General features: G+C 42.7%; 104 protein-coding genes and 2 pseudogenes (1 of these 106 running past the window's edge). 77 read left to right on the top strand and 29 right to left on the bottom strand.

The annotated features are described in order from the left end of the window. Positions 1 to 985: pseudogene (locus tag DFO73_RS11375) on the bottom strand (transposase) (it extends 253 nt beyond the left edge of the window). Positions 986 to 1,515: 530 nt separating this feature from the next. Next, positions 1,516 to 3,312, bottom strand: a complete 1,797-nt coding sequence (locus DFO73_RS11370; protein ID WP_110064912.1) for a dihydroorotate dehydrogenase — start codon at positions 3,310 to 3,312, stop codon at positions 1,516 to 1,518. Positions 3,313 to 3,635: 323 nt separating this feature from the next. Between DFO73_RS11370 and DFO73_RS11365 the strand changes: the two genes are divergently transcribed. The 10 genes from DFO73_RS11365 (at position 3,636) to DFO73_RS11320 (ending at position 14,586) form a co-directional block, all read left to right on the top strand. Then, on the top strand, positions 3,636 to 4,847 hold the full coding sequence (locus DFO73_RS11365) for a benzoate/H(+) symporter BenE family transporter (RefSeq protein WP_110064911.1): 1,212 nt from the start codon (positions 3,636 to 3,638) through the stop codon (positions 4,845 to 4,847). A gap of 115 nt (positions 4,848 to 4,962) precedes the next feature. Then, on the top strand, positions 4,963 to 5,346 hold the full coding sequence (locus tag DFO73_RS11360; RefSeq protein WP_110064910.1) for a MazG nucleotide pyrophosphohydrolase domain-containing protein: 384 nt from the start codon (positions 4,963 to 4,965) through the stop codon (positions 5,344 to 5,346). Positions 5,347 to 5,361: 15 nt separating this feature from the next. After that, entirely contained in the window at positions 5,362 to 5,856 is a 495-nt protein-coding gene (locus DFO73_RS11355; RefSeq protein ID WP_110064909.1) for a GNAT family N-acetyltransferase, read from the top strand. Between the two features lie 264 nt (positions 5,857 to 6,120). After that, entirely contained in the window at positions 6,121 to 7,137 is a 1,017-nt protein-coding gene (locus DFO73_RS11350) for a TAXI family TRAP transporter solute-binding subunit (protein ID WP_110064908.1), read from the top strand. A gap of 13 nt (positions 7,138 to 7,150) precedes the next feature. Then, on the top strand, positions 7,151 to 9,115 hold the full coding sequence (locus DFO73_RS11345) for a TRAP transporter permease (protein WP_110064907.1): 1,965 nt from the start codon (positions 7,151 to 7,153) through the stop codon (positions 9,113 to 9,115). 14 nt (positions 9,116 to 9,129) lie between these two features. Then, positions 9,130 to 9,849, top strand: coding sequence for a FadR/GntR family transcriptional regulator (locus DFO73_RS11340; RefSeq protein ID WP_110064906.1), 720 nt, complete (start codon positions 9,130 to 9,132; stop codon positions 9,847 to 9,849). Then, the gene (locus DFO73_RS11335; protein WP_110064905.1) at positions 9,846 to 11,261 is read left to right on the top strand and encodes an FAD-binding oxidoreductase; all 1,416 of its coding nucleotides are present in this window, start codon (positions 9,846 to 9,848) and stop codon (positions 11,259 to 11,261) included. Before DFO73_RS11340 ends, DFO73_RS11335 begins: the two co-directional genes overlap by 4 nt. Continuing rightward, a complete protein-coding gene (locus DFO73_RS11330) occupies positions 11,254 to 12,519 on the top strand; it encodes a (Fe-S)-binding protein (protein ID WP_110064904.1) in 1,266 nt (421 codons plus the stop codon). The genes DFO73_RS11335 and DFO73_RS11330 overlap by 8 nt, the downstream gene beginning before the upstream one ends. 321 nt (positions 12,520 to 12,840) lie before the next feature. Then, the gene (gene lhgO / locus DFO73_RS11325; protein WP_110064903.1) at positions 12,841 to 14,049 is read left to right on the top strand and encodes an L-2-hydroxyglutarate oxidase; all 1,209 of its coding nucleotides are present in this window, start codon (positions 12,841 to 12,843) and stop codon (positions 14,047 to 14,049) included. An 81-nt stretch (positions 14,050 to 14,130) separates the two neighbouring features. Beyond that, positions 14,131 to 14,586, top strand: coding sequence for a hypothetical protein (locus DFO73_RS11320; RefSeq protein ID WP_110064902.1), 456 nt, complete (start codon positions 14,131 to 14,133; stop codon positions 14,584 to 14,586). A 298-nt stretch (positions 14,587 to 14,884) separates the two neighbouring features. Here DFO73_RS11320 and cbpA read toward each other — a convergent pair whose 3' ends face one another. Next, positions 14,885 to 15,529 carry a cyclic di-AMP binding protein CbpA gene (gene cbpA / locus DFO73_RS11315; RefSeq protein WP_110064901.1) on the bottom strand — a complete coding sequence of 215 codons (645 nt, stop codon included), beginning with the start codon at positions 15,527 to 15,529 and terminating at the stop codon, positions 14,885 to 14,887. Between the two features lie 657 nt (positions 15,530 to 16,186). Here cbpA and DFO73_RS11310 point away from each other — a divergent pair. The 4 genes and pseudogenes from DFO73_RS11310 to DFO73_RS11295 form a co-directional block, all read left to right on the top strand. Continuing rightward, positions 16,187 to 16,428 (top strand): annotated as a pseudogene (locus tag DFO73_RS11310) (glutamate/aspartate:proton symporter GltP); the annotation flags it as partial. A 301-nt stretch (positions 16,429 to 16,729) separates the two neighbouring features. Continuing rightward, a complete protein-coding gene (locus DFO73_RS11305; protein WP_110064900.1) occupies positions 16,730 to 17,923 on the top strand; it encodes a class I SAM-dependent rRNA methyltransferase in 1,194 nt (397 codons plus the stop codon). Positions 17,924 to 18,186: 263 nt separating this feature from the next. Continuing rightward, entirely contained in the window at positions 18,187 to 19,461 is a 1,275-nt protein-coding gene (locus tag DFO73_RS11300) for an MFS transporter (RefSeq protein ID WP_375137322.1), read from the top strand. Between the two features lie 80 nt (positions 19,462 to 19,541). Continuing rightward, positions 19,542 to 20,387, top strand: coding sequence for an STAS domain-containing protein (locus DFO73_RS11295; RefSeq protein WP_110064898.1), 846 nt, complete (start codon positions 19,542 to 19,544; stop codon positions 20,385 to 20,387). Between the two features lie 83 nt (positions 20,388 to 20,470). On the opposite strand, the gene DFO73_RS11290 is transcribed toward DFO73_RS11295, so the two are convergent. Next, positions 20,471 to 22,150, bottom strand: coding sequence for a hypothetical protein (locus DFO73_RS11290; protein ID WP_110064897.1), 1,680 nt, complete (start codon positions 22,148 to 22,150; stop codon positions 20,471 to 20,473). Positions 22,151 to 22,505: 355 nt separating this feature from the next. Here DFO73_RS11290 and DFO73_RS11285 point away from each other — a divergent pair, with 355 nt between their 5' ends. From DFO73_RS11285 to DFO73_RS28620, 5 genes are all read left to right on the top strand, one after another. Further along, positions 22,506 to 22,898: a GNAT family N-acetyltransferase gene (locus DFO73_RS11285; RefSeq protein ID WP_110064896.1), complete on the top strand. Its 393-nt coding sequence runs from the start codon at positions 22,506 to 22,508 to the stop codon at positions 22,896 to 22,898. A gap of 109 nt (positions 22,899 to 23,007) precedes the next feature. Continuing rightward, positions 23,008 to 23,832, top strand: coding sequence for a hypothetical protein (locus tag DFO73_RS11280; RefSeq protein WP_110064895.1), 825 nt, complete (start codon positions 23,008 to 23,010; stop codon positions 23,830 to 23,832). Positions 23,833 to 24,109: 277 nt separating this feature from the next. Next, a complete protein-coding gene (locus DFO73_RS11270) occupies positions 24,110 to 24,655 on the top strand; it encodes a DinB family protein (RefSeq protein WP_110064893.1) in 546 nt (181 codons plus the stop codon). Positions 24,656 to 24,843: 188 nt separating this feature from the next. Further along, the gene (locus DFO73_RS11265) at positions 24,844 to 25,434 is read left to right on the top strand and encodes a histidine phosphatase family protein (protein WP_110064892.1); all 591 of its coding nucleotides are present in this window, start codon (positions 24,844 to 24,846) and stop codon (positions 25,432 to 25,434) included. Next, the gene (locus tag DFO73_RS28620) at positions 25,434 to 25,583 is read left to right on the top strand and encodes a hypothetical protein (protein ID WP_181395982.1); all 150 of its coding nucleotides are present in this window, start codon (positions 25,434 to 25,436) and stop codon (positions 25,581 to 25,583) included. The genes DFO73_RS11265 and DFO73_RS28620 overlap by 1 nt, the downstream gene beginning before the upstream one ends. 248 nt (positions 25,584 to 25,831) lie before the next feature. Here the strand turns inward: DFO73_RS28620 and DFO73_RS11260 are convergent, their stop codons facing one another. Then, on the bottom strand, positions 25,832 to 27,091 hold the full coding sequence (locus tag DFO73_RS11260; protein ID WP_110064891.1) for a sensor histidine kinase: 1,260 nt from the start codon (positions 27,089 to 27,091) through the stop codon (positions 25,832 to 25,834). A gap of 646 nt (positions 27,092 to 27,737) precedes the next feature. Between DFO73_RS11260 and DFO73_RS11255 the strand changes: the two genes are divergently transcribed. The 3 genes from DFO73_RS11255 (at position 27,738) to DFO73_RS11245 (ending at position 31,680) form a co-directional block, all read left to right on the top strand. After that, positions 27,738 to 29,843, top strand: a complete 2,106-nt coding sequence (locus DFO73_RS11255) for a catalase (RefSeq protein WP_110064890.1) — start codon at positions 27,738 to 27,740, stop codon at positions 29,841 to 29,843. A 447-nt stretch (positions 29,844 to 30,290) separates the two neighbouring features. Beyond that, positions 30,291 to 31,154 (top strand): AraC family transcriptional regulator, encoded by an 864-nt coding sequence (locus DFO73_RS11250; RefSeq protein ID WP_110064889.1) that lies wholly within the window; start codon positions 30,291 to 30,293, stop codon positions 31,152 to 31,154. Between the two features lie 115 nt (positions 31,155 to 31,269). Then, the gene (locus DFO73_RS11245) at positions 31,270 to 31,680 is read left to right on the top strand and encodes a VOC family protein (protein ID WP_110064888.1); all 411 of its coding nucleotides are present in this window, start codon (positions 31,270 to 31,272) and stop codon (positions 31,678 to 31,680) included. 46 nt (positions 31,681 to 31,726) lie between these two features. On the opposite strand, the gene DFO73_RS11240 is transcribed toward DFO73_RS11245, so the two are convergent. Then, a complete protein-coding gene (locus DFO73_RS11240) occupies positions 31,727 to 33,241 on the bottom strand; it encodes a glycine betaine uptake BCCT transporter (protein WP_110064887.1) in 1,515 nt (504 codons plus the stop codon). A gap of 154 nt (positions 33,242 to 33,395) precedes the next feature. Between DFO73_RS11240 and DFO73_RS11235 the strand changes: the two genes are divergently transcribed. The 3 genes from DFO73_RS11235 to DFO73_RS11225 all read left to right on the top strand — a co-directional run bounded on the left by DFO73_RS11235 (position 33,396) and on the right by DFO73_RS11225 (position 37,432). Beyond that, the gene (locus DFO73_RS11235) at positions 33,396 to 33,857 is read left to right on the top strand and encodes a DinB family protein (protein WP_110064886.1); all 462 of its coding nucleotides are present in this window, start codon (positions 33,396 to 33,398) and stop codon (positions 33,855 to 33,857) included. A gap of 17 nt (positions 33,858 to 33,874) precedes the next feature. Next, positions 33,875 to 34,693 (top strand): GNAT family N-acetyltransferase, encoded by an 819-nt coding sequence (locus DFO73_RS11230; RefSeq protein WP_110064885.1) that lies wholly within the window; start codon positions 33,875 to 33,877, stop codon positions 34,691 to 34,693. Between the two features lie 300 nt (positions 34,694 to 34,993). Then, on the top strand, positions 34,994 to 37,432 hold the full coding sequence (locus tag DFO73_RS11225; RefSeq protein ID WP_110064884.1) for a S8 family peptidase: 2,439 nt from the start codon (positions 34,994 to 34,996) through the stop codon (positions 37,430 to 37,432). Positions 37,433 to 37,488: 56 nt separating this feature from the next. Here DFO73_RS11225 and DFO73_RS11220 read toward each other — a convergent pair whose 3' ends face one another. Continuing rightward, positions 37,489 to 38,445 (bottom strand): calcium/sodium antiporter, encoded by a 957-nt coding sequence (locus DFO73_RS11220; RefSeq protein ID WP_110064883.1) that lies wholly within the window; start codon positions 38,443 to 38,445, stop codon positions 37,489 to 37,491. Positions 38,446 to 39,049: 604 nt separating this feature from the next. On the opposite strand from DFO73_RS11220, the gene DFO73_RS11215 reads away from it, so the two are divergent. Continuing rightward, the gene (locus DFO73_RS11215) at positions 39,050 to 39,274 is read left to right on the top strand and encodes a hypothetical protein (protein ID WP_110064882.1); all 225 of its coding nucleotides are present in this window, start codon (positions 39,050 to 39,052) and stop codon (positions 39,272 to 39,274) included. A gap of 71 nt (positions 39,275 to 39,345) precedes the next feature. Further along, entirely contained in the window at positions 39,346 to 39,954 is a 609-nt protein-coding gene (locus DFO73_RS11210; protein WP_110064881.1) for an exonuclease domain-containing protein, read from the top strand. 92 nt (positions 39,955 to 40,046) lie between these two features. On the opposite strand, the gene DFO73_RS11205 is transcribed toward DFO73_RS11210, so the two are convergent. The 3 genes from DFO73_RS11205 to DFO73_RS11195 form a co-directional block, all read right to left on the bottom strand. Continuing rightward, complete coding sequence (locus tag DFO73_RS11205; RefSeq protein WP_309043048.1) at positions 40,047 to 41,231, bottom strand: ATP-binding protein; 1,185 nt, start codon at positions 41,229 to 41,231, stop codon at positions 40,047 to 40,049. A 133-nt stretch (positions 41,232 to 41,364) separates the two neighbouring features. Then, positions 41,365 to 41,562, bottom strand: coding sequence for a YwbE family protein (locus DFO73_RS11200; RefSeq protein ID WP_110064879.1), 198 nt, complete (start codon positions 41,560 to 41,562; stop codon positions 41,365 to 41,367). Beyond that, positions 41,562 to 41,750: a hypothetical protein gene (locus DFO73_RS11195; RefSeq protein ID WP_110064878.1), complete on the bottom strand. Its 189-nt coding sequence runs from the start codon at positions 41,748 to 41,750 to the stop codon at positions 41,562 to 41,564. The genes DFO73_RS11200 and DFO73_RS11195 overlap by 1 nt, the downstream gene beginning before the upstream one ends. A 224-nt stretch (positions 41,751 to 41,974) precedes the next feature. Here DFO73_RS11195 and DFO73_RS11190 point away from each other — a divergent pair, with 224 nt between their 5' ends. After that, complete coding sequence (locus tag DFO73_RS11190; protein WP_110064877.1) at positions 41,975 to 43,801, top strand: M6 family metalloprotease domain-containing protein; 1,827 nt, start codon at positions 41,975 to 41,977, stop codon at positions 43,799 to 43,801. A 319-nt stretch (positions 43,802 to 44,120) separates the two neighbouring features. Here the strand turns inward: DFO73_RS11190 and DFO73_RS11185 are convergent, their stop codons facing one another. The 5 genes from DFO73_RS11185 to DFO73_RS11170 form a co-directional block, all read right to left on the bottom strand. Continuing rightward, complete coding sequence (locus DFO73_RS11185; protein WP_110064876.1) at positions 44,121 to 45,041, bottom strand: ketopantoate reductase family protein; 921 nt, start codon at positions 45,039 to 45,041, stop codon at positions 44,121 to 44,123. Between the two features lie 76 nt (positions 45,042 to 45,117). Next, positions 45,118 to 45,267 carry a hypothetical protein gene (locus tag DFO73_RS28615; RefSeq protein ID WP_181395981.1) on the bottom strand — a complete coding sequence of 50 codons (150 nt, stop codon included), beginning with the start codon at positions 45,265 to 45,267 and terminating at the stop codon, positions 45,118 to 45,120. Further along, positions 45,267 to 46,718 carry a carbon starvation CstA family protein gene (locus tag DFO73_RS11180; protein WP_110064875.1) on the bottom strand — a complete coding sequence of 484 codons (1,452 nt, stop codon included), beginning with the start codon at positions 46,716 to 46,718 and terminating at the stop codon, positions 45,267 to 45,269. Before DFO73_RS11180 ends, DFO73_RS28615 begins: the two co-directional genes overlap by 1 nt. Before the next feature lie 410 nt (positions 46,719 to 47,128). After that, positions 47,129 to 47,860, bottom strand: coding sequence for a LytR/AlgR family response regulator transcription factor (locus tag DFO73_RS11175; protein ID WP_110065049.1), 732 nt, complete (start codon positions 47,858 to 47,860; stop codon positions 47,129 to 47,131). Further along, positions 47,829 to 49,598 carry a sensor histidine kinase gene (locus tag DFO73_RS11170; protein WP_110064874.1) on the bottom strand — a complete coding sequence of 590 codons (1,770 nt, stop codon included), beginning with the start codon at positions 49,596 to 49,598 and terminating at the stop codon, positions 47,829 to 47,831. The genes DFO73_RS11175 and DFO73_RS11170 overlap by 32 nt, the downstream gene beginning before the upstream one ends. Before the next feature lie 158 nt (positions 49,599 to 49,756). Between DFO73_RS11170 and DFO73_RS28610 the strand changes: the two genes are divergently transcribed. The 8 genes from DFO73_RS28610 to DFO73_RS11135 all read left to right on the top strand — a co-directional run bounded on the left by DFO73_RS28610 (position 49,757) and on the right by DFO73_RS11135 (position 54,841). Beyond that, positions 49,757 to 49,927 carry a hypothetical protein gene (locus tag DFO73_RS28610; protein ID WP_181395998.1) on the top strand — a complete coding sequence of 57 codons (171 nt, stop codon included), beginning with the start codon at positions 49,757 to 49,759 and terminating at the stop codon, positions 49,925 to 49,927. A 71-nt stretch (positions 49,928 to 49,998) separates the two neighbouring features. Continuing rightward, entirely contained in the window at positions 49,999 to 50,355 is a 357-nt protein-coding gene (locus DFO73_RS29290; RefSeq protein WP_258309404.1) for a hypothetical protein, read from the top strand. A 35-nt stretch (positions 50,356 to 50,390) separates the two neighbouring features. Then, positions 50,391 to 50,699 (top strand): DUF2268 domain-containing protein, encoded by a 309-nt coding sequence (locus DFO73_RS29285; RefSeq protein WP_258309402.1) that lies wholly within the window; start codon positions 50,391 to 50,393, stop codon positions 50,697 to 50,699. Between the two features lie 18 nt (positions 50,700 to 50,717). Next, positions 50,718 to 51,347 (top strand): NUDIX hydrolase, encoded by a 630-nt coding sequence (locus DFO73_RS11160; RefSeq protein WP_110064873.1) that lies wholly within the window; start codon positions 50,718 to 50,720, stop codon positions 51,345 to 51,347. Then, the gene (locus DFO73_RS11155; RefSeq protein WP_110064872.1) at positions 51,341 to 51,916 is read left to right on the top strand and encodes a nucleotidyltransferase family protein; all 576 of its coding nucleotides are present in this window, start codon (positions 51,341 to 51,343) and stop codon (positions 51,914 to 51,916) included. Before DFO73_RS11160 ends, DFO73_RS11155 begins: the two co-directional genes overlap by 7 nt. A gap of 100 nt (positions 51,917 to 52,016) precedes the next feature. Further along, a complete protein-coding gene (locus DFO73_RS11150; RefSeq protein ID WP_142669522.1) occupies positions 52,017 to 52,277 on the top strand; it encodes a hypothetical protein in 261 nt (86 codons plus the stop codon). A 59-nt stretch (positions 52,278 to 52,336) separates the two neighbouring features. Beyond that, positions 52,337 to 53,077 carry a type I methionyl aminopeptidase gene (gene map, locus DFO73_RS11145; protein WP_110064870.1) on the top strand — a complete coding sequence of 247 codons (741 nt, stop codon included), beginning with the start codon at positions 52,337 to 52,339 and terminating at the stop codon, positions 53,075 to 53,077. A 768-nt stretch (positions 53,078 to 53,845) separates the two neighbouring features. Next, on the top strand, positions 53,846 to 54,841 hold the full coding sequence (locus tag DFO73_RS11135) for a zinc-binding dehydrogenase (RefSeq protein WP_110064868.1): 996 nt from the start codon (positions 53,846 to 53,848) through the stop codon (positions 54,839 to 54,841). A 43-nt stretch (positions 54,842 to 54,884) separates the two neighbouring features. On the opposite strand, the gene DFO73_RS11130 is transcribed toward DFO73_RS11135, so the two are convergent. Continuing rightward, complete coding sequence (locus DFO73_RS11130; RefSeq protein ID WP_110064867.1) at positions 54,885 to 55,928, bottom strand: lactonase family protein; 1,044 nt, start codon at positions 55,926 to 55,928, stop codon at positions 54,885 to 54,887. A 229-nt stretch (positions 55,929 to 56,157) separates the two neighbouring features. Here DFO73_RS11130 and DFO73_RS11125 point away from each other — a divergent pair, with 229 nt between their 5' ends. Beyond that, on the top strand, positions 56,158 to 56,481 hold the full coding sequence (locus tag DFO73_RS11125) for a hypothetical protein (RefSeq protein ID WP_110064866.1): 324 nt from the start codon (positions 56,158 to 56,160) through the stop codon (positions 56,479 to 56,481). Positions 56,482 to 56,672: 191 nt separating this feature from the next. Further along, positions 56,673 to 56,828, top strand: a complete 156-nt coding sequence (locus DFO73_RS29815) for a GNAT family N-acetyltransferase (protein WP_110064865.1) — start codon at positions 56,673 to 56,675, stop codon at positions 56,826 to 56,828. Between the two features lie 61 nt (positions 56,829 to 56,889). Here the strand turns inward: DFO73_RS29815 and DFO73_RS11115 are convergent, their stop codons facing one another. Then, the gene (locus DFO73_RS11115; protein ID WP_110064864.1) at positions 56,890 to 57,426 is read right to left on the bottom strand and encodes a GNAT family N-acetyltransferase; all 537 of its coding nucleotides are present in this window, start codon (positions 57,424 to 57,426) and stop codon (positions 56,890 to 56,892) included. A gap of 152 nt (positions 57,427 to 57,578) precedes the next feature. On the opposite strand from DFO73_RS11115, the gene DFO73_RS11110 reads away from it, so the two are divergent. From DFO73_RS11110 to DFO73_RS11080, 7 genes are all read left to right on the top strand, one after another. Beyond that, complete coding sequence (locus tag DFO73_RS11110) at positions 57,579 to 58,394, top strand: STAS domain-containing protein (protein WP_110064863.1); 816 nt, start codon at positions 57,579 to 57,581, stop codon at positions 58,392 to 58,394. Between the two features lie 406 nt (positions 58,395 to 58,800). Beyond that, positions 58,801 to 60,024: an S-methyl-5-thioribose kinase gene (mtnK, locus tag DFO73_RS11105; protein WP_110064862.1), complete on the top strand. Its 1,224-nt coding sequence runs from the start codon at positions 58,801 to 58,803 to the stop codon at positions 60,022 to 60,024. A 12-nt stretch (positions 60,025 to 60,036) separates the two neighbouring features. After that, positions 60,037 to 61,101: an S-methyl-5-thioribose-1-phosphate isomerase gene (gene mtnA, locus DFO73_RS11100; RefSeq protein ID WP_219993429.1), complete on the top strand. Its 1,065-nt coding sequence runs from the start codon at positions 60,037 to 60,039 to the stop codon at positions 61,099 to 61,101. Between the two features lie 381 nt (positions 61,102 to 61,482). Then, positions 61,483 to 62,760, top strand: coding sequence for a S8 family peptidase (locus DFO73_RS11095; protein WP_110064860.1), 1,278 nt, complete (start codon positions 61,483 to 61,485; stop codon positions 62,758 to 62,760). A 410-nt stretch (positions 62,761 to 63,170) separates the two neighbouring features. After that, positions 63,171 to 63,959 (top strand): class II aldolase/adducin family protein, encoded by a 789-nt coding sequence (locus tag DFO73_RS11090; protein ID WP_110064859.1) that lies wholly within the window; start codon positions 63,171 to 63,173, stop codon positions 63,957 to 63,959. Between the two features lie 132 nt (positions 63,960 to 64,091). After that, positions 64,092 to 65,423, top strand: coding sequence for a CoA-disulfide reductase (locus DFO73_RS11085; protein ID WP_110064858.1), 1,332 nt, complete (start codon positions 64,092 to 64,094; stop codon positions 65,421 to 65,423). A gap of 349 nt (positions 65,424 to 65,772) precedes the next feature. Continuing rightward, entirely contained in the window at positions 65,773 to 66,138 is a 366-nt protein-coding gene (locus tag DFO73_RS11080; RefSeq protein ID WP_110064857.1) for a VOC family protein, read from the top strand. Positions 66,139 to 66,326: 188 nt separating this feature from the next. On the opposite strand, the gene DFO73_RS11075 is transcribed toward DFO73_RS11080, so the two are convergent. After that, on the bottom strand, positions 66,327 to 67,535 hold the full coding sequence (locus tag DFO73_RS11075) for an MFS transporter (protein WP_110064856.1): 1,209 nt from the start codon (positions 67,533 to 67,535) through the stop codon (positions 66,327 to 66,329). Positions 67,536 to 67,810: 275 nt separating this feature from the next. Between DFO73_RS11075 and DFO73_RS11070 the strand changes: the two genes are divergently transcribed. The 4 genes from DFO73_RS11070 to tatC all read left to right on the top strand — a co-directional run bounded on the left by DFO73_RS11070 (position 67,811) and on the right by tatC (position 72,132). Then, complete coding sequence (locus DFO73_RS11070) at positions 67,811 to 69,268, top strand: alanine/glycine:cation symporter family protein (RefSeq protein ID WP_110064855.1); 1,458 nt, start codon at positions 67,811 to 67,813, stop codon at positions 69,266 to 69,268. Between the two features lie 240 nt (positions 69,269 to 69,508). Beyond that, on the top strand, positions 69,509 to 71,149 hold the full coding sequence (locus DFO73_RS11065) for a PhoX family protein (RefSeq protein ID WP_110064854.1): 1,641 nt from the start codon (positions 69,509 to 69,511) through the stop codon (positions 71,147 to 71,149). 9 nt (positions 71,150 to 71,158) lie between these two features. Next, complete coding sequence (locus DFO73_RS11060) at positions 71,159 to 71,350, top strand: twin-arginine translocase TatA/TatE family subunit (RefSeq protein WP_110064853.1); 192 nt, start codon at positions 71,159 to 71,161, stop codon at positions 71,348 to 71,350. A gap of 56 nt (positions 71,351 to 71,406) precedes the next feature. Beyond that, positions 71,407 to 72,132 (top strand): twin-arginine translocase subunit TatC, encoded by a 726-nt coding sequence (gene tatC / locus DFO73_RS11055; protein WP_110064852.1) that lies wholly within the window; start codon positions 71,407 to 71,409, stop codon positions 72,130 to 72,132. A 265-nt stretch (positions 72,133 to 72,397) separates the two neighbouring features. Here the strand turns inward: tatC and DFO73_RS11050 are convergent, their stop codons facing one another. Next, a complete protein-coding gene (locus DFO73_RS11050) occupies positions 72,398 to 73,663 on the bottom strand; it encodes a S8 family peptidase (protein WP_110064851.1) in 1,266 nt (421 codons plus the stop codon). Between the two features lie 271 nt (positions 73,664 to 73,934). Here DFO73_RS11050 and DFO73_RS11045 point away from each other — a divergent pair, with 271 nt between their 5' ends. From DFO73_RS11045 to DFO73_RS29810, 3 genes are all read left to right on the top strand, one after another. Further along, complete coding sequence (locus tag DFO73_RS11045) at positions 73,935 to 75,068, top strand: zinc-dependent alcohol dehydrogenase (protein ID WP_110064850.1); 1,134 nt, start codon at positions 73,935 to 73,937, stop codon at positions 75,066 to 75,068. A gap of 228 nt (positions 75,069 to 75,296) precedes the next feature. Next, on the top strand, positions 75,297 to 76,532 hold the full coding sequence (locus DFO73_RS11040) for an ATP-binding protein (protein WP_110064849.1): 1,236 nt from the start codon (positions 75,297 to 75,299) through the stop codon (positions 76,530 to 76,532). Positions 76,533 to 76,818: 286 nt separating this feature from the next. Continuing rightward, complete coding sequence (locus DFO73_RS29810; protein ID WP_110064848.1) at positions 76,819 to 76,902, top strand: helix-turn-helix domain-containing protein; 84 nt, start codon at positions 76,819 to 76,821, stop codon at positions 76,900 to 76,902. Between the two features lie 81 nt (positions 76,903 to 76,983). Here the strand turns inward: DFO73_RS29810 and DFO73_RS11030 are convergent, their stop codons facing one another. The 4 genes from DFO73_RS11030 to DFO73_RS11015 form a co-directional block, all read right to left on the bottom strand. Further along, positions 76,984 to 78,234, bottom strand: coding sequence for an NAD(P)/FAD-dependent oxidoreductase (locus DFO73_RS11030; protein WP_110064847.1), 1,251 nt, complete (start codon positions 78,232 to 78,234; stop codon positions 76,984 to 76,986). Next, positions 78,231 to 78,563 (bottom strand): (2Fe-2S)-binding protein, encoded by a 333-nt coding sequence (locus DFO73_RS11025; RefSeq protein ID WP_110064846.1) that lies wholly within the window; start codon positions 78,561 to 78,563, stop codon positions 78,231 to 78,233. The genes DFO73_RS11030 and DFO73_RS11025 overlap by 4 nt, the downstream gene beginning before the upstream one ends. Continuing rightward, the gene (locus tag DFO73_RS11020; RefSeq protein WP_110064845.1) at positions 78,560 to 78,826 is read right to left on the bottom strand and encodes a (2Fe-2S)-binding protein; all 267 of its coding nucleotides are present in this window, start codon (positions 78,824 to 78,826) and stop codon (positions 78,560 to 78,562) included. Before DFO73_RS11020 ends, DFO73_RS11025 begins: the two co-directional genes overlap by 4 nt. 95 nt (positions 78,827 to 78,921) lie before the next feature. Then, positions 78,922 to 80,592 carry a sigma-54 interaction domain-containing protein gene (locus DFO73_RS11015; protein ID WP_110064844.1) on the bottom strand — a complete coding sequence of 557 codons (1,671 nt, stop codon included), beginning with the start codon at positions 80,590 to 80,592 and terminating at the stop codon, positions 78,922 to 78,924. Positions 80,593 to 80,752: 160 nt separating this feature from the next. Here DFO73_RS11015 and DFO73_RS11010 point away from each other — a divergent pair, with 160 nt between their 5' ends. The 10 genes from DFO73_RS11010 to DFO73_RS29280 all read left to right on the top strand — a co-directional run bounded on the left by DFO73_RS11010 (position 80,753) and on the right by DFO73_RS29280 (position 95,323). Beyond that, on the top strand, positions 80,753 to 81,931 hold the full coding sequence (locus DFO73_RS11010) for an NAD(P)/FAD-dependent oxidoreductase (RefSeq protein WP_110064843.1): 1,179 nt from the start codon (positions 80,753 to 80,755) through the stop codon (positions 81,929 to 81,931). Next, complete coding sequence (locus tag DFO73_RS11005) at positions 81,928 to 82,965, top strand: proline racemase family protein (RefSeq protein ID WP_110064842.1); 1,038 nt, start codon at positions 81,928 to 81,930, stop codon at positions 82,963 to 82,965. Before DFO73_RS11010 ends, DFO73_RS11005 begins: the two co-directional genes overlap by 4 nt. Next, complete coding sequence (locus DFO73_RS11000; RefSeq protein WP_110064841.1) at positions 82,962 to 83,915, top strand: proline racemase family protein; 954 nt, start codon at positions 82,962 to 82,964, stop codon at positions 83,913 to 83,915. The genes DFO73_RS11005 and DFO73_RS11000 overlap by 4 nt, the downstream gene beginning before the upstream one ends. A 48-nt stretch (positions 83,916 to 83,963) precedes the next feature. After that, positions 83,964 to 85,391, top strand: coding sequence for a Na+/H+ antiporter NhaC (gene nhaC / locus DFO73_RS10995; RefSeq protein WP_110064840.1), 1,428 nt, complete (start codon positions 83,964 to 83,966; stop codon positions 85,389 to 85,391). A gap of 31 nt (positions 85,392 to 85,422) precedes the next feature. Continuing rightward, entirely contained in the window at positions 85,423 to 86,313 is an 891-nt protein-coding gene (gene dapA, locus DFO73_RS10990) for a 4-hydroxy-tetrahydrodipicolinate synthase (protein ID WP_110064839.1), read from the top strand. 60 nt (positions 86,314 to 86,373) lie between these two features. Next, positions 86,374 to 87,858 carry an aldehyde dehydrogenase family protein gene (locus DFO73_RS10985; protein WP_110064838.1) on the top strand — a complete coding sequence of 495 codons (1,485 nt, stop codon included), beginning with the start codon at positions 86,374 to 86,376 and terminating at the stop codon, positions 87,856 to 87,858. 785 nt (positions 87,859 to 88,643) lie between these two features. After that, positions 88,644 to 92,174, top strand: coding sequence for a bifunctional 2',3'-cyclic-nucleotide 2'-phosphodiesterase/3'-nucleotidase (locus DFO73_RS10975; protein WP_258309397.1), 3,531 nt, complete (start codon positions 88,644 to 88,646; stop codon positions 92,172 to 92,174). A gap of 118 nt (positions 92,175 to 92,292) precedes the next feature. Then, positions 92,293 to 93,417 (top strand): DEAD/DEAH box helicase, encoded by a 1,125-nt coding sequence (locus tag DFO73_RS10970; protein ID WP_110064837.1) that lies wholly within the window; start codon positions 92,293 to 92,295, stop codon positions 93,415 to 93,417. A 206-nt stretch (positions 93,418 to 93,623) separates the two neighbouring features. Continuing rightward, complete coding sequence (locus DFO73_RS10965; RefSeq protein ID WP_110064836.1) at positions 93,624 to 95,129, top strand: amidase; 1,506 nt, start codon at positions 93,624 to 93,626, stop codon at positions 95,127 to 95,129. A 59-nt stretch (positions 95,130 to 95,188) separates the two neighbouring features. After that, positions 95,189 to 95,323 (top strand): hypothetical protein, encoded by a 135-nt coding sequence (locus DFO73_RS29280; RefSeq protein ID WP_258309396.1) that lies wholly within the window; start codon positions 95,189 to 95,191, stop codon positions 95,321 to 95,323. 101 nt (positions 95,324 to 95,424) lie between these two features. On the opposite strand, the gene DFO73_RS10960 is transcribed toward DFO73_RS29280, so the two are convergent. Beyond that, a complete protein-coding gene (locus DFO73_RS10960) occupies positions 95,425 to 96,954 on the bottom strand; it encodes an FAD-dependent oxidoreductase (RefSeq protein ID WP_110064835.1) in 1,530 nt (509 codons plus the stop codon). A gap of 431 nt (positions 96,955 to 97,385) precedes the next feature. Here DFO73_RS10960 and DFO73_RS10955 point away from each other — a divergent pair, with 431 nt between their 5' ends. The 6 genes from DFO73_RS10955 to DFO73_RS10930 all read left to right on the top strand — a co-directional run bounded on the left by DFO73_RS10955 (position 97,386) and on the right by DFO73_RS10930 (position 104,235). Next, complete coding sequence (locus DFO73_RS10955; protein WP_110064834.1) at positions 97,386 to 98,450, top strand: fatty acid desaturase family protein; 1,065 nt, start codon at positions 97,386 to 97,388, stop codon at positions 98,448 to 98,450. A gap of 120 nt (positions 98,451 to 98,570) precedes the next feature. Then, positions 98,571 to 98,804 carry a hypothetical protein gene (locus tag DFO73_RS10950; RefSeq protein WP_258309394.1) on the top strand — a complete coding sequence of 78 codons (234 nt, stop codon included), beginning with the start codon at positions 98,571 to 98,573 and terminating at the stop codon, positions 98,802 to 98,804. A gap of 232 nt (positions 98,805 to 99,036) precedes the next feature. Then, positions 99,037 to 100,158, top strand: a complete 1,122-nt coding sequence (locus tag DFO73_RS10945; protein WP_110064832.1) for a GerAB/ArcD/ProY family transporter — start codon at positions 99,037 to 99,039, stop codon at positions 100,156 to 100,158. Further along, entirely contained in the window at positions 100,155 to 101,744 is a 1,590-nt protein-coding gene (locus DFO73_RS10940; RefSeq protein WP_110064831.1) for a spore germination protein, read from the top strand. The genes DFO73_RS10945 and DFO73_RS10940 overlap by 4 nt, the downstream gene beginning before the upstream one ends. Beyond that, positions 101,741 to 102,940, top strand: coding sequence for a Ger(x)C family spore germination protein (locus DFO73_RS10935; protein WP_110064830.1), 1,200 nt, complete (start codon positions 101,741 to 101,743; stop codon positions 102,938 to 102,940). Before DFO73_RS10940 ends, DFO73_RS10935 begins: the two co-directional genes overlap by 4 nt. Positions 102,941 to 103,098: 158 nt before the next feature. Continuing rightward, entirely contained in the window at positions 103,099 to 104,235 is a 1,137-nt protein-coding gene (locus DFO73_RS10930) for a trans-sulfuration enzyme family protein (RefSeq protein WP_110064829.1), read from the top strand. Positions 104,236 to 104,728: 493 nt separating this feature from the next. Here the strand turns inward: DFO73_RS10930 and DFO73_RS29275 are convergent, their stop codons facing one another. After that, positions 104,729 to 104,917 (bottom strand): hypothetical protein, encoded by a 189-nt coding sequence (locus DFO73_RS29275; RefSeq protein ID WP_258309392.1) that lies wholly within the window; start codon positions 104,915 to 104,917, stop codon positions 104,729 to 104,731. A gap of 165 nt (positions 104,918 to 105,082) precedes the next feature. On the opposite strand from DFO73_RS29275, the gene mutM reads away from it, so the two are divergent. Then, positions 105,083 to 105,892: a bifunctional DNA-formamidopyrimidine glycosylase/DNA-(apurinic or apyrimidinic site) lyase gene (mutM, locus tag DFO73_RS10920; RefSeq protein ID WP_110064828.1), complete on the top strand. Its 810-nt coding sequence runs from the start codon at positions 105,083 to 105,085 to the stop codon at positions 105,890 to 105,892. A 78-nt stretch (positions 105,893 to 105,970) separates the two neighbouring features. Here mutM and DFO73_RS28605 read toward each other — a convergent pair whose 3' ends face one another. After that, complete coding sequence (locus DFO73_RS28605) at positions 105,971 to 106,114, bottom strand: hypothetical protein (protein WP_181395980.1); 144 nt, start codon at positions 106,112 to 106,114, stop codon at positions 105,971 to 105,973. Between the two features lie 238 nt (positions 106,115 to 106,352). Here DFO73_RS28605 and rraA point away from each other — a divergent pair, with 238 nt between their 5' ends. Then, positions 106,353 to 106,832, top strand: coding sequence for a ribonuclease E activity regulator RraA (rraA, locus tag DFO73_RS10915; RefSeq protein ID WP_110064827.1), 480 nt, complete (start codon positions 106,353 to 106,355; stop codon positions 106,830 to 106,832). A 94-nt stretch (positions 106,833 to 106,926) separates the two neighbouring features. Then, the gene (locus DFO73_RS10910; RefSeq protein WP_110064826.1) at positions 106,927 to 107,184 is read left to right on the top strand and encodes a hypothetical protein; all 258 of its coding nucleotides are present in this window, start codon (positions 106,927 to 106,929) and stop codon (positions 107,182 to 107,184) included. A 1-nt stretch (position 107,185) separates the two neighbouring features. On the opposite strand, the gene DFO73_RS10905 is transcribed toward DFO73_RS10910, so the two are convergent. From DFO73_RS10905 to DFO73_RS10890, 3 genes are all read right to left on the bottom strand, one after another. After that, the gene (locus DFO73_RS10905) at positions 107,186 to 108,121 is read right to left on the bottom strand and encodes a VanW family protein (protein WP_110064825.1); all 936 of its coding nucleotides are present in this window, start codon (positions 108,119 to 108,121) and stop codon (positions 107,186 to 107,188) included. 76 nt (positions 108,122 to 108,197) lie between these two features. Then, positions 108,198 to 109,121 carry a glycerophosphodiester phosphodiesterase gene (locus tag DFO73_RS10900; RefSeq protein WP_110064824.1) on the bottom strand — a complete coding sequence of 308 codons (924 nt, stop codon included), beginning with the start codon at positions 109,119 to 109,121 and terminating at the stop codon, positions 108,198 to 108,200. Positions 109,122 to 109,547: 426 nt separating this feature from the next. Continuing rightward, a complete protein-coding gene (locus DFO73_RS10890; RefSeq protein ID WP_110064823.1) occupies positions 109,548 to 110,060 on the bottom strand; it encodes a hypothetical protein in 513 nt (170 codons plus the stop codon). Positions 110,061 to 110,306: 246 nt separating this feature from the next. Between DFO73_RS10890 and DFO73_RS10885 the strand changes: the two genes are divergently transcribed. The 6 genes from DFO73_RS10885 (at position 110,307) to DFO73_RS10855 (ending at position 115,229) form a co-directional block, all read left to right on the top strand. Beyond that, entirely contained in the window at positions 110,307 to 110,654 is a 348-nt protein-coding gene (locus DFO73_RS10885) for a lmo0954 family membrane protein (RefSeq protein ID WP_110064822.1), read from the top strand. 32 nt (positions 110,655 to 110,686) lie between these two features. Then, positions 110,687 to 111,325, top strand: coding sequence for a PspA/IM30 family protein (locus DFO73_RS10880; RefSeq protein ID WP_110064821.1), 639 nt, complete (start codon positions 110,687 to 110,689; stop codon positions 111,323 to 111,325). 392 nt (positions 111,326 to 111,717) lie between these two features. After that, entirely contained in the window at positions 111,718 to 112,452 is a 735-nt protein-coding gene (gene liaF / locus DFO73_RS10870; protein ID WP_110064819.1) for a cell wall-active antibiotics response protein LiaF, read from the top strand. Then, positions 112,449 to 113,471, top strand: coding sequence for a sensor histidine kinase (locus DFO73_RS10865; protein WP_110064818.1), 1,023 nt, complete (start codon positions 112,449 to 112,451; stop codon positions 113,469 to 113,471). Before liaF ends, DFO73_RS10865 begins: the two co-directional genes overlap by 4 nt. 45 nt (positions 113,472 to 113,516) lie before the next feature. After that, a complete protein-coding gene (locus tag DFO73_RS10860; RefSeq protein WP_110064817.1) occupies positions 113,517 to 114,149 on the top strand; it encodes a response regulator transcription factor in 633 nt (210 codons plus the stop codon). A 126-nt stretch (positions 114,150 to 114,275) separates the two neighbouring features. Then, entirely contained in the window at positions 114,276 to 115,229 is a 954-nt protein-coding gene (locus DFO73_RS10855) for a cation diffusion facilitator family transporter (protein WP_110064816.1), read from the top strand. Positions 115,230 to 115,343 lie beyond the last annotated feature (114 nt).

Raw genomic sequence — 115,343 nt, 5'->3', positions numbered from 1 at the left:
ATCACCTTCTGGTGATTCTTGCTTTCTGTACATTGCGCAAGGAACAGAAAGGTGGCGCACTTATGCTTCGGAGATTTATATTCACGGTAGCCCTCTTTGTTCGTGGTCGAATACTTCAGGATCTCTCCGGCAGGGCATAGGTAACAATCATAGTATTCGTCATAAACATAGTCCTTTTCCGGAAGAAGCCTTCCTTCGTCCGTGGCCGGGTATAGGGCAAAGCCGGTATCATTTCATTTTCTATCAGAAACTTCACAATGGCACCTAGGACAAATCCGTTTCGGTCGGAGGCCGCATGAAAGGAATAGGCAAACTGCTTGGTCCGTTCGTCCTTAACATAGTATCCGCTCTCCGGATCGGTCGTGCTCTCCTTGATTTCCTTGGATTCTTCCTTGTCGAACTTATCAGGCGGGAAAGGCTTTTTTCCGTGCTCTTCCCGGTCCTGGTTGATTTCCTCGTTGAGCTTCTCCTGATATGCACGTGTTTCCTTTCGCACCACTTTTTTTGCGAATTTATGCTTATTTGCACTGGCCTTCACATGTGTTGAATCGATAAAGACGTGCTCGGCACTGATCAGTTTCTTGTCCGCTGCAGCCTTAAGAATTCGGTAGAAGATCTGTTCAAATAAATCCGTATCTTTAAAACGGCGTTCATAATTTTTACCGAAGGTAGAGAAATGGGGCACTTTATTATGGAATCCATATCCCAGAAACCAGCGATAGGCCAAGTTGGTTTCCACTTCCGCAATGGTCTGGCGCATTGAGCGGATGCCAAAAGTATATTGAATGAATGTAAGTTTGATTAAAATAACCGGATCAATGCTTGGGCGCCCAACTTCCGAATACACATCCCTCACCAAATCATAAATGAAAGAGAAATCAAGTGCTGCTTCCATCTTGCGGACTAAGTGGTCTTGTGGAACCAGCTGGTCTAAAGCAACCATCTCCAGTTGGTCTCGTTGAATCGGATTGTTTTTCGAAAGCATGTTCATCACCTCAAGCGTTATATAGATCTATTGTAAAATAGGCTTGATTCTACTGCCACATTCAATTTTAAAATCCTGTTGATTGAAGTGGAAGGTGCGAAGACTCCTGCGGGAGCAAGGGTCAGGGGAGACCCCGCAGGAGCGAAGCGACGAGGAGGCTCCCCGGGCCGCCCGCGGAAAGCGAAGCACCTGGAACGGAAATCAACAGACCCAATTCACAGACGGACTAAAAAAGACTGTTGTGATGCGTTGTACTTAAACTATAGGGTGCGTTCAAGAAGTACACAAAAATGACCCTGAAAGGTTTTCAGGATTTTTTTGATATTATTCATGTAAAGAGCAGAAATGTAAAACGGCACATGATTCTAAAATTCATCTGCCATTGTACTGCCTCCAAATGTTAGATACAGAAACAATTGGAGGTATATTTTAAAATTAATATTTCATAACACTGAACGGGCAGTTTGAAGAAGAAAGTTTGAAATAGGGAACAATAAAATTAAGCCTGAAGAAAATGGCCTATCTATATATTAATTACGTTTTAATAAAAATGGTGCTGTGCTAATTACTCCAATAATGTATAGAAGCAATGCAAAATAAGCAGGTAACAAGTGAAAAAAGTCTGTATAGGCAATAATAAAATGAGTTGCGATCCCAGATGAAAATGCTGGAATGGCACCAATTGTGAATGTCCACCAAACCCAGCGTTCTCCTTCACGAATTCCCCATAAGGCCAGCATCAACACGAGCAGTCCTACACTTAACAGGGCACTTCCAAACCCGGCACGATCATGCGCGATAACAGGGATTAATCTCTCATTAAATTCATTAAGTGCTTCTGGAGTAAGACATAAATAAGAAAGATCAGTTGGTACAAAGACACTTGATGCTCCAATGACTGAGATTACGATGCCGCCAAGAGCTAATGAAAGTCCTAATATCACAAAGGATAGTTGTCCAACTAAGCTCAGCTTCCACGACTGACTATTGAAAAGGTTTATACTTATTGGTGATGCCTTTGCTTGTTTCGATTTCACATAACCAAAAATAAATAAGGGCAATAATATAAGCCAAAACAATCCATGAAGCCAATCAAAATATCCATAACCAATAAATAAGAAAATGCCTAAAAAACCAATAGTACCTGCTATATGTACTGCTTTTCTTGCCCAATGAAGACCATGCCTGATCCCATGCCTCGCAAGCTGCATGTAGATAATTCCGCCTGATATCATGGTTCCTGATAGCGTCATTCGGTCATGGGCCATAAAGTATAAAATGGCAGGATTAAAGTTAATAATATCCCTTCTAAATAGACCTAGAAAGATTTCATCGTATGGAAGGATAACCGCTGTCATGCTAAAAAACAGTGCTATAAATCCAGCAACTGTAATGGCGAAACCAAACAACCAATACCAAAGCCAGCCTTCAACAATGACTGACTCCTTAGGGAAGCTGCTGCTGTATGCCTCATTAATCCTCTTTGGCAAACCAGGTCCAGCGAATACATAATCATAGCCTAACATGATTAGAGAAGCTCCATTTTTCAGTAATCTAATTGCATCGGAAGGCTCCCTGATTCCACCTGAAGTGATGATGGGGAAGTCCTCACTAAAAAATTTCCTTAAAGCTATTAGATTTTGGTAAAGCTTTTCAGGCGAATCACTCCCTTTAAGGAGAATTCCATTTGGGCTAAAGTCTCTGACCTTTTCAATGCTGGTAATATTTTCCGATGAACAAGCTAAAATAACCGGTTTACTTAATTTGTCACGAAGCTGGTTAAATTGATTGGCTGAATCAAAAGTATTGGTATTCATAATAAATCCGTCACTAAAAGGAAGGAGCTCTTCACAAATTTGTTTTGTTTCATGAAAAGTTCCCTCAACCATAATAAAAAACGGCATCTTCTTTTTTTTTAGAGAATGCAGTCTTTCCTTAACTTTAGATAAATTCATTGAAAAGTCCTCAAGACAAGATACCTGTTCTTGTTTTTGGTCAACATAAAGTTCTTCTTTCCTTGATGACCCGCAAATTGAAACTGGGCCAATCTCAATGAAGCCAAAACCAAGGTTCTGAAAAGCTTTAAGTCCCGATAAATGAGGATCAATTATGCCGCTTAATCCAACAGGAGTATCAAATTGAATACCAAATAAGTTTTTCTCCAGCTTATTAGAAGGTGCCATATGGCCAAGAAATTCAATAGCAGCTTCACCTATGGACGCAGATGAAATCATACTCATCCCACGATGTATAAACTCCCGGCTAAAGGAAGGCGGCAGCTTCTTAAGTATCGGCTTGAATATGGTATGATACGACCAATCCGGCATACTGATCACCTTTCCATTTTTTTATCTATTTTAGCACATACTTTTGTTGTAAATGTTGCCTGTCAGACGATATTTACCTAATACATGTGAGCTATTGGGTTTAGCAGCAGCTTTATCGGCGATATTTTTCAAATTTTTATAATCTAACAGGGCATGTCGAATAAGAGGAAAGGTGTAAAAGTTTTAAAAAACAGCTTTAATTATCCTTATTGATTACAGAGCTTTTTATTTAAAAATCGTTTCCTTATGCGAAATAGTTTGACAATTTTTGTGTTTAAAACCATGATAGTAATTAAAATAATTGAAAGTCGGGGGCAGGGCTCATGGGTTTGCCAGAGGATAGGCACATCGAGTACAACTCAAACGGAAAATTACATAAACATTCTGTAATTCGGGATTTGACGGGTGAAAATATATCATCGGGAATTATTGCAAGCACGCTGGTGATGACAGGGCCGGCGCTTATTATTTTACAGGCCGCGGCTGCCGGGGGATTTACCGACCAGCAAACCATCAACTGGATGTTTGCAGTTTATTTTTTCGGGGGCGTTTATAGTATCCTTATGCCGCTGCTTTACAGGATTCCGATTACGGGCGGACATTCGATAACAGGAGCTGCTTTTTTGGCAACAGTCACAGCTCAGTATTCGTATCCCGAGCTGATTGGCGGTTATGTGATGTCGGGATTACTTATTTTTCTGGTCGGCATCACAGGGCTTTTTACAAAAATCATTGGTTGGGTGCCTAAAGAAGTCATCGCATCGATGCTGGGAGGACTTGTGGCCGGCTATGTGGTGCGGCTCGTTCCTGCGATTCAGGAAATGCCTCTGGCGGGAGGGGCCGCCTTAATCAGTTTTCTTCTTTTTACAAGGTATGTTAAGAAATTTCCGCCGGTACTGGCAGCTGTTGTTGTAGCCTTTGTGGTTTTATTTTTTACAGCGGATGTGAATCCTGCCAAAGAAATTTCCTATTTTCTTCCATCCCTGCAGGTGCCGGAATTCACCTGGATGGGTCTCGTGACGATTGCGCTTCCGCTGGCAATGCTGATTCTAAGCAATGATGCGGCACCGGGAATAGGCGCACTTGAAAGCTCTAACTTTAAGCCGCCCATACGAAAAATTGTATCTTCGAGTGGCGTCTTCTCTGTGATCACGAGTTTCTTTGGCGGACAGTGTGCGAACATCGCTGGAATGATGAGCGCTATTTGTGCCGGGCCGGATTCGGGGCCAAGGGAGAAAAGGTATATGGGTGCAGTCGTATCGGGTGCCATCACCATCGTATTTGGAATCTTTGCGTGGAAAATCGTGCCCTTTATCCAATCGCTTCCACAGGCATTTGTCTCTCTTTTAGCAGGATTCGCGCTGATTGGCGTTCTGCACTCAAGCCTGCAAATGGGCTTCTCCGGCAACCGCTACCGCCTAAGCGCACTCGCCGCTTTCATCGTTACCCTATCAGGCATCTCCTTCCTCCACATCAGCGCACCAGTCTGGGGACTCGTTGCTGGTGCGGTATTGGCTCGGACGGTAGAGAGATAAAGGTACCTTTTACTGCGATGAATTACTTCTCCACAAATGCGAAAAACATGACTTGTGTCTTTCAGGTACCACCCGAATTTTGTCGAATAACAATAGAATCAGAGGTGTGGAATTTATGAAGGAATTGCAAAACTTTATGAGAGATTACCAGAAGAAGATGGGCTGGGAGATCAGTGAGGAAAATTATGCTGAGAGCCGGGATTCTCTTTTGAATAACTATATGCTGCTGACGACCGAAGTAGCAGAGGTGGCCGAAGAGCTCCGCAAGGCTTTTAACCTTGTCCGTGAATATACCAAAGAAGGTATGGATGAAGAACAAGCCTTTGCACTTGCCAAGGATCAGGTAAAAGAAGACATTGGCAAGGAACTGGCGGACTGCCTGGCCTATTTAATTAAATTCTATAATTTCTTTGGCATCGAGATCGACGAAAGTTTTTACCGGAAGATGGAAGAGGTAAAGATAAGGAAGAATAAGGATACCAGTTTAATAGAAAAATGAAGGGAGAACTATCCAATGATCCGGCACATAAAACGATCCGATGCCGAAGGCCTGGCCAACCTGATTAACAGGGTAGAAAACGAGGCTGAATATATGCTGTTTGAGCCCGGCGAAAGACAGACCACACCGGAAGCACAAAGAAAGAGAATCGAAGCCATTGAGAAAGAAGCCAATTCAACCATTATTGTGGCGGAGGATGACAGCCAATTGGTCGGATTTTTAATGGCCATTGGCGGGACTGCCAGGAGAAACAAACACTCTGCCTATTTGGTTGTTGGGATAGCCAGCGGACATAGAGGCCAGGGAATTGGCACCAAGCTTTTCAAGGGATTGGAAGCATGGGCCCTGGAGCACAGCATCCACCGGCTTGAGCTCACAACGGTTATAAAAAACGAAGCGGGAGTGGCACTATACAAAAAAGCCGGATTTGTAATCGAAGGAACTAAAAAACACTCATTGCTAATAAACGGCGAGTTTGTGGATGAGTATTATATGGGGAAGCTGCTATAAGTGAAAGGCCATTTTCTTAATTTAGGAAACTGGCCTTTTTTTTGTCCAATACCCTGGTTCTTTTTAGAAGACTCTACTTAACGGAATAGGCAATATATACTATTTAATATTGAAAAAGAACGATATACCAAGGAGTTTAGCATCTGGTTTTACACAATAAAACAAAAAATTAGAATTTTCGTTGAATTATAAACAAATAATCTTGTATACTTGTAATACAAGTTTAGAAAAACGCTTACATTTTACAATAGAGGAGGAAGGTATATGATGCAACAAAAGTGGAAGATTATTATATCCATTTTTACACTTGTATTTATTGCGATTATTGGCGTGCAGACTGCTGCTGAAAACAAAGACAAAAAATTTGTTTCAGTCGCAACAGCATCAACTGGAGGTACATATTATCCAATCGGAGTCGGAATGGCTAATGTATGGAGCAGTCATTTAAAAGACGAAAAAATCCAAGCGAGCGGTCAGTCATCTGCGGGTTCCATTGAAAACATTGAGCTCCTTCGTGAAGGGGAAGCACAATTAGCGATTTTGCAAGGATTGATTTCTTCTCAAGCGTATGCTGGAAACGGTTCATTTGAAGGAAAACGTTATGAGGATCTTCGCACGATTTCAATGCTATGGCCGAATGTAGAGCATTTTGTCCTTATGAATGACAAAGTGAAAACAGGAACAATTGATGATATTAAAGGAACAGGTTTTTCTGTAGGACCGCAGGCAAGCGGTACGGAACAATCTACTGTCGTTATGATGGAAGGCCTTGGACTAACGAAAAAAGATATTTCGCCGGAATACCTCGGCTATAGTGATACGGTTTCAGCTATGAGAGATGGGAGATTGGATGGAGGATCGCTTCCTGCCGGTATTCCGATTTCGGCAATAACAGATATGTATGCAAGTAATGTAAAAGCATCGATTTTAGAAGTGACGGATGAACAATTGGATGCCATCAATAATGTTTCGGACACTTGGTACCGCTATGTGATTCCAGCAGGTACATACCCGCGCGTTGAGACAGATATCAATACAATTGCCCAGCCGAACCTGTTATCGACTACGAAGGAAATGGATGAAGAAACCATCTATATTCTTACAAAAACACTTTATGAAAACCTGGATGAAATGTATGAAGTGCACAGCTCCGCCAAAGAAATGACCTTGGAAACGGCCTTGGATGGAGTATCGGTTCCATTGCATGCTGGAGCGTATAAGTATTTTAAAGAAGCCGGTTTGGATATACCGGAAAACCTAATACCGCCGGAAGCGAAATAAAGGAGGGCATAATATGACAAAACCAATTAGTGAACAAGGAATGAAACCAACAGACTTGGATAGGGAAGCGGGCGGCGGCATGCGCTTGCTGGACGGCCCATATAAAAAAGCAGCCGCCGTTATCACTGTCATGTTTTCTATTTTTGCGATCTATTCAAACGGATTATCCAATATTCAAGAGATTTATAGAAATCTAATCTTTCTAGGCTTCCTGCTGGTAATGACTTTTTTCCTGTATCCGGCAGGAAAGTCTTCAAATCAAAAAAGGTTTACAGTACCTGACTATATATTTGCAGCTCTTTCCATTGCAGGCCTCGGCTATCTGCTTTTGAATTATACAGCCATTCATGTGGACAGAGGGTCGCAGCCAATTATGATCGACTACGTATTTGGAGCTATTACGATCATTGTGTTATTGGAAGCATCACGAAGGGCAGTGGGGATTTTCATTCCGATTCTTTGCGGCGGAGCGATCGTATATGCCTTATTCGGAACCTATTTTCCATGGATTTTCGGTCATGCCGGTTTTTCATTGGAGCGCCTTTTATATCGTCTTTATATGACAACAGAAGGGGTTTTGGGGCTCACACTCTCAACGGCCTCCACCTTCATCGTTATGTTCGTTCTATTTGGAGCCTTCCTGTCGGTCAGCGGTGCAACAAAGTTATTTAATGATTTGGCATTGGCCATAGCAGGGAGAAAACGCGGAGGCCCTGCGCAGGTTGCAGTTTTATCAAGTGCACTGACTGGTTCTTTAAGCGGAAGTGCGGTAGCCAATGTAGCAACAACAGGTGCCTTCACCATTCCATTGATGAAATCAATTGGTTTGAAGCCTAGGTTTGCAGGTGCAGTAGAAGCGGCTGCATCCACTGGCGGAATGATTATGCCGCCGATCATGGGTGCTGCTGCCTTTATCATGGCCGGTTTCCTGGGAATCTCGTATACTACCGTTATCCTCGCAGCGATTATTCCAAGTTTTCTCTATTATATAGCGCTCATTTTTGCGATTGATATTGAAGCAAAAAAACAAGGCTTAAAAGGAATTAGCAAGGAAAACATTCCGAATGTCGTACAAATCCTGAAAGAACGCGGTGTTCTGCTTATCCCGATTATAGTTGTCATTACAACCTTATTGATGGGAAAAACAGCTCTATTTGCCGGGTTTGCGGGAATCGGATCTGTTATTATCGCCAGCTGGATTGCAAAAGATAAATCTTCAAGAATTACTTTTTCGAAAACTATTGAAGCCTTTGTAGAAGGTGGAAAAGGGACCATCCAAGTAGGGATTGCCTGTGCAGCCATTGGAATCATCATTTGTGTTGTGACAATGACCGGTATTGGTTCCACACTAGCTTATAATATTGTTGAACTTACAGGCGGAAATCTCTGGCTTATTTTGATCGTTGTCATGATCACTTGTATTGTCCTGAGTATGGGCCTTCCATCAACAGCGCTTTATATCGTGGTCGCTGTTACAGCTGCGCCGGCCCTTGTTGAGGCGGGTGTTAATCCGATCGCTGCACACTTCTTTGTGTTCTGGTTTGGGGCATTATCAAATATAACACCTCCGGTAGCTCTGGCATCCTATACTGCAGCCGGATTGGCCGGTGCTAATGCAATGAAAACATCATGGGAAGCTCTTAGAATCTCACTTCCGGGCTTTATAATCCCGTTCATGATTGCGTATAACCCAAATATTCTCCTTCAGCCTGCTGAAGGGGAAACCTTATCTGTTGTTTCTGTCGCTCTTGTTTTAATCACGAGCACACTCGGAATCTATGCTCTAGCAAGTGCACTAGGGAACTATTTGAATGCAAAACTCACAATTGCTGAAAGAGTCCTTATGTTCGCGGGAGCTTTAATGCTAATTAAACCGGGCTTGATGACAGATATTGCAGGGCTTGGGCTTTGTGTGTTTGCAATTCTTTTCCATATAATAAGAGTGAAAAAAAGCAGTTCAGTAGAAATCACTGTATAAGGAGCTTACCGCCAATGAAAATCGAACGAAAAAAAATCTCGGCCCAAGTGTTAGATCAGTTAAAAGATATGATTAAGGATGGCAAATTCCCGCAAAACCAGCCTATGCCATCTGAAAATGAACTCGCAAAACTGTTTGGCGTCAGCCGTGCGCCTGTTCGAGAAGCATTGAGTGTTCTATCTGCCAGCGGAATTATTGAATCCAGGCAAGGCGGCCGAAGCTTTGTCAAAGAGGTCAATATGGCAGAAATGCTTGGTTCTTTAGCGATTGAATTAATTCCGGTGGAGCAGGTTTTTGAGCTTCTGGAAATGCGGATCATTATGGAGACACAGGCAGCAGCTATTGCTGCCTTACGTCGTGATGAGGCCGATTTGGAAAAAATGAAACAGGCGCTCGATCAATTCGAGATTACGCTGACGAACCCGGAAGCAGTAGGCGACCAGGCTGACGTTACCTTTCACAAACATCTGATTGGTGCCACAAAAAACAGATTTATGATACAAGTAATGGAAAATATAGATGATTTATACCGAAAAGCAATTGCTTTTTCACTTCAGAAAAACGTAGGACTGCCGGAGAAGCGTGAACAGGTTTTTCAGGAACATATAAGTATTTTCTCAGCCATCAAAGAACGGGATGAAACAACGGCTGCAGATGCTATGAAGATTCATCTCGAAAATGTCAGAAAGAAATTGAAAGCAAACGAGGAGGAAGGAAAGAAGGTGCCGATGTGATCACGGAACAGGTTGTTGACCGGCTTAAAAGCATAATGGGATCAGAGAAGCGAATTCTCATGGAAAGAGCAGATTTGGTTTCTTATTCATACGATGGATCTTTTGGTGCTTATGTTCCTGAGATCATTTTGCAGCCCATTTCAACAGAGGAAGTTGCGGGCATTGTGAAGCTCGCAAATGAATTGAAAATTCCCTTATATCCAAGGGGCAGGGGAACGAGCCTAAGCGGTGGCCCGCTCCCTGTCCATGGGGGAATGGTTTTGGATTTTTCCAGATGGACTCAGACATTGGTAATTGATCCGGACGATACGGTTGCCATTGTTTCTCCAGGGGTCATAACAGCGGATATTGACCGTGAAGCTAAATTATATGGACTTATGTATCCGCCTGACCCAAGCAGCTCCCATGTCTCAACAATCGGAGGGAATCTGGCGGAAAATGCCGGAGGCCCGCGCGGTTTAAAGTATGGGGTGACAAAGGATTATGTGCTGGGGCTGGAGATTGTAACGCCAGAAGGGGAAATCATCCGGACAGGCGGACGGACGGTCAAAAACGTCACAGGCTACGACTTAACAAAATTAATTGTTGGATCGGAAGGGACTTTAGGCATTATAACCGAGGCTATTCTTCAGCTTATCCCAAGGCCGCAGGCAACCCAGACGATGATGGTCATATTTGATGATATTATTGATGCCGGAAAAGCCATATCAGCTGTACTGACGTCTGGCATCCTGCCTTCCAAAATGGAAATCATGGATCAGGCTTCGATTCGGGCAGTTGAAGAATTTCAGCCGATCGGACTGCCGGTGGATGTGGATGCCATTATCCTTATTGAGCTTGATGGCCATCCAATTGCCATCAGAGACGAAAGTGAGCAGGTCAAACAGGTTTGCCTGGATATAGGGGCAAGAGAGGCGGTCATTGCCAGGGACGAGGAATCTGCTGAGAACTTATGGAAAGCAAGAAAGCTTGTTTCTCCTGCGATTGTCAGGAAGAAGCCGACGAAGATTTCGGAGGATGCCACCATTCCAAGAAGCAAGATACCAGAAATGTTCAGGCGTTTACAGGAAATTAAAGCAAAATACCAGATAGATTTGGTTGTGTTCGGACATGCAGGTGATGGAAATCTTCATCCGAATATTATTACAGATAAACAGGATAAAGAAGAGATGAAGCGAGTGGAAAAAGCAGTTGAGGAGATTTTTACAGTAGCCATTGAATTGGGAGGAACGCTCTCAGGTGAGCATGGGATCGGGACAATGAAGGCGCCATTTATGGAAATGGAGCTTGGGGAAGCAGGTTTGGACATGATGAAAAGAATGAAAAAAGCGTGGGATCCGAATAACATCATGAATCCGGGAAAGATTTTTCCCGAGAAAAAAGGGCAAAAGCTTGTGTTAGTCAATGACTAGTCAACTGGCATACAAAGAAACGTTTGATTGTGTCCAATGCGGTTATTGTCTCCCAGCCTGTCCAACCTACGCAACAATGGGAAAAGAAAGGCATTCCCCCCGCGGGCGGATTAACCTTGTACAAATGGCTGCTGAAGGAAAAATATCAATTGAGGATATTACAGAATCGATGGAGCTTTGCCTCGGCTGCCGTGCTTGTGAAACTGCCTGTCCAACCAATGTGCAATACGGAAAAATCCTCGAATCATTTAAGGAAGTAAAAGCCGCTGCTACAGGGGCGCCATTAATGGAAAATATGGCATTGCAAAGAGCATTGCCCAATAAAAAGCTGATGGGGACAATGAGAGCATCTCTTCGGGCTTATCAAAAAACAGGACTTGATACGTTTGCACGCAAAAGCAGGATGCTTGGCCTTCTTCCCGAACAGCTTCGTGCTTTTGAGGAAATAACCCCGGCAATCGAAATGCCCAATAGACACTTGAGGAATAGTACACAGTCCCCTGAACATGAGCCTCAAGCACGTGTTGCCTTTTTCACAGGATGCATTATGGATGTGTTTTTTGCAAAAATAAATGACCTTAGCATTAAATTACTGAAGCATGCAGGCTGCGAAGTCACCGTCATCAAAGAACAAACCTGCTGCGGGGCCTTGCAGAACCATAGCGGTGATACAGATACATCCAAAAAGCTGGCGAAAGAAAATATCGCTGCTTTTGAAAAAGGAAATTTTGATTACGTAATAAATAGCATTGGCGGTTGTGGCGCCATGCTTGTTGAATATGATCACCTGCTCGCAGAAGATCCGGAATGGGCAGAGCGTGCCAAGGCATTTGTACAAAGGAATAAAGATATAAGTGTTATATTGAACAAACTCGGACTGGACTTTCAAAAAGAACTTGCAGGCGTCCTGACATACCAGCCATCCTGCCATCTGTTAAACGTACAGAAGGTAGCGAGCGACCCAGTCCAGCTGTTGGAATCCATACCGGGAATCACGTATGTTTCCCTTCCGAAAGGGGATATGTGCTGTGGTTCGGCCGGAATATATAATATTGTCCACTATGAAGAATCCATGGAAATACTTGATGCAAAAATGGAGCACGTCCAAAAGGTCTCACCAGATACGATAGTCACTTCCAACCCCGGCTGCCATTTGCAAATGTGCCTTGGAGTCAAACGAGAGGGCATTGAAGGTAAAGTGCGTGTTGTCCATATCGTCGAATTATTGGCAGAAGCTTGCGGGATAGACCATAAATAAAAAAAGGCTGTTTTAAAGGTTGTTGTTTTTAAACTGCAAATTAAGTTTAAACAACTGAGTTGATTGCAGCGGAGGGCACTTGACTCCCCGAAAATGCATTCGCATTTTCTTACGACGAGGTGTTTATTCGGGGATGTTTATTCAATGTCCAGCGGGAAGTGAGGGAAGTGGGAGACGACCCCACAGGCGAAGCCGGGGAGGCTCTTATTCCTCCCCGCGGGTTCGCTGAGTGCCCGAAGCGGAAATCAGCGGGCTGAATTTAAAAGTAAAAACACCTATTTATGAGAAAAGAGCCTAAAGGAATAGAAAGGGTGGGGGATCATGTATGATTACATCATTATTGGCGGGGGAATTGTCGGCCTTTCAACAGGGATGGGGCTGTTAAACCGGTTTCCGGCAGCTAAAGTAGCGATCCTGGAAAAGGAAAGCCACGTAGCAGCCCATCAAACGGGCCATAACAGCGGGGTCATCCATTCGGGCATTTACTATAAGCCTGGAAGCTATAAAGCAAGGCTGGCCAAAAAAGGCAGTGAATCGATGACAAAATTTTGCCGGGAACATGGGCTTGAAGTCGATATTTGCGGGAAAGTGATTGTGGCAAGCGAGGATTTCGAGCTGCCGCTCTTAGAAAACTTATATCAGCGCGGGCTTGAAAACGGACTGGGAGTTCGGATGATTGATAAAAGCGAACTGCTTGAAATCGAACCGCATGTAAATGGAAAAAAAGCTATTCATGTTCCCATGGCAGGCATTGTGAATTATAAACATGTATCAGAGAAGATGGCGGAGATTATTAGGGAAAAAGGCGGCGACATTCTGCTCAACCATAAGGTATTATCGATTGATGAAACGGTGCAGGAAGTCATTGTTGAAACGAGCAAGGGCGAAATAAGAGGATCTTACTATATTAACTGCGGCGGCCTGCATTCCGATCGCATTGCAAAGCTTGCCCAATTAAAAACCGATGTGAAAATTGTTCCTTTTAGAGGCGAGTATTATATGCTGAAACCAGAGAAAAGCAGCCTGGTTAAAAACTTAATTTACCCTGTGCCAAATCCCAATTTTCCATTTCTGGGCGTTCATTTTACACGAATGATTAATGGATCGATCGATGTTGGCCCAAATGCGGTCCTAAGCTTTAAACGGGAAGGCTACAAAAAGACGGACATCAATTTGGCAGACCTTATGGAAGTTATTTCATATAAAGGCTTTTGGAAACTCGCAGGCAAGTATATGAAAGAGGGTGTGGATGAGATGATCCGCTCTGCTTCAAAAGAGCTATTTATGAAAAACGTTCAAAAACTAATGCCGGACATCCAAAAAGAGGATATTGTTCCCGGGCCTGCAGGTGTGAGAGCCCAAGCTTTGAAGGACGATGGGTCCCTTGTAGATGACTTTTTCATCATCCCGGGCAAACGTTCCATTCATGTATTAAATGCACCGTCTCCAGCAGCAACGGCGTCAATAGAAATCGGGAAAGAAATTGTGAAGAAAATGGAAGGGACATTTAGATTGGATTCGGCAGTGTAACTAATCCATCAGGCTTTTTGAAAAATTGGCGAATATTTCTAAATCCCCTGTAGAATAATATGGCAGAAAGGGGAATTCGTTATGAAAGTGACAACAGTCATTAGGATTTTGCATCTGGTAATACCCTGGCTGACCATATTCTTTTTGCCTAAAAAGTCTTTTAATAAATTTTCTACGGTTTCTGCTTTTGCAGGGATATTGGTATTCGCCATGAGCATTCTGGCCATACCCTTTAAGTGGTGGACGGTAGATGGAGGAAACAGACACAAACTCGTTAATGACCTCACTTTTATCCTCGGCCCTTTCTTTATAGGGACATTGTGGATCTTTCATTTTACTTTTGGAAACTTTAAACGCTATCTCGCGGTTAACGCAGTGGTGGATTTATTGTTTGCCTATCCGCTCAATTATTTATATCAAAGGTTTAACTTATATAGTCTGGTTAAATTTAAGCCCATACATATTTTCTTGTTTTTCACTTCTTATGCCTGGATTATATATGGGTACCAGGAGTTTGTGCACCGCAATAATCGTTAAGTGAAAAAGCCGATCCATTTTGGGATCGGCTTTTGTTGTGGGCTCTGTTAAACTGTCCTGCTGATTTCCGCTCACAAAACTCTGTGAACGAGGCAATCCGGCTCTTCTCAAGCATTAAGCCTGTGGGGACTCTCTTAGTTCCGCACTCCCTCAGGACTTTGAATAGCCTTCCTGGAATTAACACCCACGAAGGAAGTGCTAATGCATTTCGAGGATCTCACGCCCTCCGATCCAATCAACAGGGTGCCATAATTAATAGTAAACTTTAAGGCACCTGTACTTGTGTTTTATAAATTATCTAGCACTTCCCATCATGGCACTCGACTCCGATAACCCGGAAGCCGTTTTCGTCCATTTCTTTTTTTATTTTATCCAAGGTTTGCTTCGGTGTATCCTTTGGAAGGGTGAACAGCACCCGACGGATGAGGCTGACATGGAAGTTGGAGGAATCCAGCGAGATGACCCCTTGAATATCACTGTGTTTGCTGATGATGCTGGTCATCTTTTTCAGCGTTCCCTGGGTTCCATAGCTCCCCACTGTTAGGGTGTAGCTGCCGCGGTTCAATCCCCATGCTTCCTCCAGCAGCTCGAGTACTGCCGCATGCGTCAGCAGGCCGACAAAATGTTCATTTCTCTTAACAACAGGCAAATAAGGGTATCTTTTCAGCGTGAAAAAGGCCTTCATAAAAGAATCATTTTCGCCAATTATTGTCTCCTGGTCAGTTGCGAGGACAGTAATGGGTTCATTCAGCGAATGATTCTCTTTATATTCTAAAATATCAACCTTGTAAATATTGCCGATAAATTTTTCATGTGTTTTATCCAGAATCGGGACACAGCGATAACCTGTTTCATTTAAAAACTGCAGCGCCTTTTCCAAATTAAAGGTTTCATCACAGTAACGGACATCTCTTTTCTCCACCATTTGATGGCGAATTAGCATACCAGCATCCTCCTTTACCCCTAACCCTTTTTAAAAGATAAGAGCTATAATTTCGATAACTATCAAGCTTCGGAACCCTATCGACTCAACGTGCTTCCCCCAACTCGTCTACAGCGACGCACAGGACGTGCGCGTTTCCAAGTGTTATAAGTCAACATCGAATCGCTATCGTACTTCGTGTTTCCATAATCTCAAAATAAGGAACTCAGACTAAAAGCGCCGCGTCCTCCCAAAAGCGCCCGCTTTTGGTCGTGCAATGTATTGCTGCCGTAGCTTTCCTTGTCCTGTGGCAACGTCTGAGTGACCCACGTCGTGTGGACCCCAGTCCACCACGCTCCGTCGATGGACTAGGGCGCCTCCGATGCTCTGATAACGGGTTATAACCCTTTATTCTATGCCGGAGCATTCTAAGGAATGATAAGATTTTCACCGTACTTTAAATAGGAACTCATTCATAGAATCCCATAGCAAAAACTTGTAAAATAAGAGTAGGCAATCATCATGAATGGTGCTGAAGGACTGTGGGAAGCATTACAGCTGTATCGCTGCTGGACGTTATTGGGAACTGTTTTCCTGCGAGATTTCCATTCCGATCTCCAACCGAACGAATACATCTACTATAGGACGAGCAAACGGATTAACTTAAAAATCAGGCCGGGGGACATTGTGAAAGAGGGGACCATTGCCCTTCAGGTTATCCCGCTGGAAGGATTGGCGTTGCTGCTTGGTGTTGGCCGCTTCATGAGTGAAGGCAGAGCTATTGTTAACCTGATCGGTAATGGTATTGCTACAAATATTGTAGCAAAGAGCGAAAATGAATTTGATGAAATAAGAGTAAAAGAGCGATCAATGAAATGAAGCTGTTGAAACAGGATAACCAGACAAAACAAGCTGTATAATCAAAAGGCCATTCTCTACATGGGAATGGCCATTTATAATGAGATGAAATTTGTCGATCTGGATCACTGTACCTTCGACAATCTTCTCATTCATTTCCCGGGAAAAATTCAGGTGTGAAAAAGGTCAGCGGTTATTTCAATCAAACGTTTGATTGAGATGGAAAATGCTGAATAGCGGCGAAAAATGGCGTCCCTTGGTGCCAGGTACCAATACCAGTTCAGCTAGCTGGTATAGGTACCTGGTACTTTTAATGTTAAAATACTACAATGGCAGTACATTAAAAAATGATTGGGTGAACGCATGAGTAAAGGAATTAGATTAAATGTGGCTTCTAAATATAAGAGGAATTTTCAATCTGGGTATCCGCTGGTGACAGAGGAGTCTGTTCAGAGGCTTCCGAAGGGGATTGAAGAGGGGGCAATCATTGAGCTTGTTGATGAGAATAACCGTTTCATTGGCAAAGGGTATTATGGAAAACAAAATAAAGGCAGAGGCTGGGTGCTGACGAATAATCAGCAGGAAGTGATTGACGAAATGTTTTTTGCTAAAAAGTTTAAAGCAGCTTTGGAAAAGCGTACAGATCTTTTCAATGACCCCAATACAACCGCTTTTCGGGTTTTCAATGGAGAGGGCGACGGAATTGGAGGGCTCACCATTGATTACTATGATGGCTTTTACGTAATGAGCTGGTATAGTGAAGGGATTTACACATTTAAGGAAGTTGTTGTACAGGCCTTAATGAAGACAGCAGATGTGAAAGGCCTCTATGAGAAAAAACGCTTTGCCGTGAAAGGAACCTATATTGAGGATGATGATTTTGTAGCGGGGGAACGGGCATCCTTTCCGCTGATGGTGAAGGAAAACGGAATCAACTTTCCGATCTATTTGAATGAAGGTGCCATGGTAGGCGTCTTCCTTGACCAAAGGCATGTAAGGAAGACGATCAGGGATAAGTATGCGGGAGGTAAAACCGTCTTAAACACCTTCTCCTATACAGGTGCTTTTTCAGTTGCTGCCGCTTTGGGCGGAGCATCGAAAACAACAAGTGTTGATTTGGCAAACCGCAGCAAAAGCAAAACAATCGAGATGTTCAGCGTCAATGGCATCGATTATGAGGCGCAGGATATTATTGTTGAAGATGTGTTCAACTATTTCAAATATGCGGTCCGCAAGCAGCTAAAGTTTGAAATGGTCATTTTGGATCCGCCAAGCTTTGCCCGGTCCAAAAAGCATACGTTCAGTGCCAGAAAAGATTATCCGGAATTGCTCGCACAGGCTATCCAAATCACAGAAAAGAACGGCATCATTGTTGCCTCATCCAACTGCAGCACCTTCAATATGAAAAAATTCAAAGACTTCATCAAAAAATCCTTCCAGCAAACAGGAGGCAGCTATAAAATCCTTGAAGAATTCACCCTCCCGGAAGATTTTAGAACCATAAAGGAATTCAAAGAGGGAGACTACCTCAAGGTTGCGTTTATACAAAAGCTATAAAAATGAGTGCCAGGCACCTATACCACCTAATGGAAGTGATATGGATACCTGGCACATTCTATTTGTATAGGCAAACGCATGTAAGCGAAAATCCACCGGAAGAAATTCCGAAAAGTATAAATATTTTATGGTATGATTAGGGTTAAAAAAGTGACAGGCACCTATACCAATTCGTCCAACTGGTATAGGTGCCTGCCACCATCATTTTGAGAAAGAAGGTTTACATTGTGCAGCGTTTTAGGGTTCATTATGCGTGGGTGATTTTGGTTTTGACATTTGTTGCTTTGCTGGCCGCACAAGGGGTGAGGCTGTCGTTTGGGGCGTTTATGACGCCGTGGGAGAGTGAATTTTCCACGAATCGCAGCGTCATTTCACTGGTGGCGTTTATCAGCTATATTGTTTTCGCCATTTCACAGCCTTATGTTGGCAGGCTGATAGACAAGTACGGGATCCGCTACATCCTTTCCTTCAGCATTTTGCTGATCGGCTTTTCCACGATACTCACCTTTTTCACAACTGATCCAGTCCAGCTGATGATCATTTATGGTGTGATTGCTTCAGTCGGCTTTGGGGGTGCCTCCAATGTGGCGGGAACGATCGCTGTCGCAACCTGGTTTGCTCATAAAAAGGGCATGGCGATGGGGCTAATGTCGGCTGGAACAGCAGCCGGGCAGCTCGTCCTTGTCCCGCTTTCACTGTTTCTCATTGACCAGCTCGGCTGGAAAATGACAGTCATCGTATTAGGCTGCTTTCTGATCTTGATCGTGTTTCCGCTGCTTCTTCTGTTTATCCGTTCCAGCCCATCCGACATTCATATAAAAGCCTATGGCGCAAAAGAAGAGGCTGAAACTAGCCAGAGCGGGACAAAGGAAGCACCAAAAGGAACTTTATCCATCTACCAGCTTTTGCGGCGCAGGGAATTCCTGTTTCTTATGCTCCCGTTTTTCGTCTGCGGTGTCACGACAACAGGCCTGATGGATACACATCTTATTCCTTTTGCCCAGTATTGCGGGTTTACGCCTGGCATTACAGGAGCCGCCGTCAGTTTGCTGGCTGGCTTTAACATTTTAGGAACCGTCGTTTCCGGTTTCCTGGCAGATCGGTGGAATTGCAGAATAATATTGGCTTTTCTATACGGGGTAAGAGCCTTGACCATTATTCTTTTATTAATCATTGTCAATGATGCTTCCTTGTTTGGTTTTTTCATCTCTCAATCGCATCTTCTGATCCTATTTGCGATCAGCTTTGGTGTCGTGAATTTTGCAACCGTCGCTCCAACCATGAAGCTGGCAACTGAATACTTCAAACAACTGTCAGTCGGTGCAGTGATCGGCTGGATTTATCTCAGCCACCAGCTCGGATCTGCGCTGGGTTCCTTCGTACCGGGTGTTTTATTTGATCTGACAGGAAGCTATGATATGTCCTTTATTGCATCCATCATTCTGCTTGTTGGCGCTTCCGCCTTAAGCATGATGCTGCCTAAAACAGGTGTGAACTATCAACATACGGGTAGCCAAGTCGTTGTAAGGAATAGTTAATGAATGGTTTATAATCGACACTTTTTTCCTCATAAGTTAAAATATTAATAGACTAAATTGAACGGTAAGGGGAGTCGGGGATGCATCGTAATAAGGATTTATATCAATTTTTGCTCGAAAAAACGCGGCAATTGACAGAAGAATGGTATGAAAATCTCGATAAAAGCAAGAGTGCCGGAATCTATTCCTCGGATGATCCGGCCATTATTGAAAGTGTCAAAAAGCAAAACTATGAATTTCATCAGCAGTTTTGTGAAGTCTTTAGTAAAGATGAAGAATCATTCTTCAGTGAGTTCGAAAAATGGATTGTAAAAGTGGCGCAGGATGAAGGACATCTTCGTACGCCATTGCAAATGATCCTCCGTGAATTTTTTAATACTCAGGAGCAGTATTTGAACTTATTAGATGAATTTGCTGAAGCCAATAAAGGCCAGTATGATATCCGCCAAATAGATTCCTGGCGCCGAATCATGCTGAAGTGCTTTAGTGAAGTGGTTACCTGGTTCACGGAAGAGTATAATAACCACTCCCAAAAAAGGCTGGAGGCCCAGCAGGATTTAATTCGTGAGCTAAGCTCCCCCGTCATCTCTTTAACTAAAGACATTGCGCTATTGCCGCTTGTTGGTGATATCGATACGGCCCGGGCTAAAAGCATGCTTGAAAATACGCTTCAGCAGTGCAATAAGTTGGGGGTAAATCAGCTGTTCCTCGATTTATCCGGAGTGGTCATGATCGATACGATGGTTGCCCATCAGCTGTTCCAATTGATTGAAGCGCTAAGCCTGATTGGAGTGAAAACAACCATCTCCGGACTAAGGCCGGAAATCGCCCAGACCGCTGTCCAGCTAGGACTATCATTTGACCACATTAGCATCAGATCCACGCTTTCCAGTGCAATCAAATCGGCCAACCTTATACCAAACTAATAAAAAACACGATGAAGGCCGCCTTCATCGTGTTTTTTTCAGTGATGGCACCTTATCGGTAAACGAGGGAACCCGCACTTTTCTTATTCCAACCCTTTAATAGCCATTTCCTTCACAGGAAGGAATGCCTCACCTGTATCCAGATAGTTCACATTCACCTGATCGTCCTCCTGCAAATAAATGGCCATTGGTACGGTTTCAGATGAAACAACGTAGCTTTGGCGGTTGTTGAGTAAAAACGAGACAACTGTAAAATCACCGGACTTTTCCTTGTACACACGCAACACCGTTCCGCTTGTCTGTTTTTCCTCTGCTTTTGAGCTTCCATCCACTGTGCCTCCACCTCTTTGAAGCGCAGTCTTATAAAGCCTCAAGGCATCATTCGGCGTCGAGCCATATGCGGAGATTTCCGGATTGGCTGCAGATACAATAAAGTAATTTTGAAGAAACCCGTTTGCATCGAGTACAGGTGTCAGCCAGCTTGCTTCTCCGTAGAAGTTATAAAGAACAGGCATTTCGCCGCTCCATTTCTTTTCAATAAACTTCTTCTCGATGATTTGCAGGGCTCCCTGTGAATCCATATAGGACTCTTCAAGATTGCCGGTAAAGAAGGTAGCCTCACCCGTCCTTGAATTAGTCAGTGAGTACCCTAGCATGGAATCAACGCCTTCTTTCGGGCTTGTAAAATCCGTAAAATAGTACATGTCGCCATTTTCATCAAAAATCGGGCTAACATTTGCTTCCGTCCCTTCATCTGAAGGTAGCCTCACATCAGTCTTGCCAAACTTGCTGTTCCAGAATCCGTGTATATAATTGCCATAATAGCTGTTTTGCAGGCTGACAGCCTCCGGGGAAACGGCGCCATCAATAAAGGCTGGCACATCAGCTAGCTTGTAGGCTTTCGTCTTCCCATTCATCGGATCCACCATAACCATTCCTTGAACATCAAAACCATTCCGGGCAGAAATAAACTCGCCGAAAGAACGGATATAATAAGGCTTTCCTTTATCATCGACCTCTAATTGGACATCCCCATAAAAGACCTGCTGCGGAAATTGCATGCGAATATGGCGCTCAATATTCTTATTAAAATAAGATGATGGCGTGTAAATCATATCGGATTTAATAAATTTTGGATTGGCAGAGGAATCAGTCGCACTAATTGTAAAATAACCAGGCGTTTTGTTTCCATTCCACCACTTGAAGAAACCTGAAAACTCAACCGGCGCAATGTAGACATACTCTCCATTGACTTTCTGGATCTGCAGGCTGCCAAGTTCATAATAGCTTGTATTTGGAACCTGCCCAAAAGCCTTTTTCATCTTATTGCGGGCAAATTGAGGCGGAACACTCGCAAGCGTTTCCGTTTCGTCAAAAGTCTCAATTTCCGTTTTTTCCTTCATTTCGGCACTCTCATATTTTTCATCAGCATTAAAAAGAAAAGAAGTTAAAAAGAATATGCCGACAATAAGGCTCCCTAGAAACAGGACTGCTTTAATCATTCTTTCCTTCCCGGCTGCAAGAACGGCTCCGCCAAGAGAAGCGATAATCGCTATCGGCCATAAGCTGGTCAAGTTCCGATCAAGATTGCTTAAATAATAAAAGGCAAAAACAAGCAGCACGGTTATGGTTATTGTCCCGGCCATTAGGCCCGCCCCCATCTTTTTGCCTTCCTTTTCAGACTTTACTGTATGGCTAAAAGGAATTAGCAGGACTGAAATAGCAAGGCCGGCTAAAAGCGAATAAATAAACATATTTCCCATCGTTATCTCTCCTAATAAGTTCAATATGCTTATCTACGAATGAATGCAAAAAAAGTTTCGTAAGAAGAATCGATCTGTAAATCCACTAAATAAAAGCTGGATTCACAAATTTTATGGCCAAGTTAAATAAGGTTGAATTTATTTGCTGTGAAAACATTGCTTTAAAAAATTGAACATATGCCCATTTTACTCCATTTATCCTGCCAGATTAGTCATATCACGGCTTTTTAAATATATATCATCATTAACCAGCCTTTTTTAAACTTTCCGGAATCTATCATCAACTCTCTCAGAAAAGGGATTTCATTGACTTAAATCGAATAGGTTTACCAATCTATTTTAAAGGAGAATGCATGTGATCAGGTATGAAGAAGCAGTCCCGGATATGGAGCAATTATATCGCTTGTATGGAAATGACGGCTGGAATGACTTTTTAAAACTGCCGAAAGAAACGCTGTATAAAGCGATGGAGCAGAGCTGGCTAGTGATTAGCGCATATGATGGAGAGCGCCTGATTGGCACTGGGCGCATTATTTCTGATGGCATCATCAATGCTTATCTTTGCGGAGTAATCGTAGAACCTGCGTATCGCAGCAAAGGAATCGGAAAGGAAATGGTGGGCAGACTGGCGAAGCGCTGTACTCAGGCACATCTGCATCTTCAGCTGCTGGCTGAGGAAGAGAAAGCACCTTATTATGAACAGCTGGGATTTGGAGTATTTACATTGGGATTAAAGTTTAAATCTTAAAACTAAGACTAAAGGTGTAGCCAGTTTCAGCCAATCCGGCGATTTAGCCAAAAGCATTCATCTATAGAATGGTTATTGTAACCAGCTAATGAAATGGGGGAAAACCTTTATGGAAAAATATATATGCAAAACCTGCGGAACACAATTTCCGCCATCCGATCATCACCCTGACAGCTGCCCGATTTGCCAGGAAGAACGGCAATATGTAGGACAGAACGGCCAGGAGTGGACGACCTTGAATGACATGAAGGAAAGCCATTTTTATAAAAATGAAATATCCCAGGAAGAAACAAACCTATACAGTATAAAAACGGTTCCGGAGTTTGCGATCGGCCAGACGGCTTACCTGGTTCAAAATATAGGCTTTAATATAATGTGGGATTGCATTTCCTACCTTGATGCGGAAACAATTCAACAGATAAAGGAACTTGGGGGAATCGATGCTATTGCCCTTTCCCATCCCCATTATTACTCATCCCAGGTTGAATGGGCAGAAACGTTTAATGTTCCCATTTACATTCATGAAGATGATAGGCAATGGGTGATGAGAGACAGCGAGCATATTGTTTTTTGGAGCGGAGAAACAATGAAGCTTCATGATGGACTGGAAATCCATCGCCTCGGCGGCCATTTTAAAGGCGGCGCTGTCCTGCATTGGCAAAAGGGGAATAGTGGAAAAGGTGTTTTGCTGACAGGCGATATCATCCAGATCGTTGCTGACCGTCAATGGGCCAGCTTTATGTACAGTTATCCGAACCTCATTCCGCTTCCGGCAGAAACGGTTGAAAGAATGGCCGGCAAAGTAAAGATGCTATCCTTTGACCGGATGTACAACGCATTTCATAGAATAATAGAAAAAGAGGCAGACCTGGCCGTCCAGCGTTCTGCAGAAAGATATGTAAAGGCAATTAGGGGGAAACTTTTTCAGACATAACAAGTATGGGGATTATGTTAAAACAAAGGCATATCCAAAAGGACAGAGCGATTATGAAAAAATTCCATGAAATCTTATATAAAAATAAAGCCAAACGATATTCCATCCTGACCATAATTGTTGGAATCTTTTTATATAACCAATCAGACTGCATGCCTCGGGCTGCCAATCATCAAAAAGAAATAACGCACCGGTAATTCATGAGAATTTTTAATTGAAAGATGGCTAAATAGGCTCTTCTTTAGTAAAATTAGGTAAAAGAAAAGGGGTGGAAGCTGTGCTGGCAAAACCAGACCTAAACGAATATGCACCATATTATAAGGGATATGTAAATTCAGTACCTGATGGGGAGTTGCTGCAGATACTTGAACAGCAAGTAAAGGAAACTGCTAATCTATTAAAAGATCTGAGCAATGAACAGACCCACTTCCGGTATGCTCCGGAAAAGTGGACCATCAAAGAGGTGATCGGCCATATCACCGATACCGAACGCATAATGGGTTACCGCCTGCTTTGCATCAGCAGAGGGGAAAAAGTGATGCTGCCAGGGTACGATGACAATGTATATGTGAAAAAAGGCAACTTCAATCGGTTCTCGATCCAAGAGCTTTTGGAACAGCTGGCCATTGTCCGTCAAAACACAGTCACTCTTTTGAAAAGCCTTGATAATGAAACCCTCCTGCAGCGTGGAAATGCGAACGGAACCGAAGTTACGGCCCGGGCAATCGCTTATATCATTGCGGGGCATGAGCTCCATCACCGCAATTTGATTAAAGACAGGTATATGAGTTCAGATTCATTCCCGGAAAAAATGATAAAGTAACGAAAAGAGCGGTACGGTTTTTGAGTACTGCTCTTTTTGCATATTTTAAAAAAGGAAGGAGTCCAATGGGAGTTGCTCTTTTTTGGGCGGGGACGTTTGCATAATTCAAATTCGCAGCCCTTTTTTTAGAAGGAAAACTCTTATTTTAATAGAATATCAATGAGGTAAATTTGAAAGGACGTGTACATATGACAAAAATCGGTTTGGTCAGGCATGGGATTACAGCCTGGAATAAAGAGGGCAGGGCACAGGGAAGTTCAGATATCCCCTTGCATGAAGAAGGATTGGCTGAAGCAGGCCTTTTGGCTGAACGGCTTAGCGCAGAAAACTGGGATGTGATTTACTCCAGCAACCTATTAAGGGCACAGCAAACAGCTGAAGCCATTAAGGAGAAAGTCAGCCATATTCCCCTCCGGCTTGATCCAAGAATCAGAGAAGTTGGCGGTGGGCTAATTGAAGGCACTACGGAAGCTGAGCGTATAGAAAAATGGGGCAGCCGCTGGCGTGAATTGGATCTTGGGTTCGAGCCGGGTGAAAGTGTCATCACTAGAGGGATGGCATTCATTCAGGAAATTGCAGCTAAGCATCCTGGTGAAAATGTACTTGTTGTAAGCCACGGATCCTTTATCCGACATCTTCTAAAGGAATTGGTTCCGCACATAGACATGCCGGACCAACTGAAGAACACCTCTATTACGAAGCTTTTTATGAAAGAAAGCCAGTGGGACTGTGAGCTGTATAACTGCACGAATCACCTTTTGAAGAAGCAATTGAAATAATGATGAAAAAGCCGGAGTCCATTGAGGCTGCACTGCAATTTATCAAGGAACATTTCCCTGCCTGCCAGGCTGCTGTGCTGGCAGGCAGCTGCAGTTGGGAAGAGGAAATCTTCATTGCGAATACAATGGCAGAACTGCTAAGTGAATAAGTACTTGTACGAACGGTCATTGGGTTGGCTCATCCAAATGGACAGCGGCACTAAGGCAATATAACCCGGCATTTGCTGAAAATTTTTTTGATGCTTTTTAATTTTTTATAGAGAGGGCAGCAAAAAAAGGTGATCAAACTTGCTGAAAAGGCAAGGTCTAAACGGAGGCTTGCTTTTCGAAGGAATTTCATTGAGGAACAGGGAGTAAACAACAACAGCAGGGTTTTCCCTGCTGTTGTTGTTTAACATCATTCTTTTTTTAAATCCGGTTTATAAGCGGGAAAAGAAAACCGGAAAACAGTTCCTATCCCCATTTCACTTTTTACCCGGACGCTGCCTTCCATTGCTCTGACAATGCTGAAGACTACCATCATACCAAGCCCTGTTCCTTTTGATCCCTTTGTTGAATAATAGGGTTCACCAAGGCGCTGGAGCTGATCGGGCGTCATTCCAACACCTGTGTCCTTTATTTCGATTGTAATGTGGGTGCTGCTATATTGCGTTTCTATGTATAATTGTCCGCCGCGCGGCATCGCTTCGATAGCATTTTTTATTACGTTTAAGAAACATTGGTGAAATTTCTGGCGATCCCCTTTAATGGAACCCAGAAGAGCGAAATTAGAATTAATCTCTACTGAATTCTGATTGGCGGTGGGCCTTAATATATTAATAACTTGGATAAGTTCTTTCTTGACATTTATTTCTTCTATCTTATCTAAAGCGGGCTTGGAAAAGGTCAAATAGTTTTGGATGACCTGCTCGGCCGATTCAAGCTCTGCCTTCACAATCGTAAGGTATTCCATACGTTTGCGGGGCGGAAGTTTTTGTTCCTGCAGTAATTGTACAAATCCGATAGCCGCTGTTAAAGGATTCCTGATTTCATGTGAGATTGCTGCGCCCATTTGCTCCACAGCCTCAAGCTTTTCCGTCCGGACCAGATTTTCACGGATATCCAAATTTCTCTTGGCGAATTCAATAACATATGAAATCATGCCAACTCCCATTGGAGGGATCACCAGATAGGCAAACCAGGCGTCAAAACGGTTTTCGGGCGGTATGGATATTTCCATTGTAATGACGGTAAGGACGCTTATAATCATGGCCATGGTAACCGAAACCCGAATGCGTTTTTTTGGAACCTGCTTCCAAAACCATGGATAGAGCTTCCAAAGGATGATTCCCAGAGGCAAATATAAAAGGAGATTAGAATAAAAACCAGGCTCTATTCCGTAGAAACCTCTCATGATAATGACGGATAAGGCCAGTGCCGGGCCGACCCCCACATATAAGCCGCCAATAATCACGATAATCAATCTTAAATCAAAGAAATAATGGGGACTTGGCTGAAAAGAAAACTGAAAACAAATCCACATCATAAATAATAACCAAAAAAGGGAGCAGCCTTTTGAAAAACGGAATTTAGAGTTTTTTTCCGCCCATACTAGTGCAAAAAATAAGATGATAATTAAGAGCGATAAATTAAAGAAAAAATGCTTCGTAATTTCCACCGTTTCACCTGCCATAAGACGTTATATGAAAATTCTATATTGTTTTACTATTATTGACAATAACTGATTTGCAAATTTAGCACATTTTCATGAAAATTGTCAGAAAATATCAAAAGAATGGGAATGTTATGCTTGCAGAATAATCTTTCTGGGAAAAAAATAAAAATTATTCATACAAATGTTATCCCAATCAATATACGGAAAGAATTCTTCACTATCCATTGGGGAGGTACGGAAAAGGTTATTTCCAGCGGAGTGTATGACTGCAGCAAATACTGGGGAAAGTGCTTTGACTCCATTAGGCTTTATTATAGTGGGTTTTTTGCTTGAAAAAATGCCTGTTTGGATTTTTACTGGGCTTTGCGGAATCAGTATTCCCGCATTAAACTCTTTCCTATCCGAAAAGAACCCTCATCCAGCTGTTGCGCGAAGCTGACCAGCCTGCAGGCAAGGTTACTGCGCGAGCTCCGTATCCCGAGAAAGCAGTCTTCCGCAGACTGTTTTTTACTTCCTAACTGGTCAAAAAGTAATATTTTTCATAATATCAGTTTAACTGGCAAGTCCTGGGGTACTTCAATAAGTGGGTACATAGTAAACATGGGAAACGGGAGCAGCTGCTCCGTTTAATTAAGGGAGGAATGAACACTTGAAACAAGATCATCAAAACAAAGGTGTCAATGAGCACAGTAAGGACAGGCAGCTTGATGAGTTTCGTATGGACAATTCCGGCAAAAAGCTTACAACGAATCAGGGAGTGAAGGTTTCGGAGGATGAGCATTCTTTAAAAGCAGGTTCCCGCGGCCCAACCTTAATGGAGGATTTTCATTTCCGGGAAAAGATGACGCACTTCGACCATGAGCGCATTCCGGAGCGAGTTGTTCATGCTCGAGGATTTGGTGCCCATGGTTATTTCCAGGTCTATGAATCAATGGCAGAGTATACACGAGCGAAGTTTCTGCAGGATCCTTCAGTTAAAACCCCGGTTTTTGTAAGGTTTTCAACTGTTGCCGGCTCCCGCGGTTCTGCCGATTCTGTCCGTGATGCCCGCGGCTTTGCAACGAAGTTTTACACGGAAGAAGGCAACTATGACCTTGTCGGCAATAATATCCCGGTCTTTTTCATACAGGATGCCATAAAGTTTCCTGATCTTGTTCACTCGTTTAAGCCAGAGCCGCATAATGAAATGCCTCAGGCTTCAACCGCCCATGATACGTTCTGGGATTTTGCTGCCAACAATACGGAAACAGCCCATATGATTATGTGGACGATGTCTGACCGTGCCATTCCACGCAGCTTTCGAATGATGGAAGGGTTTGGTGTCCATACTTTCCGTTTTGTGAATGAGCAGGGCAAAGCCCGTTTTGTAAAATTCCATTGGAAGCCGGTTCTTGGTACCCATTCTCTTGTCTTTGATGAAGCGCAGAAGCTTGCCGGAAAGGATCCGGACTTTCACCGCCGCGATCTATGGGAAGCTATTGAAATGGGCGATTATCCGGAGTTTGAGCTTGGCGTTCAGATGATTGATGAGGATGATGAATTCTCTTTTGACTTTGATATTCTTGACCCGACAAAGCTTTGGCCGGAGGAAATGGTTCCGGTCAAGATTATTGGAAAAATGACACTGAACCGAAACCAGGATAATGTGTTTGCCGAGACGGAGCAAGCAGCTTTCCATCCAGGCCATGTCGTGCCGGGCATTGATTTTTCGAATGACCCGCTGCTTCAAGGACGCTTATTTTCATATACGGATACCCAGCTGATCCGCCTTGGGGGGCCAAACTTCCATGAGCTGCCGATCAATCGCCCGGTATGTCCGTTCCATAATAATCAGTATGATGGCTATAATCGTATGACGATCAATACTGGCCCTGTTGCCTATCATAAAAACTCTCTTCAGAATAATGATCCAAGCCCTGCTGCTGAAGAAGAAGGCGGCTATGTCCATTACCAGGAAAAGGTTGAGGGACGCAAGGTGCGCCAGCGCAGCGACAGCTTCAAGGACCATTACAGCCAGGCAAAAATGTTCTGGAACAGTATGTCCGAAGTGGAAAAGCAGCATATGATAGAGGCATTCCGCTTTGAAGTTGGCAAGGTGCAAAACAAAGATGTCCAGCAGCAGGTTGTCGATATGTTCAGCAATGTAGATGCTTTCCTTGCTGAGCAAATTGCCCTTGGGGTTGGCGCAAAAGTGCCGGATGCTGCTAACGAATCCCAAGTGACACTATCGTCACCTGCATTAAGCCAAATGAATACAAACAAATCACCTAAGACGAGAAAAGTTGCAATCCTCGCTGATAACGGCTTTAACTATTCTGAAGTCAACAAAGTGATGGAAGATTTGAAGGCAGCAGGCATTACACCTGAAATTGTCAGTAAAAACCTGGGTATGATCAAAGGAAACGGCGGAGAACTGGAAGCAATGAAAACGTTCCTTACCAGCCATTCAGTTATGTATGACGCAGTCTATGTACCAGGCGGGAAAGAGAGTGTAGAGGCACTAAAAATGGTGCCGCAAGGTAAGGAATTTGTCAGCGAAGCGTTCAAGCATTTTAAAACCATCGCGGTTGGCGGAGAAGGAGTGGAACTGCTGTCTGCAGATGCGATGAAAACATTGGGAGAAAAAGGCGCTCAATCGAAAACTTTCTCTGAAATGGGAATCGTGGCAAGCAGAAGTGAAAATGACTACAGCTCCTTTAGCCAGAACCTGATCAACGCCATCGCCAAGCATCGCCACTGGGAACGAGTAATATAAAAATTTGAACTAAAGCCAGCTGAACTCTTGTACAAGAGCTGCTGGCTTTTTTGCGCTTTATTTAATGGGAATAAGGCATTGCCAAACTAGGGCCCTTGAAAGAATAGGAAGTGACCGATAAAGAATAATTTACAGACCGCTGCAATGGATCTGAAACTTGCTTAATAGCAGTTGGCCGGTAAATCATGCAGTTCGGCCGGTATTTAGCTATAAGCGGCCGGTAAATATACAATTTTGGCCGCTATTTTACCAAAAGTGGCCGGTAAATAGCTATAGAGCTGCTGTACAAGCTCAACATTTTAATTTTTTTCGATAATCTGTTAACTTCAGCAGGTATTTTCCATCAAAAATAAGAATTTCAAAGGATTAACCTGCCACAACAAAGCACAAAATGACAGGAAGCCAAATCATGAAATCGTTAGGATGTAATCAAGGGAGTGATCTGGAATGTCTTGGATTGAATCGCTGCAAAAGGCCATTGATTATATTGAGGAGCATTTGCTGGATGAGGACCTCTCCATCCAGAGGGCTGCCGAAGAAGCGAATTCTTCTGCTTTTCATTTTCAGCGCACCTTTGCCATTCTTACGGATATGCCAGTTGGAGAATATATCAGAGGCAGAAGATTGACAATCGCTGCGCAGGAGCTGACTCGTACCGGGTGCAAAATCATTGATCTTGCCTATAAATTTGGATATGACACTCCCGAAGCTTTTACGAAAGCTTTCCGCAGGCAGCATGGCATAACGCCGACAGAAGCAAGGAATTTTTCCGGAAAGCTCAAATCATATAACCGCCTGGTGATTCAGGTAAGTCTGAAAGGAGCAGAACCAATGCAATATTCAATCGTGGAAAAAGAAGCCTTTAAAGTAGCGGGAGTCAAAAGGGAGTTTTCTTTATGCAATGAAGAGAATCTGGCCGGCATTCCTAAAATGTGGGATGAAGTGAACAGTGACGGAACTGGTGACAGGCTGTTCCAGCTGAACAATGGCGAAGTTAAAGGAGTTCTCGGCGTGTGTGTGGATAAACGAAGTACAAAGCCTGACAGCATGGACTATTGGATTGCAGCCAGTTATAAAGGCGATAAGCCTGATGGACTTGAAACTCTGGAAATCCCTGCAGCGAAGTGGGCTGTATTTGAAGTGCATGGAGCCATGCCGCATTCCATTCAGAATGCCTGGAAAAAAATCTTCTCGGAATGGTTTCCATCCAGCGGCTATGAACATGCTGCGGCACCTGAACTGGAAGTTTATTCTGCTGGAAATCCAGCTAGTCCGGACTACTATTCAGAGATTTGGATTCCGGTAAAATAGAACCTGTCTTTAAAAGATTGCTGGAAAAGCAATCTTTTTCTATACATACTGAAAAATGATATGTTAAAGTATGAACATATGTTCGATTTTAATTCAGGAAAAGGAGCTGCTCAGGATGAAAAATCAAGCAACACCTTATTTAATGTTTGAAGGAAATGCAAAGGACGCTTTGGAATTTTACCGGGAAGTTTTTCAATGGGAGGTAACGGAACTCCAAACATATGGGGAAGCGGATTTTCCTACTCCGCCTAGTGCTGACGATTTCATTATTCATGCAAAGCTGGAGAAAGATAACCTTCTCATTATGGTCTCAGATGCATTCCCTGGCCAGGGGGTGACAGTTGGGAATCATATCTCTTTAGTGCTTGAGTTTGAAAGTGAAGAAGAAATCCAATCCATTTATAATAAGATTACCAATAAAGGCCAAGTATTAATGGAGCTGCAGGATACCTTTTGGGGTGCGAAATACGCGAAAGTAAAAGATCCGTTTGGTGTCATCTGGGATCTTAACTACACAAAAAAATAATACATACAAAAAACCTGCAGATTTAAATCCTGCAGGTTTTTCCTTACTAAGCCTTTCTTTTTGGAATCTTGCCAATCCCCAATTCCCTTGCTTCTTTTTGTAATGCTTTAATCAGGCTGAAGGTCATTAAAGCCATGATGATGGAAAAAGGAAGAGCTGCAGCAATCATGGTATTTTGCAGAGCCTGAAGACCGCCTGAGTACAGAAGCACGAGTGAAATGGCGGAAAGCATGATTCCCCAGATAAACTTTATTTTATTCCCTGGATGATGTGAGCCATTGGTTGTCATCATTCCCAGTACATAGGTGCCGGAATCGGCAGATGTAATGAAAAAGGTACAAATTAAGATAATCGCTATAATCGAAGGGACCGTCCCAAATGGGAAATTGGCGAATACGCCAAACAGCGCTTCTTCTGTAGCCAATTCTGAAATCTTCGCCACCCCGTTGTGCTCCTGCATGATCGCTGAGCCGCCAAAAGTGGCAAACCATAAAAATCCGATCAGGGAAGGTACAAGCAATACCCCAAATACGAACTCCCGGATGCTTCTTCCTTTTGAAACACGGGCAATAAAGATGCCGACAAATGGTGCCCAGGCAATCCACCAAGCCCAGTAAAAAATCGTCCAGCCGTTAATCCATGCTCTTACATCATCATTTAACGGGGCAATCCGAAAACTCATGCTTGGAAGATTTTGCAGATATGTTCCGAGTGTATTTGTAAATAAGTTCAAAATGAATAATGTCGGTCCAAGAAAAAATGTCAGCAGGAATAAGAGAACCGCCAAAAGCATATTTAAATTACTGAGAATTTTTATGCCTTTGCCCAACCCTGTCCAAGCTGAAATCATAAATAAGACGGTTACAATCAGGACAATGATGACCTGAACCGGAAAACTAACCGGAATGCCGAAAAGGTAGGAGAGCCCTCCATTTATTTGCATGGCGCCAAATCCAAGAGTAGTGGCAACCCCTACAACAGTGGCAACAACAGCAATGACATCAACAATTTTTCCCGCGGTGCCCTGTGTGCGATCTCCCAAAATCGGTTTAAGTGTTGCGCTAATTAAGCCTGGCTCGTCATGGCGGAAGTTAAAATAGGCTAGTACAAGCGCCACAATGCCGTAAATGGCCCAGGCGTGAACTCCCCAGTGGAAATACGTGTACCGCATTGCTTCCCGGATTGCCTGGTCGGTTCCTACTTCACTGCCGGAAGGAGAGCCCACAGCATAATGGTAAATGGGTTCAGCCGCACCCCAGAAAACGAGTCCGATTCCCATCCCCGCACTGAATAGCATGGCGAACCAGGTAGGGCGGGAAAATTCAGGCTTATCATCCTGTTTGCCAAGCTTAATTTTTCCTAATGGGCTGATTAAAAAATATAAGCAAACGATCACGATAAAAGACACAAGCAGCAGATAATACCATCCGAAGCTGTTGGTAATTAAGGTTTGCACATTGGATGTTACACGCTCGAGTGCATCCGGAACAAAAACGCCAAATAAAACAAGCAATAATAAAATTCCTACTGATATGTAAAAAACAACTAAGTTTTGCTTCACATTTACTCCCCTTTCTGCATAGACCGCTTCTTTTAGCATTGAATACATTGGATGGATTTATGCGAATGAAAAAAGAAAATTAATCTTTTAGAAGGAAATTTCCCAGAACTGAAGAATTTCCCTAGAAGACGACCAGCAAGGAGGTTAAAAAAGATTGTTAACATTATTCCGCTATAACTGGCAAGTGCGTGACGAGTGGTTTGAATGGTGCCGCAAGCTTTCCCTTGAAGAACTAACTTCAGAACGAACAGGGGGTATGGGCAGCATTTTAAGAACACTTTTTCACATTGTAGATGTAGAATACAGCTGGATTTGTGCAGTACAAGGAAAAGAAGTAAAAGACCCGGTATTTTCAGATTATCAGACTTTGGAAAAAATAAAGGCGCTGTCTGATGAATACCGCAATGAATTGGAAAAGTTTTTTCAGGAGGAATGGCCAGTACTTGATTATAAAAAGGTCACTCCCTGGTGGATGGAAGGTGAATTTTATAAAGAAGAAGTATTGCATCATGTTCTTGTCCATGAAATCCATCATATCGGCCAGCTGTCTGTCTGGGCAAGGGAGCTGAATCTTGAACCAGTATCAGCCAATCTGTTAGGCCGGGAACTATACTGATTAAGGGGAATGGAAGAATGATTAGAAGACTTACTGAACATGACCATGAAACTTGCTTCAGCTTTTTGAAGCAGCAGCCGGCCGAGAACCTGTTTATTATTGGTGATATTGAGGCATACGGCTATGAAAAGGATTTTCAAAGGGTTTGGGGAGAATTTAATAAAAACGGAGATCTCAAGGCTGTTTTATTAAAATATGAGGAAAATTACATACCATTTGCCACAGGAGACTTTGATGCAAAGGGCTTTGCGAAGATTATGCTGGGTGATGATAATTTTGGAATGATGTCCGGGCTGAAGGGTGTTACCGGCAAAATTGAGCCTTTTGTGAGCGACCTTTTGAAAAGAAAACGGGAAACATTCTATGCAAAGTGCACAAAATTAAATGCTATTGCAGAGGATGTTGATACGTCTGCTGTTATCCAGGCCGGTCCCGAAGATGCCGAAAACCTGGTAGAGCTGCTGAACAGCATTCCGGAATTCAGCGATTCAACGATTACGGTCGAGAGAAAGAAGCGCGGCCTAAAGGATGGTTCATCCCGTTCCTATTTTATTAATGAAGGTGGAAAGATGGTCAGCACTTCTTCGACAACCGCTGAAAATTCACTTTCCGCAATGGTTGTCGGTGTAGCTACACTAGAAAGCTACAAGAAAAAAGGCTATGCCACACAATGCATGGTAAAACTTTGCAGACAGCTTCTCGAGGATAACAAGGAGTTATGCCTCTTTTACGATAATCCTGAAGCCGGTGCCATTTATAAGCGGATCGGCTTTGAAGATATCGGCTGCTGGATGATGTATACGTTTGAAAAGATTGAAGCTAAGAAGATGTCCTGAAGCATCGATACGTTTAGCATCGCTCTATACTTTTCCTTTTTTACAGGTCTAGTCGGTAAACTATTAATATATAGAAATAATTTCTTAAAAGTTCCGTTAGTTGGCGGGACTTTTTTATTTCGGAAATGAGTCTAAAAGACTAGAAACATCCGTCGATTATGAATCTTTGTACTCAAGGTAAAAAGGGATTATTAGCAGAATTTTATTAATTGTTTTACAAATTTTATCATTTTTTGCGCATTTTGGAGGTGGAAGATAAAGCGCGCGTTAAAAATAAAAAATAGGGGTTGAACTATAAAAATGTCGAAAAGGTCTTTTAAATCCTTTATCCTCTCGCTCGTGTTTCTGCTAACTTTTTCTTCTATGGGAGTTGGCGCAGGAGCTGCAAGCAGTAATGCCAGGAATGCAGCAGAACCTGAATTAGCTGAATTATTTGGTGATTATGATTTAAGTTCTGCCAATACTGCATCTGTCATTGTTGAGCTAACAGAACCATCCATTGTTGAAGCAAAACATAAAGGGAAGAGCCAATCAAAAGCGAACCTATCTAAAGCTCGCAATCAAGTAAAATCGAATTTGAATAAAGCAGTAAAAAATGCAAAAGTGAATCGGGAATATGACTATGTATTTTCAGGTTTTTCACTAGAATTGCCTGAAAATAAGATTCCTGCCTTGCTTTCCGTGCCGGGAGTAAAGGCTGTATATCCTGATGTTGCCTATACAGTAACAACAGTTGGCGAAGCGGAAGAAACCGCTGAGGATGCCATTAGCCCGAATATGTTTGATAGTGCTCCATTTATTGGCGCGGATCAAGCATGGGATGCCGGTTTTACAGGTGAAGGAATTACTGTTGCTGTAATTGATACGGGAGTTGATTACACTCATCCTGATCTTGTCCATGCTTTTGGGGAGTATAAAGGTTATGATTTTGTAGACAATGACGAGGATCCTCAGGAAACTCCAAAAGGTGATCCTAGAGGAGCGCAAACCCAACATGGGACACACGTTGCTGGAACCGTTGCAGCTAATGGAACCATTAAAGGAGTAGCACCTGATGCAGAGCTTCTTGGCTATCGTGTATTGGGGCCTGGTGGAAGCGGAACGACTGAAAACGTTGTAGCAGGCATTGAAAAAGCTGTTCAGGATGGCGCAGATGTTATGAATCTTTCATTGGGTGCTTCCATAAATAATCCAGATTGGGCAACCAGCATCGCTTTGGATTGGGCAATGGCTGAAGGTGTCGTAGCAGTCACTTCAAACGGTAACAGCGGTCCAAGTAACTGGACTGTCGGTTCTCCAGGAACTTCACGTGAAGCAATTTCTGTAGGAGCAACACAGCTTCCTTACAATGTTTATAATTCTGTTATTTCTACTTCTGAGGGAGTAGAGTACCCAACTGCGAAAGTAATGGGCTTCCCGAGTGATGAAGAACTATTAGCCTTAAATAGTAGAGAATATGAATTTGTTTACGTTGGCTTGGGTGCTGCTTCAGATTTTGAAGGTAAGGACCTTACCGGGAAAATTGCTTTAATCAGCCGGGGAGATTTTGCATTTGTTGATAAAGCAGCAAATGCAAAGAATGCTGGCGCAGCCGGAGCGATTATTTTCAACAATGTTGCTGGTGAGCATGCAGATGTTCCCGGTATGGCAGTTCCTACAATTAAAACGGAACTTTCAGACGGTCAAAAGCTTCTAGCCGAATTGGAAAAAGGAAATAACACTATATCTTTTAATATTGAATTCTCTAATAAAGTAGGCGAAACTGTTGCTGGATTCTCTTCAAGAGGACCTGTCATTGATACATGGATGATTAAGCCCGATGTTTCTGCTCCTGGTGTAAATATTACTAGTACCGTTCCTACACATAATGCAGATCAGCCGCATGGCTATGCAGCAATGCAGGGAACAAGTATGGCATCTCCGCATGTTGCAGGAGCAGCCGCTTTACTTTTAGAAGCACATCCGGAATGGAATGTGGATGACGTAAAAGCAGCATTAATGAACACAGCTGAAGATTTAATTGATCCAGCCACTGGAAAAGCATATCCGCACAATACACAAGGTACAGGAAGCATCCGCCCGCTGAAGGCAATCAATACTAAAACACTTGCCACTCCTGGAAGCCATTCATTCGGTGTTTTCTACAAAGATCAGGGCAAGCAAGTAGAAAAACAGCATTTCACAATTAAGAATCTCTCAGAGGAGCGCCAAACATACAGCTTTGATGTAGAATTTGGCGAATACTCAGATGCCATTAAGGTTTCTGCAAGCAATAACCTAAAGGTAAATGCAGGTCAATCACAGAAAGTAAATCTAAATGTCCAAGTCGATGCAGGGAAATTAGTGCCTGGCTACTATGAAGGTTCTATTATAGTATCCAATGGTACAGAAGTTTTGGATATTCCAACCATTCTTTTCGTAAAAGAGCCTGATTACCCTCGGGTTACGAGCATCTCTGTGTCACAAGACAGCAATGGGCCAACTGGCATTACAGCGTACTTTCCACGTGGAGCAGAGGATGTAAAGTTTTTCGTCTATACTGCTAATGCCCAGGGAACTCCAGTTCAGTTTTTAGGTATAGTCTCAGAGCATGAAAGTGCTCTTGAAGGTTATAATACATTTGCTTGGGATGGAACAGTAAATGGTGTGAAACTTGGAACAGGCTACTATAATCTTTATGTAAATGCTACGAAAACTGGGGTTACAACTCAGCGGGGGGTTAACTTCCAAATCAAATAATCTTAAAAAGATAATCCCTCAGCCAGCTTGGCTAAGGGATTATTTATTACTATTAATTAATTCCGTACAATAATATAAATCAAGTAAATAATATAAGCTGCTGCAAGGAAGCTGCCTTCATATTTTCCTACTGCATAGTGGGTTCTGGAACACGCCAGAAGCACAATTGTCAGCAGAATCATGATCGTTATATCCACTACAATTTTTGGATCAACGCCCAGCGGAGTAATTGCTGCGGCCGCACCAAGAACAAAGAGAATATTAAAGATATTGCTTCCAACAATGTTCCCAAGCGCAATCTCACTTTGCTTTTTAATTGCTGCTGTAATGGAGGTGACCAATTCCGGAAGGGAGGTACCCACTGCTACAATCGTCAATCCAACCAGTGTTTCGCTCATTCCCAACGAAACTGCAATCTCAGTGCTGCTTCTGACCACCAAATCTCCCCCAAAAATGATCGCTGCAAGGCCGGCCAAGGTAACCAGAATTTGCTTCGTCCATATGGAGCTACTTGTTTTTACATCCTCGCTCTGCGTATTGCTGCGGCTTTTTCTCGCCACTTCAAACAAATAATACATGAATATGGCAAAAATCAAGAGCAGAATCAGTCCATCACCGCGGGTCACAATGTCTTCGCTGACGGATTCCAATACTCTATCACTGATAAAAATCATCAAGGCTGTGCTCGCCAGCAAGGTAAAAGGAATCTCTTTTCGGATCGTCTCGCTTTCCACCTTCAGGGGATTAATCATGGCTGTAATCCCGACTACGAGCGTAATATTAAAAATATTACTTCCGATTACATTGCCAAGCGCCACGTCCGCATTACCCTTTAGCGCCGCCAGAATACTGACCGTCGCTTCCGGCGAACTGGTACCAAACGCCACAATCGTTAAACCAATCAAAAGCGGAGAAATGTTCAGGAAGCCGGCAATTTTCGAGGCTCCCTCCACAAAAAAGTTCGCCCCTGCAATCAGGAGGGCAAACCCTATGAGTAAAAGTATGTATGTCAAGTTTTTAAGGCACCTCCATTTTTTCTATGATTATCCTATTATGGATGGGTTTTCACTCTCTTTCAAGTTTTAGCTTTTTTGATAAGTTTTCATTCTGAATAATGGCCGCTATGGTTTTGACGGTGACAGTAATCTTTTATTTGATTGTTTCCTTGCTCTACTCCTCAAATTATCAAATCACTCCCAAGTCTCCCCGCCATCATTGCGATTCACAAACACCTGGCGAAAGGAAAACCCTCATATCAGCCAATAAGCGTTTTTGAAGTGTACTGCCTCATACGAATATTAGGAACAGCACGATCACAACGACTGTGTAATAACAAGGCCAATCATGGAAAAAGTATCCTAATATACTATTACTATTCTTACGAATGAAACAGCGGTTTCGATTCATTTTTTGATATAATAATAAGGAATTGTATTTTTGCCTTAGCCGAATGAGGCATAAAAATAAGAGCTGCACGAAAAATTCGAAAAGTGGTTCATAAAAGAGAAAAGTTGCACGCAATATCCAGAAAGTTGCACACAAACTTCCGACAGTAATTCATATATCCAGAAAAATACCCAAAAAGGTTTTATATCCAATAAAAAAGGAGCTGCCACATTGAAAAATAAAAATATACTATTTTACATCTTACTAGCTTTACTGCTTACTACCGTCATCAGCATTGTGCTGGGCTATCATTCATTCGGTTTTACGGTTGGCTTTATATTCGCTTTTCTTTCTCTAGCGACAGGCTATTTTTATTCCATGAAAAACCGGGAATATATGCACCAAAACTATCATGCCGATTATGTTGACCGCTTAAAAAATAATAAAAAAATATAACAGAAATATCCTGCTGGCATTCAGCACTTCTCTATTATATGCTTAATAAAAACAAATAGAGGAGGCTGGCCATGAGAAACCAGGAAAAAATGGGATTGCTGCTAGATGTGGAGACGACGGGACTAGGGCCGAATTCCGATGAGATCATAGAATTGGCTTTGAAGCTTTTTTCTTATCGTGCCGATACAGGAGAGATCCTTGATATCAAGAACAAGGACTCTTTTTTAAGAGAACCAATCAGCAAATCTGCGAAAAACAATTACAGCCGCGCTTTCAGAGTCCATGGGATTCCCTATGAAGCCGTCAGCGGGAAAAGCTTTGATGATATGAAAATAAAAAAATACTTCTATCATGCCGATGCCGCATTTGCGCATAATGCTTCCTTTGACAGAAGCTTTTTGTATCGGATGTATCCCGAAGATGTAAATGAATTAAAGTGGTTTTGCACCATGAGAAGCGTTCCATGGAAGGACTACGGTTTTACCGACAGCAAGCTTCTGACACTTCTGCAATCCCACCAAATTGCAGACAGCCAGACACACCGTGCCATGGATGATATTACATACTTGATGGAGCTGCTGAAAAAAACAAATCCTAAAGGGCATCTGTATATGCTGGATGTCCTTACTAAAGGCCCAATGAGAAAATATCAGCCTGCAGCACAGGGCAGGCTTGGATAAATATTCAATCAAACGTTTGATTGAATTGCCTTCAATGCTTGATATATTTACAATAAAAAGAGTGCCGCTCATTCGAGCTGGCACTCTTTTCACTATTCGCTCTTCAACAAGGGCAGCACGATTTTAACGGTTGTTCCTTTGGCGATCGTGCTTTCATATTCAATGGATCCTTCCATTTCGCGGATAATTTTATTCGTAACCATGCTGCCTAGCCCAGTGCCTTTTGTTTTCGTTGTATAAAAAGGCAGTCCGATTTGCTGCAATTGTTCGGATGTCATCCCCCGTCCGTTGTCCTCAATACTGACTTCAACCGTGTTTTGATAAAAGTCTGCGAGGGTGCGGATTTTTACAATTCCCTGTTCCGGGATCGATTCAATTGCATTTTTAACGACATTCATGATTGCTTGTTTCAAATAGTGCTCATCCCCGTGCACATAAAAAGGATCGGTGTCCTCATAATCAATCACTACATTGGAGTAAGAAGCAAGCGGCCTCATAAGAAGAACACAATCCTGAATAACCTTATGCAACGGTACATTAGAAAGCTGAAACTGTTCAGGTTTAGAGACTTTGAGATAATTCGTAATAATGCTGTTTGTCCGATCCAGCTCCTCTAAAATAAGCGGCGAATACTTTTTTAAGTTTTCATCAGAAGTATCCTGACTCAGAAATTGGATGAAACCCCTGACAGTTGATAAGGGATTTCGGATTTCATGGGCAAAGGAAGCAGCAAGCTGGCCGACCATAGTAAGCTTATCAACATACATCATCTCATTGATTTGCTTATTAATCCTGAACAGACTTTCGATGACAAAAATCAGGGCGATAAATGTAATATAAAACGCCATGAAATAAACCAAGTAAAAGAAGGTATCCAAAAAAATGACCGCAGAAGCGAGGATGGAAATATAAATAGAGAAATATAAGAGTGCAATCAAAGTCCCTGACAGGACCTTGTGCTTAGAGTTCAGGAAGATCCTTCTAAAGGCAAAGGTAACAACAAAGGCTAGCACAGAAACCAAAATCCCGATTTGGATAAACTGTCCGCCAATCAAATAGCGGATCATGACAACACTCGCAAGCACCATGGATCCAGGCAGCCATCCTGCATACAGAGTGACAATCATGATGGCGACCATTCTTAAATCAAAGTGTGTTTCACCCAAAGTTTCAATCGGGTAAAACATGCACAGAAGGGCTCCAAATGAGCCGAGCAGTCCATATATTAATTTTTGTTTTAATGTAAGAGGGATTTTTGTTTGAAAAGGAAAAAACAAATTCCCGTTAAATGTAAAAGAAAATAGTATCGTTATATTAACCAGTAAAGGTTTGATCAGTGTAACCAAGGCTTCCCTCCAAGTAAAAAAATCTAGATGCCAAGGGATTCATCTTTCCAAAAGAAGATTGTCCTTAATCGCGTAAAATTTCCTTCACCCGGCCGACCTGTCCGTCCTCTAGCCTCACCTTGATTCCATGAGGGTGGGTAGGCGATTTCGTTAAAATATCTTTTACTGTTCCTTCAGTCAGAGTTCCCGTTCGCTGATCCTTTTTTAATACAATCTTTACTTTGTTTCCAGGGGCAATGTTTGCCCGATTTTGTCCATTCATTACACACCCGTCCGTTTCCGCTGATTATTCGTTTTTTTCGTTTGCTGGCTTTTCAATGCCTTAGCCGACTTCACAGGGCTATTATTAAATTTGCCCCCAGATTGGTTTTGCTTTTTACTCTCAAGCTGCTGCTTCATTGCTTCTTTAAGGCTAATCTTTTTTCTTTCGTTTTCGTCTATATGAGTCATGTTAAAATCTCCTTTATTTACATATCCCTCTATTATAAATCATTAACCCGATAAAAGAAATTTTACTTTGGAAATGATCTTTTCACCTGTAATTTTTCTGAAAAAATAAGTCTTTAGGACCACGGAACATTCTACTAAACCATCCTATATTCCTATTTTGAAAATACTGAATCTTTTGTACTATTTAGATTATAGAAATAAATAGTAATAGGGGAGTGAGTCACTTGTTAAAAGTTCTATCGACATCAGCATTATCCCTGGCTTTAGCTGGAAGTGCCGTTTTTGCAGGATTGGGACCGGCAGATACACAAGCTAAGCAGGAAAGTAAATATCAGATCAGCCTAGCAGACCATGTCGGAGTTACACCAGAACTTGGTGAAAAAGCTAAGGAATTGGGTATCGATTTATCGAAGGTGGATCCAGCCGAGAAAGCAGCCCAGAATGGTGCTAAGTTCCAGGAGCCTGGCGATAATCATGTGGCATATAGAGAATCCACAGGCGATGTTCCCGTGCTTGTTCTTTTGGCAAAATACCCGGAAGGCGATGAGCCAAAAGGCGATATGCCTGGACAAGTACCAGCAAAATATTACGAGGATTTAATTTTTGGAGATGAATATAACCCGTATGAGCTCGAGCAGTTTAAGCAATATGATGGTCCAAATGTTCCAAAAGACCGCACGATGCAAAATGCTTATAAAGAATCCAGTTATGGAAAAGTAAACTTAGTCCGTAAGGAAAATACAGAATTTGTCTGGGTAGAGATGCCTAAAGGTGCTTCATACTACTTAGATCAAGAAGGCAAGTATGCTGAAAACGGCAAATATGTACTTGGAAATGTTAATGGTGACGCGCATACAGGTGAATTCATCCGCGACTTGCTGAAAGCAGCAGACGATCAAGTTGACTTCTCCCAGTATGCTGAAAATGGAGAAGTTCCAAACATATTCGTTATTCATGAAGGAACAGGGGCAGAATTCAGCCGTGACCCTGCTCAATTCTGGTCTCACAAGTGGAGCCTACTCAGTGCTTTATATTATGGTAAATACTATGAAACTGGCAAACCAGCAGATGTACATGCAGGTATGTCACAAGGCGCTTGGATTAATAAAACAGTAGCAGAAGAAATGACTTATGATGGAGTTGTCGTTAACAACTACAACATTCAGCCAGGCATCGGCGGTAACGTTGCAGGTTTTGATGCGGCTACTAATTCTTACGATGAATCTAAAAAGACAGGTCCTTTCCCAGCCCAAACAGGGGTATATGCCCATGAATTTGGACATGCTTTAGGATTGCCTGATTTCTATGATACAGTTTATACTTCTGAAGGTGTCGGCAACTATTCCTTGATGGCGGGCGGCTCCTGGATGCGCTATCCGGATGCTGCCGTTTACGGCGGAAACTCTCCGACACATTTTGACCCATTCTCTAAGATTTTCTTGGGCTGGGTAAATCCAATTGAAGTGAAGCCTGCAGATAAGCCGCAAACCATTACTTTGCCTCCAATCAACGAAGCAACTGCTGAAAACGGCATCGTAAAAATGGAAGTACCAGGCTCAAACGGAACTGAATACTTCTTATTCGAAAACGTTCAGCAGAAAGGCTTTAACCAGGGCTTAATCCGCCAAGGTGCAGAATCTCATGGCTTAGTAGCATGGCATGTGGATGAAAACATCATCAATCTTTACCAAACTGCCGGTTTCCGGCCAAACAATGTGGAAAACTGGATGAACAAGCGCTTCCAGTACAACCAGTCTCAAACAGCAAGTGATGGCACTGAAGTAACACATTACGGATTATCAGTTCTTCAGGCAGACGGTCTATATGAACTTGAGAAAAACTTGAACCGCGGTAACGCAGGAGACTTCTTCAAAACAGGAAGCAAGATTACTCCGGTATCCGGAAACGTTCACTCTGGTTCTTACTATTTCTGGAAAGGCTTCAGCGATGTACCAGCTAACTCCGGAATTCATGTAACAGACATTAAGGAAAACAAAGACGGCTCAATCACAGCTAAATTCTTCTACAACTTCGACAGCAGTGTGAAGTAAGCATTACCCCGAGCGGGAATATCCTGCTCGGGTTTTTTTATTTAAATGCTCTGTTAAAGCTTATTGTTGTTTTTTAGCACCCTGTTGATTGGAGCGGAAGGCACGAGCTCCCCGAAAATACATTCACATTCTCTTCGTGTGTTTATTCGGCTGCTTATTCAGCGTCCTGCCGGAGTGCTGATCAAAGGGAGACCCCGCAGGAGCAAAGCGACGAAGAGCGTTGGACCGCCCGCGTTCGCTGAGTGCCTGCAGCGGACATCAACAGACCAATTTAACAGAGCCTATATAAAAAGCACCTGCAAACACAGATGCCTCAAACTCACAAACTATTTTTCTCATAAACCTTTAAGTTTGCATAAATAGCCGCAAGGACAGGAGCTTCCAACCCTTGAACCTTGGCCCGCTCGAGCAAGTAGCCAAAGAAATGGTCAGCTTCGATCGGCTGCTGTTTTTCCATGTCCCGCTGCAGGGAGGATTTCATGCTATAGCCGATTTCATTTATTTTTTGTATTTGTGCTGCTTCAATGCCATCTGAAAGCGGCGCCCCAATATTTCTCATAATCGCTGACGCTTCTTTCAGAGTCTCTTTTGCAGTTGCTAATCCGTATTCCTGCTCGCGGATAGGGCCAATCGGAGAGCGGAAGAGAGAGGTAACGCCCGAAAGTGTAGAAATAAACAGATACTTATGCCACATCTCCTGCTCAATATGATCTGAAAGGCGGAAGTTCGCTTTTGCACCAGAAAAAGCTTGCTGCAGTTTTAGGATCCGCTCTGTTTTTTCACCTGACCGTTCGCCAAATACGAAGTCATGAATCGGGCTTGTTTGTATCACTTTTCCGTTTTCATCAAGGGTTGTTTCAATAAAACAGAGTCCGCCAAGTACTTTCTCTTCTCCAAAAGCTGCTGTCAGTGCATCCATGTGGGCAATTCCGTTTAAAAGAGGGAGAATCACTGTCTTTTCACTTACATATGTACGAATATCTTCAATCGCTCCCTGTAGATGGTAAGCTTTTGTGGAAAGCAGGATCACATCAAATTCCTCTGCTTTTTCTCCGGTTAAAATCGTTTTAGGCTCTGTGATCTTCACATCTCCGTGGATACTTTCTGCCACTAGTCCATCTTGTTCAAGCTGCCGCTTTCTTTTTTCCCTGACTAGAAAGGTAACATCCTCGCTTTTTTCCAATAGCCTCCCGCCAAAATAGCCGCCAATCGCGCCTGCTCCAACAGTTAATATTCTCATTCTCTTTACCTCCTTAAAATCTATTAATTCCATTATATAGGAAAAAGTGCACGCTTTGGGACGTGCACTTTTTTAACTATAAAAGATAGGCTGCCAGCCATCCTCCTGCGGTAATGACAACAATTGCCATCTTAGCCGCCAGGGGAATGTGATCGCTGCCTTTTTTATTTACCTTTACTTCTTGTTCATGTACGGCTTCCCGAAAGTTAGGACTGCAGCAGCCCATTATGCTGCACCTTTCCAGCTGGAGATATCATCTTCAAGAGGAAGCTTGTTGGCACGTGCATTTTTAGCTGCTTTAAAGAACAGAGCTACAAGTATTACAGTACCAATTGCCGCACCAATCCAGGAAATATTCATCGGCAAACCAAAACCGATCTTTGCGTTTAGGATATAAGCGATAACCATATATAACATGAAAATACCCGGTATTAGTGAAATCCAGAAGTTTTTCTTGGCAACATACAAGTACATGGCTCCAACAAAGAGAGCGATAACGGCAGTTGCCTGGTTTGCCCAGCTAAAATATCTCCAAAGAAGGTTGAAATCAATTTGTGTAAGAACAACGGATACAGCAAATAATGGAACAGCAATCCATAAACGGCTGGACATTTTCTTTTGTGCAATGTTAAGGTATTCAGCAATAATCATACGGGCACTTCGGAAAGCTGTATCTCCGGAAGTGATTGGAAGTACGACTACACCAAGAATGGCAAGAGTACCGCCAATGGCGCCAAGCATCATAGTAGAGACTTCGCTGACAACTGCTCCAGGTCCGCCGTTCGCAAGCATATCGCTTAATCCGGAATAGCCATCCATTAAGCTCATGGCTGCAGCAGCCCAGATCATCGCAATAACACCTTCTGCAATCATCATACCGTAGAAAATTTTGCGTCCTTGTTTCTCTCTTTGAGTCGTACGAGAAATAATCGGCGTTTGTGTTGCATGGAAACCTGAGAGCGCTCCGCATGTAATCGTAAAGAAGATTAATGGGAAGATAGGAGCATTGTCAGGGTGGAAATTAGATAAAGATAACTCAGGAATTGGTGCACCTTTTACAAGTAAGCCGATACCTACACCAAGAGCACTAATCACAAGCAAAGCCCCAAAGTAAGGATAAAGGCGGCCGATGATTTTATCAACTGGCAATAATGTAGCCAAAATATAATAAACAAAAATTGCAGCGATAATGATTCCGAATGCGATTTTTCCATCCATTAAGACATGAAGCAGGCTCGCTGGTGTAGAAACGAACACAGTACCTACTAATAGTAAGAGCAGAACCGCGAAAGCGTTAACAACGTGTTTCATAACTTTTCCAAGGAACTTGCTTGCAAGCTCCGGCAAATGTGCACCGCGATTGCGGATAGAAATCATTCCTGTTAAATAATCATGGACAGCTCCGGCAAAGATACAGCCGATAACAATCCAGATAAAGGCAACCGGTCCGTAAAGCGCTCCCATAATTGGGCCGAAAATAGGACCAGTACCAGCAATATTCAAAAGCTGAATCAATGAGTTCTTTGGTGTGCTCATCGGAAGGTAGTCAACACCGTCCTGATGTGTATAAGCAGGTGTCGATCTTTCTTCCTTCACTCCGAATACTCTTTCTACAAACTTTCCGTACGTAAAATATCCGATAATTAAAAGAGCAATACCGGCTAGAAATGTAAACATGGTAAATCCCCCTTTATTAAAAAAGCAATATGAATGCGTTTACATATATTATAAAAGAGAAAAAGAGAATTTGAACATTTTGTGTCCAAGATGTAAAAAAAGAAGATTGACATGCAGAAAAGGAGGATTAAGATGCAGGATAGGATATTGGAATTTCGACAAAATTCAGCATTTTCTAGTAATTGGAGCAGTTGTCCACATGGGTATCCACATATTCTGTGGTTAGCAATGGGGAAATTTGTTTTCCGCCAAAGCCGGACGAAGCAATAAAAACTCACAACAACGCAAACAAGCACTTACAAAGCTAACTCCTCGAACTAGACGCAATCTCATTCCACAAACCTCCCCCTCTCTACAATCCACATCCCATCCCAACCCGCAAAACAAAAAAGCACCTGTCCCGATGCTTTTTACAATTCCAGTCTTACTCTCAACGCTTTCACGTAATTCCTGCTCACAGACAGCATTTCTTTCCGGCCTTCCATTTCCAGCTGGTAAGCGCCGTTGAACCAGGGGGTCAGCCGCGTTACATAATCCAGGTTTACCAGATAGCTTTTATGAATCCTGAAAAAGGCGAAAGGGAGGAGCCGGCTTTCCAAATCTTTAAGCGGGGTTTTCGTTTCGTATTCTCCGCTTTTGGCGATGATCCGGGATACCTTTTCGTCTCTGTAGATGTACAGGATATCTTTTGGTTCGAGGTAAAGAATTTCCCCGTCTTCTTCGACAGCCAGTTTGCCGGGCGGTTTGTTTTTTTCTGTTTCTTTTCCTGTGCCAATCAGCTTTTCAATTCGTCTGACTGTTTGTTCGAGCTGTTCTTCGTCATAAGGCTTCAGCAAATAATCAATTGCTTCATAACGGAAGGCTTCGGCAGCAAACTGCGGATAGGCGGTGGCAAAGATGATGAGCGGAACTTTTTTAAGCTCTTTTAGCGATTTAGCCGCTTCCATTCCATTCATCTTTGGCATTTCCACGTCTAGGAATACCACGTCTGGCTGAAGCTGGATGGCCTTCATGACCGCGGCCTCGCCGGATTCGGCCTCGCCAACCAGCTGAATTGAAGGAAAGTCCTCCAGTAAGTGCTTTAGTTCATCCCTGCTGTATCGTTCATCATCAGCTATTAATGTTCTGATTGTTCTGTCCATCATCAACTTCCTCCGTTTGTGGAATGGAAAAATGAATATCTGTGCCAACGCCCGGTGTACTGGTTATTTTCAATGAAGCTTCTTCGCCAAACATCATCGACAGCCGGCGGTTTACATTATAAAGTGCAAGTCCAGACCCTGTTTCCGACTGCAATGTTTCTTTGCCGATCTGCTCGGCTCTTTCCTTACTCATCCCCTGGCCATTATCTTCTACCTTTACCATCGTCATTGCATCCCGTTTCTGAATGGTAATGGTAATCAGACAATCCTGCTCCTTGTCCTTAATCCCATGCTTAACGGCATTTTCAACGATTGGCTGCAGTGTAAGCGGAGGAATTTTTTCCAAAAGGGCGTCTTCATCAATGTCATAGATAACCTCCAGCCGATCGATAAAACGCGTTTCTTCAATTGACAGGTAGGCCTTGACATGCCTTAATTCCTGTTCAAGTGTCGTAACGCTGACCGTGGTGGCAGTCAGATTTTGCCTCAAAAAATGAGAGAGGGATACGAGCAGCTTTCGTGCTTTGGCAGGTTCAATCCGGACAAGGGATACAATGGTGTTCAATGAATTAAATAAAAAATGCGGCGATATTTGTGCCTGCAATGCTTTGATCTCGGCTTCCTTTGCCAGCTGATACGCTTTGTCAGCCTCCGCGATTTCCAGCTGATTGCTGAGCAGGACACTTAGCCCGGATATTAGTTCCATTACAAGATTATTAATTTCTTTTTCGGAGCTAAAATAGAATTTCAGTGTTCCAATTGTCTCACAGCGGAGTTTTAACGGAGCTATGACAGCCGCCCCAAGCGGACAGCTTTCTTCCCGGCAGTGAATGGTCCGGTCATTGGCCACAACCAGTTCCCCGTGCTGAATCACATCCCGGGTAATTTGCGTCTGGATAGGGCTTTTAGAACGGTGGTGATCATCGCCAAGTCCAACATGGGCAAGGATTTCCGTATGGTTAGTAATGGCAACGGCTTTCGCCTGCAGTTCTTTATGTAAAATTTTGCAGACTGCCAAAGCGGATTCATGATTGATGCCCTTACGCAGGTATGCAAGCGTCTGGTCCGCAATCCGCAGTGTTTTTTGTGCATGAAAAGCGCCTGCTTTTTCTTCTTCGTTTATGACATTTTTTATAATAAGGAGAAAAAGTGCGCTGCCAAGGCCATTCGCAATAATCATTGGGATGCCAATCATCTCCACAAGCGCTACCGCTTTCTCAAGAGGCCGCGAAATCCCAATTATAATCAGCATTTGCACTGCTTCTGCAGTGGCTCCAATGAAAAAAGCGGAAGAAAGCTTCACATGCTCATTTTTCTTATGGAAAAAGCCCGCAAGTATTCCCGCAACGATAGAGGCCAAACCGCAGGCAAGTGCCGTAAAGCCTCCAAGCGTAAAACGGTGAAAGCCTGCAATGATGCCGGCGCCAATTCCGACCTTATAACCCCCAAGCAGTCCGGCAAGAACAACACCAATTACCCTCGAATTAGCAATTGCTTCGTCAGAGGCAAGCTCGGATGCCCAGCGGTTAAACTGCAGGGTATCGGTATTGAAGGCAAGCCCAGTATAAGTTCCGATAATGCCAAAAAATCCGAAAAAGAGGATAGCCTTATACTGCTGCTGTCGCTTTAATCTTTCACCATAAATCATATCCCTGAAAAAACGGAACCTTGTCAGGATCAGCGCAATCGTGACAATAATTCCAAGCCGTTCCAGCATTGTAATCAGCAACTCCAACATAGGCAGGGCCCCTTTAACCAAGTTCGTTACAGTTTATTTTAATGGATTAAAGAAAAAATTAAAAATTGGCGGTTTGGAATTTTTCAAAAACCATTACTGTAAACAGGCTTTTCAAGTGTTTGTGTCGAAAGGATAACCCATAAAACGGATAGGAGGCAATGGAGCAGCACGGAATCGGGCATAAACTGGTCACGCGAATGCTGGAGGAGCTTGACGGTGTATATATGATCGGTATGATGTGTGACGAAGGCCGCCAGCCCTACTATGATAAATTCGGAATGATAAAATCATGGCCTATACTCTCAATCAAATTACGCCTGCCAAATTAATAGAAAACCGGCATAACCTGAAAAGCTACCTCCAATCCCAGCTCAGCCCTTTACTCAGGAAAAGGTCATGGATGCAGGACTGGGACCAGCTTGCCAGGAGATTTCAATTACTAAAATTTGAACCATTATCGGAGCCGGAGATTCATTCTTATAGCTGGAATCAAGAACAAATTGCCTCAATCATCCATGAGACAATAGAAAATGTTGAAAAATATCTTCACTTCCAGCACCTGAACATCACCATTGTACCGGCACTTCCTTTTCCATGGTTTCAAAAATACGATCAATCCCTCTGGACAAACGGCTATGCCGTAGGAGCGACTACCATCGTTCTGGCCATCCCGCCTGATCCCGATCCTTTTTTTCTAAGGTATATGCTCGCCCATGAGATGCATCATGATTCCCGGAAAATCCAATCTACAACTTGACATTAGATACCTTTACACTCGCAGATTGGTATAAAATGGAGGGAGGCGCAGAATACTTCAGCCTTTCGCTTTATGATGATAAGCGCTGGTGGAAGGATGATTTTACAGAGGAAGCCGAGCTGGCCTATCAGGAAATAGCGCAAAAAAATATAGGAACGACAAACGATCGTCTAAAAAGCAAAATTTGTTTTGGAGATCAGGAGATGGGGATCCCTGTATTTGCGGGCTATGCTTTTGCTTATAGAATAGTCCGGCAGTATGCTGAACAGCAGCAAGTCAGTAATTATCAGGACTTATATAGAGCAAATCCGCTCGACATCTTTAATACTTATATCACGAAATAGAAGAGGGGGACATCTTCAATGGAAACAGAACTTCTTAACATTTTTGATGATGACAGAAAACAAATCGGCGTGGCATCACGTGCAGAAGTACATACAAAAGGGCACTGGCATGAAACCTTCCACTGCTGGTTTATCAGCAAGGAAGATGATAGAGATTTTATTTATTTTCAGAATCGCAGCAAGGATAAAAAGGATTATCCGGATCTTTTGGACATTACAGCAGCGGGCCATATTTTAAGCAATGAATCTGTTATGGATGGCATCAGGGAAGTAGAAGAAGAGCTGGGGATTAACGTCGCCTTTGAGGAGCTTGTTCCCCTTGGTGTCATTGATTATTGTGCGGAGAAAGAACATTTTATAGACAAAGAATTGGCACATGTTTTCCTATATCACAGCCATCACCCATTAGAAAAATTCAGTCCGCAGCCTGAAGAGGTTTCGGGAATCGTCCGGATTGCTTTGGATGACTTTTATGGCCTGTGGTTTACCGGAAAAGAGTCCATTGCTGCCGATGGATTTGAAATCAATAACGGTAAAAGAATTCCAGTTAGTAAAAATGTGCGCAAAGAGGACTTTGTCCCGCATGAGGACTACTATTACCGGCGTGTGCTGGATTCGATGCGTCAATTGGAGACAGAGAAGTGCTAATGAAAACCGAAGAAGATATTGTTAACGTTGTACAAAAAGACGTGTGGATGATGGAGATTCTCTATGCGGCAAAGTCATTGAACCTGCCTGATTGGTGGGTGTGTGCAGGTTTTGTCAGGGCAAAGGTTTGGGATACTTTACATAGCTTCAGCAAAAGAACTCACTTGCCTGATGTGGATGTCATATACTTTGATAAAAGGAATCTAAGCGAAGAAACTGAGAAGGGATATGAAGCACAGCTAAGGTCCCTAATGCCTGCCATTCCGTGGTCTGTTAAAAATGAAGCGAGAATGCATCTAGTCAATGATATTCCGCCATTTAAGTCATCCGTTGACGCCATCTCTAAATTCCCGGAAACCGCCACCGCCCTTGGGCTAAAGATTGATGAAAACAATGAGATCATTTTAACCGCACCATGTGGAATTAAAGACGTCCTCGCTTTAAAAATCAAGCCGACACCCTATTTTGCAGAAAATGAAAAGCTCTGTGAAATCTATAAACAGCGAGTCACAAAAAAGAGCTGGAAGTCCATCTGGCCTCGGGTTGAAGTAATTCAATCAAACGTTTGATTGAAAAGGCGAGAGTGTATGAAAATAGCCGTTTTTATACTATTGGTTCTATATATGACGATAGGCGATCGGGAACCTTGGCGACAAAATGGTGGAGCTTGTGCCTGAAGAAGTAAAGTCGCGCGCGGAAATCATTGTAATGGGAACATATGATTTTAAAAGTAAACCAAAGCCGAGCGAGTTTAATTTTAGCGGCTATAAGTTCAATGTATCCGAGGTAGAAGCAAAAGCTCCGATCCCAAAGGTGCCAATTAAAGAGGATGGAAATCTGCTGAAAGTCATAATGTTTTCACTGGCAGGCATCGTAACTGTGCTGCTAATCCTGAGATTTTTAGGAAGAGAAAATGCGAAATCTTATTAAGCACACTCCATTTAGATTATAATAGAGAAATAACAACTAAAGAAAAGGCAGGACTTAATATGATCGTAAAAAATGATGAAGATTTAGCAAATTTGAAGGAAATCGGCAAAATCGTCGCCGAAATCCGCGACGCGATGATTGAAAAAACAAAGGCGGGCGTTACGACGAAGGAGCTTGATGATTTTGCGGGAGAGCTTTTTGAAAAGCATGGCGCTATTTCCGGCCCCAAGGGAGAATATGATTTTCCGGGCTTCACATGCATAAGCGTCAATGAAGAAGTGGCGCACGGCATCCCGGGCAGCCGCGTCATCAAAGAAGGAGATCTGGTGAATATCGATGTCTCCGGCTCCAAGAATGGCTATTTTGCAGACACAGGCCTATCTTTTGTAGTGGGCGAGGACGAAAAACTTCAAAAACTTTGCGAAACAGCCATTGAAGCTTTTGAAGAAGGCCTGAAAAAATTAAAGCCCGGCGGCAAGCTAAGCCTAGTAGGCAAAACGGTGCAAAAAATAGCTAAAAACAACGGCTATTCCGTTATCATGAACCTGACTGGCCACGGAATTGGCCGCTCCCTGCATGAAAAGCCGGACCACATCCTGAACTACTTTGACCCATGGGATAAACAGCTATTAAGGGAAGGCATGGTAGTCGCCTTCGAACCATTTATCTCAAGCGGGGATGAAGAAGTAAGGGAAATGAGCGACGGCTGGACATTCGTCACCCCAAACAAAAGCCATGTTGCCCAATGCGAACACACGGTTGTTGTTACTAAAGAAGGTCCAATCATTTTAACAAGATAAGATTATGAAACAGGGGCTGCATATGCAGTTTGTCCCGTTTCTTGTAAAGGTTTTTTTGAAAAAAATGATGAAAATAATCAAATCTAAGGAATGACAGAAATGGAGTAACTGCTTATCTCCCTGTTTCCAGAGATCTGATGCCCGGTGAAAATTTGCACATAGTTAAGAGTGAATACCTCTTTGTGAACCGCCGCAGCAAGGAACGGCACAAACCGTTATTCGTTAAGAGGAAGAGAAATCTTCAAAAAGGATAGTACCGCGTTAACCACGTCCCTTTCATTAGGGGCGTGTTTTTTTGCACTTGGGTATGTTAAAGATCGATATTGTTTTTGGTGTTGATTGGAGCGGGAGGCGCATTCCTCGTAAATGCTTCGTATTGCCTTCGTGCGGTGTTTAATCGCGGATGCATATTCGAAAGAGTGAACGACGTTAAATTAACAGTGGAGATCACAGACGGTTATGTCCTTCAAGCAGGGAAAAGAAACTTTGTAAAACTAAAACCCGCAAAGATGATCAGACCGGGAAATTGCACGAAAAAGCCCCAAAGTGGTTCATAAATACAGAAAGTTGCACGTAAATCATCAAAAATGGTTCATAAAAATAAAAAGTTGAACACAAAGGTTTGAAAAGTGAGTCAAATAACCCGAAAGAAACAAAAATCTGAAGCTGAAAACTGAAAAAATCCAAGGCATATTGCTTTTTCCACTAGCCTTTTTCAAGATATTATAGAAATAGACTAAATTTTTAAAGAAAAGCAGGTGCATTTTAATGAAAGCCATCATTCATGAAGGGAAATCCGGCCGTGCCGGTTTATCCTACGGAGAAATTGCCAAGCCGGAGCCGGCTGCTGGCGAAGTAAGAGTAAAATTAAAAACGGCCGGGTTAAACCACCGTGATTTGTTTGTACTGAACCGCCATCAGCCGGAAGATCCAGCACTCGTAATCGGTTCAGATGGGGCTGGTATCATCGATGCAGTCGGTAAGGGTGTTACAAACGTAAAGTCAGGTGATGAAGTCGTCATCAATCCTGGCCTAGGCTGGAAAGAAAAAAGCGATGCCCCGCCAGCAGGCTTCGAAATCGTCGGCTTGCCGTTCCACGGAACATTTGCCGAATATATCGTGATCCCGGCTGAAAATGCTGCACCAAAGCCAGCACACCTAACCTGGGAAGAAGCTGGCGTCCTTTCACTCGCCGCGCTCACCGCATACAGAGCTTTATTCACTAGAGGAAAATTGCAGGCTGGCATGAAAGTGTTGGTCCCTGGAGTTGGCGGGGGTGTTGCCACATTCTTGATGCAATTCGCAAAGGCAGCAGGGGCAACCGTCTATGTAGCTTCCCGTTCGGAGGAAAAATGCCGTAAGGCTCTTGAACTGGGTGCTGATAAAGCTATAAACAGTAATGACGACTGGAATAAAGCGCTTGGCGGAGAAAAGGTTGACCTTGTCATCGAATCAGTTGGCCCTGCAACCTTTAATAAATCTCTCGAAATCCTCCGCAGCGGCGGTACCATCGTTACATTTGGATCTTCTTCAGGCGACCAGCTTGAACTTAATCTCCGCAGCCTGTTTTATGCACAGCAGAACCTGCTAGGCTCAACAATGGGAAGCGCTGAGGAATATCATGAAATGCTTCAGTTTATTAAAAAGCATCAGATCACGCCGGTTCTTGATCAAGCCATCCGGCTCGAGCAATTTGAACAGGCATTTGATAAAATTGAAAACGCAGCACAATGGGGCAAAATTGCGTTCAAGATCAGTGAATAACAAAAGGGCGAGGCACTGCGCTAAGCAGTTCTCACCCTTTTTCTTACACATTAAGGAATTTCACACAAACCGGATCCGGTACACCAACATCGGACTGAAGCAGCGTCAGCTTACCTGTATTTTCATCCCTAGAATACAAAACAAGATTGCTGGAATTTTGGTTAGATGCGACCACAAATTTTTCTGTAGGATCCAGTACAAAATCGCGCGGCCAGTTTCCTTCTGTTAACGTGTGCTCCACAAACGAAAGCTCGCCATTATCCTGATTTACCGAGAAAACTGCAATGCTGTTATGTCCGCGATTGCCGGCGTAAACAAAACGGCCGTCAGAAGAAATATGGATGGCGCTTCCCTGATTATTTTCCTTAAAATCCTCTGGGAGTGCAGAAATCGCCTGCAGCTGTGTAAAGCTGCCATCCTCCTGATATTGTAGCAAAAGAACTTCAGAACTAAACTCAGTCATGACATATGCGTACTTTACATTCGGATGGAAAACAAGATGCCTTGGACCGCTGCCTGGCTTTACAGACAGTGTGCTTTTTTCTTTTAAAACCCCTTCATTCACTTCATATGTAATCACCTGGTCGATTCCCAGATCAACTGCAATCACATATTTTTCAGCAGGCGTTAGTCCCGCATAGTGCGTGTGAGGCTTTTCCTGCCTGCTGTCCGGACCAGATCCGCTATGCTTCATTACAGAAACCGCAGGGCCAAGAGAACCGTCTGAATTTGTTAAATAGGACTCAACTGTTCCTTTATGATAGTTGGCACTGAACACATTTCTGGCTGATGAATCAACGCTGACATGGCATGGGGGAGGGCCGGCGGATACCTGGCTGTTGATTGCTTCCAGTGAGCCGCTTCCGCTGTCCAAGCGATATGCAGCCACACCGCCAGAGTCGCCTTCTTTAACAACTGAGTATAAATATTGATTATCCTTGCTGATTGTTAAATAAGTCGGATTATCCAATTTCGCCGCCACTTTTACGTCAGAAATTTTGCCTGCTGCTGTATCCAGAACAAAGGAATAAATCCCTTCACTTTCACCCTTTGTGTATGTACCTATGTATCCAATGTACTTGGCCATAAGAAGCCTCCTCTATGTTATTTCTTCTGAAAAATACTCTATCATAATTTGCGCATCAATCAAAAGGAAGAGGAGTTTTTCTATCGAAAAAGAATATATAGGGAGGCTTTTTTAATTCAGAGAGGATGATTCATATGATCACACCTGAATCTATACTGGCCATTTTCGCTCAAATTCTGAAGATACCCCTAAAATTCGCAGGGGAAAACGGCATATCAAAGGAGCTGCCATGTTTGTAAAAGTCTATCAATACCATATCCGGCCGGAAAGTGAACAAGAATTGCTGCATATCCAGCAGAAAGCCGGTGGAATTTATCGTAACTATATAGAGGTCCAGACTACATTTTTACAAAACAAAGAAGATAAAACCCTGTGGACTGAAATCAGTTCGTTCCAGTCTGAAGAGGATTATCACAAATTGCTGCCTCTCATCAATAAAGATCCCCGAATCCAGGATTTGTACAGAAGGTTCGAATTTCTGCTCATCAGCGGTATTAAAGAAGAAAGCTATTATAAAAAAGATGAAAATCAGGGCGGCGCTAAAAGTGATTGAAGCAGCCTGTGGCCCCTTTTATATGAAATGGGGAAGGCGGATCAGCTAGAACAGGCTGAGCTCCGTTTTCACCGAGTCCTGGAAAACTCCGATCACTTCCTCTCAGTGGCGGAAACAAACGGGAAGCTTCTAGGGTATGGCTGGGCGCAGGATTATGGCTTTCACCTTAGAACGGGGAAAAGATTTGCCGGATGCATGACCTATTCGTATTGCCAACCCACCGTAAACAAGGAGTCGCATCCGACCTATTCCAATCGATTCAAGACTGGGCAGAATTCAGGAAGGCTTCCTGGCTGCAATGGAACTCAAGCCCATCCCGATCGGGTTTTATAGAAAGCTTGGGGTAATTCCACTTGAGGACGAAGAAGATTACCCGGTATTCGAAATCGAGTTTCGGCAAAATGACATCTAGCCGGCATACTCCATTACCCAGCAGTCCCGGTATTCACCTTCATGGAGCTCGTTCTTGGGGAGGAGTCTAACCTTTTTATATCCGCATTTTTCATAGCAGCGAATGGCCCGCTCATTGCGGGTTTGCGGGTCCATTGCCAATTTGCCGGCTTGCTTCTCATGGAGCAAGTAATCAGCCATTGCCTTTACAAGCAAAGTGCCTATGCCTTTGTTCCAATATTCGGTTTCACCGATGAACTGGTCCGTGCCGTATACGCTCCCAGTAAAATCACTGTATCCGTAAAGTTCACGGGTTTCTTCATCCAGCCCGTAAAATTGGATATAACCTATGCGGGCTCCTTCATACTCAACCAGGCACCGTTTTATACCATCATCACGGTCAAAAAACTTTTGATTAACCGATTTCAAATCAAAAGGCCGATCACGTCCTTCGTAAAATTCCAAAACAGCTGGGTCGGATAGCCATTTTTGCAATAAGAGATTATCTGAACGTTTTAAAAGCCTGACAGACAATGGGCCAGTTTGGTAAATCATGGCTCCGCCTCCTTTTCTAAAATAAATATTCGTGCTAAAAGCGCTCAATCCTTTTTAAGGAAAATTTTCCTAATTTATTACCCGAATTGCCACTTTTAATTTATAGTAAGTTATAATCGAAGCAAGACATAAGAGAGGAGATATTCTTACATATGGAGCCTATTCAAAAAGTTTCAGCGTATCTTACTCAAAATGCAGAAACATTATCTGAAGAGATCGTGGCAGAAATCGTAAGCAGATTCGGTTTTGAGATTCCTAAACAGGAGTCTGAAGCAGCTGTTTCGATGTATATCGAATTTATGAATTTCCTGGGAACGATGATTGCCAGCAGCGAAGATCAAGTTCCTGATGGTTTGGTCGAATGGAGCAAAGGCAACGGAGAACGGGCAGCTGCGATGGGCGGGAAAATCTCGGATATTGTCACCCGATATCCGGACACCCGCATTGTTTTTACAGATAGATTAAGAAATATCGGGAATGAGCATGGGTTAACGGCAGATGAAGTTATTACGATTGTAAAAAAAGTTAACTATATGCTGGATATAAGCGTTAATGAAACGGTATTTGCTTTTGAGCGGCACACCCAAAAATTAATTAAAGAAAGCCAGATACAAGTGAACGAACTATCTGCTACCATCGTGCCGATTCAGGACAGCATTGCGATTTTGCCATTAATCGGCAGCATTGATTATGACCGGGCCCAAATCATTATTGAAAAAGCTGTTCCCAAAGTAAATCAATTAGGAATTGAGAACCTGATCATTGATTTCTCAGGGACGGTCAATATTGATATCGAAATTGCCAAGCATATTTTTGATATTCGGAATATTCTCCTTCTGACGGGCGTTAACACGATTGCCACAGGCGTGCGCCCCGACTTGGCCAAAAAAGCAGTCACTCTCGGAATAGATTTGACTTCCCTTGAGGTTTATTCGACAGTCCAGCAGGCGATCAAAAGCATAAAATAGGCAAACCGATTGGGGCTGCTCGTGGCAGCTCCCTTTTTTATTAGACTAATGTAAAAGCTCATTATTTTGCACTCTGTTGATTGGAGAGGAAGGGGCGAGCGCCTCGAAAGTGCTTCACCATTTCCTTTGTATGGTGTTTATTCAAGGAGACTTACGCAATATCCTGCGGGAGTGCGGATAGCCGGGAAACACCGCAGGGTTAAGGGGCTGAAAAGGCTCCCGGACCGCCCGCTGTTCGCTAGTGCCTGGAGCGGAAATCAGCAGACAAGAGTGACAGCTTTCTATTAAAAAAATGTTGTCGAAGCCACCATCCCGTGATAGTATTTAGATATTTTAAAATATATAAAATACATAAAATCATAGATTCTTTTTAAAAGTTTCGTATATGAATTAGGAGGCCTTTAACATGACGGTTTTCACATCTGCTTATTTTACAATGAATGAGCAGGAAGCTATTGAGTATGCAAAAACAAGGCTGGATTACTTTGCTCCTGATGCTGAATTGGAATGCAAGGAAATCGGGGATGGCAATTTAAACTATGTATTCAAGCTGACTGACCAAAGAAATAATAAGTCCCTTATCATTAAACAGGCCGGGCCTGTTGCAAGAATTTCAGATGAGTTTAAACTTTCTCCAGACCGCAACCGTATTGAATTCGAGATTTTGGAGCTGCAAAACAAGCTGGCGGAAGGGTTTGTACCAAAGGTGTATAACTATGATCCAATCATGAACTGTACCGCAATGGAGGATTTGTCTGATCATACTATCATGAGAACTGCATTAATGCAGCATGAAAAGTTTCCGCTGTTTGCCGACCATATTACAACGTTTATGGTGAATACTTTACTCCTTACTTCAGATGTGGTGATGGAGCATAAGGAAAAGAAAGGGCTAGTCCAAAAATACACGAATCCTGAATTGTGCGAAATTTCTGAGGACCTTGTGTTCACAGAGCCATTTTACGATTGTCCAAGGAATGAAGTTTTTGAGGGGACAAGAGAGTTTGCTCAAGAAGAGATTTGGGGGGATTTGAAACTTCAGCTTGAGACTGCCAAGCTCAAGTTTGAGTTTATGACCAATACTCAATCCTTGCTGCATGGCGATCTGCATACAGGCTCTATTTTTATAAAAAAAGATTCTACTAAAATCATTGATCCGGAGTTTGCCTTTTACGGGCCTGCTGGCTATGATGTTGGAAACGTTATTGCCAACCTGATTTTCGCTTATGTAAACGCGAAATATACAATGGCTGAAGGTGGAGCTAGAACCGACCAGATGGAATACCTTGAGAACACCATTGAAGACATTGTGGACCTTTTCAAGGATAAATTTTTAAGGGCATGGGATCAAAAGGCAACCGAACAAGCGGCCCGCTATGAAGGCTTTAAAGAATACTATCTTAATACTGTCCTTCGTGACACTGCGGCTGTAACTGGTCTCGAACTGTCCAGAAGAATTATTGGGTTGGCATCTGTTAAGGATGTCACATCCATTGAAGACCCAAACAGCAGAGCTGCAGCAGAAAAGATTTGTCTGTCAGCCGGAAAAATGTTTATTATGGATAGGGAATCTTTCAAAACAGGAGCCGACTTTGTCAGCGCTCTGAAGAAATGTGAAAAAAGATTCTGAGGAGGCAGCATGATGGGAAAACCTGTGGATGTAATTCAGTCAGTCAGATTGGACGATGAAAATGACACGCTTATTCTTTTAGATCAAACCGTTCTTCCATATGAAAAGAACTTTTTGCATTTAAAAGAATTAAAGGATATATGGGATGCAATCTATCATTTAAAGGTTCGCGGTGCGCCGGCTATCGGAATTGCCGCTGCATATGGAGTCTATTTGGGTACGATGCAATCAAATGCAGAAACCTATGATGACCTATATACCGATTTTAAAAAAGCAAAAGAATATCTGGCTTCTTCAAGGCCGACTGCCGTTAATCTATTTTGGGCGCTCGACCGCATGGAAGCCCGCTTTCAAAAGGAAGAAGATAAAAGTGTTAAAGAAGTAATATCTGCCCTAAAAGAAGAAGCTGAAAAAATACGGACGGAGGATGAAGAGGTGTGCGAGTCAATAGGCCAGCATGCTCTTTCTGTTCTCAAGCCCGGCTGGGGCATCCTGACGCACTGCAATGCAGGAACGATTGCGACCGCAAAATACGGTACCGCTCTGGCACCGATTTATCTTGGTCAGGAAAAGGGCTATGATTTTAAAGTATATGCAGACGAGACGCGCCCGCTTCTGCAGGGTGCCCGCCTGACTGCCTGGGAGCTGAAAGAAGCCGGCGTCGATGTCACACTTATTTGTGACAATATGGCGAGCATTGTGATGAAAGAAGGTAAAATCCAGGCTGTGCTTGTCGGCTGTGACCGGGTAGCGGCAAATGGAGATGCAGCCAATAAAATTGGCACATCCGGTGTAGCGATTCTAGCAAAGCATTATAATATTCCATTCTATGTTTGTGCGCCGTTATCAACGGTTGACTTGGTTTGTAAAACCGGGGATGACATCCATATAGAACTAAGACCGTCAGATGAAATTACCTCAAAATGGTATGAAAAGCCGATGGCACCAGAGGATGTACAAACATATAACCCTGCTTTTGATGTAACAGACAATGAATTGATCACTGGCATTATTACGGAAAACGGGATTGCGTATGCGCCATACAGTGAAAGCTTGCCTAAGATGTTTAAAAATTAATGAAAAAACCTCCGTCCTTTTTGGCGGAGGTTTTTCGTGTCTTTTCGCCTTTAAAGCGTTCAACTAGGAAAATATCCCCTGGAAAACTTGTAAAAGTCAGAGTGTAATTTGACTCTTTTCCCCCAACTTTCGAACTATTATTTTCTGTAAAAACTTAATATAAATGTAAAAAATATATATTTAACAATATAGAAGTAGTGGAAAATATATGTAAATAAGTCGAAAGGCCTGATACCTTTTTAGAAGCTATGAATCTGAGCCTGATTCCAAAGATTGTAAATTCCCTATTTTAGCATATTGTGAGAGTCATAATGTTTTAAATATACTTAAAAAGCAACATGAAACGACAGGAATAAATATAGAATTGAAAGGAGAAAAAGGATGAAGAAAAAAAGGGCATTAGGTGCAGCACTTCTAAGTATGACTATGGGTTTATCCGTTTTCACGGCAGGAGCATTTGCAAAAGGGCCGGAGACAAATGAAGCTTACAGGGTTCTGATTCAGGGACCTGCAGCTGAGCGGGCAAATGTAAAAGCACAGATCGAGGAACGCTGGGATTTTGGAAAGAATGGCCTGACTGCAGAGGTTAATGCGAAACAGTACGAGGCACTTTTAAAGAACAAGAACATCACGATCGAAAAGGTAAGCGAGGTTACACTTGATACAGTCAGAACGGAAGCATCTTTATCCAAGAAAGAGGCAATGTCTTTGGAAGCGGCAGGATATCCAAGCGACCAGACTCCATGGGGAATTGAATCCATTTATAATAACAGCAGCATCAGCAGCACTTCTGGCGGAAGCGGAATTAAAGTAGCTGTTCTTGATACAGGTGTTTATACCAATCATATTGACTTAGAAGGCTCTGCTGAGCAGTGTAAAGATTTTACCCAATACTATTCCTCTATGGTTAATGGTTCCTGTACAGACCGCCAAGGTCACGGAACTCATGTAGCGGGTACAGTTTTGGCGAATGGCGGCTATGATGGGCTTGGCATTTATGGTGTAGCCCCACAGGCTAAGCTTTGGGCGTACAAGGTTTTAGGCGATAACGGTTCAGGATATTCTGATGATATCGCTGGAGCAATCCGACATGTTGCAGACGAAGCAGTCCGCACTGGTTCAAAAGTAGTTATTAACATGTCACTGGGTTCCAGCGGGAAAGACTCATTAATTGCCAGCGCTGTTGATTATGCTTACAGCAAAGGCGTTCTCATTGTTGCTGCAGCAGGAAACTCCGGCTATAGCGCTAATACAATCGGCTACCCTGGTGCTTTAGTGAATGCAGTTGCGGTCGCTGCCCTTGAAAATGTTCAGCAAAACGGTACATACCGTGTAGCCAACTTCTCATCCCGCGGCAACCCGAACACGGATGGCGACTATTATATCCAAGAACGTGATGTAGAAGTATCTGCTCCAGGAAGCAGCATCGAATCCACTTGGTACAACGGCGGCTACAATACAATAAGCGGAACATCTATGGCTACTCCTCACGTAGCCGGGCTTGCGGCTAAAATCTGGTCCTCCAATCCTTACATGAGCCATACCCAGCTTCGCACAGAGCTTAGAAACCGTGCAAAACAGTATGACATTAAAGGAGGATACGGAGCAGCAACTGGTGACGACTACGCATCAGGCTTCGGATACCCTAGAGTAAGATAACTAATATATACCCCCGAACCGTCTGGTCTAATGATCAGGCGGTTTTTTGGAATCGCGAAATTGAAAATATTTCCGCGGAAATGATCAAATTTTAGCGAAACATGGATTGTTGATTATAGTTCTCTGTTGATTGGAGCGGATGGCACGAGACTCCTCGAAAATACATTCGCATTTCCTTCGTGCGGTAACTATTCAAGGATGCTTATTCAATGTCAACCGGGAGAAGCGAGTCATAAGGAGACCCCGCAGACACATATCGACGAGGAGAATTTATGGCCGCCAGCCGTTCGCTGAGCGCTTGAGCGGAAATCAACGGACAAACTAAAGGAATAAAAGTTTTAAAAATTGCTGATGCAAACCGATTTAGAATATACAATAGGAGAGGATATAAAAGAAAGGAGATGGCAGCCATGGCTGATTCATATACATATATAAGCGATAAAGAAGCAAAAGAACTTATCTGTGAAATGGGCAGGAGAGTATATAATAAAAATTTTGTAGCGGCTAATGACGGGAACATTTCTATTAAAACAGGCGATAATGAAATCTGGACGACACCTACAGGAGTAAGCAAAGGCTTTATGGCTCCTGGCATGATGGTCAAAATGGATCTCTCCGGCAATGTTTTGGAAGGAGCAAATAAACCTTCTTCAGAAGTGAAAATGCATCTAAGAGTATATCAGGAGAATCCGGAAGCAACAGCAGTCGTTCATGCCCATCCGCCTGTGGCAACATCGTTTGCGATTGCCGGGATAGGCCTTGATAAGCCCGTTTCACCAGAAGCCATCGTGTTGCTTGGCAAAGTTCCGGTTGCACCGTATGCTACACCGGGAACACAGGAAGTGCCTGATTCCATTGCACCATATTGCAAGGATTATAATGCCGTCCTTCTCGCCAACCACGGTGCATTAACCTGGGGCAGAAACATTACAGAAGCATACTTCAGAATGGAATCGCTTGAGCATTATGCGCTCATGCTGCTGTATTCCAACCATATTATTCAAAAATCAAATGAATTAACCACCGGGCAAATTGCAGAGCTTATCTCTATCCGCGAAAAAATGGGCATCCAAACAGGCGGAATCCCAGTTCCAAACAGCGAACGGAAAGCTGAAACAACGGCGGGGCTGTCTGGAGAAATGATCGAGCTTATTGTCAAAAAGGTTACAGAAGAAGTCCTGAAAAACGTTATAAAATAATCAAATTAGGATAGCTATAAGGGTATAGAAGCTGTTTTACATAAATGAATAAATTGCTTCTTTTAACTAAAACTATGTTGAAAACGCTTAAATAAAAAACGGCCATTGAATGAGACGTTAGGAGAGATCCCTATGAAACTACTAGTGATTGGCGGGGTGGCAGCGAGCATGTCAGCCGCTTCAAAGCTAAGGAGAATGGATGATAAAGCCGAAATCGTTGTGTATGAAAAAGGCAAATTTTTATCCTATGGAGCCTGTGGACTTCCCTATTATGTTTCAGGCGAAAATGATGACTATCGAAAAATGATTGCCAGGACACAAGAGCAATTTTCCGAGAGGGGCATCAAAACCTTTCTCCAGCATGAAGTGGTTAAAGTGGATACGAGAAAGAAAGAAGTAACTGTTAATGATCTAGCAAGCAATAAAACTTTTACTGATACATACGATAAGCTAATGATAGGTACAGGTACGTGTCCAATAATGCCGCCTTTTCCAGGTGCAGACCTTGAGAACATCCATATGCTGAAGACGCTAGAAGATGGGATGGTATTAAAAGAAATTGGCCATAATTCTGGAGTGAAGGATGTTGTTATTGTTGGCGGCGGCTATATTGGTATCGAAGTAGTAGAAGCGATGAAAACGATCGGCAAAAATGTCAGAGTCATTGAAATGGGAGAGCGGATTCTTGCGCCTTTTGATAAAGAAATAACAGACATTGCTGAAAAAGAAATCCTGGAAAATGGCGTTGAACTGAACCTGGGTGAAAGGGTAGAGAGCTTCAGCGGAGACAAAAAAGTGGAAAGCGTGAAAACGGATAAAGGCACATACAAAGCTGACTTGGTGCTGGTTGCAGTTGGCGTAAGGCCTGCGACGAAATTCCTGGAAGGATCGGGCATTCAATTAGCCGAAAATGGCGCCATCATTATTGATCGCGAAATGCGCACGAATATTGAGGATGTATATGCAGCAGGAGACTGTGCGCAAGTCTATCATAAAGTGCTTGAAGAAAACGATTATATCCCGCTCGGAACCAATGCCAATAAATGTGGCCGCCTTGCAGGAGCCAATATAGCCGGAAGCCATGAAAAGTATGTGGGAACACTGGGAAGTGCAGCCATTAAAATTTTTAACATGGAGCTTGGCAGAACAGGGCTTTCCGAGGAAGATGTGAAAAAGATGGGCATCGGCTACTCAACCGAATTTGTGAAGGCTGCAGACCATCCGAGCTATTATCCAAATCCGACACCCATATGGATCAAGCTCATTTGTGAAAAAGAGTCGAAGCGAATTCTTGGCGCCCATGCAATCGGCAACAAAGGCGTCGTCCTGAGAATCGACGTGTTTGCGGTGGCCATCCATAATAACATGCCTGCCGATGAACTTGGCATGGTTGACCTATGCTATGCACCGCCATTTGCCGGTGTTTGGGACGCAATCCATATTGCCAGCAACGCAGCTAAGTAATAGAAAGCCAGCTGAAATGCTGGCTTTTTTGCATTTGGCTCTGTTAAAGCTCAATTTTGATATTTGCACCCTGCTGATTGGAGCGGAAGGCGCGAGATCCTCGAAGATGCATTCGCATTTCCTTCGTGCGGTGTAAAATCAAGGAAGCTTATTCAAAGTCCTGCGGGAGAAGCGAGTCAAAGGGAGACCCCGCAGGCTTATTGCCTGAGGAGCGACGGACCGCCCGCGGTTCGCTGAGCATGAAGCGGAAATCAACAGGCAAGTTTAACAGAGCCTTGCATTTTAAAAAGGAGATTGAATAAGTATGTTGAATATTTCCATATAAATAGGGTTTTTGTGGAGGTATCAAATGTCTGGCATGTTTAAAAGAATTGACACCGTCTTTCTTCAGGTTAAAGATTTTGAAAAAGCAATTGATTGGTATAGCACAGTACTGGGATTTCCGGTAAGATGGAAGGATGATCAGGGCGGATATGCAGCCCTGGAAATTGGTGAGACACCTTTAACGCTAGTCCGGTCAACCGAAAGGATCAAGGAAAGGAAAGATTCACATATCTCTTTTAACTTCTTTGTTGTTGATATTGAAATAGCCCACCGCCATTTGCTCCAGCACAGGGTTAAAGCAGAGCCGCTCCAGGATGATAGGACTGCTAAGTGGTTTGAGTTCGAAGACCTTGATGGAAATAAACTTGGAGTCTGCCATTTTAGCGAATAAACAAAAAGCTGCCCCGTGAAAATAGGGAGCAGCTTTTTAGATTAGATTCATTAATAAATAAAATCAGGTTTACACTGAAATCGTTTAAAATTCGCTGATAAAATAGATTATTCATCAAAAAAATGAATTTAGAGCTGATAAATCGTTTTGGGCATAAATCTTCTAATAACTCTTCAAAACGGCTTCCGCTAATAGGAATCCCTCGCCAGGTTAGGATGGCGGTTCATCGCACCCAGCAAAATCAGTCCGCTTAAGATCAGCAATGAACTGGTTACAACGAACACAGCTGAAAAGCCAAAGTATGCGGAGATTAAACCGCCCATGACAGGTCCGATAATGTTTCCGAAGAAGCGGAGGCTTGTGTTGTAGCCAAGCACTTCACCCTGCATGGCAACCGGCGCTTCCTGGCGGATATACGCGATTCGGACAGGAATAATGCCTCCGATTGTCACACCAAGCGCAAATCGGACAAGGACAAGCTGCCACATGTTAGTGACGAAGCCGCCGGGCAAGTAAAAAACGCCAGCGAGGAGCAGAAGAACAACCAAAGTCTTTATATATCCATGCTGGTCCCCGATTTTTCCCCATTGTCTTGCCATTAATAAATTTCCGACACCTGCCGCAGAAAATGCAATTCCGGCAAAAAAGGCCAGATTTTCCGGCCCGTGCAATTCACTGACATATAAAGAAAGAATAGGCTGAATGCTGAAGTGTGCCATTTGAACAAGAGTTGAAATCAGCATAACTGTCAGCAGAACCGGGTTGCGGATAATATGCTGGATAACGGCTTTGCTTGAGTAGCGGGTCTTTTCTCCCTTTTGGGTCTCAACTTTATATTCCTTTGTGAAAAATACAAGGAGAGCGGAGACAAAGATGGCAACAGAGGTCCATTTAAACGTATCTGCAAATCCGAATAAATCAGCCAAAGCTCCGCCAAGAAGCGGGCCCATCAGGGAACCTGTGATGCTTCCCGTCTGCAGGGTGCCCATCACTCTTCCGGCAATTTCCTTAGGAGTCTGTGTAGAAATAAACGCCTGTGACATCCCGATGAAGCCTGTAAAAATGCCCATAAACAACCTTAGGAAAAACAGCTGCCAGACATTGGTTACATAACCCATCATGAATATCGATAAGCCCATTCCAATCCCGGACAGAATCAGTATTTTTTTGCGTCCGAAAAGGTCTCCGATTCTTCCCCAAACCGGAGAAAAAAGAAATGCGGTAACGAATGTAATCGCAAACGTCCAGCCCGCCCAATTCTGAACAAAGGTCGCGGAATGGTTTCCAAACGTTTCTATATATAATGAGATAAATGGAAGTACCATTGTCATGCTGCCGGCCACAAAGAAATTGGCGAACCACATGATCATTAAATTGCGTTTTATTTTTTTATTCATGATTGAAACACTTCTTTCCGGTCAACATTTCGTTTCCCTAAATATATAATAGCGGAAATTTCCGAAAATAGGAAGGCTAATGTTCTCTATAATTCTATTTAACCCATTATCACTGAACAAAACGATCTCTGGTTCCGGAAAAAGTAAAGCAAGTCAAAAAGTACTATGACATTATTCAGTATGTCCGTTAAAAAATCATTGTAATATAACAGTCTATAATCTATAATTCTTAATAGGAAAAAGATTCAGAATATATAATAAAAGGGGGAAGTTGTTTGGAAGCTTTTGTTAATCAGCTTAATAGTATCTTATGGAGTACACCGGTTATTTACATCTTGCTTGGTGTAGGATTGCTGTTTTCTATCCTAACCCGGTTTTTACAGGTCCGGCATATCAAGGACATGGTTTTGCTTATGTTCAGAGGAAAAAGTTCCGCAGCGGGCGTTTCGTCTTTTCAGGCCTTATCTATTGCTCTTTCAGGCCGCGTAGGAACTGGTAACATTGCAGGTACTGCTACTGCTATAGCAATGGGCGGTCCCGGTGCCGTTTTCTGGATGTGGACAATTGCTTTTATCGGAGCAGGCAGTGCATTCGTTGAGTCCACATTAGCCCAAATTTACAAAGTGAAAAAAGATGGTGTCTACCGAGGCGGACCTGCTTATTACATTGAAAAAGGAATTGGAATCAAATGGTTTGCCGTTCTCTTTGCGATTTCGACATTGTTGGCGATGGCCCTGTTAATGCCAGGAATCCAGTCAAATTCAATTGCCTTGGGAATGGAAAATGCATTTGGCATTAATAAAGCTGTAACGGGCCTAGTTATTGTCGGCTTGCTGGCTCTTATCATTTTTGGCGGGGTAAAGCGTATTGCGACTGTTGCGCAGTATACTGTGCCATTCATGGCAGTTGGTTATATTATTGTTGCTTTAATTATTATTGGCATGAATTTAGGCGAATTGCCTGGCGTTATTTCTTTAATTTTCAGCAGTGCATTCGGCGCTGATTCCATGTTTGGAGGCATCATCGGAAGCGCAATCGCCTGGGGCGTAAAGCGCGGTATCTATTCCAATGAAGCCGGACAGGGTACTGGGCCGCACGCTGCAGCTGCAGCCGAGGTTTCCCATCCTGCCAAACAAGGTCTTGTACAGGCGTTCTCAGTATATATCGATACATTGTTTGTATGTTCCGCAACTGCTTTCATGATTCTATTTACTGGAATGTTCAACACTGTCGGAGCAGATGGGACTACTCCTATAGTAGAAAACCTTCCTGGTGTTGAGGCTGGTCCTGGTTATACACAGGCAGCTGTTGAATCAGTACTTCCAGGATTCGGAGCAGGCTTTGTTGCTGTATCACTATTCTTCTTCGCATTTACAACAATCATGGCTTACTACTATATGGCTGAAACAAACGTAGCTTACTTAGTAAGCGATAAAAATAGCAAAATTGCCATGTTTGTTCTTAAATTAGTTTTACTTGGTGCCACTTTCTATGGTGCTGTAAAGACAGCAGGCCTTGCGTGGGCGCTTGGAGATGTCGGTCTGGGATTAATGGTTTGGCTTAACGTAATCGCAATTCTAATCCTTGCGAAACCAGCCTTAATCGCATTGAGAGACTATGAAGCCCAGAAGAAGCAAGGACTTGATCCTGTATTCAATTCCAAAAAGCTTGGCATTAAAAATGCAGAGTATTGGGAAGAAGAATACAAGCATCAGGAAGAAAAAGTATCTTAATAGAAAAGTTAAAGGATGTCCGGCTGATGCCGGGCATTTTTTTATTAGGGAGTTTAATCTTTGAAAACTGTCTATCTGCGACCCGTCAAGCTTTTTTATTTTTACAATCTTTAATCTAATTTTACAATTTATTGGTTATTCCTTAGCATTCTCTTAATAATTGTCCACTACCATTGTAGTTGGGATTGATACATAAATAAAATGCAAACATTTTTAAACGAAAAGAAGAGGTGCTATAGGATGACTGAATTAAATCGCCGCAAATTCTTAACATATGTAGGTACGGGAGTGGGGGCTTTAACAGTTGCTTCCGCTGGTTTAGGAGCAATGGTGCCAAAGGCGGAAGCCAAAGGTGCAGAAGCGGCTTCCCATCTATTCGGATTCCAAAAGAAAATCTCTGGTTTGAATTTTAAGCCAATTGATCCTACGGATAAGGATGACCTGGTTCTTCCGCGCGGGTATAAATATGATGTTGTGGCAGCATATGGAGATGTCATCAACCAAAAAGGGGACACATTTGGTTTTAACAATGACTTTACATTATATTTTCCCATTGATGGAGACAAGCGCGGTTTATTATGGGTAAACCACGAATACTCAAGTGAAATATTTGTCCATGGGGTAAAGCCGGCAAGTGGCAACTATACAGCTGCACAAATTCAAAAAATGCTCTACAACCAGGGCGGATCCATTATCGAAGTGTACCGCGATAAAGATGGGACCTGGAAAATGGACACAAAATCAAAATATGCACGCCGCATTACAGGTCTTACTTCATTTCAGCTAACAGGCCCTGCGAGAGGTTCTAAAGCAGTTGCGGGTGCAACCAATGTTCAAGGAACTTTTGCCAATTGCTCAGGCGGAATGACTTTATGGGGAACTGTTTTATCAGCAGAAGAAAACTTTGAAAACACAGCAAAGGATGCAGGATTGAATGATACACATTACGGATGGATTGTGGAAATTGACCCATTTGATCCCAACTTTAAACCGCGCAAACATACTGGCCTTGGGCGTTTCAACCATGAAAATGCAGCAGTTGGCCTGACAAATGACAACCGTGTTGTTGTGTACATGGGCGATGACAAAAAGGATGCCTGTGTCTATAAATTTATCAGCAAAAATAAATATGTAGAATCGCGCGGCAAGTCAAATGCCGACCTTCTTGAAGAAGGAACTCTATATGTAGCCAATATGGGCAGCGGCAAATGGGTGCCTCTAACGATTGAAAATGTTCGTAATGCTGCCAAGAGCAAGCCAGAGCTATTAGAAATGTTTCAGACTCAGGCTGATGTTGTCGTGAACTGCCATGAAGCAGCACTTCTGGTAGGCGGAACGCCAACCGACCGTCCGGAAGATGTGGAAATCAGCCCATTTGATAAAACTGTCTTTATCGCCCATACGAATAATGACAGACATGGAAACTTCCACGGGCATATTACCAGATTTATAGAAGAAGGCGATGATCTGGGTGCATTAACATTCGATTTTGAGATTTTCGCAGCGGGCGGAAAGCAAAGCGGATTCAGTGCCCCTGACAATTTAACGTTTGATAGCCTTGGCAACCTTTGGACTGTTACTGATATGTCATCAAGCAAACTGAATAGCGGCATTTACACACACTTTGCCAATAATGGCATGTTCGTTATCCCAACCATCGGAAAAAATGCAGGCGAAGCATTCCAGTTCGCATCAGCACCTGTTGAAGCTGAATTAACAGGACCGTCTTTTACTCCAAATGAAACAGCATTATTCCTGTCCATCCAGCATCCGGGAGAAGAAACCGCAGACTTGAACAATCTGACAAGCAGATGGCCCCACCGCAAGGGAGATACTATGCCGCGTCCGGGTGTTGTGGCAATCACAGGCTTTAAATACTAGGAGGTTAACATGCTATCAAATATAGGAATTCCAGGATTAATTTTAGTATTGGTATTGGCGCTAATCATTTTCGGTCCATCAAAGCTTCCGGAAATTGGGAGGGCATTTGGAACAACCTTGAAAGAGTTTAAGAAATCAACACGCGAGCTTGTCTCAGATGACCAGCCAACTGAAGAGAAAAAGCAGAAAGAATTACTATAAAAATAAGAGGGAGGAAGAGAGTTTCTTCCTTCCTTTTGCTATTGAGGTGTTTGAACATGAATGATCAGGCAGTCAACGTCCTTCAGCATTTTGAGGAGCTTCGCAAAAGGCTGATTATTATTGCTGTAACCTTTATTGTTTTTTTAGCGCTATCCTTTATATTTGTAAAGGATATTTACGAATGGCTTGTAAAAGACTTGGATTTTAAGCTGGCTGTTCTGGGACCTTCTGAAATTCTCTGGGTCTATTTTATGCTAGCATCCGTGGTCGCGATAGCAGGTGCTATCCCGGTTGCCGCCCACCAAATCTGGCTGTTCGTCAGCCCAGCCCTGACAAAAGCAGAAAGAAAAGTAACATTATCCTATATTCCGGCTCTATTTTTCTTGTTTTTAACCGGCATTTCATTTGGCTATTTTGTCCTGCTGCCGCTTGTCCTGAATTTTTTAATGGCCTTATCAGGTGAAATGTTTACCGCTTTTTTTACAACGGAAAAGTATTTTAAATTCGTGCTTCATTTAACATTGCCGTTCGGTTTTTTATTTGAACTTCCAGTCGTGATCATGTTCCTGACCAGTCTCGGCATCATCAATCCATATTCACTGCAGAAAATAAGAAAGTATGCTTATTTTGTGCTGATTGTTGTTGCGATTTTGGTTACACCTCCAGATTTCATATCAGATATTCTGGTCACACTGCCATTATTGCTTCTTTATGAGGCAAGTGTCAGCTTATCAAAGATTATTTATAGCCGGAAAATGAAAAAACAGGCGGCTTTACAGTGAAAAATGTAGGTTTAATAGTAAAAACCACTAAAAAAACTAAACCTGTCAGTGAAAATCACGATGGTTTTGTTCATGTCCATATCTTTTATTAGCAACTTTGGTCATTTTATTAGCAACTTTTTCGGTTTATTTGCAACTCGGAGTCATTTATTAGCAACTTTTCAATTATATTAGCAACTGACACTTTTTTCACTTGCCGGGAACGGTCATCAACTCACTAAAAAAGCTTGGATCGAATAGGGTCCAAGCTTTCTCTATTATTCTATTATTTCACGCGAGGGAAACCAAATCCTGACGCGTAATCATCACCAGCTGCAGCTCCTGTTCCGCCAAGGATGTCATATTGCTTGGAACGGGTTTGAAGCTCTTCGCGAAGGCCAGTGTGAGTCAAAGCAGGGTTTTCAGCCCAAATCTTTGCTGCCAGTCCGGATATGTGCGGAGTAGCCATGGAAGTACCGCTTATTGTGTTGTATGTTCCGTCAAACCAAGTAGATTCAATCGCTCTTCCTGGTGCCGATAGTTCAACATCGCGTTCCTGGATGACATAGTCGCCGTCAGTATCAGGGTTTCCGCGAGAAGAGAAGTCTGCTACACGGTATGAGCCGTTTTCCTGGACATCTTCCAAAGCAGCAACTGCAATTGCATTGACTAGAGCACCTGGATAGCCGATTGTGTTATCGTCTGGGCCTGAGTTTCCAGCTGCTGCCACAACTAAAACACCTTTTCCATATGCATAATCAACGGCATCTGCAATCAGTGAGCTCTTTGAACTTGAACCTAATGACATGGAGATGACTACTTTTGAACCAGTGCTGACTGCTTGATCTGCCGCATGCTGAATAGCGCCTGCGATATCATCGGAGTAGCCTGAACCTCTGTCGTTCAACACTTTATATGCCCATAAGTCAGCTTCAGGTGCAACACCATAAACTCCTTGTCCACTAGCCCCGCCATGAGCTAAAACAGTACCGGCAACATGCGTGCCATGTCCATTTTTGTCATCACAGCTTCCGTTAATTAAAGGTGATTTCCTTTGAGTGAAGTCTTTACATTGCTCTTCCTGACCTGCGAGGTCAGCATGTGCAGTGTTTACCCCAGTGTCTAGCACTGCCACTTTTACCCCGTTTCCGCCGGAGGTGCTTTGGATCGCACTGTCATTATAAATTGCTTCAATTCCCCACGGAGTGCTATCTGCAGGAACAGCAGCAGCCTCTGTTCCTGGTTTAGCAGCAGATTCCTTGCTGACGGGGGTTAGGTTAACCTGGTCCACTCGATCAATCTCCAAATTTTTATTATTCAATAATGCTTGATACTGTTTCGCGTTTACCGTTGTAGTAAAACCATTCTGGCCAAAATCCCAGCGCACGCCATAGTTTGCTTTTGCCTTCGCTTTTTCAGCGCTTGGCCCCTGAATCATGACCCGGTAGGTTTCTTTGCTCTCAACTTGCTGGCCGAACGCCCCAGACGCAAATACAGAAAGCCCCATTGCTACACTTAGTACTGCTGACCCAATTACTCTTTTTTTCTTCATCCAAAATCTCCTCTCAAACTATGTATTTGTCACAGCATAAAGCTGTACTTTCATTATATTTAAAAAATTCAAAATAGTTAAACTGTACTATTTTGCCAGAATTTGGGCTTTTTAGACTATTATTCAGAGGAAACGGGAATCTTTCTTTTAATCTTTCAAAAAATATTCTTTTAATTATAGGTAAATATTTCAAATTGGGTTTGAATATTAATGGAGTTAACCTTCCTTCCGGCAGGGTAAAGCCTAGTAAATTGCTGAAGGAGTGTGAAAGATGAGAGCTGTTACCTACCAGGGAGCTAAAGATATTCAAGTGAAAAATGTAGAGGATCCAAGGATTGAGAAACGGGATGATATCATTGTCAGGATTACTTCAACCGCCATTTGCGGTTCAGATCTGCACTTATATCAAGGAAATATGCCACTGCGCCCAGGCTATATTATTGGGCATGAACCAATGGGGATTGTTGAAGAAACAGGTCCTGATGTGACGAGGGTGAAAAAAGGCGATCGGGTCGTGATTCCCTTTAATGTTTCATGCGGGCATTGCTTTTACTGCCAGAACGAAATGGAAAGCCAGTGCGATAATTCCAATCCCCATAAAGACGCAGGAGGGTACTTCGGTTACACAGAAAAATACGGAAACCACCCGGGCGGCCAGGCTGAATACTTAAAAGTGCCTTTTGGCAATTTCATGCCTTTTGTTGTACCGGAATCCTGCGAGCTGGAGGATGAATCACTTCTCTTTTTATCAGACGTACTGCCAACAGCTTATTGGAGCGTGGAGCATTCTGGTGTGAAAAAGGGAGATACAGTTGTAGTCCTAGGCTGCGGGCCCATCGGATTGATGACCCAAAAGTTCGCCTTGATGAAAGGAGCCAAACGTGTGATTGCCGTTGATCACCTGGATTATCGGCTGAACCATGCTAAGCTAACGAATGATGTGGAAGTTTATGACTTTACGAAATATGATGATATGGGTACTTATATAAAAGAAATCACCCAGGGCGGTGCAGATGTGGTCATTGATTGCGTCGGAATGGACGGCAAAAAATCCGCTGTGGAAAAGGTTGAGCAAAAGCTGAAGCTGCAGGGCGGAACGCTTGGCCCTATTCAAATTGCCGCGAAAGCGGTCAGAAAGTTTGGAACTGTCCAGCTGACAGGCGTATATGGTTTAACTTATAATATGTTCCCGCTTGAAGAGTTTTTCTCAAGAAACATCACCATAAAAATGGGACAGGCTCCGGTGGTGCATTACATGCCAGAGCTGTTCGAAAAAATCAACAATAAGGAATTCGATCCGAAATCAATTATCACACATCAGATTCCATTGGAAGAAGCTGATCGCGCATATAAAATATTTAATGACCATCAAGATGACTGTATAAAGGTTATTTTAAAGCCGTAATGTATCGGTTCTGCGGTCTTGCCCGATTTTTGAACATTTAGTTCAGTCTGAATGCGTTAATAACTGAATGATCTATACCAGCCGGTCCGTATTTAGCGGGCCGGTTTTTTTATTTGATTATGTGGCAAAAAACACTTAAAAATGAAAGACAATATACACGGCTGGGCTCAACCGTTTATAATAGTGCTATTGGAATCATTTTAATAGGGTTAATCGAGGAGCTTTTTTATGAAGGGTTTTAGTCAACTGACATTGATAAATGAAGAAACAAAAGCAGTCAGGCTTTTTATGTGGCTGTTTTATCTTATTTTTACACTATATGATTTATTTTATTATTATCTCCTTCCTCTCAATACAGGGGGCGCCCCAGGGATTCCGCAAGGCGGGCTTGGCTTCGGCTACTATATGGCCATTATCGGACTTTTGCCGGCAGCGGTATACTTCTTAAAAACAGACAGTCCCTTTAAGGTAAAATACTTATATTTTATCGGCTTTATCCTGATTGATTTTACAAATAGCATGATGATTTACTTTGGTGAATCTAAAGAGTTTCAGACAGGTAATGCTGTAGAGCTTTTTTTTATCCTATTCGCTCCGCTCTTTGTCAATAAGCGTTATTTTTGGATTATCGCAGGGGGAATGGTGAGTAAGTATCTTGTTTTAGGCTTTCTGCTGGGCAGCCAAAGGGTAATGGTGCCCATCGTGCTGCTGATCATTTTTTCAAGTGTTTCTTATGTGCTTCTGATTCGTTTCTATTCCTATATTCAATCGCTGACAAACGTTTTCCAGGAGCTCCGGCAAACCGAAAAACTGGCTGCTGTCGGACAGATGGCATCAGTAGTGGGCCATGAAGTAAGAAACCCGCTTTCCGCTTTAAAAGGCTTTACACAGCTGCAGATGGAAAGACATCCGGAAGACCGCGGCCGCTATCAAATCATGATAGAGGAAATAGACCGCATCAATCTGATTGCTGATGACCTTATGTTCCTGAGCAAGCCAAGACAGCCAATGTTTAAAAAAGTAGATTTAAACAGCCTGATTAGCTACGTCATTTCCATTATGAAGGAGCAGGCTTCCAATCAGAATATTCAATTTGAAACAAAAGACCTGGCAAATATTCCGAAAGTCGAATGTGATGAGAAGTTAATGAAGCAGGTGTTTATTAATCTCGTTAAGAACGCCATCGAATCGATGCCTGATGGGGGAGCCATTTCGATCTCAGCAAGAATGCTCCATGGCCAGCAAGTATTAATTCGCGTGAAAGATGAAGGCTGCGGTATTGTAGCTGAAAACATCGGACGAATCGGTGACCCATTTTATACAACCAAGTCAGATGGAACCGGCTTGGGACTGATGGTTACGAATCAAATCATTGAGGAACATGATGGAAGTATAGCTTTTGATAGCGAAGTAGGGAAAGGGACGGCTGTAAAAGTGACCATTCCATTGATTCAAAAAAAATAAATATGGACAAAAAATTAGGGGATGTGCATTTTATTGTACATCCTCTATTCACGTTTAGGATCAATAATCGAAAGGAAAAAGAAAAGAGAGTTAATAGTGTTTATTTACCTATTAATTATACATAATATATACTAGTTTTTTCAAAATGGATATTGCGCCGAAGGACATGACTTCAAGCCTTTTTCATCTATTTTGAATTTAATATAATCCTGCAAAACGTCTATAGAGGGTCTTGAATAAGAGAAAAAAGTGATTCAAAGTTATTTAGCGGATAAACCCCTGGAAAATGACAAAGAAAAAAATTGCGCAAGAGTTACAGACAAGCCTATCTACTCTCTATCGGAAGCTTGATAAATTTCATTTATGCTAACAGCCTGCATTAGTCATTAGTATTTCATTAAGGTTTGCAATAAGAATAAATCAGCGGTTGCCTGGCCGCTGATTCTTATGTTTATCCAGTTGTTTTTTGAGTATTGGCTCTGTAAGTTTCTGGGTACTTCTCTTCCCATAATTGGCTCATTTTTTCCCTGCCCCGTTTAATATCGGGGTTGAATTGAATAGAAGCTTGGTTACGGACTGTTTTAACATTTTGGATAGCATCCTGAAGCATTTGATTGACTCCAGGCGATTCCTTTCGACCATTTGCCTGCAGTACAATTGAATAACCCGCTGTTGTTCCTTGAGCTATTGCAATCTTACCACTTTCGATACCTGTAATATTTCCTGCTACAAAGAGTCCTGGAAGAGGGGTTTCCATTTTATCCGAGTGAAGAGGGACGTGTCCGCCCAGTTCAGGAACGTATTCAAACGGGCAGCCAGCTACCGCAACGAGTTCAGCCAGCGGGTACAGGCCTCCGGCAATGCAGACGAAATCTGCATCATATATGGAGTCTGAGCCTGGTACGATGTTTCCGGATGAATCTATATCTGCAATTCTTACACCTTCAACTTTGTCATTTCCTAAGATCTCCAAGGCTGCTTTGCGAAGCTGAAGAGAGGTACCGTTTACGTTCATGCCTTTCTTTGGGTAAAAGTTCAACCCGATCCTTCTAAGGTTGCCATTTTTCATTAATCTGCTGCCAGCCCGCAGAAGGGGAGAAGGGGCAAGGTGTGCGGCTCCCAGCAAAGATTTCATTACTTCTTCTGGTTCACCAGCTTTTTGGCTCAACTCATTTTTTTCCGGCAATACCACTCGGTCAACATGTATGCCGGCAATCTGTAATTCATTTAAAATAGCAAAAGCGAGAATATTTGCCCCAATAATAATCCCTTTTTTGCCAACTTGGACCCGGTGGACATTGGTCATTACTTGAGCAGCACCAATCGACATCACCCCAGGTAGCGTCCACCCGGGAATGGGAATAGGGTACTCTGCAGCTCCAGTCGCAACCAGTACATACGGTGCCTCCAGGGTACCCATGCTTGTGTGCACGTTCCACATATCATCATTTTTCTCCAGATTATAAACGGATGCGCCGCAGCGGATTTCAACCATTAGGTTTTCCGCTTCCCTGTGAAGGCGGTGGGATTCCTTGATTCCATTCCACCACTTACCTGAAGGCTCTTCATGAAGCTGACCCAGTAATCTGCCCCCTGGCTTTAGAAACTCATCAACGACTGTTACTTTTAGTCCGTAGCCGGCACATGCAATGGCTCCTGCTAAACCAGCCGGACCTGCTCCAATGACAATGACGTCTCTCATCGGTTCTCCACCATCCTTTTTACAATATTAGGATGCTGTTTGCCGCTTTCCACAACCATGTTTTTTTGAACAGGTGTAAGGCAGGCTCTGACGTTTGGCTGTCCATTGACCGTTACTCTGCACTCCATACAATGGCCAATATTGCAATAAATGCCGCGGGGAGATCCGCTTTCTTCATGTAAACGCAATGCTCTAATCCCATTTGCCAGAAGTGCTGCTGCAATGGATTCATTTTCATGTGCTTCATATTTTACTCCATTAAAATAAAAGGAACATGGATGATACTCATCTAAATTTCCTAGAATAGGGTGATGAATGATCCTCCTCATCGTTTATCACCTACTGTTCCAAAAGTAACTGGCCTAATTGGGGGCTGATATTTTAGCGGTATTTCACTCATTTTTACTTCAGGAATAACATTTTCAATTATTCGATCAAGAACGACTCTGCAAGTTCGTCCACCGCAGAAGCCCATTCCGGCTCTTGATCTTAGTTTTAATTCTCGTGCTGAGCATTTATGTTCAGCTGCAGTAGAGTAAAGCTGATCATAGGTAACTTCTTCGCAGCGGCAAATAATCATTTCTTTTGTCATCGGATTTCCTCCTCCACTTTGATATGCATATATCATGCAAAAAGCGTACCAACATAAAGAGGGATAGATGATTTATCGAGACCTTTCGGAATTTGTTATTTCATACCAAGCTTTTTCAGCCGATTATATAAGGTAGCTCTGGTCACTCCAAGCTGCTTGGCGCATTCAAGTTTATTTCCTTTAACCAGATCCAGAGCACGCTGTATAACTTTTCTTTCATGTTCATCCAATTCCTGCTCCAATGATCTAATGTCTCTGTCCATTTGTTCATTGTCTGAAAAATGTTTAACAGAAGGGGCTGTGCTGATTGATGTACTCTGATTAAAAGGCAGGTATTCTTTCCGAATGATTCCATCAGTAGCAAAAACGACTAGCCTTTCAGCTACATTGCGGAGTTCCCGAATATTGCCTGGCCACTCATAATTAAGCATTTCCTCCATTACATCTTGAGGAAACTCATAGATTGGGCGCTGGTACATCAGCGAAAAATCGTTTAAAAAGTAATGGCTTAATTCGTAAATATCTTCTCGCCGCTCCCTTAATGGAGGAATGTGCAAACTAACAACATTTAAACGATAAAATAAGTCTTCGCGAAAATGTCCCTCTTTCATTAACTCCTCCAGATTACGATTTGTGGCTGCGATAACCCTGAAGTCCGCATCAATTTCCTTTTCACCGCCAACGCGAAAGTACCTTCGCTCTTGTAAAACTCTCAGCAGCTTTACCTGCATTTCCAGCGGCATTTCGCCAATTTCATCGAGAAAAAGTGTCCCACCCTTTGCTAATTCTATTTTTCCTTTCTTACCTCTCTGATCAGCCCCTGAGAATGCGCCTCTTTCATAGCCGAATAGCTCACTTTCAAATAATGAAGCTGGTATGGCGCCGCAGTTAATAGAAACAAAAGGGGACTTCGACCCTTCACTGGCTTCATGTATAGCTTTTGCAAAAACTTCTTTACCAACGCCGCTTTCTCCCAAAATAAGAACGGTAGATTTAACAGAACAAACTTTTTTTGCTAGATAAATGGTTTTTTGAAGACCAGGACTTTTTCCTTTAATTGATTCAAAAGGGTCATGAGTATGCTTAAATTTAGCGACTTCCTGTTCTAAACGATGCACCTCTGCTGACATGTCAAATAATTTATCGTTCAGTAAAACCTGATTGGTAATATCTGTTTCTGAGACCACAGCACCGATAATTTTATGATTAAAATAAACTGGATTAGAGTTGATGAGGACAAATAAATCGGATCGTGCCTGATGACGCTGCTTGCGAATTCTTTTTCCAGTATGTAAGGTTTCAAGAATTTGGAGCTTGTTTTTTTCAAAGAAATCAGTAATTTTCCTGCCGATAATTTTTTGCTTGTTGACGGAAAATATCCTTTCTGCACCCTCAGTCCATGTGCACACACGCTCATCAGCATCAATAACTGTCACCGATGAATCTGTCGTTTGAATGACGGTGTCATAAAATGCTTTTAGTTGTTTCGTTGAATCATAGAGATATTCCATCATTTCATAAGAGGTAATATATCCTGCAGGATTGTGGCTTTCATCAAGAACAACAACAGTATCATATCTCTTAAATAATGGGACGAGTGCTTCGATTTCATCATTTTCTTGAATAATACCACAGCAAGTTTTTATACCTTTTTCAGGTAAGCAGATCCAATAGTCTCCACTTTCTTCACGCGTGACCTCCCACTTTAGATTTTTTCTAAAATTGTTTTTCATTATTTTTTGCACAGAGGGACTAGAAACAAGCATAGGGCCTCCTTAATGTGTCTAAAAATTTATACAGTGTAAAATTTATTATACCTTAGTTGTCTAAAAATTTTAAATATTTTATCTCTAATAGAGAAATCGGCTTGGCACGCTACTTGCATCTCTATAAAATGAAAAAGTTAAATGAAAGGGGGATCAAAAATTGAATCATTGTGATGTTCTGATTATTGGCGGTGGGATTATTGGATGTTCGATTGCCTATTATGCTGCTAAATCAGGCAGAGACGTAACGATTCTCGAAAAAGGAGAATTTGTCAGCGGAACCTCTTCACGCTGTGATGGGAATATTTTGGCCATAGACAAAGATCCAGGTTTTGATAGCCAAATGTCGCTGCTTAGCCAAAAGCTTGTAGATGAATTAAGCGGAGAGTTGGAACAGCCTTTTGAGTACCGGGCCCCGGGGAGCATCTTGGTTTGCGAGTCAGACGAAGAGATGGAAGCAGCCCAACAATGGGTCAACCGGCAAAAAGCCGCTGGACTGCCCTTTAGGATGCTGGATAGGCAAGATATTCGCCAGGAATCAGCTTTCTTTGCGGACGATTTGTTGGGTGGTTTGGAGTGTGCTACAGATTCAACGGTAAATCCTTATCTGCTAGCATTCTCTCTGCTTGAAGGTGCGAAGAAGATGGGAGCAAAAGCATACAAACAAACTGAAGTGAAATCGATGAAAAAACAACAAGATACAGGCTCTTTTAAAATTGAGACTTCGAATGGAATCTTCACTGCTGATCACGTTGTCAATGCAGCTGGGGTTTGGGCACCAAGATTAGGAAGAATGCTGGATCTTTCGATTCCTATTGAGCCAAGAAAAGGCCATATAATCGTGGCTTCGAGGCAGCAGCATGTAGGTTCTAGGAAAGTAATGGAGTTTGGATACTTAATTTCCAAGTTTGGCGGGGAGAGGAGAGTCGATCCTCTGACAGAAAAATATGGGGTGGCTCTTGTATTTGAACCGACAGAGAGCCAAAACTTTTTAATCGGCAGCAGCAGGGAGTTTGTCGGGTTTAATACGAAAGTTAACAATGAGATTATTAAATGCATAGCAAACCGGGCCATCCGTTTTTATCCGAAAATGGCTGATATGATGGTGATTCGCTCCTATGCAGGATTGCGTCCTTGGACAGAGGATCATTTGCCGATTGTTTCAAGAGTGGATGAAATTCCAAATTATTATATTGCTTCCGGCCATGAAGGTGATGGCATCAGCCTTGCAGCCGTTACAGGGAAATTGGTGGAAGAGATGATTAATAAGAAGAAAACGTCTATTCCTATTGACCCGCTTAGCTATAATCGCTTCTCTGGAAAGGTGTTGAGCAGATGAGAGCAAAAAAAGTGTTTACCACGATAGATACGCATACCGGCGGCAACCCGACAAGGACCTTAATTAGCGGACTTCCTGAATTGAAAGGTGCTACGATGTCGGAAAAAATGCTTCATATGAAGAGGGAGTATGATTGGATTCGCCAGCTTCTAATGAATGAACCTCGTGGTCATGATGTCATGTCGGGGGCTTTAATTACGGCCCCTTGCCATCCGAAAGCCGATATTGGTGTAATTTACATTGAAACCGGCGGCTATTTGCCTATGTGTGGACATGACACCATTGGTGTATGTACAGCTCTTGTTGAATCAGGGTTAATCCCTGTCCAGGAGCCCGTTACTTCATTAAAATTGGATACGCCTGCAGGCCTGGTGGAAGTGGAGATCAAGGTGGAGGAAGGGAAAGCGAGGGAAGTGTCCTTTTGTAATGTACCGGCATTTCTGATAAAAACCGTTTCGGTCCATGTGGACGGAATTGGACAAGTTCAAGCAGACATCGCATATGGAGGAAATTTCTACGCAATCATTGACGCAAAATCGATTGGCTTAGAGTTAGTGCCAGAAAATGCATCGATGATCATCGAGAGGGCTATCGATATTCGTAATACAATTAATGATGCAACTGAAATTATTCATCCGCAGTATCCCTTTATAAGAGGATTGACTCACGTTGAGTTTTATACAGATCCATCTCATGGGTCTGCACATGTGAAAAATACAGTGGTTGTTCCGCCTGGAGGAATTGATCGCTCTCCTTGTGGAACCGGCACTTCTGCTAAGCTGGCTGTGCTCTATGCTAATCAGCAGATTGCAATTGGTGAAGAGTTTGTTCATGAAAGCATCGTAGGTTCACTATTCCGGGGAAGTGTGCTGAATACAGCTAGCGTAGAAGGTGTTGAAGCTATTATAACCAGAATCACGGGTTCTGCCTGGTTAATGGGGATGCACCGATTCTTTTACCATGAAGAAGATCCACTCAAAAAGGGATTTCTGCTGATACCCCCGATGGAACATGAAACGGAGGAAGTGAAATGAAAATACAAAAGGCATATTCAACAACAGACGTACATGTTGCAGGAGAGGCCTTCCGTATAATCAGCGGTGCACCATTTGTACATTATCAGAGCCTTGAACAATTGCAAGAACAGCTTCCTCATGTTTTTGGTGAAGAGATAAATTTTTTATTAAAAGAACCGCGCGGGTTTGCAGGTTTAAATGGCTGTCTTGTTGTTCCTCCTATTAGCCTTGAAGCAGATGCAGCAGTCGTGTTCTTCAATCATGAAGGACCAGTTCCCCTTCAGTATGGCGGTGTGGCGGCTGTTATCACAGCTCTGCTGGAATGCGGGCAGCTGCAGCCTCAAACATCACATGAATATAACATTGAAACCATCAGCGGTGTCGTAGCCGTTAAGGCAGTTATGGAACAGGATGAAGTGATTTCTGTATCAATAAAATTAGAACCAAGTAAAGTTATCCAGAGAAATGTGCCGCTGTCTCTGGAAGGTTCCAGAGCAACCTATTCGCTTGTGCAGGCAGGTGAATTATATGCGGTATTTAATCAGAAAGATGCATCACCAAGGATCCTTGTTGAAGAGCTTTCCGGATTAAAGAGATGGGGACAAGCTGCTATTGAAGCTTTGAGATCATCAACTTCTGCAAAAGGTGTCATTTTAATGGATGATTCAGCTCTTAAAGAAAACAAACTGAAGTCCATTACCTTTCGGGAGGACGGCTACATCGTCCGGTCACCCGGCTTTGGGCCGGGAGCGGCGTGTCTTGCAAGCAGCATTCATTGCAGCGGTATCGGACTTGAGGAACCTGTTGTTAATGAAAGTATTTACGGCGGCAGGCTTGAGTTGAAAATAGTCCAGGAAATAGATGGGAGCTACCAGTGTAAAGTGACAACCAGGGGCTTTATTACAGGTATGCAGACATTTGTTTTAGATCCGACAGACCCTTTATACGATGGATTTTTATTAAAATAAGAGTTCTGATTATTGTGACTGTTTTCAATAGATTAAAGGAGGAATCTTATGGCTGATAAAAAAAGGCTTCCCACTATGGCAGAGGTAATGTTTGTATTAGTGAGCTTTGTGGTCATCATGTATCTGTTTGTTGCTCGAATTGGACTTCCGATTCAACTGGCACTTTTTGTTTCATGGTTTGTGATAATGCTTGTCGGTTTGAAAATCGGCTACAGATATTTAGAAATGCAGAAGGGCATATTGAATGGAATTAATAACGGACTTGAAGCAGTTTTAGTTTTAGTGACAGTCGGTGCGCTAATTGGTACATGGATTGCGGGCGGAATTGTTCCAAGTATTATCTATTACGGGTTGACGATCATTAACCCGACTATTTTTCTATTTGCTGCATTTGCCATCTGTACAGTAACATCACTGGCTACAGGTACATCTTTCGGTACAGCAGGAACAGCAGGAATCGCTATGATGGGGATCGGCCATAGCTTTGGCATTCCCATTGAACTAGTTGCGGGTGCAGTCATTTCTGGTGCCTATGTGGGGGATAAACTATCGCCATTGTCAGATACAACGGTCATGACAGCCTCCCTTTCGAAAGTTAATCTTGTTGAACATATTAAGTCAATGCTCTATGTCAGTACCCCTGCCTGGATTATTACAGGAATACTATTTTTATTAACTGGCTTTTTCTATGTAAATGGGAGCGGAGATTTAAGCCGGGCAGAAGCCACTATGGATTCTCTTCAAACTCATTTTAGCGTCTCTTGGTACATGCTGATTCCGGCCGCAATTGTCATAATCATGCTGGCTATGAAGATGCCATCAATTCCTACAATCGCTTTTGGCGCCTTGTTGGGATCTCTTTGGGCATTCCTGTTTCAGGATATGTCCATGCTGGACTCTATTAAAACGTCCTATAATGGGTTTGCCATTGAATCAGGCGTCGATTTTATAGACAATCTATTGAATCGCGGGGGAATCGTCTCCATGCTTGAAGTAATTGTGCTGATCCTTTTTGCACTAGGTGTTGGCGGATTAATGGAGCATATTGGCATTTTACAGGTGATATGCAATAAGATGCTTTCCTGGGCTAATAACTCCGGCAATGTGACTTTATCAACCATTATCGCAGGGTTTTTCGGCAACTTTTTCGGAGGGGCAGCTTATGTATCGATCATTACTGCCAGCAAAATTACCGAGAAAAATTACGATCGCCTCGGGATTGATAGAAGAGTATTATCACGGAACACAGAATCTGGCGGAACACTGACAACCCCGATGGTTCCATGGAGTGATGGAGGGGTCTACATGGCAACCGTATTAGGTGTCACGACTTTAGCTTATTTGCCGTTCCTTTGGTTTAACTTTATTGCCTTAGCAATCGCTATCCTTTATGGATATACAAATAAGTTTATTTGGTATACGGAAAGTGAGCCAACCAATCAAAGTATATCTGAAAATAAAGCTATTAATCTTTGATGAAAATATTCTATAAATAGGAGGAAAAAAAATGACCAGTATTAGAGGAGCATATCCTGTTTTAATTACCCCAATGAATAAAGCCCAGGAGATTGATTGGGGCGGAGTAAAAAATAATGTAAATTATTTTGCAGACCAAGGGGTAGCTGGATTAGTCATTAACGGGAGTACAGGAGAATTCGTTAGTTTATCAAAAGAAGAAAAGTTCCAAATGGTTGAAACAGTATTAAAAGAAGTGAATGGCCGTCTGCCAGTTATTGTTGGTACGGCAGCTGAAACAACAAAGGAAACGATTGAATATACGAAACAAGCGGAAGCAAGCGGTGCAGACTGCGCACTTATTATTAATCCTTATTACATGAAGCCCAAGGAAGAGGAAATCTATTATCACTTTAAAGAAGTCTCTGATTCTGTGAATATCCCAATCATGCTTTATAACAATCCATTTACGTCTGGTGTTGATATGAGTACCGAACTCATGCTGAAGATTAGCAAAGAGTGTGAAAAGGTTACTCATATTAAAGAATCAAGCGGGGATATCCGTAAAGTGCGTGATCTTTCCAGACTAGGAAGCACCGAAATTTTTTGCGGTGCAGAGGAATTGGTGATGGAATCTTATTTGGTTGGTGCAACAGGCTGGATTTCTGTAGCTGGCAATGTTGTTCCAAAGCTAGTGACAGATATGTTCAACCATTTCCAAAATGGTGAATTAGAGAAAGCATGGGAGATTAATGACCGCATTCTGCCGCTTTGCGCTTTCCTTGAAGGGTCAGGAAAATATGTGCAAATCGTTAAAAGAGCAATGGAGCTAACAGGCCAAGCTGGAGGGCCTTCCCGTTACCCTCGCCTTGGATTAACGCCTGAGGAAGACCAAAAGCTAAAAGATATTCTATCTAACCTATCTGCTGTTTCACAATTTTAAAAACGAATGCTGGGTGAGGGAAGCAGCTCTCTTCACCTAGTAAAATAAGGAGGAAAAAACATGTTAACTGCTCAAATCGAATTGAAGCCAAAGGTAAAAGCATTCTTGGAAGAAGATATCGGCCTTTTTATCAATGGCCAATTTGTCCCTTCCGTAAGCGGCAAAACATTTGAAACAGTTAATCCTGCAACAGAAGAAGTTCTTGCGGCCGTCAGTGAAGCTCAGGAAGAAGATATTGATTTGGCGGTCAAAGCAGCCCGCCAGGCATTTGAAAAGGGAGTATGGCCAAATCTTAATGCAGCAAAACGGGCGCACTTAATTTATAAATTAGCCGATCTGATTGATGAAAACAAAGAAGAACTGGCACAATTAGAAGCTCTCGATAATGGAAAGTCCTATCAGGTTGCACTTCAGGATGACATACCAGCAACAGTGGAGCACTACCGTTACTATGCCGGATGGGCAACGAAAATTCTTGGGCAGACATTTCCGATCTCTAAAGACTATTTAAATTACACTAGGCATGAACCAATTGGTGTTGTCGGCCAAATTATACCGTGGAACTATCCTTTAGTTATGTCAGCCTGGAAAATGGGCGCAGCGCTTGCAACCGGATGTACGATTGTCCTAAAACCAGCTGAACAGACTCCATTGTCACTGTTATACACAGCACAGTTATTTAAGGAAGCTGGCTTCCCTGATGGAGTTGTTAATTTTGTTCCTGGTTTTGGCCAGACAGCTGGTGCTGCAATTGTGAATCATCAGGATGTAGAAAAGGTGGCTTTTACAGGCTCAACCGTGACTGGGAAATATATTATGCGCCAGGCCGCTGAAACGATAAAAAATGTTACATTGGAGCTCGGAGGAAAGTCCCCAAATATTATTTTGGAGGATGCAGATTTATCTGAAGCCATTCCAGGTGCCTTCAACGGAATCATGTATAACCATGGCCAAAATTGCAGTGCAGGCTCCAGGATATTCGTCCATAGCAAGCACTATGACCAAGTAGTTAAGGAATTAGCGGAAATGGCGAATAACGTGAAGCTTGGTGCTGGCATGGATAATGGTACGGAAATGGGTCCGCTCGTTTCAAAGAAACAGCAGGAGCGTGTCCTTGATTATATTGAAAAAGGTAAAGTGGAAGGGGCAAGAGTAGCAGCAGGAGGTGAAAAAGCCTTCGATAAAGGGTATTTTGTACAGCCGACAATCTTCGCTGACGTAACAGACGATATGACGATCGCAAAAGAAGAGATCTTCGGTCCGGTTGTTTGTGTGCTTAAATTTGATACAGTCGACGAAGTGATCGAAAGAGCAAATAATACACCATATGGCCTTGCAGCGGGTGTCTGGACGGAAAACATTAAGACCGGCCATAAAGTCGCTAATGCTCTTAAAGCTGGAACCGTATGGATTAATGATTATAATCTTGAAGATGCAGCAGCACCATTTGGAGGCTATAAGCAATCAGGCATTGGACGAGAAATGGGATCATATGCACTGGATAACTATACGGAAGTGAAAAGTGTTTGGGTAAACCTGAAGTAATGTATTAACAAAAGCTTTTTCTTTCAATGTCTACTATTTTCTCAGCAGGATATTAATGCAGCCAAACACCTAAAAACTCAAGTTTCTGCCGGTAAAAAGACGAAGAAAGAGGACATTAAGATTTATTATTGGATGTTTCTCGATATAAAGTAGACCGATTACAGTAAAGTGAAGTTAAAAAATGGTTGAGGAATAGATGGATTAACATACTCTACGGCAAAAAAACAGAGGAAGAAGGAAGTTCAGTTAGCCAGGGTAGAACAAACGGGTGCGTGGGAGTAGGATCTCGACAACTTAACTGTTCGCACCCTATTTGTAGAATGATGTTTGAGGCTGGTTGGGACATATAATCTCGCAAACTAAGCGAAGCTATGGAACTACAGAAAGGTATAAGGAATACTGGTAAGTAAAACTGAGGGAGAGATAATTAATGAATCCAGTCGTTGGCCTGGATGTAGCCAAAGGAGAAAGTGAAGATCAAGCCTAAGACATATCTTTTGAAAATAGCTTCAGTGTAAAGCATACCAAGGAGGATTTAGATTCATTTATTTTTTTTGAGAGAATACTGGGATCCAAGGGCAGGTATAGTTAAATAATTTGAAAAAAACAGCATCCGTTTCGGATGCTGTTTTTTATTAGGGATATAGGCCCTGTTTTTTACGGAAACTTAATAATTTCACTATTATAATCACCACTATTTACTCATTCTCAAATAAGTCAAAAAATAGATAAAATTGAGAATGGATATAATCCAATTCTACTAATTTGCAAGGAGATGTATTTTTTTGAAAAAGCCTATGCGCAAATTTGGCAAAACGGTTATGGCCACTACCATGGCGTTATCTGTTTTAGCTTTTCCTATTTCATATGACTCTGTCATGGCTGCTAAGCCCGACCATGCCGGAAAACAAGAGCAAAAATACAGTCATGAAGTAAAACTTCGTATTTTAGGTACGACAGACATTCATACGCATCTATATAACTATGACTATTACAAAGATATGGAAACTGTTGAATTTGGACTTGCCAAAACTGCTACTTTGATTAAACAAGCCAGAGAGGAAGTAAGGAACTCTCTATTATTTGATAATGGTGACTTAATTCAAGGAAATCCACTCGGTGATTACAAAGCGAAAGTGGACAAGCTTGAGGACGGGGAAGTTCATCCGGTCTTTAAAGCTATGAAGCTTTTAGACTATGATGCTGCAACAGTAGGAAACCATGAATTTAACTACGGACTGGACTATCTGGATGAAGTTCTTGATGATTCCCCATTTCCTTATGTAAATGCAAACGTTTATAAGGACGATCAAGATAATGATCCGACAAATGATGAAAACTACTTTAAACCATATAAAATTATCAATAAAAAAGTGGTAGATGAAAGAGGCAGAACCCAAGTGATCAAGGTTGGGGTAATTGGTGCAGTTACGCCGCAAATTACCCAATGGGATAAAGCCAATCTTGACGGGAAAGTCATAACAAAAGACATCGTTAAATCAGTAGAATCCAATATTACTAAGATGAAGGAAGAAGGCGCGGACCTTATTATCGCGCTTGCACACTCCGGAATGGGTGATGCTGCTTATACGGAGATGGAAGAAAACGCCGCTTATGACTTAACAAAGGTAGATGGTATTGATGCGGTTATTTCGGGTCACAACCATAAAACCTTCCCGGGCGATTTTACCGATCTGCCTGGAGTTAACCCTGAAAAGGGAACAGTAAACGGAGTTCCGTTTATTATGCCAGGCAACTGGGGCAATCAGCTTGGAGTTATGGATCTGACGGTTGTAAAGGAAAAGGGCAAGTGGAAGGTTAAGGATTCCGATTCAACAGTAAGAGCTATTTTTAAAAGCTACAAAAATGAGGCCGGAGCAACCGTTAAGGAAAGCCTTGCTGATGCTGATCCTGCCATTTTAGAAGCCGTAAAGGAAGAACATGAGGGCACTGTCAATTACGTTCGCCAGCCTGTAGGCGAAACAACTGCTGATATTCATAGCTACTTTGCGCTTGTAAAAGATGATCCATCTATTCAAATTGTAACGAATGCCCAGAAATGGTATATCGAAAAGCAATTAAAAGGGACAGCAGACGAAAGTACGCCAGTGCTTTCTGCGGGAGCACCGTTTAAAGCAGGCGGACGGAATGGCGCCAGCTACTATACTTATATCCCTGAAGGCACAATTGCCATTAAAAATGTAGCCGACCTTTACTTGTACCCAAATACAGTGGCAACTGTAAAAATTAAAGGATCCGACGTAAAAGAATGGCTTGAAATGTCTGCAGGCCAGTTCAATCAGGTTAATGAAAATGAGGCAGGAGAGCAGTCACTTATTAATAATGATTTCCCTACCTATAACTATGATGTAATTGATGGTGTAACATATGAAATCGACGTTACAGAACCAGCCAAGTACGATAAAGATGGCAAGCTGGTAAATCCTGATGCAAGCAGAATTAAAAACCTGCAATATAATGGAGCTCCAATTGATCTCGATCAGGAATTTATTGTTGTTACAAACAACTATCGTGCAAGCGGAAACTTCCCTGGCGTCAGAAATAATACGGCAGTAGAGCTCTATCCGGATGAAAATCGCCAGGCAATCATTGATTATATCCGCGAAGAACAAACCATTGATCCTTCTGCTGATTCAAACTGGTCATTTGCACCGGTAACTGGAGAAGTAAACGTAACATTTGAATCTTCTCCAGAGGCAAAAGATGCAATTGCTGAAAACAGCGGAATCAATTATGTAGGTGAAGCAAGCAATGGTTTCGGAAAATACTCTCTTCAGTTTCCTGTTGCAGATGAAAATAATGAACCATTCGATGTCCAGCTGTTAGGCATTAACGACTTTCATGGACAGCTTGATACATTTAGTTCAAGCTTAAATGCAGGCGGCGTAGAGTATTTAGCTGCACACTTAAAGCAGCGGGAAGCAACAAACCCTAATACATTTATGCTCCATGCTGGTGATGCAGTAGGCGCGAGTTCTCCTGTTTCAGCTCTTCTTCAGGATGAGCCAACAATTAAAATGTTAAATGAAATTGGGTTTGATTTGGGGACAGTTGGCAATCACGAGTTTGACGAAGGTGTTGAGGAGATGCTTCGCTTAATTAATGGTGGAAGCCATCCTAATACCGTAGAAAAATATGGTGAGTTTGAGGGTGCAAACTTTCCTTATGTCGCTGCCAACGTAGTGGACTCAGTGACAAAGGAACCGATCCTTGCCCCATATGAAATTAAAGAAGTAAACGGTGTTCCGATCGCTTTTATCGGTATTGCATATTCCGATACCCCATCTATCGTTACTCCAAGCGGGACAGCAGGGGTAGAGTTCACAGATGAAGCGGAAGCGATTAATAAGTACACTGCAGAGCTAAAAAAGGAAGGTATCAAATCCATTGTAGTCATTACTCATAATCCTGCAAAATCTGGTTTGGATGGGTCTAACCCTCAAGAGGAACTGGTTGATATTGCAAATGCAGTTGATGATGAAGTAGATGTTTTGTTCGGCGGCCATAATCACCAATATACAAATACAGTGGTTGACGGCAAGTTACTTGTTCAATCCTATTCCTATGGAACTGCCTTTTCTGATGTTGATTTAACGATTGATCCAGTTACGAAAGATATTGTGGCTAAAAAAGCTGAAATTGTGAATACAACTCGCGATATTGAACCTGATGTTGAAATTAAGCAAATGCTTGACACATATATTGCTGATGTTGCCCCTATTTTAAATGAAGTGATTGGCTATACTTCAATAGGAGTCAGCAGAGAGACTAATGCTGATGGAGAATCGCCAATGGGTAACTTGATTGCGGATTCCATGATTGAGCAAACCGGAACAGATTTTGCCTTCATGAACTCAGGCGGGGTCCGTGCAAGCATCGATGCAGGTGAGATTACTTGGAAAGAAGCCTTTACTGTACAGCCATTTGGCAATGACTTGGTAACATTGACATTGACCGGTGCCCAAATTAAAGAGCTTTTTGAACAGCAGTGGGGTTCAAAAGAAAGAATCATGCACGTTTCTGGCATAAAGGTGACGTATGATTCTTCAAAAGAAGCGGGCAACCGTATTGTTTCTTTAGTTAAAAATGATGGTACTGCTATTGATCCTAATATGGAATATACAGTAACAGTTAACAATTATATGGCAGATGGCGGGGACGGCTATAGCGTACTTCTAAACGGCAAAAACCGTACAGTCGATATTGTTGACCTAGATGCTTTAATCAACTATATTAAAGCCAATGAAGAGGTAAATCCAGCAGTTGAAGGCAGAATTACAAAATTAAATAAATAATCTGTTAGAGTACCGGCTGTATATGCTGGTACTCTTTTCTTTCAGAATCGGATATACTATAGGCTAGAAAACATTTGCAGATGACAAAGATTATTTTACACAATAAAAGGAGTTACCTATGACACAATCTCTTATTGAAAATATGAAGCCATTTATCCAGGAGGCATGGAAAAAGTCCGCATTTGCCCAGCCGACGACAATTCAGACAGAAGCGATCCCGGCGGCCTTGGAAGGAAAGGATATTATCGCAGAATCCCCAACCGGAACAGGCAAGACACTTGCTTACTTGCTGCCGGTTCTTGAAAAAATTGATCCGGATAAACAGGCAGTACAGGCAGTTATTTTAGCGTCTTCCCAGGAGCTTGTGATGCAAATTCTCCAGGAGATCCAAAAATGGGCGGAGGGAAGCGGCATTAAAGCGGCTTCTTTTATCGGTGGAGCCAATGTAAAAAGGCAGCTTGAAAAATTAAAGAAGCATCCGCATATCGCTTTGGGTACACCGGGAAGAGTTCTTGAACTAATAAAGCAGAAAAAACTGAAAATGCATGAAGTAAAGACGGTTGTTCTGGATGAAGGGGACCAGCTATTGGTGCCCGAACACACACAGACAGTCCAAAATATTGTTAAGTCAACGCTGAAAGAACGCCAGACCATGCTGTTCTCAGCTACACTTCCGCCGGTTATTGAAAAGCTTGCCAAAGAATTGACTGCAGATGCTAAAGTGATCCGTGTTGAAAAAGATGAAACGATCGATGCTGCAGCTGTCGACCATATTTATTTTGTGGCCGAAGCCAGGGACAAAATTAAAATGCTTGAAAAGATCTCAAGGATTGAAGGAATTAAGACTCTGGTTTTTGTAAAGGATATCGGAAACCTGACCGTGATGGCGGAGAAGCTTGATTTTAAAAATATTGCCTCCAGCACCCTTCATAGCGATTTAAGTAAATTTGACCGGCAAAAAGCGATCAAAAATTTCCGGACCGGAAAAACCAATATGCTGATTGCAACTGATGTGGCGGCACGTGGATTAGATATCAAGGGAGTTACCCATGTTGTTCATTTCGATTTCCCGAAAGATATTAACCAATACGTCCACCGTTCAGGCAGAACAGGTAGATTCGGCGCAAGCGGAACGGTCATCTCCCTCGTCACCGAAAGAGAAGAACGAGAACTCAAAAAATTTACCAAAGAGCTCGGCCAAACCGCAGAGAAGAAGGTTATGCGCGGCGGCGAAATCGTTTAAAAACACAGTACCAGGTACCTATACCAGTCCGTCCAACTGGTATAGGTACCTGGTACTATTTTTTATAGCCGCGGTTCGCTGAGTGCCTGCAGCGGAAATCAACACCGAAGTTTAACAGAGCTTGTTATAAAAAGGAAATCTGTTTAGTGTGCCGAATATTTAAAAATAGAGACTTTAATAACCTAAAGAATGAGAGGTGCACTAATATGGAGAATCCAAGGCTGAAAATATTTCATGATGAAATATTGCTTGAAGCTACGATAGATGAATTGCAGGAAAGGATGGAGAGCGGGGAGGTTACTTCCAAGGAACTCGTCCTGTTATATATGCAGAGAATCGGGCAGATGGATAGGCAGGGGTCTGCGATCAATTCCGTTCTGGAAATAAATCCGGATGCTTTGCATATAGCGGCTGCCCTTGATGCAGAGAGAAAGAAGCAGGGTCCGAGAAGCGCTCTTCACGGAATTCCTGTCTTACTAAAGGATAATATTGATACTGGAGATAAAATGCATACGAGTGCAGGTTCTCTTGCATTGAAGGATCATTGTGCACAAAAAGATTCATTTGTGGCAGCTCAATTAAGGAAAGCAGGTGCCGTTATTCTGGGGAAAACGAATATGACGGAATGGGCCAATTTTATGACAGAGGGCATGCCAAACGGATATAGCTCAAGAGGCGGCCAAACCCTTAACCCCTATGGTCCCGGCAAGTTTGATGCCGGCGGTTCGAGCGCCGGCTCAGGAGCAGCTGTGGCAGCCAACTTTGCTGCTGCAGCAATTGGAACCGAGACATCGGGTTCCATTCTAAGCCCGGCTAGCCAGAACTCCCTTGTGGGCCTTAAGCCGACTGTCGGGCTCGTTAGCCGAACTGGCATTATCCCGATTGCCCATAGCCAGGACACAGCTGGGCCAATGGCAAGAACAGTTAAAGATGCAGCTATTTTACTGAGTGTGCTGGCAGTATATGATGAGAATGACCCGATAACGTTAACGAATCTGGATTTGCAGAACAGAGATTTTACAGGATATCTTGATCAAGATGGCCTGAAAGGAGCACGTATCGGAATTGCGAGGGAGACTTATTTTGAGTATTTAAGCAAAGAGAAGCTCTTAGTCATGAATGAGGCGGTTGCCCAATTGAAGATGCTTGGAGCAGAGGTAGTGGAGGAAGTAGTGATTCCTTCTGCAAAAGCGGAATGGAGCTATGATGTGCTGACATACGAATTTAAGGCAGATCTGAATGCCTATCTGCGTACTGTCGCACCGCATCTAAATATCCGCTCACTGGCCGATGTCATTGATTTTAATGAAAAGAACAGTGAAAAAACCTTAAAATATGGCCAAACCATTTTAAAGGAATCGGAAGAAACAAGCGGAGATCTTACTGAAAAAGCTTATATCTCCTCTTTGGAGAAGGACATTTATTTATCAACGGAACAGGGCATCGACCATGTTATGAAAGAGCATAATCTGGATGCAATTGTATTTCCAAATAATTTTGGAGCGAGTATTCCTGCAAAAGCAGGATATCCATCCATCACGGTTCCAGCCGGATATACGCCAGAAGGTGAACCTGTGGGAATTACCTTTACTGGACTTGCCTATAGTGAACCTTCCCTAATTAAACTTGCTTATGCTTATGAGCAGGCGACAAAGAAAAGAAAAGAAAAGCCCCGGAGCTCGGAGTTTGTCGTAAGCATTAAAAAAGAATAACAGTCTGCCATAATACTCATACTACTTTTGAAAAAAGAAAAAAGGAGAAGGTGAGAAATTTGGGCAGAACCAAAAAAGGAAATGGAAACGCACAGCGCAACAACAATAAACACAGACCGCAAAGGACAAGTGAAGAGCTCGTCGAATTCACAACCGGAAGCAAAGAAAAGAAAGAAAACAACGTACAAGACTAACGATAAAAAATCCTCTTTCAGCTGAAGGAGGATTTTTTGCTTTAACCTTCATGGCAGGCACCTATACGAGTTTACTGGTATAGGTGCCTGGTACTCTAACATTAATCTGCATCAACTTTTTTAAGCGGTTTTTCTGCAGGGCCTTCGACGACTGAACCGTCATAAGAGAAGCGGGAGCCATGGCATGGGCAGTCCCAGGTACGGTCCCCGTGGTTCCACTCGCATTCACAGCCCATATGGGTGCAGGTCGTATCCACCAGATGCAATCGGCCGTCAGGATCTTTGTAAGCTCCTGTACGCTGGCCTTTGATCATCACGACACCGCCTTCGTCATTCGCCAAATCAGTTGTTTCCTTTGGCACAAATTCAAGCTTGCCCTTAATCAGCTGTCCGGCTACATCCGTGTTTACAGCGATGAATTTCTTAATGCTTGGATCTGCCTGGAATCTTGATGGACTGAACAGTTCGGCATATGGATTTTCTTTTTCCATAATTAAATCTTTAATCAGCAGGGCTGCAGCGGTACTGTTGGTCATGCCCCATTTCCGGTAGCCTGTTGCGATAAAAATATTCTTTTCCTTGGCAGTAATCGGCCCAATATAAGGCACTTTATCCAATGTGTATAAATCCTGGGTAGACCAGCGGTAAGGATAATCCGTAATTCCAAGCACATCTTCCGCAAAGCTTTCCAGAGCTTGATAATGTTTCATCGTATCCGGCCCGTGGCCTGTTTTATGGCTGTCGCCGCTGACCAGAATTAGTTTATCCCCATTATAGGGCGTATACCTTAACGAACGGGTAGGCGAATCTGCGCTGTAGTACATGCCTCCAGGAAAGTCTGTTTTCGTTCTTACCCCAAGAACATAGGATCGTTCTGGAGACAGTCTGGCAAAATAAAAGCCCTTCATGTCTGCGAAAGGGAAGTGGGAAGCAGAAATGGCATATTTGCACTTAAGGCGGTTTCCTTCACGTGTAACAACATCAGGCAAATCGCCTTCCTCCACGTTTACAGCGGTCGTATTCTCGTAAACCGTTCCTCCCATATCAACAAACTCTTTAAGCAGTACTTTTAAGTATTTAAGCGGGTGGAACTGCGCCTGGTTGTGCATGGCCAGCACGGCTGTCGTATTGATATTAAAAGGAATGCTGTCTTTCATCCCGCCTGTAATGCCAAGCTTTTCGTATGCCTGCCACTCTTTTTCTACTTTTTTTGCGTACTCATCAGAGACAGCATAAATAATGCCTTCTTCATTGCTAAAGTCACAGTCAATTTGTTTATCCGAAACAGTATTACGGATAAACTCGATAGCGTCAGTAGAAGCTTGATAGTACAATTTGGTCTTTTCCTCGCCAAAATGGCTGATAAATTCATCATAGATTAACCCATGCTGTGCTGTAACCTTTGCTGTCGTATGGCCAGTTGTTCCGTTTAAAATATTTCCGGCTTCTAAAATAGCCACTTTAAATCCTTCTTTTGCAAGGAGGTAACCAGCGGTGATTCCCGTGATGCCGCCTCCTACAATTGCAATTTCCGTTTGGGCATCTTCTCTTAGCCGGTCGAAAGCCGGAAGCTCCTCTTCTCTCCAATAAGGCTCCGGGTACTGGGGCATTTGGTGGTTGGATGTTGTCATACCTGTCCTCCTGTATGGTCATATTCATTCATAATTTTTTCCTTTAAACCCTATTTGTATACAAATTCCAGTCTTTATCTAACCATACCCACTCATTTCGCGACTAATCAGGTTAAAGGTACTTATTCATTTTTGGAAACTTGCTATGATTCCGGAGTGGATGTAAATCAACCTGCCGGGCTTAAAAGCTATAACGACGCAATTCCCATTCAAGTTGACGCATATACTTTAAAAACCCGCGCGAAAAGCAGCCAGACCGACGTATAAACTCGTCCTAGCACTGCAAAAGCCATTTTGCCAGCGTATCCTCCATTTTTAATCCTAAAAAACTCTATTAATCAACCAAAAAAATTCACCTTTTAAGATTAAAAAGTCCTCATGCTGGGAAATATTTAATCGAATTACCAACTTAGAAAGGAGAATTTAGTTTCATGAAAGAGCTTCACAGCTTTGGATGGTATGCGGCGAGAATTGCGCCATTGATGCCAAAAAAGGCATTCAAGCCTGTTCCATCACGACTATGGGGAGGACTTGCTTATTTGCTGATTGTAATAGGCGGGTTTTTGGCGATTTCGTTATTTGAGCTGCACCCTTTATTAAGTTTCCTAATTGCAATTATTCTCGGCTCAAGTTTTGCAGCCATGGGTTTCCTTGGACATGAGATTCTGCATGGCACTGTGGTAAGGAAAGCATGGCTGAGAGACTTGCTTGGCGCGATTGCGTTTTGGCCGTTAAGTACTGGCCCAGCCCTATGGAGGAAGTGGCATAACCTCACACATCACGTACATACCCAGGATGAGGAAAAAGATCCTGATGCTTGGCCGACTTTTGAAAAAATTGCACAGAACCCTATTTTAAAATGGGTCTATAAATTGCCTTTTTCTTTTCGGGCATCTTTTGGATTTCTGTCTTTAGCCTTCCAATTCACTATGCATGGGCTAAAAATGTTTAGGCTTTACATAAAGGAATTTAAGCCGGCAAAGCGGCCGGCGGTATGGACACAGCTTATTCTGCCATGGGCAACCTGGATCACACTGCTGTTCATCATCGGCCCGGTAAAGTGGTTTTTTGCCTTTCTGCTGCCGCTGCTGATTGCCAATTTTATCGTCATGAGCTACATTGCCACCAACCATCGTTTAAATCCCTTGACACCGGTGAATGATCCGCTTGTAAATAGTTTGACGGTAACGGTTCCGAAATGGGTGGATGTGCTGCATTTTAATTTTTCCTATCACACTGAGCACCATCTTTTCCCGGGGATGAGCCCTAAATATTATCCTCTGGTAAAAAAGCATATTAAATCAATGTGGCCTGAGCGATATCATGAGATGCCGTTAACAAGAGCGCTGGCTGCATTATGGAAAACCCCTAGGGTCTATTTTAAACAATCGGACCTGGTGGACCCCTATGCCGGCAAAGCATTTGGATCATTGGGGAATGGGCTGGATGCAGCAAATATTAAATACCGAAAAATAAATACTGAAAAAAAGCATTGATCTAGCCCCTTCTCCCGGCAGGAGAAGGGGTTTTTAATTGTTATATTAAATACTCTATTAGCTGGATAAAAAATGCACTATGAGAAATGATATACAGTATCCAAAGTTAATGGGGTATCTATGATGGTTACGTTTAGTTATTTTGCGATTTTTACGCTACTTGCTTTATTAGCAACATTATTTGATATGAAAATTTTCGATTTTACCTTTTGGGAAGCTTTAAGGAATTTGCTGTTTTCGGAGGTTGCCACGGGGAGAATGATTATTCTGTTCACGATTGGTGCGGGATTGGTATCCAGCTTGATCATTGATTATCGCATTTTTAAGAATCGGAAAAAAACGGGCTCTTTCTGATATAAAAATATAAATTTTTGACTATGACCAAGTCTGCTCCCAGCCAATGGCCGGGGAAGGCGGGGGCCTGCATGACCAGAGACGCAGCTTTGGGAAGGTGCCGGAAACTTCTGAGAAAGCATGGTAACTTCTTAAGAGGAATATCACACGATCGGGAATATTGTTTAAGAGGAACAGCACTTTGATGTAGCTTACGATTTGCGCTTTTTTATTAAAAGGGAATGGTGATTTGATGTTAAAGGAGAATATTTCACTCAGCCAGCTGCTTACATTAATGATTAACTTTCTTTTAGGCAGTGCAATTGTTGTTGGTGTTGGCGGAGATGCAAAAAAGGATGCATGGATTGCCATAGCGATTGCGGTTCTCTTCGGGCTGGGGATTATGTTGTTTTTTTACTTTATTGTCAGCAGGATTCCAGGCAAGAATTTGTTTGAAATCATGGAATATTGCTTTAAAAGGCCAATTGCTATTATACTTTCTGTTTTATATATCATCTATTTTCTGTATCTTACCTGCCGTATAGTCAGGGACTTCGGAGAATTGATTGCTTCCGCCATTTTGCCGTCAACGCCAATAGAAGTGATTTCCCTTACGATAAGTTTGCTGATGGCATATATCTTGTATCTGGGGCTTGAGGTTTTGGGGAGGACGTCCGAGATTTTCACACCCTATTTGTTCGGTTTTCTTTTTCTTCTTACCATTTTGCTATTTGCTAGCGGAAATGTAAATTTGCATGAGCTCCAGCCAGTATTGGGAGATGGGGTACAGCCTGTTTTGAAAGCGTTATTCCCAACCTTGATTGTTTTTCCTTTTGGAGAGCTGATTGCGTTTACTCTGATTCTTCCGGTTGTAACCAATTTTAAATATTGTTTGAGAGTTTCTTTATTGGGTGTGGTAATTGCAGGTGGTCTCCTGCTATTTGCTATGTTTCTGATGATTGTCACGCTTGGAGTGGATGCCTTGCTCCGTTCCAATTTTCCAATGCTAAGTTCAGCAAGGGAAGTCTCTATCGGAAACTTTATTGAAAGAATTGATGCACTCGTCGTTTTTATCATGATGCTGGGGATTTTGATTAAAGGCTCCGTTTTTATGTTTGCAGGATTAAAAGGCCTTGAATATACCTTTCAGCTACCGTACCGATATTTTTCACTGCCAGTGGGAATGATTGTATCCGTATTTTCCATTTTGATTTCCGTGAATTTTGGTGACCATTGGCAGGAGGGTCTGGAGCTGGTACCATACCTTCTCCACTTGCCGATGCAATTCGGATTTCCGTCACTTCTTTTGCTCGCTTTAATCTGGAAGCTAAGAAAGAAAAATTCTAATTCCAGCGGGAAGGAGATGAAGTTTTGAGTATTCTTAAATCACTTTTAAAGATGCAGAAGAAAAAAGTCCTTCCTTTCCAAATGGAAGAACTTCCTGACGCTGGAGAAGTTCTCAAATCCCTGAGCCTGGAGCAGCTGAAGGGAAAAATTAGAAATGAGTTTGGAAACACAGTAGATTTAAGCATGGATGAGTTAAAAACAGAAGGCAAGGATGCGTTGCTTGTTTATCTCGTAAGCATGATCGATACCAAGCTCCTAAAAGAAACGTTCCTTACATCTCTTGGCGGAAAAAGTGACGGAATTGAACTAACAACCGAAGATGATCTGAAATCCCTATGCAAGGAGAAATTCGGAGGTGCGGGTTATCACCTCATTGAAACTTTCGATGAAGTAGTTGCGGCTATGCTGAATGGCAATATCATTATTGTCTTTAAGGATCTTGGCAAGGCATTATCCCTTTCCATGGGAAGTGCTGAAGATAGGGCCATAACGGAGCCAAGCACCCAAACGGTTATTAGGGGGCCGAAGGACGGATTTGTTGAATCCATTGAAACCAATGTAAGCTTGCTGAGAAGAAGAATCAAGAACAGGAAACTTCGCTTCGAAAAATTTGTCATCGGCACCGAAACTCAAACTACGGTTTATATAAGCTATATGGAAGGCATTTCAAATAAAAAAATGGTGGAAGAGATTCGAAAAAGGCTTAGTAAAATAAAGGTACACGCGATATTTGAATCCGGCAATATTGAGGAGCTAATAGCAGATAAGTCTGCCACTCCCTTTCCCCTGGCCCTAAATACAGAAAGGCCGGATTCTGTTGCTGCCAATTTGCTTGACGGAAAGATTGCCATTTTAATTGACGGTACTCCATTTGTGTTAATGGTTCCTGCTGTGCTTGTTGATTTTTTTTCAACTGCTGAGGATTATTATCAAAACTTTATGATGGGAAGCTTTTTAAGGATGATCAGGTATTTATCTTTTATGATTGCACTGATTACACCTTCATTATATGTGGGGATTTTAACTTTTCATCACGAGCTTTTGCCAACTCCTCTCCTGCTGGGGATTATTGCACAGCGGGAAGGGGTCCCTTTTCCTGCAGTAATAGAAGTCCTTATTATGGAAGTGACATTTGAGATATTGCGGGAAGCCGGTGTCCGGATGCCCAGAGCAGTTGGGCAAACCGTCTCTATTGTAGGGGCGCTTGTGATTGGGCAGGCGGCAGCCGAAGCTGGGATCATTTCCAATATCATGGTGATCATTGTCGCTATTACCGCTATTGCAAATTTCGTATCTCCGACATATAGCTTTGCAGCGGCAGCTCGGTTATTGCGATTCATGCTTATCATTGTCTCGGCTATATTAGGGCTTTATGGCGTCTTGATTGTCCTTGTTTTAATTGTGGCTCATTTAAGCTCGCTTAGATCATTTGGGGTTCCTTATTTAGCTCCAGTTGCACCGTTTATTATTGAGCAGCAGAAAGATGTTTTCTTCCGCTTCCCATTCTGGAGCATGCGGAAGCGCCCTGGATACTTAAAAACGCAGAATCCTGAAAAACAGCCAAAGACAGGATCGCCGTCTCCTCCGCCTATGAAAGGGGAGCAAACTAATTGAGACAATATGCTATTATTGCAATCCTTTTTCCGGTTATCGTTTTACTTACGGGCTGCTGGGATCAGAGGGAACTGGGAGAAATTACTGTTGTTACAGGAATGGCTGTTGATAAGGGAGAGGACGATAAATATGTCCTGACAGTGGAGGGCATTAATGCGACTGAATTAAATAAGCAGACTGCAAGCGGATTTGCTCCTTCTATTGTTTATTCCGCAGAAGGCAACTCACTGGCGGAACTGACCTATAGAGTAAATGAAGGAATATCGAGGCATTTAATTTATTCGCATATGAGGACTTTGATTATTGGAGAGGAACTGGCCAAGGAAGGAATCATTGATTTCATTGACTTTTTGGAAAGAAATAGGGAAATCCGTGATGACTTCAATATTTTAGTTGCACGGGGACTCAGGGGATCAGATATATTAAGAGTAACCTACCAGTTTCAAAAATCATCTTCATTAAAGCTGCATACCCAGCTTGAAACAATGATGAAGGATTGGGGAGGTGACCCTGGCGTAAGAATGAATGATGTAATCAGGGCCTGGACTTCTCCTGGCCGGCAGCCGGTTATGGCTGCGGTGACCATTATGGGTGATCCTTCCGAGGGCCTCAGTTCCGAGAATATGAAAAAAGTAACGCCGGATGCCCTTGTGATTATCGATTCCCTGGCTATATTCAAGGGAGATCAATTAGTCGGCTACCTTTCATTGGAAAATTCAAGAAATTACTTATGGATTCAGGATAAATTAATAAAAACGTCTCTAACCGTTAAATGTGACGAAGATCGCTTCATGGGTTTGAGGATATACAATACTAAGACATGGAATGAAGGGAAGATACAAGGAGGAAAGCCCGTAATTAATATACATATAAGGGCAGAGGCATTTGTTGACGGAACCCACTGCAATAATGAGTTTGAAAAAGCGAATACGTACTTGCAAAATGAAGAATCCGCGGAAAAGCATTTGAAAGATACCATTTCAAACACAATTAAAAACGTCCAGGAGGAATTTGAAGCTGATATTTTTGGTTTCGGCGAAGTTGTTCAGAGGCAGGACTATAAAAATTTCAAAAAAATACAGGACAAGTGGGATCAAAATTTTGCAGAGGCAGATGTGAAAATAGATACAACTATAGTTATTAGAAGAACAGGAATCCGAACGAAAAGCTTTTTAACAGAAGTAAAGGAACAATAGCCCAGTGCTATCTTAATTGACGCTATAATGCGCTATTGATATAATTTCGGTATCGAAATTGATTTACAATTCAGCATATTATTGTGTGAAGGCTTATTGCAACTAAAGGTCTGGGCATAGTCCAGCCCTTATTTCTTTTTTTAAAGGGGCAATGAAAGATGAACTTTGAGACCGCTGTACTTCATAAGAAAAATAAAACCGAACGGACCATTAAAAGCAAAGTGACGCCTATTTACCAAACCTCTGCTTTTGCCTTTAATGACCTTGATGAATTGGAAGGTTTTTATCAAGGGAATGGCAATTATTTATATTCCCGGGTAGGAAACCCGAATACGGATGAGCTTGGCGATTTAATTGCCGGTCTGGAAGGGGCACCGGCTGGTGTAGCCGCATCTTCAGGTTTGTCAGCTATTTTAGCCGGAGTGCTGGCTGTTGTTAAAAGCGGGGACCATATTGTGGCTGCGGATGACCTGTATGGCGGCAGCTTTCATTTGATTAAGGAAGAGCTTACACAGCTGGGAATTGAAGTAACGGTCGTTTCTTTTTCCGATATGGAGAAAGTTAAGGAAGCAATCCGGGACAATACTAAGCTGCTTTATTCCGAATCCATCACCAATCCATTATTGAGAGTGGAAAATCTTGAAGACGTAGCCTGCCTGGCGAAAAAACATAACCTCATATCCCTGATTGATAATACCTTTGCAACTCCATACCATTGCCAGCCATATCTTAAGGGCATTGATTTAGTCGTGCACAGTGCAACTAAATATATTGGCGGGCACAGCGATATTACAGCAGGTGTCCTCGTCGGGGATGAAGCATTGATTGGGAAAGCGCGCGGAAAAATCGTGAACCTTGGAGCCAATTTAAGTCCTTTTGAAGCGTGGCTGACCTGCCGGGGAGCCAAAACTCTAGCACTTAGAATGAAGCAGCAATCCTCTAACGCAAAAAGAGTGGCCGAGGCTTTGAAGGTAAACCAGGACATTAAAAAGGTCTATTATCCGTTTGAACTCGGGGATGCCGGCTACGGTGCGATTGTGACAATTGAATTGGCTGACAGGATTAATGTGAATGAGTTTTTCAAAGGACTCGGCTGGGTAAAAATTGTTCCAACCCTAGCAGGCGTAGAAACATCTGTATCCCATCCGCTGACAACCTCTCACCGGGCGCTTCCGCCTGAAACCTCCAGGGAACTCGGCATTACCAGCCATGTTGTACGCATTTCAATCGGAATTGAGCATGCAGAAGATCTTATTGCCCAGATTAATCAGGCTATCAATCAAGGTTTCGTATAAACGAAGAAGATTCCCGGCACCGTCTGCGGAATCTTTTTTCTTGTCCGAGATGCTAAACTGTTTTTGAACTGAAGAAGATAAAACGTTTAATAACAGACTGTGAAAGAGGAATTTGCACGTAAATCAGCAGAGTGGTTCATAAATTCGAGATGACTTAATAATAATTGCAGCTTTCTTTCCAACAAATGTCCTCTAAATGCTCTCGAGATTTTCAAAAAGCCAAAACTTCAATAAAATCAAAAAGAGGATTGTTAAAATCAAGTTTTTCCAGCTGATCGTCAGCTTGCCGTTCTTCGGTACAACAATCCCCATCGATACCAGGTACCAAAACCATTTTTTATTTGTCCACTTATTGGGATTAAACGATTGGCTTTCCTGGTTCTTTTTATTTTCATGGCGGGCCCAAAGGATGGCATTGATAACATCCAGGACAGAGCCGATTGAAATAGCCGTTATAATAAAGGTCTTGGAGGGCTGCCATTTTCCTTCATTCTCAGCAGCTTTTTTCTCCTGCTTTTCCTCCTGAATTTGGATTTCCTTTGAAGGCAGATGTAATTTCGGTGGGCTGCTTCTTTTGAAGTGATGGCTTTAAGGCTGTTGCGGCAAAAATTAAGGAACATAGTAAAGCAAAATAGATGATAAAGAAAAGTGCTGCTTGCTTTGTGGAACGGCGGATTTGCATGGTATGCCCCCCTTGCCATCATCGTACCAATATATTGGTAAATTATGTTATGTATTAATGAACCTATTTAAAAGAATCAAGAAGCAATTTTTTTAGCGCGAAGGGATGAAGATATTCTTTCCATTCAATACTAAGGTAACAGTATTTTTGGAAGGAGCTGACACTATGCCTGAGCTGCCGGAAATGGAAACCTACAGAAGACTATTAACTGAACAACTGGGAGGCAGAACCATTACTGATGTGGAGATTAACCGGGAAAAATCAATCAACATAAATCCCGGACAGCTTAAAAGCCAGCTAATAAATGCTCAGATTACCGACATTAAACGGAGGGCCAAGCATCTTATCTTCAAGCTTAGCTCCGGAAAAAACCTGCTGCTGCATCTGATGCTTGGCGGCTGGATGTATATTGGCGATGAAGAAGACAATCCTGACCGGACAAAACAGGTTATTCTTTCCTTTGGGGACAAAAAACTATATTTTATCGGCCTAAGACTGGGCTATCTTCATCTTTTAACAGATACTGAACTGGAGAAGGAGCTAGCGGATTTAGGCCCGGAGCCTATGGATCAAACATTCAGCTTTCCTGTATTCCGGGAGCTGATAGGGAGCAGAAGAGGGATGCTGAAAACTACTTTTGTCAATCAGCAATTTCTCTCCGGAATCGGCAATTGCTATAGCGATGAAATTTGTTTTGAGGCCGGCCTGCTTCCCATGAAAAAAGCGGATGAACTGGATGAGGATGAAATCAAAATTCTCTACCAGTCCTTAAAGGGTGTTTTAACGAGAGCCATCCAGTTTGGGGGCTATATGGAGGAACCGCTGTTTAGAGGGGATACAAAATCTGGGGGATATAATGAACAGTGCAGGGTTTATGACAGGGAAGGCGAACCCTGCCTTCGCTGCAGCAGCCCCATCGTAAAAGAAGAAATTTCGTCACGGAAAACATTTTATTGCGGGAATTGCCAAAAATAGGGATTTACTCTCCCCTTGCTGTACTCAAAACTAATTTCTCTAAATACTTTGAGGCTGCCATATAGCAGCCTCTTTTCCTTACTCTGCTGAATCTTTCTGAACTGGGTCCACCGAGGTGGAATCCTTGGAATTCATTGCACCTTTTAAAAAATAGACAAGCATAAATCCGGCAAGCCCAAGTGAAATTATAAATCCTGCCGTAATGGTCCACATCAAAGCCATCTTTTAGCCTCCCTTTTTCATCAGCAAATGAAGTAAATGGGAATGTGAAAATGCTTCCTTAGTTAAGGTATATGCCTGAAATCGATAATCTTTCCCTTTCCATTGCGAAAAAGGAAGGGAACAGATGTATGAATCACGAAGAAATAGAGGCAGAGAGTGTTTTCCTGTTTGACTGGTGTAAAGCCGGGTGCCCCAAATAGGGTACTTTCCGGAATTCAATAAAAGGAGGAGATATTGTTTGGATTTTAAAACAGCTGATTTATGTGATGAATACAGCAAAGAGCTTCTTATATGCCAGCAGGAATTTAAATCGTATGGAAATAGAAGAAAGTTTTCGGGCCCCATTTCAACCGTTAGAGTTTTTGAAGATAACGTGCTAGTTAAAGAGGCATTGGAGTCCATTCCAGAAGGAAATGTGCTGGTCGTTGACGGCGGCGGCTCGAAAAGGTGTGCATTAATGGGCGACCGGCTCGGCGAAATTGCCCATTCAAGAAAACTTGCGGGTGTAATTATTTATGGCTGTGTCCGGGATACCGTGGAGCTTGGCGGTTTGGAGACCGGGATTATCGCACTTGGCAGCAATCCCTTAAAAAGCAAAAAAGAAGGAAAAGGGGATCGGGATATTCCAGTTACATTCGGTGGAATCGATTGGAAGCCAGGTGATTATGTTTATGCAGACGAAGATGGAGTGATTGTCGCTTCAAGAAGCCTGTTATAAAGGAAAGAAACACCCGTCATCATTGGCGGGTGTTTCTTCTTTTAAGCACTTTCCCTAAAACGGAGGAATAACTTATATAAGAGGGGGTGCAAGTATGTTTATTATCATTTTATTATTATGGGCAGCCGGACTTTATATCCTTTTCCGCAGCAGGGATGAGGAGGAAGATCTGCTATTTTTAAAACTAATCGGCTATTATATCTTGGGCTCATTTACTTTTAACTTGAATGGCCTCGTTCTCCCTGTTGGTTTTGTGATCAGCTTGTTTTTAAAACCTAAGCTAAATAAAAACGTTAAACGCGGATCTGCTATTTTCGGATTGATTATGATGATTCTCGGACTGTTTTTATAAGTTAATCCTCTGTGCTTGCTTCCCTTTCAATGGTAATCTCTTCAGGGAGCATCTTGGAGGCTTTCGGAACTGGGCGGGGTTCATAATCGATTTCATCAGAGGAAAACACTCTGATGGCCATTTGGCCGCGTAGGGCTTTTGCTCGTATTAGCAATGGGTAGCTGTACCGGTTTTTAAAAGTGAAGTCAGGGCCATACCAGCTGACAGTTGCGTCACGTCCTGGCGGTACATATGGAACTTTTTTGCTGTGGGAGTACCGCTCCAGAACCTTGACGCCCGCCCGGTCAACCGCATTGAATAGGGTGGAGGATACCTGGCAAATGCCTCCGCCAATATCCTCTGAAAGCTCACCTCTTACGATAACCGGAGCGCGCATATACCCTTTTTCCTTCGTTCTCTTGCCAACTACACGGTTAAAGGAAAACGTCTCCCCCGGAAAAACAACATGATTATTGATGGCTTCAGCTGCCAGTTCTATATTGTGGGAGCGTGTTGCGTTATTCGGATTAAAATATGTAACATATTGGCCGATTTGCTTAACGCGGATATGGGCTAGAAGATCCCGGTCCACTCGCGGATAAATGGCAAGCATCGGAATCTCTGCTCTTGCCGGTCCCTTTTGATAAAAGTATGTATAGAAAATATCTGTAAACGCTTTGCGGTGAAGCTTTCTTCCGGCCTGCTCAGAGATAATTTTTCCTGTATTATCTATATATGCATTCACCGGGGGTATATAAGTCCGGCGATCCAATTTGACAAGGAACTGATTATACTTTCCAAGATCAATAAGGGATATGCCTGGAAAAGGCATCTGATACTCAGCCCTGGTTATGCTCGCAATGGATTTTCCTTCACTTTCAATTGTTAAGCTTTCAGGAAGATTGGCAGTATGAGATTGTAATAAAAGTATTAATCCAAACATCCATGAAAATTTCATATCACTAGGCCACCTCCGACCTTAGTATGGGCAGGAAGGCATTGTTTCATGTGCCAAAAAAAGTGACATGATCACGTTAATAACCCATTTCTTCAAGAAGCTCAAGCATCACATCTGGCCGGTTGGTAATAATGCCATCCGCTCCTTTCCTAATCAGCTTCTCCATGGTTTCTTTATCATCTATCGTCCAATAATGTACATCAATTCCTCTCCGATGCGCTCCGTTAATATACTTTTTGGCTGTCAAATCAATCTTGCCTTCGCTTACAGGAATCTGAAATGCATCAACGCTAGGGGTATAAAAATTGCGCAGGAACAATGTATGCATGACCACGAAGTTTTTTATTTCCTGCCGCCCGCCTCCTAAAGCGGTTTTTCCGTGTGAAACTTCTGCAAAAGTATCTACAATCTTCTGGTCAAAAGCAGCAACTAGTACTTGATCCTCCGTTCCATGTTTTTCAATCAGTGTCCAAAGGTTGCCTGCAGCTTCCTCTAGCCTGTTGGCAGGGATATCATCTTTGATTTCAATTACCATCTTCATATCCGGAAAAGCAGTAAAAATCTCATCCACTGTTGGAATATATGCCCCTTTTCCTCTGTAGCTTTTTTCTCCGTTCAGATCTTCGAAGTCATAGCCAGCATCCAGGCCTTGTATTTCCTCCAAAGTCAGCTCCTCGACAGGCCCAGTGCCGTTGGTCACTCTATCAACAGTTGGATCATGGATGGCCACTAAATGCCCGTCCTTGGTTATATGAATATCGAACTCAAGAGCATCTACGCCCATATCTACAGCACCTTGAAAAGCGCTCATTGTATTGGAGGGCGCCAACAGCTCTCCACCCTGGTGGGCAATAACCATTGGCCTTTCTGATTCGAAAAAAGGCTTTTCCTCCCGTTTTTCTGCAGGGAGAAATTGAATAACGGACAGAGCGGCAGCAAAGGCCACTATCATCATCAGTGCTTTATAGGTTTTTGTTTTCCGTATTTGCAGCTGCGGCATTTTTCATTTTCCTCTCTTAAAAAGTCCATATGAGAGAAAATTCGCTAACAACATTGGGAATCCTTCTTCCTCCAGAGCCTGAAGCCTTCCCGATATTAAAGTCTGGGAAGAAAACAGCCCCGAAATCAGAAAAGGCATTGCCTTTCTCATTTGCGAAGGCAACAGACTATCCCAAAGGCTAGGGAATGGCCGGCTTCTTCTATATGCATTGCCACAGCTTCCGGTATATCTGGCCATTATTGTCACTAAGACTTTATGAATAAAAATCCAATCAAAAAGGAAGCCCGGAGTAAGAGGGCCTCCTTTTTTATATTTAATTGAAGCAGGTTTTCACATGAAAATTTAGTCGCTCATATACTAGGGTTCTTGTTGCCGATAACTATGAATTTTTCCCATAACCGAATACTCTATCATTAAATAACAAGCCTATTTGTTCCCGTGATTCACCAGCTGGCAGTCCGCCGATGAATCATCTTTGTTTTTATTCCGCCATAGCTTGTACATCGCCTTTCCATCGCTAAGCGTGCCGTCTGCCATATCCATCGGCAGCAGGGCGAAGAACATATAATAAAATGAGAAATAGACGAACTGATACCAAAGCATGGACGCTTCAAAAATTTCAATTCTGATTAAATAATTAACCAGAAAAATACTTGCTGCATTGAAAATCGAGCCGCCTAAGAAGATCAGCGATTTCGTCAGTTTATTATTATATTTTAAAGAGGTGTACTGACACCCTCCATACCAAAAGTAAAAGCGCCTAACCTCTAAAAACTTCAGGGAAAATAGCAGTTTGCCTGAACCGATGACAACGCGAATCCCTTTTCCGCCAAAAATGGCTGCAAAAATAATGTGCCCCAATAAGTGGATAAGTGTAACCACTGGAAATACAACGAAAAAGGCCTGCATGAACTTCATAAAATCATCATAGCCAAACATATGAGGACCTCCATTTCAATTGATGTAAGAAAAACCTGCGCATTAGGCACCCTTATTTGTTTGCATATCCCCTGTGTACCCCGCTATTTTGAACACTAACATACATTATTTTTCCATATTTTCCAGCCTGGACAAAAGAGTCCGACCAACTGCTACGTCTCAGGTCTTATATGAAAATAAAGCTGTGGCTCGTTATTGCAAAGTTAAAATACAGGTAAGATGAAATCAAGAAAGGAGGAAATGAAAATGAAAAAACTTGGATTACTGATGGCAGGTGGGGCTTCAGCAATCGTGCTGATTTCGAATTTAGGCCCAATGGTAGGGCTGGCAATAAGTGCAGCGATTCTATACTTTGTGTTTAAACAATTTTTAAAAGCGGAAAGCACTTTAGCGAAAGTCGGATACGGGATCATTGGTTTTATCGCCTTTATGGCTACAGCATCGAACTTCCCGGCCATTCTTGGCCTTGCAGCTGCATATGTCCTTTACCTTGTCTATAAAAAATGGAACGCATCAAGTTCTATCGTAAAAGAAGAAGAACACGACCCTTTTGCCAACTTTGAAAAGCAGTGGGCTGAATTAAAGCAAAACTAATAAAAATGAGAGTTCAAAAAGGAGAGATATTTATGGCAAACTTATTTACACGCATTAAAGATACAGTGATGGCAGACCTGCATGAAGCCTTAGATACAAAGGAAAAAAAGAATCCGATAGCTCTGCTGAATCAGTATCTTCGCGAATGTGAGCGCGAAACAGAAAAGGTCCGCAAGCTTTTGGAACGCCAATATACATTAAAGGAAGAGTTCACTCGTGAATACGAGCAGGCAAAGGAACTAGCAGGGAAACGCAAGCGCCAGGCTGAAATTGCTGCACAAGCTGGAGAAGAGGAACTCAATCAGTTTGCATCTCAAGAACAAATGCAATATGAAGAGCGCGCCAATCGTATAAAAGAATTATTAACACAAGCAACCCAGCAAATGGGAGAACTTGAAAGAAAATATGAAGAAATGAAACATAAGCTCAAGGATATGCACATCCGCCGAATGGAACTAATGGGCCGTGAAAACATAACGCGTGCCAACCATCAAATGGATAAAGTGCTGGAGAACAACAGCTATTCCGATAAATCTTTCTCCCGATTCAAGGAAATCGAATCATACCTTGATCGTCTGGAACACGAAGTAAAAAGCTCATACCACCGCAGCACAATCGATGCCCGCATCGCGCAGCTTGAAAAAGAGCTAGAGAAGAAGCCGGTTTTATAATACTTTGAATTGTGCAGATGGTAGATAATAAAAAAGACTAGATATATTCAGAAAAACGATAGATAAAATTCGAAATATGCTGGATAATTTTAACCTGTTAGTTAAGCTTAAACCAAACTAGAAACCTGCCTGTATAAAAAAGCTTTAAGTTAAAAGGACCGTACGGCCAATTTAAGATTCCGTACTGTTTCTTTTTCCCGGAAAAGACAAAAACTGATTCTATTTTATGAACAAAAAATGGTATTCTAAAAAGGCGTAGGGATGCTGCGCCTTTTCGCCCATATATTATATTTAAATTTCTGAACTTAGATAACTGTCTAGCTCCAGGTGCCGATAAGCGGGCGCCTTGCGCTTTTTTGATCATTCCAATCACACAGAAGGGGGGATGCCTCATGAATTATAAAATAAAAAGCGATTATTTAAGCTGGATCGTAATGGTGGGCATTGTCTTCCTCTTTGTGGAAATTGCCTTTTTTAATAGAGGAGTGATTTTCTCTCTTCTAGTGCCAATTGGAATGGTATATATTGGAAGAAAGTGGATGCCGCGGACCTCCGGAAAATGGCTTTTCTGGCTTGGGTTAATTTTTCTGCTCATCAATGTATTTAGCATGATGACGTTAAAATTTTTCCTGCTGGCTATCCTGATTCATCTGCTGATTCAGTTTGCACAATCCAAAAAGGATCCGAAACAGATCCAGCCGGAGTTTAAAGAACCAACTGTAAATCTTCAAAAAGAAACGGTCATTAAAAAGGATCCTCTTTTTTCCAATATATTTGTCGGCCAGCAAAAAACGCCAGAGCAAGTGTATGAATGGAATGATATTAATATACAGACCGGCATTGGCGATACAGTCATTGACTTAAGCTATACTGTCCTTCCAAAGGGAGAAACCGTCATCTTCATCCGAAACTTTATCGGCAATGTAAAGGTGCTTATTCCTTACGATGTGGAAGTAAGTGCTAGCCATTCCGCCATTGTCGGCGCTGCAAGAATATTTGAATACGAAGAATCAAAACTTATTAACCAATCACTGCAGCTGCAGACGCCAGGCTATGAAAAATCCGGGCAGCGCATCAAAATTTTCACCTCACTGTTAGTAGGTGATATCGAGGTGAAGCGCGTATGAGTATCATCCAGCGGCAAATTGTTTGGGGAGCCAGCATGTCCTTCCTGATTCTTGCTGTCCTGACGGCTTCCTTTTTCACGATGTTTCCCGTTCCCGATTGGGGAGATTTATGGGAGACGGAGGTGCTCGATATCCCGTTTATTTTATTCGTGCCAAGCGTAAGCCTGGCAATCGGCCTGATTTTTGGATTCATGTCAGGCTTATATTGGCGCCGGAAGCTTCAGACTGTTGATAGCCTTCTTCATCAGATTGAAGAAGGGCGCCAGCTTGATGCGGATGAACTGAACAACAGCAAAGAATTGCAATCCATTGCCAGCAGGGCTGGAAATATACAAAAGCATATTGCTGACCAGGCAAAAATCTCTCAAAAGCTTGCAAATGAAAAAGCCGAAGATATAGAGAGCCGAATACAGGAAATCATTTCTCAGGAACGAAACAGACTGGCCCGTGAGCTTCACGATTCAGTCAGCCAGCAGCTTTTTGCAGCATCTATGATGATGTCTGCTATAAATGAAACCCAGCAGGACCAGGCAGGCAGGCAGGCCAAACAGCTAAAAATGGTAGAAGAAATGATCCACCAATCCCAGCTTGAAATGCGCGCCCTGCTTCTGCATTTGCGGCCGGCTGCACTCAAAGGCAAAACCCTTCAAGAAGGAATTGAAGAATTGCTTGTTGAATTGCTTCAAAAAGTAGCACTGGAGATTGATTGGAAGGTGGAAAACTTTCCGCTTGATAAAGGGGTGGAGGACCACTTGTTCCGCATTCTCCAGGAAGCTGTTTCCAATACACTCCGCCATGCGAAATCGCATAATCTGGAAGTGCTGCTTATTCAAAGGGATGAATATGCTATTCTGCGTGTGGCAGATGACGGGGTGGGCTTTAATGTTGAGGAAACAAAGGCCGGTTCCTACGGGCTGCAAAATATGTACGAAAGGGCAGCTGAAGTCGGCGGGAGCATGAAAATCATCAGTGTGAAAAACAAGGGAACACGCCTTGAGGTGAAGGTTCCGATAATGTAAGAAATGTCTGCTAAGAGGCAAGACTAAATGCAGAGGATGAGGCCAATGATTAAAGTTTTATTTGTCGATGACCATGAGATGGTTCGGATCGGAGTGTCTTCTTATTTGACGGCTCAGCCGGATATTGAAGTCGTAGGAGAAGCGGATAACGGGAAAACAGCTATTAAAATGGCGCTTGAATTGCGGCCGGATATTATATTGATGGATTTGGTCATGAAGGAAATGGACGGGATTGAGGCAACAAGGAATATCATCGAGCAGTGGCCGGAAGCAAAGATCATTATTGTGACAAGCTTCCTTGATGATGAAAAGGTGTATCCGGCGCTTGAAGCAGGGGCGACAAGCTATATGCTGAAAACCTCCAAAGCAAGTGAAATCGCTGATGCCGTCCGTTCCACTTACCATGGCCAATCCGTGCTGGAGCCGGAAGTGACCGGCAAAATGATGGTGAAAATGAGGCAGAAAAACCAGCATCAGCCCCATGAAGAGCTGACCAGCCGTGAGATGGAGATTCTTCTTTTAATGACAGAAGGCAAAACGAACCAGGAAATCGCCGACGAACTTTACATTGCCTTAAAAACAGTCAAAACACATGTAAGCAATATCCTAAGCAAGCTGCAGGTTCAGGACAGAACCCAGGCTGTTATTTATGCCTTTAAGCATTCGCTAGTTAAATAGCAGTTGAAAGAGCTAATAATTTTAGCTCTTTTTATTTTGCGCTGATAACCGCAATGGGAAAAATCATGATTTGTATGCTGAACATAAGGGTAACAATAAAACAAACAAATATATGGCGGTGATAAAATGTCAGTTATAGCTTTACTAAAAAAAGGGAATAAATCTTCAGGAATGGCCGCTCTCGGTAATACGGCATTAACTATTGCCAAAGGGGTAGCGGCGATGATTAGCGGAAGCGGGGCCATGCTTGCTACAACTCTTCACTCGCTGGCAGATGCCCTTAACCAGGGATTTGTCTTCTTTGGCAGTGCTCTTGCTGAAAAGGAACCAACCAAGAGGTTTCCTACGGGATTCGGCAGAGTTATTAACCTATTTGTTCTGATAGCGGTAATTGTCATTTCCATAATGGCCTACGAAACGATACATAAAGGCTGGGAACTGATTCAGCATCCGAAAGAATCGACAGATCTCTGGCTTAATGTAGGCGTTATGGTATTGGCGGTTCTGGTAGATGGCTTTATTTTAGTAAAAGCAATGAAGGAAATTGCCCATGAAACCAGAACTCCGGCCAAAGGCCTGGGAGTAGTGCCAGTGGCATTTAAAAATGTCGGGCTTGCCACTCCTCCAACACGGCTTGTTTTTTATGAAGATATCATTGCTACATTTGGTGCACTCCTTGCCCTTATATCCATTCTCATTGCCCACTTTACAGGCTTGTACTTTCTCGATGGCGTGGGAACCCTATTAATTGGGCTTCTGTTGGTTGGAATCGCCATCAAAATAGGTTTTGAGAACACCTTAGGCTTGATCGGTGTTGCTGCACCAAAAGATATCGAAGACCGCATTGCCAAAATTATTCTGGATGACCCTGATGTTGTTGATATCAAACAGCTAAGGCTCATCCAAGAGGGAAGAAGATATCATGTGGAGGGCTATATCGAGCTAGTTGAAGGCCTGACACTTGCTGTTGCTGATGATATTAAAATTGGAGTAAGAAATAAATTGCTCGATGATCCGGATATTAGTGATGTGACCATTGGAATACTGGAAACAGACCAAGTCCAAACGTGGAAACAATAAAGAAAAGGAAGCCTGCAGATGAACTGAACCCCGAATAGTAGACACTTTAAAAAAAGTGGATCTATTCGGGGATTTTTGTTTTTTCTAGCTTAAAACCCCGTTATACTAAAATTT

The sequence above is a fragment of the Cytobacillus oceanisediminis genome, from assembly GCF_003182355.1.
In the GTDB taxonomy this organism is placed as follows: domain Bacteria; phylum Bacillota; class Bacilli; order Bacillales; family Cytobacillaceae; genus Cytobacillus; species Cytobacillus oceanisediminis_A.
Note: the sequence above shows the minus strand (reverse complement) of the source record. Positions and strands in the feature narration are given on the sequence as shown.

Coding starts and splice junctions, on each gene's coding strand:
- DFO73_RS11365 (WP_110064911.1), top strand. CDS start 3,636: ATGGGTTTGCCAGAGGATAGGCACATCGAGTACAACTCAAACGGAAAA.
- DFO73_RS11170 (WP_110064874.1), bottom strand. CDS start 49,598: ATGTTGGAGTTGCTGATTACAATGCTGGAACGGCTTGGAATTATTGTC.
- DFO73_RS11090 (WP_110064859.1), top strand. CDS start 63,171: ATGGCTGATTCATATACATATATAAGCGATAAAGAAGCAAAAGAACTT.
- DFO73_RS10885 (WP_110064822.1), top strand. CDS start 110,307: ATGAAAAAACTTGGATTACTGATGGCAGGTGGGGCTTCAGCAATCGTG.
- DFO73_RS10905 (WP_110064825.1), bottom strand. CDS start 108,121: ATGAAATTTTCATGGATGTTTGGATTAATACTTTTATTACAATCTCAT.
- DFO73_RS11330 (WP_110064904.1), top strand. CDS start 11,254: ATGACTAGTCAACTGGCATACAAAGAAACGTTTGATTGTGTCCAATGC.
- DFO73_RS11065 (WP_110064854.1), top strand. CDS start 69,509: ATGACTGAATTAAATCGCCGCAAATTCTTAACATATGTAGGTACGGGA.
- DFO73_RS10860 (WP_110064817.1), top strand. CDS start 113,517: ATGATTAAAGTTTTATTTGTCGATGACCATGAGATGGTTCGGATCGGA.
- DFO73_RS11350 (WP_110064908.1), top strand. CDS start 6,121: ATGATGCAACAAAAGTGGAAGATTATTATATCCATTTTTACACTTGTA.
- DFO73_RS11280 (WP_110064895.1), top strand. CDS start 23,008: ATGGAAAAATATATATGCAAAACCTGCGGAACACAATTTCCGCCATCC.
- DFO73_RS11060 (WP_110064853.1), top strand. CDS start 71,159: ATGCTATCAAATATAGGAATTCCAGGATTAATTTTAGTATTGGTATTG.
- DFO73_RS11230 (WP_110064885.1), top strand. CDS start 33,875: ATGATTAGAAGACTTACTGAACATGACCATGAAACTTGCTTCAGCTTT.
- DFO73_RS11250 (WP_110064889.1), top strand. CDS start 30,291: ATGTCTTGGATTGAATCGCTGCAAAAGGCCATTGATTATATTGAGGAG.
- DFO73_RS11210 (WP_110064881.1), top strand. CDS start 39,346: ATGAGAAACCAGGAAAAAATGGGATTGCTGCTAGATGTGGAGACGACG.
- DFO73_RS11160 (WP_110064873.1), top strand. CDS start 50,718: ATGGAAACAGAACTTCTTAACATTTTTGATGATGACAGAAAACAAATC.
- DFO73_RS11085 (WP_110064858.1), top strand. CDS start 64,092: ATGAAACTACTAGTGATTGGCGGGGTGGCAGCGAGCATGTCAGCCGCT.
- DFO73_RS10880 (WP_110064821.1), top strand. CDS start 110,687: ATGGCAAACTTATTTACACGCATTAAAGATACAGTGATGGCAGACCTG.
- liaF (WP_110064819.1), top strand. CDS start 111,718: ATGAATTATAAAATAAAAAGCGATTATTTAAGCTGGATCGTAATGGTG.
- DFO73_RS10855 (WP_110064816.1), top strand. CDS start 114,276: ATGTCAGTTATAGCTTTACTAAAAAAAGGGAATAAATCTTCAGGAATG.
- nhaC (WP_110064840.1), top strand. CDS start 83,964: ATGGCTGATAAAAAAAGGCTTCCCACTATGGCAGAGGTAATGTTTGTA.
- DFO73_RS29810 (WP_110064848.1), top strand. CDS start 76,819: ATGACAAAGAAAAAAATTGCGCAAGAGTTACAGACAAGCCTATCTACT.
- DFO73_RS29815 (WP_110064865.1), top strand. CDS start 56,673: ATGCATGACCTATTCGTATTGCCAACCCACCGTAAACAAGGAGTCGCA.
- DFO73_RS11115 (WP_110064864.1), bottom strand. CDS start 57,426: ATGATTTACCAAACTGGCCCATTGTCTGTCAGGCTTTTAAAACGTTCA.
- DFO73_RS10890 (WP_110064823.1), bottom strand. CDS start 110,060: ATGTTTGGCTATGATGATTTTATGAAGTTCATGCAGGCCTTTTTCGTT.
- DFO73_RS11305 (WP_110064900.1), top strand. CDS start 16,730: ATGAGTAAAGGAATTAGATTAAATGTGGCTTCTAAATATAAGAGGAAT.
- DFO73_RS29285 (WP_258309402.1), top strand. CDS start 50,391: ATGGAGGGAGGCGCAGAATACTTCAGCCTTTCGCTTTATGATGATAAG.
- dapA (WP_110064839.1), top strand. CDS start 85,423: ATGACCAGTATTAGAGGAGCATATCCTGTTTTAATTACCCCAATGAAT.
- DFO73_RS11020 (WP_110064845.1), bottom strand. CDS start 78,826: ATGACAAAAGAAATGATTATTTGCCGCTGCGAAGAAGTTACCTATGAT.
- DFO73_RS11005 (WP_110064842.1), top strand. CDS start 81,928: ATGAGAGCAAAAAAAGTGTTTACCACGATAGATACGCATACCGGCGGC.
- DFO73_RS11320 (WP_110064902.1), top strand. CDS start 14,131: ATGAAAGTGACAACAGTCATTAGGATTTTGCATCTGGTAATACCCTGG.
- DFO73_RS10985 (WP_110064838.1), top strand. CDS start 86,374: ATGTTAACTGCTCAAATCGAATTGAAGCCAAAGGTAAAAGCATTCTTG.
- DFO73_RS10955 (WP_110064834.1), top strand. CDS start 97,386: ATGAAAGAGCTTCACAGCTTTGGATGGTATGCGGCGAGAATTGCGCCA.
- map (WP_110064870.1), top strand. CDS start 52,337: ATGATCGTAAAAAATGATGAAGATTTAGCAAATTTGAAGGAAATCGGC.
- DFO73_RS11130 (WP_110064867.1), bottom strand. CDS start 55,928: ATGGCCAAGTACATTGGATACATAGGTACATACACAAAGGGTGAAAGT.
- DFO73_RS28605 (WP_181395980.1), bottom strand. CDS start 106,114: ATGGCTTTGATGTGGACCATTACGGCAGGATTTATAATTTCACTTGGG.
- DFO73_RS11185 (WP_110064876.1), bottom strand. CDS start 45,041: ATGAGAATATTAACTGTTGGAGCAGGCGCGATTGGCGGCTATTTTGGC.
- DFO73_RS10900 (WP_110064824.1), bottom strand. CDS start 109,121: ATGCCGCAGCTGCAAATACGGAAAACAAAAACCTATAAAGCACTGATG.
- cbpA (WP_110064901.1), bottom strand. CDS start 15,529: ATGCTAATTCGCCATCAAATGGTGGAGAAAAGAGATGTCCGTTACTGT.
- tatC (WP_110064852.1), top strand. CDS start 71,407: ATGAATGATCAGGCAGTCAACGTCCTTCAGCATTTTGAGGAGCTTCGC.
- DFO73_RS11015 (WP_110064844.1), bottom strand. CDS start 80,592: ATGCTTGTTTCTAGTCCCTCTGTGCAAAAAATAATGAAAAACAATTTT.
- DFO73_RS10965 (WP_110064836.1), top strand. CDS start 93,624: ATGGAGAATCCAAGGCTGAAAATATTTCATGATGAAATATTGCTTGAA.
- DFO73_RS11370 (WP_110064912.1), bottom strand. CDS start 3,312: ATGCCGGATTGGTCGTATCATACCATATTCAAGCCGATACTTAAGAAG.
- DFO73_RS29290 (WP_258309404.1), top strand. CDS start 49,999: ATGCAGGACTGGGACCAGCTTGCCAGGAGATTTCAATTACTAAAATTT.
- DFO73_RS28620 (WP_181395982.1), top strand. CDS start 25,434: ATGATGAAAAAGCCGGAGTCCATTGAGGCTGCACTGCAATTTATCAAG.
- DFO73_RS10910 (WP_110064826.1), top strand. CDS start 106,927: ATGTTTATTATCATTTTATTATTATGGGCAGCCGGACTTTATATCCTT.
- lhgO (WP_110064903.1), top strand. CDS start 12,841: ATGTATGATTACATCATTATTGGCGGGGGAATTGTCGGCCTTTCAACA.
- DFO73_RS28615 (WP_181395981.1), bottom strand. CDS start 45,267: ATGGGCTGCTGCAGTCCTAACTTTCGGGAAGCCGTACATGAACAAGAA.
- DFO73_RS11225 (WP_110064884.1), top strand. CDS start 34,994: ATGTCGAAAAGGTCTTTTAAATCCTTTATCCTCTCGCTCGTGTTTCTG.
- mtnA (WP_219993429.1), top strand. CDS start 60,037: ATGGGAAAACCTGTGGATGTAATTCAGTCAGTCAGATTGGACGATGAA.
- DFO73_RS11340 (WP_110064906.1), top strand. CDS start 9,130: ATGAAAATCGAACGAAAAAAAATCTCGGCCCAAGTGTTAGATCAGTTA.
- DFO73_RS11045 (WP_110064850.1), top strand. CDS start 73,935: ATGAGAGCTGTTACCTACCAGGGAGCTAAAGATATTCAAGTGAAAAAT.
- DFO73_RS11025 (WP_110064846.1), bottom strand. CDS start 78,563: ATGAGGAGGATCATTCATCACCCTATTCTAGGAAATTTAGATGAGTAT.
- DFO73_RS11355 (WP_110064909.1), top strand. CDS start 5,362: ATGATCCGGCACATAAAACGATCCGATGCCGAAGGCCTGGCCAACCTG.
- DFO73_RS11265 (WP_110064892.1), top strand. CDS start 24,844: ATGACAAAAATCGGTTTGGTCAGGCATGGGATTACAGCCTGGAATAAA.
- DFO73_RS11195 (WP_110064878.1), bottom strand. CDS start 41,750: ATGACTCATATAGACGAAAACGAAAGAAAAAAGATTAGCCTTAAAGAA.
- DFO73_RS11290 (WP_110064897.1), bottom strand. CDS start 22,150: ATGGGAAATATGTTTATTTATTCGCTTTTAGCCGGCCTTGCTATTTCA.
- DFO73_RS11080 (WP_110064857.1), top strand. CDS start 65,773: ATGTCTGGCATGTTTAAAAGAATTGACACCGTCTTTCTTCAGGTTAAA.
- DFO73_RS11075 (WP_110064856.1), bottom strand. CDS start 67,535: ATGAATAAAAAAATAAAACGCAATTTAATGATCATGTGGTTCGCCAAT.
- DFO73_RS11360 (WP_110064910.1), top strand. CDS start 4,963: ATGAAGGAATTGCAAAACTTTATGAGAGATTACCAGAAGAAGATGGGC.
- mtnK (WP_110064862.1), top strand. CDS start 58,801: ATGACGGTTTTCACATCTGCTTATTTTACAATGAATGAGCAGGAAGCT.
- DFO73_RS10960 (WP_110064835.1), bottom strand. CDS start 96,954: ATGACAACATCCAACCACCAAATGCCCCAGTACCCGGAGCCTTATTGG.
- DFO73_RS11040 (WP_110064849.1), top strand. CDS start 75,297: ATGAAGGGTTTTAGTCAACTGACATTGATAAATGAAGAAACAAAAGCA.
- DFO73_RS11180 (WP_110064875.1), bottom strand. CDS start 46,718: ATGTTTACATTTCTAGCCGGTATTGCTCTTTTAATTATCGGATATTTT.
- DFO73_RS11175 (WP_110065049.1), bottom strand. CDS start 47,860: ATGGACAGAACAATCAGAACATTAATAGCTGATGATGAACGATACAGC.
- DFO73_RS11200 (WP_110064879.1), bottom strand. CDS start 41,562: ATGAATGGACAAAATCGGGCAAACATTGCCCCTGGAAACAAAGTAAAG.
- DFO73_RS11000 (WP_110064841.1), top strand. CDS start 82,962: ATGAAAATACAAAAGGCATATTCAACAACAGACGTACATGTTGCAGGA.
- DFO73_RS11095 (WP_110064860.1), top strand. CDS start 61,483: ATGAAGAAAAAAAGGGCATTAGGTGCAGCACTTCTAAGTATGACTATG.
- DFO73_RS11050 (WP_110064851.1), bottom strand. CDS start 73,663: ATGAAGAAAAAAAGAGTAATTGGGTCAGCAGTACTAAGTGTAGCAATG.
- DFO73_RS10945 (WP_110064832.1), top strand. CDS start 99,037: ATGTTAAAGGAGAATATTTCACTCAGCCAGCTGCTTACATTAATGATT.
- DFO73_RS11110 (WP_110064863.1), top strand. CDS start 57,579: ATGGAGCCTATTCAAAAAGTTTCAGCGTATCTTACTCAAAATGCAGAA.
- DFO73_RS11135 (WP_110064868.1), top strand. CDS start 53,846: ATGAAAGCCATCATTCATGAAGGGAAATCCGGCCGTGCCGGTTTATCC.
- DFO73_RS11030 (WP_110064847.1), bottom strand. CDS start 78,234: ATGAGAGACGTCATTGTCATTGGAGCAGGTCCGGCTGGTTTAGCAGGA.
- DFO73_RS10930 (WP_110064829.1), top strand. CDS start 103,099: ATGAACTTTGAGACCGCTGTACTTCATAAGAAAAATAAAACCGAACGG.
- DFO73_RS10970 (WP_110064837.1), top strand. CDS start 92,293: ATGACACAATCTCTTATTGAAAATATGAAGCCATTTATCCAGGAGGCA.
- DFO73_RS11245 (WP_110064888.1), top strand. CDS start 31,270: ATGAAAAATCAAGCAACACCTTATTTAATGTTTGAAGGAAATGCAAAG.
- mutM (WP_110064828.1), top strand. CDS start 105,083: ATGCCTGAGCTGCCGGAAATGGAAACCTACAGAAGACTATTAACTGAA.
- DFO73_RS11125 (WP_110064866.1), top strand. CDS start 56,158: ATGTTTGTAAAAGTCTATCAATACCATATCCGGCCGGAAAGTGAACAA.
- DFO73_RS10865 (WP_110064818.1), top strand. CDS start 112,449: ATGAGTATCATCCAGCGGCAAATTGTTTGGGGAGCCAGCATGTCCTTC.
- DFO73_RS29275 (WP_258309392.1), bottom strand. CDS start 104,917: ATGCAAATCCGCCGTTCCACAAAGCAAGCAGCACTTTTCTTTATCATC.
- DFO73_RS10950 (WP_258309394.1), top strand. CDS start 98,571: ATGATGGTTACGTTTAGTTATTTTGCGATTTTTACGCTACTTGCTTTA.
- DFO73_RS11345 (WP_110064907.1), top strand. CDS start 7,151: ATGACAAAACCAATTAGTGAACAAGGAATGAAACCAACAGACTTGGAT.
- DFO73_RS28610 (WP_181395998.1), top strand. CDS start 49,757: ATGGAGCAGCACGGAATCGGGCATAAACTGGTCACGCGAATGCTGGAG.
- DFO73_RS11295 (WP_110064898.1), top strand. CDS start 19,542: ATGCATCGTAATAAGGATTTATATCAATTTTTGCTCGAAAAAACGCGG.